Annotated in this window: 117 protein-coding genes and 2 pseudogenes (1 of these 119 only partly in view); 67 read left to right on the top strand and 52 right to left on the bottom strand. The window is 67.8% G+C overall.

The genetic code is table 11. The annotated features are described in order from the left end of the window. Positions 1-113 precede the first annotated feature (113 nt). Positions 114-527 (top strand): DoxX family protein, encoded by a 414-nt coding sequence (locus ACFQGD_RS29415; protein ID WP_345404290.1) that lies wholly within the window; start codon positions 114-116, stop codon positions 525-527. Here the strand turns inward: ACFQGD_RS29415 and ACFQGD_RS29410 are convergent. Both ACFQGD_RS29410 and ACFQGD_RS29405 read right to left on the bottom strand, forming a co-directional pair. After that, positions 524-1,915 carry a dihydrolipoyl dehydrogenase family protein gene (locus tag ACFQGD_RS29410; protein WP_345404293.1) on the bottom strand — a complete coding sequence of 464 codons (1,392 nt, stop codon included), beginning with the start codon at positions 1,913-1,915 and terminating at the stop codon, positions 524-526. The two genes, ACFQGD_RS29415 and ACFQGD_RS29410, sit on opposite strands and share 4 nt — an antisense overlap. A gap of 26 nt (positions 1,916-1,941) precedes the next feature. Beyond that, positions 1,942-2,331 (bottom strand): hypothetical protein, encoded by a 390-nt coding sequence (locus ACFQGD_RS29405; protein ID WP_345404296.1) that lies wholly within the window; start codon positions 2,329-2,331, stop codon positions 1,942-1,944. Positions 2,332-2,582: 251 nt separating this feature from the next. Between ACFQGD_RS29405 and ACFQGD_RS29400 the strand changes: the two genes are divergently transcribed. The 4 genes from ACFQGD_RS29400 (at position 2,583) to ACFQGD_RS29385 (ending at position 5,549) form a co-directional block, all read left to right on the top strand. Continuing rightward, positions 2,583-2,840 (top strand): hypothetical protein, encoded by a 258-nt coding sequence (locus ACFQGD_RS29400; protein WP_345404299.1) that lies wholly within the window; start codon positions 2,583-2,585, stop codon positions 2,838-2,840. Positions 2,841-2,937: 97 nt separating this feature from the next. Beyond that, positions 2,938-3,936, top strand: a complete 999-nt coding sequence (locus tag ACFQGD_RS29395) for a DUF3179 domain-containing protein (protein ID WP_345404302.1) — start codon at positions 2,938-2,940, stop codon at positions 3,934-3,936. Beyond that, the gene (locus ACFQGD_RS29390; RefSeq protein ID WP_345404306.1) at positions 3,933-4,610 is read left to right on the top strand and encodes a hypothetical protein; all 678 of its coding nucleotides are present in this window, start codon (positions 3,933-3,935) and stop codon (positions 4,608-4,610) included. Before ACFQGD_RS29395 ends, ACFQGD_RS29390 begins: the two co-directional genes overlap by 4 nt. 201 nt (positions 4,611-4,811) lie before the next feature. Beyond that, positions 4,812-5,549: a Crp/Fnr family transcriptional regulator gene (locus ACFQGD_RS29385; RefSeq protein ID WP_345404309.1), complete on the top strand. Its 738-nt coding sequence runs from the start codon at positions 4,812-4,814 to the stop codon at positions 5,547-5,549. Here the strand turns inward: ACFQGD_RS29385 and ACFQGD_RS29380 are convergent. The 3 genes from ACFQGD_RS29380 to ACFQGD_RS29370 all read right to left on the bottom strand — a co-directional run bounded on the left by ACFQGD_RS29380 (position 5,546) and on the right by ACFQGD_RS29370 (position 7,106). After that, positions 5,546-6,049 (bottom strand): hypothetical protein, encoded by a 504-nt coding sequence (locus ACFQGD_RS29380; RefSeq protein WP_390183591.1) that lies wholly within the window; start codon positions 6,047-6,049, stop codon positions 5,546-5,548. The two genes, ACFQGD_RS29385 and ACFQGD_RS29380, sit on opposite strands and share 4 nt — an antisense overlap. Continuing rightward, on the bottom strand, positions 6,001-6,342 hold the full coding sequence (locus tag ACFQGD_RS29375) for an alpha/beta hydrolase (protein WP_345404312.1): 342 nt from the start codon (positions 6,340-6,342) through the stop codon (positions 6,001-6,003). Before ACFQGD_RS29375 ends, ACFQGD_RS29380 begins: the two co-directional genes overlap by 49 nt. Positions 6,343-6,404: 62 nt before the next feature. Then, complete coding sequence (locus ACFQGD_RS29370) at positions 6,405-7,106, bottom strand: hypothetical protein (protein WP_345404315.1); 702 nt, start codon at positions 7,104-7,106, stop codon at positions 6,405-6,407. A 336-nt stretch (positions 7,107-7,442) separates the two neighbouring features. Here ACFQGD_RS29370 and ACFQGD_RS29365 point away from each other — a divergent pair, with 336 nt between their 5' ends. The 3 genes from ACFQGD_RS29365 to ACFQGD_RS29355 all read left to right on the top strand — a co-directional run bounded on the left by ACFQGD_RS29365 (position 7,443) and on the right by ACFQGD_RS29355 (position 11,609). Then, on the top strand, positions 7,443-7,835 hold the full coding sequence (locus tag ACFQGD_RS29365; protein ID WP_345404317.1) for a hypothetical protein: 393 nt from the start codon (positions 7,443-7,445) through the stop codon (positions 7,833-7,835). A gap of 44 nt (positions 7,836-7,879) precedes the next feature. After that, on the top strand, positions 7,880-10,432 hold the full coding sequence (locus ACFQGD_RS29360) for a bifunctional FO biosynthesis protein CofGH (protein WP_345404320.1): 2,553 nt from the start codon (positions 7,880-7,882) through the stop codon (positions 10,430-10,432). Between the two features lie 193 nt (positions 10,433-10,625). After that, positions 10,626-11,609, top strand: a complete 984-nt coding sequence (locus tag ACFQGD_RS29355; protein WP_345404418.1) for a YhjD/YihY/BrkB family envelope integrity protein — start codon at positions 10,626-10,628, stop codon at positions 11,607-11,609. A gap of 59 nt (positions 11,610-11,668) precedes the next feature. Here the strand turns inward: ACFQGD_RS29355 and ACFQGD_RS29350 are convergent, their stop codons facing one another. Then, complete coding sequence (locus ACFQGD_RS29350) at positions 11,669-12,910, bottom strand: D-alanyl-D-alanine carboxypeptidase family protein (RefSeq protein ID WP_345404323.1); 1,242 nt, start codon at positions 12,908-12,910, stop codon at positions 11,669-11,671. Positions 12,911-13,007: 97 nt separating this feature from the next. On the opposite strand from ACFQGD_RS29350, the gene ACFQGD_RS29345 reads away from it, so the two are divergent. The 4 genes from ACFQGD_RS29345 (at position 13,008) to ACFQGD_RS29330 (ending at position 17,740) form a co-directional block, all read left to right on the top strand. Then, a complete protein-coding gene (locus tag ACFQGD_RS29345; protein WP_345404326.1) occupies positions 13,008-13,250 on the top strand; it encodes an SCO4848 family membrane protein in 243 nt (80 codons plus the stop codon). A 2-nt stretch (positions 13,251-13,252) separates the two neighbouring features. Then, complete coding sequence (locus ACFQGD_RS29340) at positions 13,253-13,603, top strand: hypothetical protein (RefSeq protein ID WP_345404329.1); 351 nt, start codon at positions 13,253-13,255, stop codon at positions 13,601-13,603. Between the two features lie 307 nt (positions 13,604-13,910). Continuing rightward, positions 13,911-15,839, top strand: coding sequence for an ABC transporter ATP-binding protein (locus ACFQGD_RS29335; protein ID WP_345404332.1), 1,929 nt, complete (start codon positions 13,911-13,913; stop codon positions 15,837-15,839). Between the two features lie 26 nt (positions 15,840-15,865). Next, positions 15,866-17,740 (top strand): ABC transporter ATP-binding protein, encoded by a 1,875-nt coding sequence (locus tag ACFQGD_RS29330; protein WP_345404335.1) that lies wholly within the window; start codon positions 15,866-15,868, stop codon positions 17,738-17,740. 114 nt (positions 17,741-17,854) lie between these two features. On the opposite strand, the gene ACFQGD_RS29325 is transcribed toward ACFQGD_RS29330, so the two are convergent. The 4 genes from ACFQGD_RS29325 to sdhC all read right to left on the bottom strand — a co-directional run bounded on the left by ACFQGD_RS29325 (position 17,855) and on the right by sdhC (position 21,364). Then, entirely contained in the window at positions 17,855-18,643 is a 789-nt protein-coding gene (locus ACFQGD_RS29325) for a succinate dehydrogenase iron-sulfur subunit (RefSeq protein WP_345404338.1), read from the bottom strand. Continuing rightward, positions 18,643-20,439 (bottom strand): succinate dehydrogenase flavoprotein subunit, encoded by a 1,797-nt coding sequence (gene sdhA / locus ACFQGD_RS29320; protein ID WP_345404341.1) that lies wholly within the window; start codon positions 20,437-20,439, stop codon positions 18,643-18,645. Before sdhA ends, ACFQGD_RS29325 begins: the two co-directional genes overlap by 1 nt. 65 nt (positions 20,440-20,504) lie before the next feature. Beyond that, positions 20,505-20,921: a succinate dehydrogenase hydrophobic membrane anchor subunit gene (locus tag ACFQGD_RS29315; protein ID WP_345404421.1), complete on the bottom strand. Its 417-nt coding sequence runs from the start codon at positions 20,919-20,921 to the stop codon at positions 20,505-20,507. 14 nt (positions 20,922-20,935) lie between these two features. Further along, positions 20,936-21,364: a succinate dehydrogenase, cytochrome b556 subunit gene (sdhC, locus tag ACFQGD_RS29310; RefSeq protein WP_345404344.1), complete on the bottom strand. Its 429-nt coding sequence runs from the start codon at positions 21,362-21,364 to the stop codon at positions 20,936-20,938. Positions 21,365-21,768: 404 nt separating this feature from the next. Between sdhC and ACFQGD_RS29305 the strand changes: the two genes are divergently transcribed. The 6 genes from ACFQGD_RS29305 to ACFQGD_RS29280 all read left to right on the top strand — a co-directional run bounded on the left by ACFQGD_RS29305 (position 21,769) and on the right by ACFQGD_RS29280 (position 28,752). Continuing rightward, on the top strand, positions 21,769-22,839 hold the full coding sequence (locus tag ACFQGD_RS29305; RefSeq protein WP_345404424.1) for a BMP family lipoprotein: 1,071 nt from the start codon (positions 21,769-21,771) through the stop codon (positions 22,837-22,839). 85 nt (positions 22,840-22,924) lie between these two features. Continuing rightward, positions 22,925-24,493 carry an ABC transporter ATP-binding protein gene (locus ACFQGD_RS29300; protein WP_345404347.1) on the top strand — a complete coding sequence of 523 codons (1,569 nt, stop codon included), beginning with the start codon at positions 22,925-22,927 and terminating at the stop codon, positions 24,491-24,493. Then, entirely contained in the window at positions 24,490-25,701 is a 1,212-nt protein-coding gene (locus tag ACFQGD_RS29295; protein WP_345404350.1) for an ABC transporter permease, read from the top strand. Before ACFQGD_RS29300 ends, ACFQGD_RS29295 begins: the two co-directional genes overlap by 4 nt. Further along, positions 25,698-26,996 (top strand): ABC transporter permease, encoded by a 1,299-nt coding sequence (locus ACFQGD_RS29290; protein WP_345404353.1) that lies wholly within the window; start codon positions 25,698-25,700, stop codon positions 26,994-26,996. The genes ACFQGD_RS29295 and ACFQGD_RS29290 overlap by 4 nt, the downstream gene beginning before the upstream one ends. A 22-nt stretch (positions 26,997-27,018) precedes the next feature. Continuing rightward, on the top strand, positions 27,019-27,417 hold the full coding sequence (locus tag ACFQGD_RS29285; RefSeq protein WP_345404356.1) for a cytidine deaminase: 399 nt from the start codon (positions 27,019-27,021) through the stop codon (positions 27,415-27,417). Between the two features lie 54 nt (positions 27,418-27,471). Further along, entirely contained in the window at positions 27,472-28,752 is a 1,281-nt protein-coding gene (locus ACFQGD_RS29280; RefSeq protein ID WP_345404359.1) for a thymidine phosphorylase, read from the top strand. A gap of 192 nt (positions 28,753-28,944) precedes the next feature. On the opposite strand, the gene ACFQGD_RS29275 is transcribed toward ACFQGD_RS29280, so the two are convergent. Next, a complete protein-coding gene (locus ACFQGD_RS29275) occupies positions 28,945-29,976 on the bottom strand; it encodes a PA containing protein (protein ID WP_345404427.1) in 1,032 nt (343 codons plus the stop codon). 225 nt (positions 29,977-30,201) lie between these two features. After that, positions 30,202-31,440, bottom strand: coding sequence for a primosomal protein (locus tag ACFQGD_RS29270; RefSeq protein WP_345404362.1), 1,239 nt, complete (start codon positions 31,438-31,440; stop codon positions 30,202-30,204). A gap of 189 nt (positions 31,441-31,629) precedes the next feature. Here ACFQGD_RS29270 and ACFQGD_RS29265 point away from each other — a divergent pair, with 189 nt between their 5' ends. The 4 genes from ACFQGD_RS29265 (at position 31,630) to ACFQGD_RS29250 (ending at position 38,024) form a co-directional block, all read left to right on the top strand. Next, positions 31,630-34,164, top strand: coding sequence for a DEAD/DEAH box helicase (locus tag ACFQGD_RS29265; RefSeq protein ID WP_345404365.1), 2,535 nt, complete (start codon positions 31,630-31,632; stop codon positions 34,162-34,164). A 142-nt stretch (positions 34,165-34,306) separates the two neighbouring features. After that, entirely contained in the window at positions 34,307-35,716 is a 1,410-nt protein-coding gene (locus tag ACFQGD_RS29260) for an alanine/glycine:cation symporter family protein (protein ID WP_345404368.1), read from the top strand. Positions 35,717-35,784: 68 nt separating this feature from the next. Next, complete coding sequence (locus ACFQGD_RS29255; protein WP_345404370.1) at positions 35,785-36,480, top strand: LppX_LprAFG lipoprotein; 696 nt, start codon at positions 35,785-35,787, stop codon at positions 36,478-36,480. Beyond that, a complete protein-coding gene (locus tag ACFQGD_RS29250) occupies positions 36,477-38,024 on the top strand; it encodes an MFS transporter (protein WP_345404373.1) in 1,548 nt (515 codons plus the stop codon). Before ACFQGD_RS29255 ends, ACFQGD_RS29250 begins: the two co-directional genes overlap by 4 nt. A 16-nt stretch (positions 38,025-38,040) precedes the next feature. Here ACFQGD_RS29250 and ACFQGD_RS29245 read toward each other — a convergent pair whose 3' ends face one another. The 4 genes and pseudogenes from ACFQGD_RS29245 to upp form a co-directional block, all read right to left on the bottom strand. Beyond that, on the bottom strand, positions 38,041-38,448 hold the full coding sequence (locus ACFQGD_RS29245) for a type II toxin-antitoxin system VapC family toxin (RefSeq protein WP_345404376.1): 408 nt from the start codon (positions 38,446-38,448) through the stop codon (positions 38,041-38,043). After that, entirely contained in the window at positions 38,433-38,570 is a 138-nt protein-coding gene (locus ACFQGD_RS29240; RefSeq protein WP_345404379.1) for a hypothetical protein, read from the bottom strand. The genes ACFQGD_RS29245 and ACFQGD_RS29240 overlap by 16 nt, the downstream gene beginning before the upstream one ends. 37 nt (positions 38,571-38,607) lie before the next feature. Continuing rightward, positions 38,608-38,712: pseudogene (locus ACFQGD_RS29235) on the bottom strand (FitA-like ribbon-helix-helix domain-containing protein); the annotation flags it as partial. A gap of 40 nt (positions 38,713-38,752) precedes the next feature. After that, positions 38,753-39,376, bottom strand: a complete 624-nt coding sequence (gene upp / locus ACFQGD_RS29230; protein WP_345404382.1) for a uracil phosphoribosyltransferase — start codon at positions 39,374-39,376, stop codon at positions 38,753-38,755. 74 nt (positions 39,377-39,450) lie between these two features. Here upp and ACFQGD_RS29225 point away from each other — a divergent pair, with 74 nt between their 5' ends. The 3 genes from ACFQGD_RS29225 to ACFQGD_RS29215 are packed head-to-tail and all read left to right on the top strand — an operon-like array spanning position 39,451 to position 41,353. Further along, positions 39,451-39,792, top strand: a complete 342-nt coding sequence (locus tag ACFQGD_RS29225; protein WP_345404385.1) for a hypothetical protein — start codon at positions 39,451-39,453, stop codon at positions 39,790-39,792. Between the two features lie 12 nt (positions 39,793-39,804). Beyond that, positions 39,805-40,653 (top strand): cation:proton antiporter domain-containing protein, encoded by an 849-nt coding sequence (locus tag ACFQGD_RS29220; RefSeq protein ID WP_345404430.1) that lies wholly within the window; start codon positions 39,805-39,807, stop codon positions 40,651-40,653. Positions 40,654-40,687: 34 nt separating this feature from the next. Next, on the top strand, positions 40,688-41,353 hold the full coding sequence (locus ACFQGD_RS29215; RefSeq protein ID WP_345404388.1) for a DUF1707 SHOCT-like domain-containing protein: 666 nt from the start codon (positions 40,688-40,690) through the stop codon (positions 41,351-41,353). Positions 41,354-41,372: 19 nt separating this feature from the next. Here ACFQGD_RS29215 and ACFQGD_RS29210 read toward each other — a convergent pair whose 3' ends face one another. Beyond that, positions 41,373-42,083: a FadR/GntR family transcriptional regulator gene (locus ACFQGD_RS29210; protein ID WP_345404391.1), complete on the bottom strand. Its 711-nt coding sequence runs from the start codon at positions 42,081-42,083 to the stop codon at positions 41,373-41,375. A gap of 134 nt (positions 42,084-42,217) precedes the next feature. Between ACFQGD_RS29210 and ACFQGD_RS29205 the strand changes: the two genes are divergently transcribed. The 9 genes and pseudogenes from ACFQGD_RS29205 to ACFQGD_RS29165 all read left to right on the top strand — a co-directional run bounded on the left by ACFQGD_RS29205 (position 42,218) and on the right by ACFQGD_RS29165 (position 51,525). After that, positions 42,218-42,775 carry a gluconokinase gene (locus ACFQGD_RS29205; RefSeq protein ID WP_345404394.1) on the top strand — a complete coding sequence of 186 codons (558 nt, stop codon included), beginning with the start codon at positions 42,218-42,220 and terminating at the stop codon, positions 42,773-42,775. Positions 42,776-42,777: 2 nt separating this feature from the next. Next, positions 42,778-44,166, top strand: coding sequence for a GntP family permease (locus ACFQGD_RS29200; RefSeq protein ID WP_345404397.1), 1,389 nt, complete (start codon positions 42,778-42,780; stop codon positions 44,164-44,166). A 46-nt stretch (positions 44,167-44,212) separates the two neighbouring features. Continuing rightward, positions 44,213-45,071, top strand: a pseudogene (locus tag ACFQGD_RS29195) (IS5 family transposase). A gap of 394 nt (positions 45,072-45,465) precedes the next feature. Continuing rightward, positions 45,466-46,425: a deoxyribose-phosphate aldolase gene (gene deoC / locus ACFQGD_RS29190; RefSeq protein ID WP_345400053.1), complete on the top strand. Its 960-nt coding sequence runs from the start codon at positions 45,466-45,468 to the stop codon at positions 46,423-46,425. 43 nt (positions 46,426-46,468) lie between these two features. After that, positions 46,469-47,920: an aldehyde dehydrogenase family protein gene (locus ACFQGD_RS29185; protein ID WP_345400056.1), complete on the top strand. Its 1,452-nt coding sequence runs from the start codon at positions 46,469-46,471 to the stop codon at positions 47,918-47,920. Further along, entirely contained in the window at positions 47,907-48,779 is an 873-nt protein-coding gene (locus ACFQGD_RS29180) for an aldehyde dehydrogenase family protein (RefSeq protein WP_345400059.1), read from the top strand. The genes ACFQGD_RS29185 and ACFQGD_RS29180 overlap by 14 nt, the downstream gene beginning before the upstream one ends. 37 nt (positions 48,780-48,816) lie before the next feature. Further along, positions 48,817-50,415, top strand: a complete 1,599-nt coding sequence (locus ACFQGD_RS29175) for a LuxR C-terminal-related transcriptional regulator (protein ID WP_345400062.1) — start codon at positions 48,817-48,819, stop codon at positions 50,413-50,415. Between the two features lie 103 nt (positions 50,416-50,518). Further along, the gene (locus tag ACFQGD_RS29170) at positions 50,519-50,893 is read left to right on the top strand and encodes a cupin domain-containing protein (RefSeq protein WP_345400065.1); all 375 of its coding nucleotides are present in this window, start codon (positions 50,519-50,521) and stop codon (positions 50,891-50,893) included. Positions 50,894-50,907: 14 nt separating this feature from the next. Further along, complete coding sequence (locus ACFQGD_RS29165) at positions 50,908-51,525, top strand: class I SAM-dependent methyltransferase (protein ID WP_345400068.1); 618 nt, start codon at positions 50,908-50,910, stop codon at positions 51,523-51,525. A gap of 203 nt (positions 51,526-51,728) precedes the next feature. On the opposite strand, the gene ACFQGD_RS29160 is transcribed toward ACFQGD_RS29165, so the two are convergent. Continuing rightward, on the bottom strand, positions 51,729-52,769 hold the full coding sequence (locus ACFQGD_RS29160) for a LacI family DNA-binding transcriptional regulator (RefSeq protein ID WP_345400071.1): 1,041 nt from the start codon (positions 52,767-52,769) through the stop codon (positions 51,729-51,731). Further along, positions 52,766-53,857 (bottom strand): LacI family DNA-binding transcriptional regulator, encoded by a 1,092-nt coding sequence (locus ACFQGD_RS29155; RefSeq protein WP_345400074.1) that lies wholly within the window; start codon positions 53,855-53,857, stop codon positions 52,766-52,768. Before ACFQGD_RS29155 ends, ACFQGD_RS29160 begins: the two co-directional genes overlap by 4 nt. A 158-nt stretch (positions 53,858-54,015) precedes the next feature. Between ACFQGD_RS29155 and iolC the strand changes: the two genes are divergently transcribed. From iolC to ACFQGD_RS29100, 11 genes are all read left to right on the top strand, one after another. Beyond that, complete coding sequence (gene iolC, locus ACFQGD_RS29150; RefSeq protein WP_345400077.1) at positions 54,016-54,993, top strand: 5-dehydro-2-deoxygluconokinase; 978 nt, start codon at positions 54,016-54,018, stop codon at positions 54,991-54,993. A 7-nt stretch (positions 54,994-55,000) separates the two neighbouring features. After that, positions 55,001-55,882 carry a Cgl0159 family (beta/alpha)8-fold protein gene (locus ACFQGD_RS29145; protein ID WP_425557358.1) on the top strand — a complete coding sequence of 294 codons (882 nt, stop codon included), beginning with the start codon at positions 55,001-55,003 and terminating at the stop codon, positions 55,880-55,882. Further along, positions 55,879-56,829 carry a 5-deoxy-glucuronate isomerase gene (gene iolB, locus ACFQGD_RS29140; RefSeq protein ID WP_390221123.1) on the top strand — a complete coding sequence of 317 codons (951 nt, stop codon included), beginning with the start codon at positions 55,879-55,881 and terminating at the stop codon, positions 56,827-56,829. The genes ACFQGD_RS29145 and iolB overlap by 4 nt, the downstream gene beginning before the upstream one ends. Then, positions 56,826-58,715: a 3D-(3,5/4)-trihydroxycyclohexane-1,2-dione acylhydrolase (decyclizing) gene (gene iolD / locus ACFQGD_RS29135; protein WP_345400083.1), complete on the top strand. Its 1,890-nt coding sequence runs from the start codon at positions 56,826-56,828 to the stop codon at positions 58,713-58,715. The genes iolB and iolD overlap by 4 nt, the downstream gene beginning before the upstream one ends. Positions 58,716-58,730: 15 nt before the next feature. Beyond that, positions 58,731-60,236 (top strand): CoA-acylating methylmalonate-semialdehyde dehydrogenase, encoded by a 1,506-nt coding sequence (locus tag ACFQGD_RS29130; protein ID WP_345400086.1) that lies wholly within the window; start codon positions 58,731-58,733, stop codon positions 60,234-60,236. A 12-nt stretch (positions 60,237-60,248) separates the two neighbouring features. After that, positions 60,249-61,196, top strand: coding sequence for a sugar phosphate isomerase/epimerase family protein (locus tag ACFQGD_RS29125; protein ID WP_345400089.1), 948 nt, complete (start codon positions 60,249-60,251; stop codon positions 61,194-61,196). Between the two features lie 36 nt (positions 61,197-61,232). Then, positions 61,233-62,216, top strand: coding sequence for a sugar ABC transporter substrate-binding protein (locus ACFQGD_RS29120; protein WP_345400092.1), 984 nt, complete (start codon positions 61,233-61,235; stop codon positions 62,214-62,216). Positions 62,217-62,306: 90 nt separating this feature from the next. Further along, positions 62,307-63,308 carry an ABC transporter permease gene (locus tag ACFQGD_RS29115; RefSeq protein WP_345400095.1) on the top strand — a complete coding sequence of 334 codons (1,002 nt, stop codon included), beginning with the start codon at positions 62,307-62,309 and terminating at the stop codon, positions 63,306-63,308. 5 nt (positions 63,309-63,313) lie between these two features. Then, positions 63,314-64,159, top strand: coding sequence for an ATP-binding cassette domain-containing protein (locus ACFQGD_RS29110; RefSeq protein ID WP_345400098.1), 846 nt, complete (start codon positions 63,314-63,316; stop codon positions 64,157-64,159). Continuing rightward, positions 64,156-65,166 (top strand): Gfo/Idh/MocA family oxidoreductase, encoded by a 1,011-nt coding sequence (locus ACFQGD_RS29105; RefSeq protein WP_345400101.1) that lies wholly within the window; start codon positions 64,156-64,158, stop codon positions 65,164-65,166. The genes ACFQGD_RS29110 and ACFQGD_RS29105 overlap by 4 nt, the downstream gene beginning before the upstream one ends. A 3-nt stretch (positions 65,167-65,169) precedes the next feature. Next, a complete protein-coding gene (locus tag ACFQGD_RS29100) occupies positions 65,170-66,033 on the top strand; it encodes a sugar phosphate isomerase/epimerase family protein (protein WP_345400104.1) in 864 nt (287 codons plus the stop codon). Positions 66,034-66,067: 34 nt separating this feature from the next. On the opposite strand, the gene ACFQGD_RS29095 is transcribed toward ACFQGD_RS29100, so the two are convergent. Next, positions 66,068-67,075: a Gfo/Idh/MocA family protein gene (locus tag ACFQGD_RS29095; protein WP_345400107.1), complete on the bottom strand. Its 1,008-nt coding sequence runs from the start codon at positions 67,073-67,075 to the stop codon at positions 66,068-66,070. A 93-nt stretch (positions 67,076-67,168) separates the two neighbouring features. Between ACFQGD_RS29095 and ACFQGD_RS29090 the strand changes: the two genes are divergently transcribed. Next, positions 67,169-68,179, top strand: coding sequence for a LacI family DNA-binding transcriptional regulator (locus ACFQGD_RS29090; protein WP_345400110.1), 1,011 nt, complete (start codon positions 67,169-67,171; stop codon positions 68,177-68,179). 28 nt (positions 68,180-68,207) lie between these two features. Further along, positions 68,208-68,957, top strand: a complete 750-nt coding sequence (locus tag ACFQGD_RS29085; protein ID WP_345400182.1) for an SDR family oxidoreductase — start codon at positions 68,208-68,210, stop codon at positions 68,955-68,957. Positions 68,958-68,970: 13 nt separating this feature from the next. Here ACFQGD_RS29085 and ACFQGD_RS29080 read toward each other — a convergent pair whose 3' ends face one another. From ACFQGD_RS29080 to ACFQGD_RS29015, 14 genes are all read right to left on the bottom strand, one after another. Next, positions 68,971-69,513 carry a flavodoxin family protein gene (locus ACFQGD_RS29080; protein WP_345400113.1) on the bottom strand — a complete coding sequence of 181 codons (543 nt, stop codon included), beginning with the start codon at positions 69,511-69,513 and terminating at the stop codon, positions 68,971-68,973. 4 nt (positions 69,514-69,517) lie between these two features. After that, positions 69,518-69,652, bottom strand: a complete 135-nt coding sequence (locus tag ACFQGD_RS29075) for a hypothetical protein (protein WP_345400116.1) — start codon at positions 69,650-69,652, stop codon at positions 69,518-69,520. Positions 69,653-69,685: 33 nt separating this feature from the next. Further along, positions 69,686-71,038: a recombinase family protein gene (locus ACFQGD_RS29070; RefSeq protein WP_345400119.1), complete on the bottom strand. Its 1,353-nt coding sequence runs from the start codon at positions 71,036-71,038 to the stop codon at positions 69,686-69,688. Beyond that, positions 71,035-71,259, bottom strand: coding sequence for a hypothetical protein (locus ACFQGD_RS29065; RefSeq protein WP_345400122.1), 225 nt, complete (start codon positions 71,257-71,259; stop codon positions 71,035-71,037). Before ACFQGD_RS29065 ends, ACFQGD_RS29070 begins: the two co-directional genes overlap by 4 nt. 4 nt (positions 71,260-71,263) lie before the next feature. After that, a complete protein-coding gene (locus tag ACFQGD_RS29060) occupies positions 71,264-71,446 on the bottom strand; it encodes a hypothetical protein (RefSeq protein ID WP_345400125.1) in 183 nt (60 codons plus the stop codon). After that, positions 71,446-71,994, bottom strand: a complete 549-nt coding sequence (locus tag ACFQGD_RS29055) for a recombinase family protein (protein WP_345400128.1) — start codon at positions 71,992-71,994, stop codon at positions 71,446-71,448. The genes ACFQGD_RS29060 and ACFQGD_RS29055 overlap by 1 nt, the downstream gene beginning before the upstream one ends. Positions 71,995-72,198: 204 nt before the next feature. Further along, positions 72,199-72,960 (bottom strand): hypothetical protein, encoded by a 762-nt coding sequence (locus ACFQGD_RS29050; protein WP_345400131.1) that lies wholly within the window; start codon positions 72,958-72,960, stop codon positions 72,199-72,201. 345 nt (positions 72,961-73,305) lie between these two features. Further along, entirely contained in the window at positions 73,306-74,034 is a 729-nt protein-coding gene (locus tag ACFQGD_RS29045) for an AAA family ATPase (RefSeq protein WP_390221122.1), read from the bottom strand. Beyond that, on the bottom strand, positions 74,031-74,555 hold the full coding sequence (locus ACFQGD_RS29040) for an AAA family ATPase (protein WP_390221121.1): 525 nt from the start codon (positions 74,553-74,555) through the stop codon (positions 74,031-74,033). Before ACFQGD_RS29040 ends, ACFQGD_RS29045 begins: the two co-directional genes overlap by 4 nt. Next, entirely contained in the window at positions 74,552-75,493 is a 942-nt protein-coding gene (locus tag ACFQGD_RS29035; protein ID WP_345400134.1) for a bifunctional DNA primase/polymerase, read from the bottom strand. The genes ACFQGD_RS29040 and ACFQGD_RS29035 overlap by 4 nt, the downstream gene beginning before the upstream one ends. Before the next feature lie 76 nt (positions 75,494-75,569). Beyond that, positions 75,570-75,704, bottom strand: a complete 135-nt coding sequence (locus tag ACFQGD_RS29030; RefSeq protein WP_345400137.1) for a hypothetical protein — start codon at positions 75,702-75,704, stop codon at positions 75,570-75,572. Further along, positions 75,701-75,889, bottom strand: a complete 189-nt coding sequence (locus ACFQGD_RS29025; protein WP_345400140.1) for a hypothetical protein — start codon at positions 75,887-75,889, stop codon at positions 75,701-75,703. The genes ACFQGD_RS29030 and ACFQGD_RS29025 overlap by 4 nt, the downstream gene beginning before the upstream one ends. Before the next feature lie 130 nt (positions 75,890-76,019). Next, on the bottom strand, positions 76,020-76,427 hold the full coding sequence (locus ACFQGD_RS29020) for a hypothetical protein (protein ID WP_345400143.1): 408 nt from the start codon (positions 76,425-76,427) through the stop codon (positions 76,020-76,022). Further along, the gene (locus ACFQGD_RS29015; protein WP_345400146.1) at positions 76,427-76,690 is read right to left on the bottom strand and encodes a hypothetical protein; all 264 of its coding nucleotides are present in this window, start codon (positions 76,688-76,690) and stop codon (positions 76,427-76,429) included. Before ACFQGD_RS29015 ends, ACFQGD_RS29020 begins: the two co-directional genes overlap by 1 nt. Before the next feature lie 353 nt (positions 76,691-77,043). Here ACFQGD_RS29015 and ACFQGD_RS29010 point away from each other — a divergent pair, with 353 nt between their 5' ends. The 7 genes from ACFQGD_RS29010 to ACFQGD_RS28980 all read left to right on the top strand — a co-directional run bounded on the left by ACFQGD_RS29010 (position 77,044) and on the right by ACFQGD_RS28980 (position 81,077). Further along, entirely contained in the window at positions 77,044-77,250 is a 207-nt protein-coding gene (locus tag ACFQGD_RS29010) for a hypothetical protein (protein WP_345400149.1), read from the top strand. Further along, a complete protein-coding gene (locus ACFQGD_RS29005; protein WP_345400152.1) occupies positions 77,247-77,552 on the top strand; it encodes a hypothetical protein in 306 nt (101 codons plus the stop codon). Before ACFQGD_RS29010 ends, ACFQGD_RS29005 begins: the two co-directional genes overlap by 4 nt. Next, positions 77,542-78,144, top strand: a complete 603-nt coding sequence (locus tag ACFQGD_RS29000) for a hypothetical protein (protein ID WP_345400155.1) — start codon at positions 77,542-77,544, stop codon at positions 78,142-78,144. The genes ACFQGD_RS29005 and ACFQGD_RS29000 overlap by 11 nt, the downstream gene beginning before the upstream one ends. Beyond that, on the top strand, positions 78,141-78,536 hold the full coding sequence (locus ACFQGD_RS28995) for a hypothetical protein (protein ID WP_345400158.1): 396 nt from the start codon (positions 78,141-78,143) through the stop codon (positions 78,534-78,536). The genes ACFQGD_RS29000 and ACFQGD_RS28995 overlap by 4 nt, the downstream gene beginning before the upstream one ends. A 254-nt stretch (positions 78,537-78,790) precedes the next feature. Next, on the top strand, positions 78,791-79,450 hold the full coding sequence (locus ACFQGD_RS28990; protein WP_345400161.1) for a hypothetical protein: 660 nt from the start codon (positions 78,791-78,793) through the stop codon (positions 79,448-79,450). 69 nt (positions 79,451-79,519) lie between these two features. Next, complete coding sequence (locus tag ACFQGD_RS28985) at positions 79,520-80,515, top strand: XRE family transcriptional regulator (protein ID WP_345400185.1); 996 nt, start codon at positions 79,520-79,522, stop codon at positions 80,513-80,515. A gap of 91 nt (positions 80,516-80,606) precedes the next feature. Further along, positions 80,607-81,077: a hypothetical protein gene (locus tag ACFQGD_RS28980; protein ID WP_345400164.1), complete on the top strand. Its 471-nt coding sequence runs from the start codon at positions 80,607-80,609 to the stop codon at positions 81,075-81,077. Positions 81,078-81,168: 91 nt separating this feature from the next. On the opposite strand, the gene ACFQGD_RS28975 is transcribed toward ACFQGD_RS28980, so the two are convergent. From ACFQGD_RS28975 to ACFQGD_RS28965, 3 genes are all read right to left on the bottom strand, one after another. Next, on the bottom strand, positions 81,169-81,393 hold the full coding sequence (locus ACFQGD_RS28975; RefSeq protein WP_345400167.1) for a hypothetical protein: 225 nt from the start codon (positions 81,391-81,393) through the stop codon (positions 81,169-81,171). Beyond that, positions 81,390-81,602: a hypothetical protein gene (locus ACFQGD_RS28970; protein WP_345400170.1), complete on the bottom strand. Its 213-nt coding sequence runs from the start codon at positions 81,600-81,602 to the stop codon at positions 81,390-81,392. Before ACFQGD_RS28970 ends, ACFQGD_RS28975 begins: the two co-directional genes overlap by 4 nt. Positions 81,603-81,674: 72 nt before the next feature. Continuing rightward, complete coding sequence (locus tag ACFQGD_RS28965; RefSeq protein WP_345400173.1) at positions 81,675-82,274, bottom strand: helix-turn-helix domain-containing protein; 600 nt, start codon at positions 82,272-82,274, stop codon at positions 81,675-81,677. A gap of 366 nt (positions 82,275-82,640) precedes the next feature. Here ACFQGD_RS28965 and ACFQGD_RS28960 point away from each other — a divergent pair, with 366 nt between their 5' ends. Continuing rightward, positions 82,641-83,513: an alpha/beta fold hydrolase gene (locus tag ACFQGD_RS28960; protein WP_345400176.1), complete on the top strand. Its 873-nt coding sequence runs from the start codon at positions 82,641-82,643 to the stop codon at positions 83,511-83,513. Here the strand turns inward: ACFQGD_RS28960 and ACFQGD_RS28955 are convergent, their stop codons facing one another. Then, on the bottom strand, positions 83,514-84,269 hold the full coding sequence (locus ACFQGD_RS28955) for a transposase family protein (protein ID WP_345398857.1): 756 nt from the start codon (positions 84,267-84,269) through the stop codon (positions 83,514-83,516). A gap of 281 nt (positions 84,270-84,550) precedes the next feature. On the opposite strand from ACFQGD_RS28955, the gene vapB reads away from it, so the two are divergent. Together vapB and ACFQGD_RS28945 are read left to right on the top strand one after the other, a co-directional pair. Further along, entirely contained in the window at positions 84,551-84,772 is a 222-nt protein-coding gene (gene vapB, locus ACFQGD_RS28950) for a type II toxin-antitoxin system VapB family antitoxin (protein ID WP_345406130.1), read from the top strand. 3 nt (positions 84,773-84,775) lie between these two features. Next, positions 84,776-85,186, top strand: a complete 411-nt coding sequence (locus ACFQGD_RS28945) for a PIN domain nuclease (RefSeq protein WP_345406133.1) — start codon at positions 84,776-84,778, stop codon at positions 85,184-85,186. Between the two features lie 6 nt (positions 85,187-85,192). Here ACFQGD_RS28945 and ACFQGD_RS28940 read toward each other — a convergent pair whose 3' ends face one another. From ACFQGD_RS28940 to ACFQGD_RS28925, 4 genes are all read right to left on the bottom strand, one after another. Beyond that, a complete protein-coding gene (locus ACFQGD_RS28940; RefSeq protein ID WP_345406136.1) occupies positions 85,193-86,878 on the bottom strand; it encodes a phospho-sugar mutase in 1,686 nt (561 codons plus the stop codon). Continuing rightward, the gene (locus tag ACFQGD_RS28935) at positions 86,875-87,663 is read right to left on the bottom strand and encodes a purine-nucleoside phosphorylase (protein WP_345406139.1); all 789 of its coding nucleotides are present in this window, start codon (positions 87,661-87,663) and stop codon (positions 86,875-86,877) included. Before ACFQGD_RS28935 ends, ACFQGD_RS28940 begins: the two co-directional genes overlap by 4 nt. Positions 87,664-87,706: 43 nt before the next feature. Next, positions 87,707-89,371, bottom strand: coding sequence for a substrate-binding and VWA domain-containing protein (locus tag ACFQGD_RS28930; protein ID WP_345406142.1), 1,665 nt, complete (start codon positions 89,369-89,371; stop codon positions 87,707-87,709). A 361-nt stretch (positions 89,372-89,732) separates the two neighbouring features. After that, the gene (locus ACFQGD_RS28925) at positions 89,733-91,502 is read right to left on the bottom strand and encodes a serine/threonine-protein kinase (protein WP_345406145.1); all 1,770 of its coding nucleotides are present in this window, start codon (positions 91,500-91,502) and stop codon (positions 89,733-89,735) included. 128 nt (positions 91,503-91,630) lie between these two features. Between ACFQGD_RS28925 and ACFQGD_RS28920 the strand changes: the two genes are divergently transcribed. From ACFQGD_RS28920 to ACFQGD_RS28900, 5 genes are all read left to right on the top strand, one after another. Beyond that, positions 91,631-93,523, top strand: a complete 1,893-nt coding sequence (locus ACFQGD_RS28920) for a methylmalonyl-CoA mutase family protein (protein WP_345406148.1) — start codon at positions 91,631-91,633, stop codon at positions 93,521-93,523. After that, positions 93,520-95,736, top strand: a complete 2,217-nt coding sequence (gene scpA / locus ACFQGD_RS28915) for a methylmalonyl-CoA mutase (protein WP_345406151.1) — start codon at positions 93,520-93,522, stop codon at positions 95,734-95,736. The genes ACFQGD_RS28920 and scpA overlap by 4 nt, the downstream gene beginning before the upstream one ends. Next, a complete protein-coding gene (gene meaB / locus ACFQGD_RS28910) occupies positions 95,736-96,722 on the top strand; it encodes a methylmalonyl Co-A mutase-associated GTPase MeaB (RefSeq protein WP_345406154.1) in 987 nt (328 codons plus the stop codon). The genes scpA and meaB overlap by 1 nt, the downstream gene beginning before the upstream one ends. Positions 96,723-96,761: 39 nt before the next feature. Then, positions 96,762-97,157, top strand: a complete 396-nt coding sequence (locus tag ACFQGD_RS28905) for a hypothetical protein (protein WP_345406157.1) — start codon at positions 96,762-96,764, stop codon at positions 97,155-97,157. Between the two features lie 210 nt (positions 97,158-97,367). Continuing rightward, a complete protein-coding gene (locus ACFQGD_RS28900) occupies positions 97,368-98,747 on the top strand; it encodes an amidohydrolase (protein ID WP_345406159.1) in 1,380 nt (459 codons plus the stop codon). 99 nt (positions 98,748-98,846) lie between these two features. Here ACFQGD_RS28900 and ACFQGD_RS28895 read toward each other — a convergent pair whose 3' ends face one another. Then, positions 98,847-99,755 (bottom strand): endonuclease domain-containing protein, encoded by a 909-nt coding sequence (locus ACFQGD_RS28895; RefSeq protein ID WP_345406162.1) that lies wholly within the window; start codon positions 99,753-99,755, stop codon positions 98,847-98,849. Between the two features lie 241 nt (positions 99,756-99,996). Then, the gene (locus ACFQGD_RS28890) at positions 99,997-100,449 is read right to left on the bottom strand and encodes a gamma-glutamylcyclotransferase family protein (protein ID WP_345406165.1); all 453 of its coding nucleotides are present in this window, start codon (positions 100,447-100,449) and stop codon (positions 99,997-99,999) included. A gap of 50 nt (positions 100,450-100,499) precedes the next feature. On the opposite strand from ACFQGD_RS28890, the gene ACFQGD_RS28885 reads away from it, so the two are divergent. Both ACFQGD_RS28885 and ACFQGD_RS28880 read left to right on the top strand, forming a co-directional pair. Then, positions 100,500-101,903, top strand: coding sequence for an NAD(P)H-quinone dehydrogenase (locus ACFQGD_RS28885; RefSeq protein WP_345406168.1), 1,404 nt, complete (start codon positions 100,500-100,502; stop codon positions 101,901-101,903). A 227-nt stretch (positions 101,904-102,130) separates the two neighbouring features. Further along, positions 102,131-103,858 carry a glycerol-3-phosphate dehydrogenase/oxidase gene (locus tag ACFQGD_RS28880; protein ID WP_345406171.1) on the top strand — a complete coding sequence of 576 codons (1,728 nt, stop codon included), beginning with the start codon at positions 102,131-102,133 and terminating at the stop codon, positions 103,856-103,858. Positions 103,859-103,914: 56 nt separating this feature from the next. Here ACFQGD_RS28880 and ACFQGD_RS28875 read toward each other — a convergent pair whose 3' ends face one another. From ACFQGD_RS28875 to ACFQGD_RS28865, 3 genes are read right to left on the bottom strand one after another with little or no spacing between them, the layout of a single operon-like run. Continuing rightward, complete coding sequence (locus ACFQGD_RS28875; RefSeq protein ID WP_345406174.1) at positions 103,915-104,490, bottom strand: GNAT family N-acetyltransferase; 576 nt, start codon at positions 104,488-104,490, stop codon at positions 103,915-103,917. Continuing rightward, on the bottom strand, positions 104,491-104,940 hold the full coding sequence (locus ACFQGD_RS28870; protein WP_345406177.1) for a DUF1707 SHOCT-like domain-containing protein: 450 nt from the start codon (positions 104,938-104,940) through the stop codon (positions 104,491-104,493). A 40-nt stretch (positions 104,941-104,980) separates the two neighbouring features. Beyond that, complete coding sequence (locus ACFQGD_RS28865; RefSeq protein WP_345406180.1) at positions 104,981-106,774, bottom strand: acetyl/propionyl/methylcrotonyl-CoA carboxylase subunit alpha; 1,794 nt, start codon at positions 106,772-106,774, stop codon at positions 104,981-104,983. Between the two features lie 216 nt (positions 106,775-106,990). Between ACFQGD_RS28865 and ACFQGD_RS28860 the strand changes: the two genes are divergently transcribed. Next, positions 106,991-107,698: a hypothetical protein gene (locus ACFQGD_RS28860; protein WP_345406183.1), complete on the top strand. Its 708-nt coding sequence runs from the start codon at positions 106,991-106,993 to the stop codon at positions 107,696-107,698. 36 nt (positions 107,699-107,734) lie between these two features. Here the strand turns inward: ACFQGD_RS28860 and ACFQGD_RS28855 are convergent, their stop codons facing one another. Beyond that, a complete protein-coding gene (locus ACFQGD_RS28855) occupies positions 107,735-108,613 on the bottom strand; it encodes a lytic transglycosylase domain-containing protein (protein WP_345406186.1) in 879 nt (292 codons plus the stop codon). A gap of 365 nt (positions 108,614-108,978) precedes the next feature. On the opposite strand from ACFQGD_RS28855, the gene ACFQGD_RS28850 reads away from it, so the two are divergent. Further along, the gene (locus ACFQGD_RS28850) at positions 108,979-109,347 is read left to right on the top strand and encodes a hypothetical protein (protein ID WP_345406188.1); all 369 of its coding nucleotides are present in this window, start codon (positions 108,979-108,981) and stop codon (positions 109,345-109,347) included. A 117-nt stretch (positions 109,348-109,464) separates the two neighbouring features. After that, complete coding sequence (locus ACFQGD_RS28845) at positions 109,465-109,788, top strand: SCO4225 family membrane protein (RefSeq protein ID WP_390221120.1); 324 nt, start codon at positions 109,465-109,467, stop codon at positions 109,786-109,788. A 22-nt stretch (positions 109,789-109,810) separates the two neighbouring features. Here ACFQGD_RS28845 and ACFQGD_RS28840 read toward each other — a convergent pair whose 3' ends face one another. The 4 genes in view from ACFQGD_RS28840 to ACFQGD_RS28825 are tightly spaced (at most 25 nt apart) and all read right to left on the bottom strand, a layout consistent with a single transcriptional unit that may run on beyond the window. After that, complete coding sequence (locus ACFQGD_RS28840; RefSeq protein WP_345406194.1) at positions 109,811-110,431, bottom strand: Maf family protein; 621 nt, start codon at positions 110,429-110,431, stop codon at positions 109,811-109,813. Positions 110,432-110,456: 25 nt separating this feature from the next. After that, on the bottom strand, positions 110,457-110,969 hold the full coding sequence (locus ACFQGD_RS28835) for a DinB family protein (RefSeq protein WP_345406197.1): 513 nt from the start codon (positions 110,967-110,969) through the stop codon (positions 110,457-110,459). After that, a complete protein-coding gene (locus ACFQGD_RS28830) occupies positions 110,966-111,196 on the bottom strand; it encodes an acyl-CoA carboxylase subunit epsilon (protein ID WP_345406200.1) in 231 nt (76 codons plus the stop codon). Before ACFQGD_RS28830 ends, ACFQGD_RS28835 begins: the two co-directional genes overlap by 4 nt. An 18-nt stretch (positions 111,197-111,214) precedes the next feature. Further along, a protein-coding gene (locus ACFQGD_RS28825) for an acyl-CoA carboxylase subunit beta (protein WP_345406203.1) crosses the window boundary here: on the bottom strand, positions 111,215-111,297 show its 3' portion. It continues 1,567 nt past the right edge of the window; 83 of the gene's 1,650 nt are visible here — the last part of the coding sequence; the start codon falls outside the window, past its right edge; the stop codon is at positions 111,215-111,217.

Below are 111,297 nucleotides of genomic sequence, written 5' to 3'. Positions count from 1 at the left end.
CAGCGGAGCACCGGCGCACCGTTTGGGTCCATCAAGTTGCGTTTGTCCAGGTCTCGGCCACCATGGAAGCAGCGATCTCCGTCGCTACGAACCTTCCTGATCGGAGGTAAACGATGGATGTGGTCATCCTTATCGGACGGATACTCTTCTCGGCGCTATTCCTCGGCTCGGCTGTGGGACATCTGACGCAGACGGCGGGCATGGCCGAGTACGCCAAGTCACGCGGAGTCCCCGCCGCGTCCGCCGCGGTCATCGGCAGCGGCATCCTGATGATCCTCGGCGGTCTGAGCGTGCTGCTCGGTGTATGGGCCGACCTCGGCGCCCTGCTCCTCGTGGTGTTCCTCGTGCCGACGGCGGTGTTGATGCACGCCTTCTGGAGCGAGACCGATGCCCAGTCGAAACAGATGGAGCAGATTCAGTTCATGAAGGACATGGCGCTCGCGGGCGCCGCTCTGATGGTGTTCGCGTTCGTCGCGGGCACCGAGGATCTGGGTCTGATGATCACGGATCCGCTGTTCTCGTTCTAGTGCTGCCCGCCCGCCTCGGGCATCCGCGCGGGGCGGGCGGTACGGCCACCGAACTCGCCGAAGAACTGTGCCGCCGCCTGTTGAACCGCGATCGACCATGTGGGGTAGGCGTGCACGGCTTGGGCGAGCCGCCCAGTGAACATCCCGCTGGTCATGGCGAGCGTTGGCTCGGCGATCAGCTCACCGGCGCGCTCACCGACGACGGTCGCACCAAGCAATCTGCCGCCTCCCGTGTTGCCAAGGAGGCGTCGTGGGCCCGCGATGAGCTTGACGAACCCGGACGTCGCGTTCGCTGTGACGGCCCGGTCCACCTCGCTCATCGGAAGATATGCCACTCGCACCCGCGCGGCGGTGACCTCGTGCTCGGCGATGCCGACGGTGGCGATCTCCGGGTCGGTGAACACCACGCTGGGGATCGGCGCGTCCCACGATGGACGTCGCCAGCGTCGCACCGCTGCTCCCGCCGCGATCCGGCCCATGGCGTAGGCGGCGTGCGTCAACTCCGCCCGTCCGGTGACGTCACCTGCCGCGAACACCCCGGGAGCCGTCGTCGCCATGTGATCGTCGGTGCGGATCTCACCGCGTTCGCCGGTCGCGATGCCCGCCGCGGCGAGGTCGAGCCCTGCCGTCGCCGGCTGGCGGCCCGCGGCGACGAGCAGCCGTTGTGCCGTGACGGTGCGCTCGCCCGCCCGCAGTGCGACGCCTGAGTCATCGCCGCGAACCGATTCGACGGTCGCGCCAGTGGTCACGTCGATGCCTTCGGCGCGGAAGACGTCGGTGAGCAGCGCGGATGCCTCCCGGTCGATACCAGGTAGCAGCCGATCGGCTGCTTCTATCAGCGTGACCCGGACACCGAGCCGTGCGAACGCTTGCGCCAACTCGGAACCGACCGCGCCGCCGCCGAGCACCGCGAGTGAGTCCAGCGGCTCCGTCAGATCGAAGACGGTGTCCGTTGTCAGCGTGGGGACGTCCGTTAGCCCGGGGATCGGCGGGAGCAGCGGGGTGGCGCCGGTGGCGACGATGACTCTCGGCGCGCTGAGCCGTTGGCCATCGGCGCCTTCGGCGGTATCCACGTCGAGCGTTGTGCGTCCGATGAAGCGCGCTCTGCCTCGGAGGATGTCGATGCCCTCTGAGCGCAGGACGTTCTCGTCCTCGGTGGCCGCGATGGCCGCGACGGCCTCGCGTACTCGCGCCATCGCCTTGTCGAACGGCAGGCCGTCAGCGGCGGCTTCGATTAGCGTTTTCGAGGGCACGCAGCCGGTGAATGTGCAGTCCCCGCCTGGCGGCCCGTCGGTGACCAGCAGCGTCCGCATACCGGCCGCCGTCGCACCACGAGCGGCGGCGAGTCCCGCCGCGCCGCCACCGAGCACGATCGCGTCGTAGTCCATGGAGTGTGCGTCCGTATTGTCGCCGGTTATGCGAAGGTCCCCAGCCATGTTGTGACGCCATAAAGCAGCGCGTATGTCGCCACGGCGATGACGAGCACGCCGACGAGCCGGACGCGCCATCGCTTCACGCCCGCGATGCTGCACTGGTCGCGTCTGCGGAGGTTCCACCACACCAGGAGCACCAGCACCGCGAGCCCGGCGAGCCGGAACCACCAGGCGTAGTCGTCGTAGAGGGTTGTCGCCCACGCGAACGCCGTGCCAGCGCTAACGACGCCGAGCAGGGCCAACGCCGTCGGGCCAACGCAGCAGAGAATGCCGACGAGCCCGCCGGTGATGCCCATACGCCACATCGGCAGCCGGTCGCGCACGCGTTGCCGTCCGGTCGTGTCGTTCGTTCGATCGCTCGCTGTCGTCACAGTGTCGTCCTGTTCATTGTGCGGACCCGCGGTGGACCGCGCCACGCACGTCCCGCCGTACACGGTGTCATCACAGCACCACTGCCGCGGTCGCGCTCATTGATTGTCAGCGGACTGACAAGACGACTCTGCGACCGCCTTGCCGCTGGGTTCATTAGACAAACTTAATGAACTGTTGTTTGAACTTGTGGAGCCTGGATGGTCGAATGAGTCCCTACTCGTCGGTACCGACGTCGTGGAGGGAGCGCGCGATGCGATTGACGGTAGCGATCACCCTGGTGATCGTGGCGATGCTGGTCGGCAATGCCCTGTTCCTCGTGGCCGCGGTTATCGGTGCGGCCGCGCTCGTGGTTGCTGGCCCCGCGCAGTGGGCGCGCTTTCGTGCGGCGCTGCATGCCCCCGGTGCGGGACAATCCCCCACGGGCGCGCTGCCGCCCGATGATGACCCGGACTTCCTGCGCTGGCTCACTGAGCGGAATCAGCGACAGCGTGGAGACGACGTCACCTGAGGAGTGTCAGCAGCGCGACAATCCCACCGCATCGCGGCACGCACCGGAGTTGGCTTGACGGCGACGGGTTCTCGTCGTGCGGTGGGAGATGGTCGCGATGGTCGATCAAACGCCTCATCCGAGTCGCAGGCAGGTACTGAAGGGTCTCGGCGTGATCGGTGGTGTCGCCGCGGCAGGCGGGCTCGGGGCATGGGCGGCGTTCTCCGACGGTGACAGCCCCGCGGCATCGGGCGCGGCACGCGACACCGATCTGGACTCACTCGCCGACGCGATCGTGCCCGGCGGGCCAGGCAAGGACGGCATCCCGCCGATCGATGAGCCGAAGTTCCTGCCAGCGGGCAAGGTGGACTTCCTTCACGATGACGAACCGGTCTTCGGGCTGGTGCGCGACGGCGACGTGCGCGCGTACCCACAACAGGTGCTCGTGTGGCACGAGATCGTCAACGACGTCGTCGCTGATGAGCCGCTCTCGGTGACGTACTGCCCGCTGACCGGCACCGTCGTCGGCTTCCCCGGCCTGCCGGGACGGCCGGGTGCGACGTTCGGAACCAGCGGCAAGCTCGTCAACTCCAACCTGCTGATGTACGACCGGCCGACCGACTCGCAGTGGCCGCAGGTGCCCGGCATCGCGATCACCGGCGAACTCTACGGGCAGCGACTGGAGACCGTGCCGCTGGTGTGGACGTCGTGGCGAGCCTGGCGGACGGCACACCCTGACACGCGGGTCCTGTCCCGTGACACCGGGGCGTTGCGCGACTACGGCGCCGATCCGTACGGCTCCTACCTCGGCGAAAGCGGCTACTACGCCTCTGGCGACCCGATCTTCGGGGTGCAGCACACCAGCGACCGCTTCCCGCCCAAGCACGTCGTGATCGGGGTGCGTTCCGGTGGCGAACGGCTCGCCATCGACAAGGACCTCGTCCGTGATGAACGTGTCGTCGAGATCGACGTCGCCGACACGACGGTGCGCGCGGAGTGGGACGACGCGCTCGCCACCGCACGTGTACTGCGCGCGGACGGCAAGGAGGCCGACTTCATGGACGCCATGTGGTTCTGCTGGTACGCCTACTACCCGGATACGGTGGTGCGCGCGTGACGGCACTCGGCGCGCTGGGGCGGGCGACGGCCAAGGTCGGCGACGGCGTCGACCACGCGGCTGGCGCGATCCGCGACACGCCTGCCACGCTGCGGGCCGCGCTGTCGCACCGCCGCGGGCGGAGGGTGTTCGGCGTGGCGGGCGCCGTGATCCTGTTGCTGTACCTGCTGGCCATTGGTGATATCGCGCTCTCGGCGTCCGGCCGGTGGGCGGCGGAGCCGTTGGCGCGAGTCGCCCCGGACGCGCTGTTCCGGTCGCGGGCGCCGTGGCTGTATGAGCCCGTCATCGAGCTGCATCCTGGGGCGCACGTCGCGGTGTTCGCCAGTCCGGTGAACCTGCTGTTGGCCGGAATCGTCGCTAGCCTTGCTGGGCTGAATCTCGCGTTGGCCGCCCACGCCGCCAAGCAGGCCGTCGCGTGCCGTAGACCGGGATACTCGCGCTCGCTCGCCGTGCTGCCCGCGTTCCTGCTCGGCATCGCCTGCTGCGCCCCGACGTTCGTGCTGGCCCTCGGCGCCGGTACGGCGGCGGCGATCGTGCCGGTGTTGCTGCCGTTGCGGCCGTGGTTCTACCCGCTCACCCTGGTGTTGTTGCTGACGGCGCTGGTGTGGGGTGTGCATCGGGTACGAGCGCTCGGTCGGGCCGACCAATCTGGCGATGCGGCGACTCCGAACTGAGTGTGCCTGGTGACCTACGCCAGGTGGGCCACTTTTCCTGTACCAAACGCCGTATCTGATGCCACGCTAGAACCGCGGCCGCGAATCCCGCACCGTCCTGGCTGCGGGAAGGGATCGTGTCAGTTCGCTGGCACGGCGGCGCACGATGGAACCCACAAGGTTCCCGCGTCCCGGTCCTTCTCGACGAGTCAGGAAGCGTACATGGAACTGTCCAAGCAACCGGCCGAGACTCTGCAGCGTTCGATCTCCCTGCTTGGCGGCGGTGGGCCCGCCGAGTTGGCGATCCGGCAAGCGGCGTGGGTCGCGCGGTGCGTCGGACACGGCGACGCGGCCCCGTTCACCCCGGACGACCTGTCCGCGCTTGCCGCGAGCTTGCGCACGACGACGTTCGAGCGTGGCTCGGTAGTGTTCCGCGCTGGTGATGAGGCGGACGGTGTGTGGATCGTGCGTAGCGGCAGGTTGGAGCTGTCCGTCGGGGCCGGTAGTAAGCGAGCGGTCGTGCACGTCATCGGTCCTGGCGCGGTTGACGGCGACATTCAGTACCTGCTCGGCATGCCGCTGCCATATACCGCGCACGCGCTCGCCGACACGACCGTGCTCTTCCTGGACGGCGAGTCGTTCGAGGGGCTGCTCGGTAACCGGCTCGCGATCGCGCGCAGGTGGCTGACGAGCGTCGCGATGCGGCTCGCGGAGAGCCAGGAGCGCATCATCGGGATGCTCGGCAGGTCGTTGACCGAACAGATCGCGCGGATCCTGCTTGAGGAGGCCGTCGACGGCGCGGTGCCGCTGCCGCAGCGCACCCTCGCCGCGATGCTTGGCGTACAGCGGCCGTCGCTGAACAAGACGCTCAAGGAGTTCGAGCGCAACGGCTTGATCAAGGTGCGCTACGGCGCCATCGACCTGCTCGACGTCGACCGGCTCACCGAGATGTCGGGTTAGTCCCTGTCAGCGAGGTACGGGTCCACCCATGCGGTGATCAGCTGCGCCACCCGCTCCGCGTGTCTGGGATGGGTGAGCAGGTGATCGGCGCCGTCCAAGGAGATGAACGACTTGGGGTGCCTCGCCGCGGTGTAGATGTCGGCCGCGTTGTCGATGCCGACGATCGCGTCCTGTGGGGAGTGCAGCAGCAACAACGGCAGTCCTAGCTGAGCGATCCGGTCCCGTTGCTCCTGCTCGCGGAGGTCGTCCAGGAACTCCTTGCCGATGATGAACGGCCTGCCGCCGACGTTCACCTCCGCCTGGCCATGCGCCTCGATCTCGGCCATGGACTCGGCGAACAAGTGCGTCACATGCGCCGGATCGCTCGGCGCGGCGATGCTGACGACCGCGCACGCCTCCCGGATCTCACTCGCCGTCGCGAGCACGGCCGCGCCGCCGAGCGAGTGGCCGATCAGCAACGACGGCGCGCGGTACCGCTCGCGGAGGTGGTCCGCCGCCAGCCGGATATCGGTGACACGAGTGAGAACGTCGTGTCTGCGAAGTCGCCCTCGGAGTCACCGAGACCGGTGAAGTCGAACCGCAGCACGGCAAGCCCGCGTGCCGTGAGCGCACGGGACACCCTGCGGGTCGCCTGGTAGTCCTTGCCGCCGGTGAAGCAGTGCGCGAGCAGCGCGTACGCCGCTGGCTCGCGGTCCGGTAGGTCAGGTAGGTCAGGTAGATCGACGACGCCAGCGAGCGCGTCTCCGCTCGATCCGGTGAACGTGACGCGCTCGCTGTGTCCTCGCTGTGCCATGGCGGCGACCCTATCCGGCACCGGTTGGCCGCCGTGCGAGTCGTGTACGTCGCCGTGCGGGGTCAGGCGGCTGAGGCGCCCGCGACCAGGTGCCGGAACCCGGCGAGGCGCGGCGTGACGGTGTACTCGCCCTCCGGCAGCAGCTGCGGGTGGCCGTCCAACGTCGCCCGAGCCGGCTCGTCCAGCGTGATGGCGAGTTCGCCATCGGTGACATGCGTCTGGTCGTTGTCGACCGTCACCAGCGCACCGGACTCGCACGGCTCGACGGCCAGCGCGGTCGCCGCGCGTTCATCGTCCTCGCCAGCGCGGTAGCGCACCGGACCGGTGATGTGCAGGTTCGATGCCACGCTGTCCGATCCGGCGTCGCTCGACAACGTGAGGCTCGCGGCTGGCCGTGCCCGCCAGTCGGCGCCGTCGTGCGCGGTCTCCGGGCAGATGACGTGCGCGCCCCAGTGAGCGGCGCAGCGCTCGGCGACCGCTCGTAGTGAGGCGCGGGCCGCGACGACCAGTTGGACGTCGGTGTGCTCCGGGATGCTGCCGAAGGTTGGCGCGGCAGGTACGTCGGTCACCGACCAGCCGTGCGCCGCCGCAGCACGCAGGACCGTGCGGTGGAAGCTTCTGCTGTCCTTGTCGAACCCGCGCACGACGGCGATGGTGCCCCGCCCCTGCCACAGGTCATGGTTCGCGGCGGGATCGAGCAGTTGCTCGACGGTCGCGCTGAGCTGCTGGCCGGATGCCGTTGGGGTGCGCACGGGTGCCGTCACAGGACCTCCACTGGTCAGACGTAGGGGTTCGCGCGGGATGCGCGGGAAGAACGGGGCGCACGATTGCGCGCTGTCGACCGTAGTAGTACCCGCCCGTCCCCGTGTAGGTGAGAACGATCACCGTTTCCCCCGATCGGGTATCGATATGTCGACACGCCGACGGCCTCGGTGTGCTGACGGTCACCCCGGTGCAGGGTGCATGAGGACGTTCGATAGCCTCTGCCGCCAAGTCAGCCAAATGGCTGCGACCTTGACACGCTCGGTAGTTCTCGAATGTCGAATCCGGCGATTTCGGTCACACGATCAGGGATCGCCGAAACGTTGGAGGTGCGCAACGTGCGGGACCTGATCACCACCGTGGTGGCCCGCGTCGCGACGACGGCGCTCGCGGTCGCGGCGGGTCTGGTCTCGATGAGCGGTGCCGCCCTCGCCGGTACCGGTCAGGTGATCGCCGCGCCGAGCGCCACGTCGTTCGGCCTGCTGGGACCGGTCGGCGTCGTCGCGGTGGGCGTCGGAGTGGTTGGCATGATCGCCGGTGTCGCGCGCCGCCGCAGACAGGCGCTTGCCCACTCGGTCGCCGCGCGGAGGGACGTCGCGGAGCGCACCACGGCCGCTCGCGCCGAGCGTGTCGCCGACTCCCGTGGCTCGGCATCCGTTCCCGCTCCGTCCCGTGCGCCGTCCGCCGAGCGCACCGGGCAGTCGGCCGTGGAGAGTTCCCGCGCGGCCTGATTCGTCCTAGCGAGTGGTCGGCGTCCGGCCGTAGGCTCGCGATCATGAGTAAGAGCTTGCAGCTCACACCGTCCGAACCCACGCCGTCCAGCTCCGCGATCAGCAGGGCGCTGCGCAGGGCGGAAGACGGCGTCACCCTCGACGTCACCGAGGCAGCGACGTTGCTGCACGCGCGCGGTGAGCAGTTCGAGCGGCTGCTCGCCGCCGCCGCGCGGGTGCGAGACGCGCACCTCGCCGACCAGGGCCGCGCTGGGATCATCACGTACAGCAGCAGCGTTTTCATCCCGCTCACCCGGTTGTGTCGTGACCGGTGTCACTACTGCACGTTCGCGACCGTGCCAGGCAAGCTCGACTCGCTCTTCCTCGAGCGCGACGAGGTGATCCACATCGCGCGCGCCGGGGCCGAGGCGGGGTGCAAGGAAGCGCTGTTCACGCTGGGCGACCGGCCGGAGGAGCGCTGGCCGCAGGCGAAGGAGTGGCTGGAAGCGCGTGGGTATTCGTCCACGTTGGACTACGTGCGGGCCTGTGCCATCGCTGTGCTGGAAGAGACCGGGTTGCTGCCGCATCTCAATCCCGGCGTGTTGAGCTGGGAGGAGCTGCAACGGCTCAAGCCGGTGGCGGCGAGCATGGGCATGATGCTGGAGACCACGGCGGAGCGATTGTGGTCCGAGCCAGGCGGCCCGCACTACGGTAGTCCGGACAAGGAGCCCGCCGTGCGGTTGCGGGTGCTCGACGACGCCGGGCGCGTGGGTGTGCCGTTCACCACCGGCATCCTTGTCGGCATCGGCGAGACCCTGACGGAACGGGCGGAGTCGCTGCACGCCATCCGGCAACGCGCGCGGCAGTACCGCAACGTGCAGGAGATTATCGTCCAGAACTTCCGGGCCAAACCGGACACCGCGATGCGCTCCGCCCCTGACGCAGACCTCACCGATCTCGCGGCGACCGTAGCCGTTGGTCGGCTGCTGATGCCACCGGGGGTGAGCGTGCAGGCGCCGCCGAACCTGCTCGGCGACGAGCACGAGCTGCTGCTGCGCGCCGGGGTGGACGACTGGGGCGGTGTGTCCCCTGTGACGCGGGATCACGTAAACCCGGAACGGCCGTGGCCCGCGATCGACGCGCTGCGGGAGTGGACGTCGAATGCTGGATACGAGCTGTCCGAACGGCTCGCGGTGTATCCGAAGTACGTCCGCGATGCCGAGCGCTGGATCGACATTCGGTTGCACGAGCACGTCCGCGCGCTGGCGACATCGGACGGTCTCGCGGATGACGATGCTCCGGTGGTAGGCCGCACATGGCAGGAGCCGGACGGCGGTTTCGACACCACCGGCCGCGCCGACCTGCACACCGCCATCGACGTCGACGGCCGCACGGCGGACCGGCGCGGCGACTTCGACTCGGTCTACGGTGACTGGGACGCATTGAAAGACGCTTTGCCTGTATCAGCCGCACCGGGCACCGCATCCGTCCCGGAACGCCTCGACGCCGACGCCCGCGCTGGCCTCGCGCTCGCGGCGGACGACCCCGCGGCGCTGCTGGACGAGGCCAATACAGACGCCGCCATGGCGTTGCTGACCTCAGACGGCGCCACGCTGGACACCCTCGCGACGCTGGCCGACGAACTGCGCGCGGACGTCGTCGGGAAGGACATCACCTACGTCGTCAACCGCAACATCAACTTCTCCAACGTCTGCTACGTCGGCTGCCGGTTCTGCGCGTTCGCGCAGCGGGAGCGAGACGCCGACGCCTACCGGCTCTCCGCGGACGATGTCGCGGAGCGGGCGGCGGAAGCGGCCGCGGCGGGCGCGACCGAGGTGTGCATGCAGGGCGGCATCGACCCGAAGCTACCGGTCACGTACTACGCCGACATAGTGCGCGCGATCAAGGCGCGCGTGCCGGAGATGCATGTCCACGCGTTCTCGCCGATGGAGATCGTGTCCGCCGCGTCGAAGGCGAACATCAGCGTCGCTGAGTGGCTGACCGAGCTGCGAGATGCCGGGCTCGACACCATCCCCGGCACCGCCGCCGAGATTCTGGACGACGATGTCCGGTGGGTACTCACCAAGGGCAAGCTGCCCGCACAGACGTGGGTCGACGTCGTGTCCACGGCGCACCGGCTCGGCATCCCGTCGAGCAGCACGATGATGTACGGCCACGTCGACAACCCGAGGCACTGGCTCGGTCACTTGCGCGTGCTCGCGGGCATCGCGGACGAGACCGGTGGGTTCACCGAGTTCGTGGGGCTGCCGTTCGTGCACCACAACGCGCCGATCTATCTCGCCGGTGTCGCGCGGCCCGGCCCGACGATGCGCGACAACCGCGCGGTGCACGCGTTCGCGCGGCTCGCGCTGCACGGTCGCATCGACAACATCCAATGCTCGTGGGTCAAGCTTGGTGACACCGGCACCGCGCAGGTGCTGTGCGGTGGAGCCAACGACATCGGCGGCACACTGATGGAGGAGACCATCTCGAGAATGGCTGGCTCGGAACACGGATCGTCGCGCAGCGTCGCGGAGCTGGAGCAGCTGGCTACGCTGGCGGGACGTCCGGCGCGCCAGCGCACTACCACGTACGGCCAGATCGGCGCGCCGACCTGACTATCCCCCGTTCGTGTGCGCATCGACGGTGGCGCGGTCCCGCGGGCGCGTCACCGCCGACATCGGTCGGTGGAACCGGTAGTGAACCGTTACCGTAGCGCTCGTGGCGACAAAGGAAGCTGCGCGAGCCAAGAACGCGACCGGGGAGCCTGGCAAGGGCGGCAAGGGTGAGAAGTCCGAGAAGGACAAACCGCTGACCAGGTTACGGCGGAAGTACCCCGCGCTCGATCACGTCGTTCGCGCGAATGACAGGTTCAACGAGCGATACGGCAACCACTACGCGGCCGCGATCACCTACTTCAGCGTGCTGTCGGTGATCCCCATCCTGATGGTGGCGTTCGCGATCGTCGGTGTCGTGCTGCGTGGCAACCAGGTGGTCATCAACCAGATCACCCGGGGCATCGACCGCTCGGTGCCGCCCGGCTTGAACGACATCGTCAACGACATCGTCGAGACCGCGACCACGTCGGCGGGCGGCCTCGGGATCATCGGTCTCGCGATCGCGCTGTACGCCGGTATCGGCTGGATGAGTAACCTGCGCGACGCGCTCACCGCGCAGTGGGGCCAGGACAAGAAGCAGATCCCGATCGTCAAGAAGACGCTCAACGACTTGGCCGCGCTGCTCGGCCTCGGCCTCGCACTGCTGGTGTCGTTCACGCTGGCCGCGGCGGGCAGCGGCCTTGGTGAGAGACTGCTGGAACTGGCTGGTCTGGAAGGACAGCCCTGGACAGCGTTGCTGCGGGCGACGTCGATCCTGCTGTCGCTGGCGGCCAACATGCTGGTGTTCCTCTGGGTGATCGCGCGCCTGCCACGGGAAAAGGCCACGCTACGCAGCGCGGTTAAGGGCGCGGCGATCGCCTCGGTCGGGTTCGTACTGCTGCAGCAGTTGGCGACGTTCTACCTCGGCGGAGTGTCTGAGAAACCGTCGTTCGCGGTGTTCGGCCCGGTGCTCGGTTTGCTGGTGTTCGCCAACCTCGTGTCGCGATTCCTGTTGTTCGTCACTGCCTGGACGGCGACCGCGAAGGAGAACCAGTCCGGTGTCATCGCGCCGCCGGCTCCAGTGACGATCCGGCCGCAGGTGCACGTCCGGCGCGGACCGAGCGCGGCGAGCACGGCCGGGCTGCTTGGCATTGGCGGATTAATTGGTGCGGGGTTGGCCTGGCTGCGGCGGCGCTGACCTTGCCGTGCGGGCGTCGCCCGGCCGCGTGCACTGGCACCTGGCCGCGCGAATGCTGATCAGCGCCGCCTTCTGCGGTGCAGCACGATCACCGTGATCAGTGCGGCCGCGATGAGGACAAGCACGACGATCTCCCGCGTTACGCCCCCTGGACCTTCCGTCGCGGCCTCCTGGGTCACGGCCGCGGTGGTGTCGGTGGTCGGTTCGCTGTCGGGGATGGCATCCAGTTCGGCTTGCTCGGTAGGTGGCAGGTCGACGTCCTGCTCCGCTTCGGGCTCCACCAGTGTGCCGACCGGTTCGAAGTCCTGCCTGGACAGTCGGAAGCCATAATTCAGCAGCCGCTTCGCCTGGTCGGTCACCCGCATGGGGCGCTGCTCCGCCCGCAGCATGACGACGGCGATCCGCCTGCCGCCGCGTTCGGCCGCCCCGACGTAAGTGTGCCGCGCGTCGTTGGTGTAACCGGTCTTGCCGCCGAGGAAACCGGGATACTCCCGCAGCAGGTCATTATCGTTGTAGATGGTGATGGGGCGCTTGTGTTCGCGTCGCTTGAACTTCATCTCGTACGTCGCGACGGCGTCGGCGAAGCGTGGTTCCGCCATCGCGGCGCGGAAGATCAGCGCGAGGTCGTAGGCCGACGTCGTCATGCCGGGGCCGTCCAAACCGGACGTCGTCGCGGCGCGGGTGTCCACCGCGCCGAGATCGGCTGCCAGCTCGTTCATCGTGGCCAGTGCCTCGTCGTTGCCGCCGAGCGCGGAGCCGAGCGCGTGCGCGGCGTCGTTGCCCGAGCGCAGCAACATGCTCGTGAACAGCTTGTCCACTGTGTAGTCCTGGCCCTTGACGACGCCGACGCAGCTGCACTCCTGGGCCATGTCGGCGTCCGACGCGGTGATGACGTCGTCTGGATCGAGTTCCTTGACCACGGCCAGCGCGAGCAGCACCTTGATCAACGATGCGGGCCGGTACCTGCCATGCGGGTTCTTCGCGGCGATCACCGTGCCGTTGTCGAGGTCCGCCAACAGCCACGCCTTCGCCGTGATCTTGCCCTTGGGGCGCTTGGCGTCGTCAGGAAGGACATGGCCGCACTCGGCCATCCGCTCACCACCGGGCGGGGTCTCCGGCACGGGCAGTGGGCTGGGCGACGGCTCGCCGGGTTTCGGGACCTCTGACGAGTCGACCGGCGGAGGCGGCAGCGGACGGTAGGAGCACTGGTCTGATTTGGCGGTCGCGGCGGGGGTGAGCAGCAGAGCACTCAAGAGGGTGACGACGACGGCGGACAGCAGGCGGGTAGACCAGCTCGACACCGGATTGATCGTACGGGACTCACGCCGTCGCTGGCTTCCCTTGAGCCAGCCTCGTAGCCGATCGGTCATCGAATCGCGATGCGGTTACGCTCGGCGCATGCGCATGTCGAAGCCGGTGTCGCTGTTCCTGCTCGCGTTCGGCGTATGGTCCTGGATCATTTGGGTGACGTTCGCGCGCAATCTGTGGCAGAGCGACAACGCCCGTGACACGACCGGGACGCTGACGTCATTTTTCTGGGTGCATGCCGCGCTGACCGTCGTCTCGATCATTCTGGGTACGATCATCGGTGCGATCGGCTGGCGCGGTTTGCGCGCCCTTACCCGGCGAACTGAGGACTGACGATGGAGTTTCTGCGACTGGTTCTGGTCTTCCTGCACCTGCTCGGCATGGCGATGCTGGTTGGCACGTTCATGCTGCAGCTGCACGCCGGACGGGACGCGGCGCTGAACAAGGGCTGGCTCCACGGCGGTGGCCTGCAGCTCATCACCGGCCTCGCGTTGATGGGCGTCGAGCCCGCGCTGGACGACGTCGACTACAACCACATGAAGCTGGGCATCAAGATCCTTGTCCTGCTGGTCATTCTCGGCCTGGCTGGCGCCTTCCTCCGTAAGCCCGCCGCGCCGAAGTGGTTGCCCTTCACCCTGGGAGGGCTGGTCGTGCTGAACGTCGGCCTCGCCGTCTTCTGGTCGTAGACCGCCGCGAGTTCCCAGTCGCGGGCCGCGAGGCCCGACTTCCGGAGTGGCGAGTTCTCACTTCGGGGTCGCGCCTCTGCTGAACCCGGCGTCATCAATGGTGAGTACGCAGGTGTGCGCACCAGTATGACACTGAGTGTCAACATGGCACTATTGCCGACATGTCATCTAATGACGTAAACTGACTTCGCTGGGGGTTCCGCGCGAGGCCCAGGTAGGGCCAGTCGCGACGTCGTTCTAGGGAACGGCCGTCTTCTACGCGATGGGACCGATCATGATGGGCGCCAGAACTGTTGGTGGAGCCAGCGTGCGCGCGGGCCAAGCGGAGCCGGGGCCACTGGCTACGACAAACCCCGACGAACGCCGAAGACCCCCGCCGCGGGCGCCCGGTATCGACCCCGATCAGAGCAAGGGCTGGATCAAGCGGGCGTTTCCGCTGCTCAAGGCGCATCGCGGCGTGTTCATGGCGGCGTTCGCCGCGTCGTTGGTGACCGTCGTGGCGATGGTGTTGTTCCCGTTGTGGCTGGGCACCGCGATAGATGAGGCGCTGGCCGCACCGAGCGGGCAGCGGGACTCGCTCGCCCGGTTCGTGTGGATCCTGGTAGCCATCACCGTCGTGGGTGTCGTTGCCGCCTACTTCTCTCGCTACCTCACCTTGCGCATGGCGTACTCGCTGGAGTTCGACCTCCGCACGCTGCTGTACCGCCACCTGTCGACGCTGTCGGCGTCATTCTTCGACCGAGTTCGCACCGGCGAGCTGGTCTCTCGCGCGAATTCCGACGTCCGCGCGGTGCAAATGCTGCTGGCGTTCGGGCCGATGCTGATCGTCCAGTTCGGGATGTTCTTCCTCGCGCTGTACTTCATGCTCACCATCGACGTCGGCCTGACGTTGGTGGCGCTCCTTTCGCTACCCGCGGTGTTCGTCATCGGTCTGACAATGCGCAAGCACATGTTCCCGGTGTCGTGGCTGGTGCAGTCGCGGCTGGCGGAGATCGCGACGATCGTCGACGAGAACGTCAGCGGCGCGCAGGTCGTCCGGGTCTTTGGGGCCGAGCGTCGGCAGATCGGTGTCCTTGCCAGGGCGGCGCAGCGGCTGCGGTGGGCCTCGATGCGCCTGGTGCGCATCCGTGCCACGTTCGGCCCGCTGATGCAAAACGTCGTCCGGGTGGGTGAGGCGGCCGTCCTGCTTTACGGCGGCTTCCGCGTGCTGGATGGGGCGATCGGCCCCGGCGACATCATCGTGTTCCTGACGTACCTGGTGATGCTGCAGGCGCCGTTCGCCATGCTGGGGCTGCTCATGATGCTGGCGCAGCGAGCGGCCGCCTCCGCCCACCGGATCTACGAGGTCCTCGACGAGCGGCCCGAGATCGCCGACCGGCCCGGCGCGTTCGACCTGCCCGTCTGCCGGGGTGAGGTCGAACTGCGGGACGTCCGCTTCTCCTTCGGTAGCGACCAGCGCGTGCTCGACGGCGTCACCCTGCGGGTTCCCGCTGGGCACACCGTCGCTTTCGTGGGCGCGACGGGTTCGGGCAAGACGACGATCGCGCAGCTGATCCCTCGCTTTTATGACGTGGATCGAGGTGCGGTGCTCCTCGATGGCCACGACGTCAGGGACCTCACCCTACGGAGCCTCCGGCAGCACGTCGGCGTCTGCTTCGAGGAACCCTTCCTCTTCTCGGCGTCGATCCGCGACAACATCGCCTACGGCACGCCCGGCGCGTCCGATGACGACGTCGTGGCGGCGGCGAAGGTCGCGGGCGCTCACGAGTTCATCACTCAGTTGGCGTTCGGCTACACCACCGTCGTAGGTGAACGTGGTTACACGCTGTCGGGTGGACAGCGGCAGCGTATCGCGATCGCGCGGACGGTCCTGGTCAATCCGCCAATCCTGATCCTGGACGACGCCACCAGCGCCATCGACGTCCAGACCGAGCAGCGCATCCATGACGGCTTGCGGCAGCTGATGCACGGTCGTACCACGCTGATCGTGGCGCATCGGCTCTCCACGCTCAGCCTCGCGGACCGGGTCGTGTTGCTGGAAGGCGGGCGCATCGCCGCGACAGGTACGCACCAAGAGTTGCTTACGACCGAACCACGTTACGCGGCGGCGCTGGCGCACGTAACCGACGAAGAGCGGATCAGGGCCGCGCAGCTGGAGCGCGAGCGAACCGTCACGCCGGACGTCGAGTGGCGGCCCATCGATCCCGATCACCTCGACGAGGAGGAGATGCTCTGATGCTTCCTGGTGGAGGTGGGGGCACCATGAGGCGCCCTTCCGGTTCGATGTCCGGCGACGTGCCTCCTGAGTTGCGCGACCAGCTGGACGGCTTGTTGGCAGACGAGCCGGAGCACCCCGAACCGGACGTCGTGTTCAGCCGGAGCGACTACGACCGCCGTCCGCTGACGCTGCGGCGCTTCCTCGCCCCGTTCAAGTGGGCTTTGGTCGGTTGCGTGGGGCTGGTGATCGTCGAGACGATCGCCATGCGCATCGGCCCGCTGCTCACCCAGCTCGCGATCGACCACGGCATGGGACTCAAGGACCTCGGCGGCGGTGAGGTCACCGGCTCGCGCGGTGTGCTGGTCGCGATCTGCCTTACCTACCTCGGTTTCGTCGTCGTGGCGATCCTGGTGAGCCGCTGGCGCACGCTGTGGACCGGCATCGTGGGTGAACGGCTGTTGTACGCGCTGCGGGTTCGGGTGTTCTCCCACCTGCAACGGCTGTCGCAGGACTTCTTCTCCCGACAGAAGAAGGGCACGCTGATCAGCCGGATGACCAACGACATCGAGCACCTACAGGGCCTGTTGCACGACGGTCTCGCCCAGTTACTCGTGCAGGCGCTGACACTCGTGGTGCTTGGTGCGCAGTTGTTCTGGTTCAGCGCGGAACTCGCGCTGATCAGCTTCCTGGTGGTCATCCCGGTGATGGTGGCGCTGACCTGGTGGTTTCGCGGGGTCTCGCAACGCGGCTATCTCGTCGTGCGTGACCGCATGGCCGAGGTGCTCACCCATCTGTCCGAGAGCCTGTCCGGCGCACGGGTGGTAGCCGCTCACAACCGGCAACAGCGCAACGTGGCCGATCACGTCGATGTCACCCGTCGTTACCGGCACGCGAACTACTACACGGCACGGATCGCCGCGATCTACGGGCCGGGTAGCGAGGCCGTCGGCAGGCTGACCGTCGTCGTGGTGCTGCTCCTCGGCGGCTGGATGGTTCTGCGCGGTGACATGCGAGTGGGTGAGCTGGCCGGATTCCTGCTGGCCATCACGACGTTCTTCGCGCCGATGCAGCAGATGGCGCAGCTCTACAACGCATACCAGCAGGGGCAGGCGGGCATCACCAAGCTGCGCCAGTTGCTGATGACCGAGGTCACGGTGATGGAGGACCCCCACGCGTACCCGCTGCCGGACATCGACGGCCGCGTGACGCTGGATCGGGTGAGTTTCGGCTACGACGTCGATAACCCTGTGCTCCGGAACGTCTCGCTGGAGATCCCGCCGGGGGAGACGCTCGCCTTGGTTGGGCCGACAGGCGCGGGCAAGTCGACCATCGCCAAGCTAGTGACGCGCGCCTACGACCCGACGTCGGGCAGGGTGCTGCTTGACGGCCACGACCTGCGCGACGTGCGGTTGGACTCGCTGCATCAACGGATGGCGGTCGTGCCGCAGGAGCCGTTCCTGTTCAGCATGAGCCTCCGCGACAATATCGCGTTCGCCCGTCCGGATGCTGCTGACGTCGAGGTGGAGCGAACCGCCCGTGCGGTCGGGCTCGGCGATTTTCTCGATCGCTCCGCTGCCGGGATTCACGCCGTCGTGCACGAGCGTGGGGCGTCGCTGTCGGCGGGGGAACGGCAACTCGTCGCACTGGCCCGGGCACTACTCGCCGCGCCGAGGGTGCTGGTGCTCGACGAGGCGACGTCCAGTCTCGACCTGCGGACCGAACGGCAGGTGGAACGCGCGCTTGACGTCGTGCTCACTGATCGGACGGCGATCATCATCGCGCACCGGCTGTCCACGGCGATGCGCGCGGACCGCGTCGCGGTGGTCGACGATGGACGGATCCTCGAGATCGGGACCCACGACGAACTGGCCGCCAAGGGCGGCCGTTACGCCGAGATGTACGCGACGTGGGACAGCTGAGTGGGCAACACGGTGTCCGGAACGGGGGACACGCGGTCGAGAACAGGGGACACGGCGTCGAGAGCGGGGGACACGGCGCTCACCGGGGCGCGCGCCGTGTCCCCCAGCCCGACGTTAGACGCGCTTGAAGAGCAGCGCGCGCTTGACTTCCTGGATCGCCTTGGTCACTTGGATGCCGCGTGGGCAGGCGTCGGTGCAGTTGAAGGTGGTGCGGCAGCGCCACACGCCCTCGGCGTCGTTGAGGATGTCCAGCCGCTCCTCGGCGCCCTCGTCACGGGAGTCGAAGATGAACCGGTGCGCGTTGACGATCGCGGCTGGTCCGAAGTAGGAGCCGTCCGACCAGAACACCGGGCACGACGTCGTGCAGCAGGCGCACAGGATGCACTTGGTGGTGTCGTCGAAGCGCTCCCGGTCGGCGGGCGACTGGATGCGCTCGTTGGTTGGCTCGTTGCCATAGGTGATCAGGAACGGCTTGACGGCACGGAACGCCTCGAAGAACGGCTCCATGTCGACGTAGAGGTCCTTCATCACCGGCAGGCCCTTGATCGGGGCGACCGTGATGGTGGTCGGCTTGCCCTTCTTCGCGAGCAGGTCCTTGACAAGCACCTTGCACGCCAGCCGGTTGATGCCGTTGATCTGCATCGCGTCGGAGCCGCAGATGCCGTGCGCACACGACCGGCGGAAGGACAGCGTGCCGTCGACGTAGCCCTTGATGTTGATCAGCAGGTTCAGCACCCGGTCGGTGGGCAGCGCTGGGACGTCGTAGGACTCCCAGTGCGGCTCCGAGTCGACCTCGGGGTTGAACCGCTGGATCTTCACCGTGACGGTCACCGAGCCGTCCGGAGCCGGGATCTCGGACGTGGGGTTTGCGGTGTTGTCCAAAACAGCTGCGGTGCTTGTCATCAGTACTTCCGCTCCATCGGCTCGTACCGGGTGAACACAACGGGCTTGTAATCCAGCCGGATGTCGGAAAGGAAACCAGTGAGGCCGAGCGGCGCGTCGGGGTCGGGACCGGTGTTGCCGTCCGGCAGCACCTTGTACGACATCGAGTGCCGCATGAAGTTGGTGTCGTCGCGGTCCGGGTAGTCCTCGCGGGCGTGCCCGCCACGGGACTCCTTGCGCGCGAGTGCCGCGTTGACAAGGCACTCCGCGAGGTCGAGCAGGAAGCCCAGCTCCACGGCTTCGAGCAGGTCAGTGTTGTAGCGCTTGCCCTTGTCCTGGACGCCGACCCTGCCGTAGCGCTCCTTCAGCGCCTGAACGTCGTGCAGTGCCCGCTTGAGGGTGTCCTCGGTGCGGTACACGGCGGCGTTGGCGTCCATCGTCCGCTGCAGCTCGGTGCGGATCTCGACCACCCGCTCGCTGCCTTCCGCCGAGCGGAGGGTGTCGACCATGCCCTGCACCATCGCCGCTGGCTCGTCCGGCAGGTCGACGTGGTCGACAGTGCTGGCGTACTCGGCGGCGGCGATACCGGCGCGCTTGCCAAAGACGTTGATGTCAAGCAACGAGTTGGTACCGAGCCGGTTGGAGCCGTGCACCGACACGCACGCGACCTCACCGGCCGCGTACAGGCCGGGGATCACGTTCTCGTTGTCGCGCAGCGCCTCGCCGCGGACCGTGGTCGGGATGCCGCCCATGGCGTAGTGCGCCGTTGGATACACCGGCACCGGCTCGGTGACGGGGTCGATGCCAAGGTACGTGCGTGCGAACTCGGTGATGTCCGGCAGCTTTGACTCGAGCACCTCGGCGCCCAGGTGGGTGCAGTCCAGGTAGACGTAGTCGGCGTCCGGGCCAGCGCCGCGGCCCTCCAGCACCTCGAGCACCATCGACCGGGCGACGATGTCGCGCGGCGCGAGGTCCTTGATGGTGGGGGCGTAGCGCTCCATGAACCGCTCGCCGTCCTTGTTCCGCAGGATCGCGCCCTCACCGCGAGCGCCCTCGGTAAGCAGGATGCCCAGCCCAGCGAGGCCGGTCGGGTGGAACTGGTAGAACTCCATGTCCTCCAGCGGCAGGCCCTTGCGGTAGTAGATGCCCATGCCATCGCCGGTGAGCGTGTGGGCGTTCGACGTCGTCTTGAACACCTTGCCGAAGCCGCCGGTGGCGAACACGATCGACTTCGCCTGGAACACGTGAATCTCGCCGGTCGCAAGTTCGTAGGCGATCGCGCCGGTGGCGACCTGGCCGTTCTCGGTGTCGCTGAGGACGACGTCGAGGACGTAGAACTCGTTGTAGAACTCGATGCCGTGCTTGACGCAGTTCTGGTACAGCGTCTGCAGGATCATGTGGCCAGTGCGGTCGGCCGCGTAGCAGGAGCGGCGGACGGCGGCCTTGCCGTGGTCGCGGGTGTGTCCGCCGAACCGGCGCTGGTCGATCTTGCCTTCCTGCGTCCGGTTGAACGGCAGGCCCATCTTCTCCAGGTCGAGCACCGCGTCGATGGCCTCCTTGGCCATGATCTCGGCGGCGTCCTGGTCGGTGAGGTAGTCACCGCCCTTGACGGTGTCGAAGGTGTGCCACTCCCAGTTGTCTTCTTCGACGTTCGCCAGTGCGGCACACATGCCGCCCTGTGCGGCGCCGGTGTGGGAGCGGGTCGGGTAGAGCTTGGTGAGCACCGCGGTGCGTGCGCGCTGCCCCGCCTCGATCGCGGCGCGCATGCCTGCGCCGCCCGCCCCGACGATCAGCACGTCGTATTTGTGGAACTGCATGAAAACTCCGAATCAGGCGCTGTGGTCGGGCTTAGTGTCTGATGGTTCGCACCTGCGAGCAGTGCTCACGTGACGGGGATGTTCGGGTCAAAGGTGAAGATCACCATGGTGCCGAGCACGAGGATGAGCGCCATGGACACGTACAGCAGGATCTTCAGCCAGAACCGCGTGGTGTCCTTACGGGCGTAGTCGTCGATGATCGTGCGGAGCCCGTTGCCGCCGTGCAGCTGCGCGAGCCACAGCATCGACAGGTCCCAGAACTGCCAGAACGGCGATGCCCAGCGGCCCGCGACGAACGCGAAGTCGATGCGGTGCACGCCTTCGTCGACGATGTTCATGATGAACAGGTGGCCGAGCACGAGGACGACGAGCGCGAGGCCGGACAGCCGCATGAACAGCCAGCTGTAGAGCTCGAAGTTGCTGCGCCGGGCCGCGGGCCTGCGCGGGGAGCGCGGCTTGTCGAGGGTGAGTGTCTCCGACATGGAAGCAGTCATGATCAGTTACCCCCGAACAGGTCAGTCACGGTGCGTTGCAGCATGATGAACGCGCCGGGCACCATCACGAGCACCCACACGCCGATAAGGCTCCACAGCATCGGACGCTGGTATTTCGGGCCCTTGGACCAGAAGTCGACGAGCATCACCCTGATGCCGTTGAGGGCGTGGTAGAGCACCGCGCCGACGAGGCCGACCTCGAGCAGCGCCACAAGCGGGGTCTTGTAGGTCTCGATGACCGCGTTGTAGGCGCTGGGCGACACCCGGACGAGCGCGGTGTCGAGCACATGCACGAACAGGAAGAAGAACGTGAGCACGCCGGTGATGCGGTGGGCTACCCAGGACCACATACCGGGGTCGCCGATGTAGAGCGTCCCGCTCCTGCGTGACGTGCCCGCCATCGCTGTCGGTGGGCTAGCCGTGGTGGGCATCGTGAACGGCCTCCATCGTCGCTTTCTTTCGGCGCGGACCTGCCGAGCGGCCCTTACCGGAACTGTCGTCGTGGCCTGCGCTGACCGGCCACGACCCTTCATCAGCAGGACTCTAAACCCGACCTTCGCCTTCGGCTGAACGTCGGGTTCCCAGGTGTGATCGACGAGACAGCCGGACGGAAAGGGGCCAGTCGGCGCAACGTCGTCAACGATTCGATTACGCGGGCGGGTTTCGTCTTTGGTTGTCGTGCCATGGCTCACCCGCGAGCGGTAGCCTTCCTCGCCATCGAACCCGGCGGTACAGCCGGAAGTTGCCAGAGACCGTCACCGGATCGGGGCGGGGAGGGAGTGACACTGTGCGTCAGACACGGCGTCCAACACGGAGAATTCAGCGCGTGCGCGCGATGGCCGCCATCGGTGCCATCGCGGTAGCCGTCACGGCGTGCGGCGAGCCGCCACCGGCGAACGAGCCGGGTGCCGAGCAGTCGGAGAGCGACTTTCTGGCCTGCATGGTCACCGACGAGGGTGGTGTCGACGACAAGTCGTTCAACGAGACGTCGTGGAACGGCCTTCTCAACGCGTACGAGGCGGGTGTCATCGCCGAGCCGAAGTACGTCGAGCCGAAGTCGGCGAGCGACTACGAGCCCAACCTGAAGAACATGGTCAGGGATGACTGTGGGCTGATCGTCACGGTTGGCTTCAATCTGGCGGACGCGACCAAGGCCTCCGCCGAGGCCAACCCCGACCAGAAGTACGCGATCGTCGACTTCCTCTACACCGACCCGGACACGTTCGAGCCGATCTCCATCGACAACGTCAAGTCCCTTGTCTTCAACACCCACGAGGCCGCCTTCCTCGCGGGCTACCTTGCCGCGGGGCAGTCGGAGACAGGCAAGGTCGCGACCTGGGGTGGCATGAAGATCCCGACGGTGACGATCTTCATGGACGGCTTCTACGACGGCGTGCAGCACTACAACGAGGTCAAGGGCGCCGACGTCGCGGTGCTTGGCTGGGACAAGAAGTCGCAGGACGGCCAGTTCGTTGGTGACTTCAGCAACTCGACGGTGGCCAAGCAGCTCTCCGAGAACCTGATCTCGCGCGGCGCCGACGTGATCATGCCGGTCGCCGGTCCGATCGGCGAGTCCGCCGCGGTCGCGGCCAAGGACGCTGGCGACGTCTCGCTCGTCTGGGTCGACACCGACGGCTACAAGACGCTGACGGAGTACCGCGACTTGCTGCTGACCAGCGTGGTCAAGGGCATGGACGTCGCGGTGGAGGAGACGGTGACCGCGACCGCCGAGGGCAACTTCAGTAACGAACCGTTCGTCGGCACGCTGGAGAACGAGGGCGTCTCGATCGCGCCGTACCACGCGTTGGAGGACAAGATCGATGAGGAGCTCAAGAAGGAAGTAGATGAGCTGCGGCAGCAGATCATCTCTGGTGAGCTGAAGGTCACGTCCGACGCCGCCTTCTAGATCAGGCGCACCCCACTGAGCCGAGATGGGCGCAGGCTGTACCCAGCCGGCGCCCATCTCGGCGGCATCATGAAAGCGTGAGACTGTGAAGCTGCAACTGAGGGGGATCACCAAGCGGTTCGGCTCGCTCGTCGCCAACGACCGCATCGACCTGACCGTCGAGCAGGGTGAGATCCACTGCCTGCTCGGCGAGAACGGCGCTGGCAAGAGCACGTTGATGAACGTGATCTATGGCCTACTCCAGCCGGACGAGGGCGAGATCCTCGTCGACGGCGAGCCGGTGACCTGCAATAACCCCGCCGACGCGATGGCGGCTGGTATCGGCATGGTGCACCAGCACTTCATGCTCGTGCCGGTGTTCACCGTCGCGGAGAACGTGATGCTCGGCGCGGAACAGACGTACGGGCCGGGCTTCCTCGACATCGACGCCGCGCGCGAGCAGGTGCGCGAGATCTCCGAGCGCTACGGCTTCCACGTGGACCCGGACGCGGTGGTGGAAAACCTGCCGGTTGGCGTGCAGCAGCGGGTGGAGATCATCAAGGCGCTGGTCCGGGATGCGCGCGTGCTGATCCTCGACGAGCCCACCGCCGTGCTGACGCCGCAGGAGACCGACGAGCTGATCGAGATCATGCGCCAGCTCAAAGCCAACGGCACCTCGATCGTGTTCATCACTCACAAGCTGCGCGAGGTCCGTGCGATCGCCGACCGGATCACGGTGATCCGGCTCGGCAAAGTCGTCGGTGAAGCGGACGTCTCGGCCAGCGAGAGCGAGCTAGCCTCGATGATGGTTGGCCGCGCGGTCACCCTCGCCGTCGACAAGGAACCGCCAGACGTCGGGGACGTCGTCGTTGACGTCCGTGGCCTGACGGTGGTGGACGAGCGCGACTACGTCGTCGTGAACGATGTCTCGTTCGACGTCAGGGCTGGCGAGATCCTGGCTGTCGCCGGGGTGCAAGGCAACGGGCAAACCGAGCTGACCGAGGCCATCATGGGGCTACAACAGCGGGCGACCGGCTCCGTGCGGCTTGGCGACGTCGAGCTGCTCGGCAAGTCCGTGCGGTCGGTGCTGCGCGCCGGGGTCGGATTCGTGCCGGAGGACCGCAGGGCGGACGGCCTCGTCGGTGACTTCACGGTCGCGGAGAACCTGATCCTAGACCGGCACGACGAGCCGCCGTTCGCGTCCGGCCCGATGCTCAAGCCCGCCGTCGTCCGGCGCAGCGCCGAGGAGCGCATCGCGGAGTTCGATATCAGGGCGGGCAGCGGCGCCACGCTCGCCAAGACGTTGTCTGGCGGCAACCAGCAGAAAGTCGTCATCGCGCGGGAGCTGTCCCGGCCGTTGCGGGTGCTGATCGCCGCGCAGCCGACCCGAGGCCTCGACGTCGGGTCGATCGAGTTCGTGCATCGACGTCTGGTCGCCGAGCGCGACAAGGGGACGGCCGTGCTGATCGTGTCGACCGAGCTGGACGAGGTCAGCGCGCTCGCCGACCGGGTGCTGGTGATGTATCGCGGCACCGTCGTCGGCATCGTGCCAGGCGACACCGACCGCGACACCCTCGGCCTGATGATGGCCGGGGTTTCCGCGGACGATGCCGCCGAACGGGCGCGACGGCACCACACGCTGGTCGAGAGCGTGGCCGAGGACGGTGAGGAATGAGCGAGAACTCAAGTAACGAACTGACCGTCGGCCAGCGGTTCTTCCGGGAGCTGACCACCGGCGGTACGGCGTTGACATTGCTGTCGATTCTGCTGGCCATGCTGATCGGCGCGGTGCTCATCGTGGTCTCCGATCCCGACGTGCAGGCGACGGCGGCGTACTTCTTTTCCCGGCCGACCGACACGCTGCTCGCCATCTGGGAATCCGCGAGTAGCGCCTACGCCGCGATGTTCGCCGGCGCCGTCGTCGACTTCGATGCCGCCTCGGTTGGTGACGCACTGATTCCGCTGGCGGACACGCTGACGTATGCGACGCCGCTGATCGCCGCCGGTCTCGCCGTGGCGCTGGCGTTCCGTGCCGGACTGCTGAACATCGGCGCGCAGGGCCAGATCATCATCGGCGCGACGCTGGCGGGATTCGTCGGCTTCGGGATGGACCTGCCTCCCGTCATCCACCTCGGATTCGCGGTGCTCGCGGGATTCCTCGGCGGGGCGATCTGGGGCGGCATCGCCGGTTTCATCAAGGCGAAGACCGGCGCGCATGAGGTGATCGTCACGATCATGCTCAACCACATCGCGGCGTTGCTGCTGGCGTACCTGCTTACGACGCAGCTGTTCCGCCGCGAGGGCCAGGCGGCACCGATCAGCCCGTTCGTCGCGGATTCGGCCGCGCTGCCGAGCTTTTTCGAGGGCTCCCGGCTGCACCTCGGGTTGTTCGTGGCGCTGCTCGCCGCCGGGTACAGCTGGTGGCTGCTGTCGCGTAGCACCATGGGATTCCGGTTCAAGGCGGTCGGCCACAACCCACACGCCGCGACGACCGCGGGCATCTCGGTGGCGCGGTCGTACACGGCCGTGATGTTCATCGGCGGTGGCCTCGCCGGGATCGCTGGCGCGTCGCAGGTGCTCGGCACCGAGAGCTACCTGTCCACCAGCATCGCCGGCGAGCTGGGCTTCGACGCGATCACCGTCGCGTTGCTCGGGCGGTCGAGTCCGATCGGCACGGTCGCGGCGAGCCTGCTGTTCGGCGCGTTGCGTGCCGGTGCGGTGACGATGCAGGCGCAGACCGGCACCCCGATCGACATCGTGCTGGTGGTGCAGTCGTTGATCGTGCTGTTCATCGCCGCGCCACCGCTGGTGCGGGCGGTGTTCCGCCTCAAGGTGCGGGCAGCGTCGCCGATGGCGCCCGAGGTTGGGGGGAAGACGGCATGAGGACTGCGGCTGCTGTTACCACCCGCCCGGAGGAGAGTACCGACGCCCAGCCCGCCGTCGCGCTCACGCGGCACTGGCGCACTCCGATCATGTTCGGCGTCTTTGGACTGCTCGCCTTCGTCGTCTTCGGTCTCCTGCCGGACGGCGGGCGGGAGAGCACGTTCGGCCTCTCGCTGCGCGACGACGTCATCCAGCTCGCGCCGATCTCGGTGCCGTCGAAGCTGGCCGCGGTCCTGCTCGCTCTCGTGTGCCTCGGCATCGCGGCGTACGCGGCGTGGCAGACGTATCTGAGCCGCACGGTGCCGCTGTGGCTGTCGATCACCTTCGGTGTCGCGTTCGTGCTGGCGTTTTTGACCTGGGCCGTCGCCGGATCGGAGATCTCACTGACCTCGGCGTTGCAGGGCACGCTCGCGTTGTCCGTGCCGCTGATCTTCGGTGCGTTGTGCGGGATGATGGGTGAACGCACCGGGGTCATCAACATCGCCATCGAGGGACAGCTTCTCTTTGGCGCGTTCCTGTCCGGTGTCGCCGCGTCGCTGGTCGGGAACCTGTGGGTGGGGCTGATCGCCGCACCGATCGCCGGGCTCGCGGTGGCGTGGGTGCTCGCGGTCTTCACGGTGCGCTATTTCGTCAACCAGATCATCGTCGGCGTCGTGCTGAACGTGCTGGTGATCGGCGTGACGAACTTCCTCCACAGCAGACTGCTCAGCCCGATGAAGGACACCTGGAACTCGCCGGGCCGGTTCCCTCGGTTGGAGATCCCGCTGCTGAGTGAGATTCCGGTGATCGGGCCGGTGCTGTTCCACCAGACCGTCATCGTCTACATCATGTACGTCGTGGTGGTGCTGGCTCATATCGCACTGTTCCGCACGCGGTGGGGGCTGCGGGTGCGGGCCGTCGGCGAACACCCGGAAGCGGCCGACACGGCAGGCATTCAGGTGAACTCGGTGCGGTTCCGCAACGTGTTGCTCGGTGGCGCGTTGGCGGGGCTCGGCGGATCGTATTTCACGCTGGGTGCGGTGGGCCTGTTCAGTCAGGAGATGACGGCAGGTGCGGGGTTCATCGCGCTCGCCGCGATGATCATGGGCCGTTGGACACCGATCGGCGCGGTCTTCGCCGCGCTGCTGTTCGGCTTCGCCAACAACCTGCAGAGCGTGCTCGGCATCATCGGCTCGCCGATTCCGAGCGAGTTCATGCTGATGGCGCCGTACCTGCTGACGATCTTCGCGGTGGCCGGTCTCGTCGGGCGGATCCGGCCGCCAGCGTTCAACGGCCAGCCCTACATCAAGTCTTGAGCGCGCTGGAGGTGGGCGCAGGATGACCGCGCCGGACACTGTGGATTGGCCCGCGCTGCGGGAGGCGGCTGTGACGGCGGCGGCGAGCGCGTACTGCCCGTACTCCGGGCTGCGGGTTGGCGCTGCGGCGCTGGTTGACGACGGCAGGGTCGTCACCGGATGCAACGTCGAGAACGCGTCGTATGGCGTCGGGCTGTGCGCCGAGTGCACGATGGCCGGGCAGCTCCGGTTGACCGGCGGCGGACGTCTCGTCGCGGTGGCGTGCCGCGCCGGCGATGGCGAGCTGCTGATGCCGTGTGGCCGGTGCCGCCAGATCCTGTACGAACTGGGCGGCTCGGCGTGCCTTGTAGACACCCCGCGCGGCGTGTTGCCGATGTCCGACGTCCTGCCGGACGCCTTCGGCCCGGAGGACTTGCCATGACCGCACTGAAAGACGCTTTCGCCGCGGGGGCCGCTGCGCTGGCTGGGGGTGGGCATGGCTGAGCCGTTCGCCGCCGTCGACGTCATCCGCACCAAGCGGGACGGCGGGCGGCTGACCGACGCGCAGATCGACTGGGTCGTGGACGCCTACACGCGCGGAGTCGTCGCCGAGGAACAGATGGCCGCGCTGGCGATGGCGATCTTGCTGCGCGACATGGACGGCGACGAGATCGCCCGCTGGACCGCCGCGATGATCAACTCGGGGGAGACGCTGCACCTCGACGTCGAAAGGCCCACGGTGGACAAGCACTCCACCGGCGGCGTCGGCGACAAGATAACGCTGGTGTTGGCGCCGCTAGTCGCCGCGTGCGGGGCGGCTGTGCCGCAACTGTCCGGGCGCGGGCTCGGGCACACCGGCGGCACACTCGACAAACTGGAGGCCATCCCCGGTTGGCGCGCGGACCTCACGACGGCGGAGATGTGTGAGCAACTGACCGATGTCGGAGCAGTGGTCGCGGCTGCGAGCACTGCTCTGGCTCCGGCCGATCGGAAGCTCTACGCCCTCCGCGATGTCACCGGAACGGTGGAATCCATCCCGCTGATCGCCAGCTCCATCATGAGCAAAAAGATCGCCGCGGGACCGCGGTCGCTGGTGCTCGACGTCAAGGTCGGGTCCGGCGCGTTCATGAAGACGCGGGAGAACGCCGTCGAGCTGGCCCGCACCATGATCGGCATCGGGAACTCGCACGGCGTCGCGACGTCGGCGGTGCTGACCGACATGTCCCGACCGCTCGGGTTGACGGCGGGCAATGCCGTCGAGGTCGCCGAGGCGGTCGACGTCCTGCGCGGCGGCGGGCCACCCGACGTCGTCGAGCTGACGCTGGTGTTGGCGCGGGAGATGCTGGCGCTGGCAGGCATCAGCGACGTCGATCCCGCCAAGGTACTGGCGTCAGGGAAGGCGTACGAGTCGTGGTGCGCCATGATCCGCGCGCAGGGCGGCGACCCGGACGCGCGGCTGCCGGAGCCCACGCACCGGCACGTGGTCGAGGCTGAGCGCGACGGCGTGCTGGCGGAGCTGGACGCGCTCGCCGTCGGCATGGCCGCTTGGCGGCTCGGTGCCGGTCGCTCCGCGCCGGGGGAGCCAGTGCAGTACGCGGCGGGTGTGCGGCTGCTCGCCCGCCTTGGTGAGCGGGTCGCGGCCGGTCAGCCGCTCGCGGAGCTGCACACCGACACGCCGGACGCCGTCCCCGCCGCCGTCGCGGCGCTGTCCGGCGGCGTCCGCATCGCGGACACGGCGCCGGAGCCGGGACCGCTGGTCCTCGACGTCCTGCGGTGAGTGGTGGCTCGCCCGAGCGGCATGCCACGTTGATCTGAAGACGGTTGCGTCGTCATAGCAACCACAATGTCTTCAGATCATCGCCGACCGGATGCCGAGAGCCGGAAGCCGGGCAGGGGTGGACGCCGCCGTCACCATAAATGAAACACCCCGCCGCGACGAGCGCAGCGGGGCGTTTCCGGCCGGACGTCGTCAGTCGCCTGAGACGTCTGCGGTGTCTTCCTTTTTGGTGCCGTTGCGGGCCCGGTTGTTGCTGCGGGTGCGACGCGGCTGGCGCGGTGGCGGCGTTGGCTGCGTCACCTGCTGCGGACCACCACCGAGCATCAGCTCGGCGAACGTCGCCATCGCCTCATCGAGCTGACCGCCGATGCGGCGCTCGGACTCCTCGTTGCTCTTGCGCACGATCGAGTTAACCGCGTCGGAGTCCGGCCGGTCGCCGAGGATGCCCTCGACACCGGCGATGCGGGCCTTGACGACGCCGTCGAGGTCGCCGAAGCGCGTCGACATGCCTTCCTCGACCTTGTTGATGCGCGACTCCAGCTCTTCAAGGCTGACGCCGAGCATCTCGACCTTATCGGTGATCGAGCTGAGCGTCTCGGACGCGTCGAGCTTCGTCGTGGCATCGCGGAGCTGCTCGCGCAGCGTTTCTTGCGCCGAGGCGAGCTGGTCGCGGTAGGCGGCCTCGGACTCGGTCGCCCGCTGCTTGGCGTCGGCCTCGAGTGCGTCGATGCGCTCGCGCAGCGCGGCTTCGGCGGTGTCGACGCGCTCCCGGACGGGGCCGTGCACCGCGCTTGGGACGCTTTCCAGTCTGCTGTCCTGCTTGTCGAGGTGCATCTCGAGCTCGTCGAGCCTGCGGTGGATGTTCTGCAGCTTGTCCTCGAGGCCGTCCATGCGGCCCGCGACGCCTTCGAACTTGCCAGCGACGCCGTCGAGTCGTCCGCCGAGCTCGGCGAACGGCTTGGCGAGCTTGTCGACGATGCCGTCGACGGCCCGCGCGATCGCCGCCATCGCCTTGTCCTGGGCTTCCAGGCGGGACATGGTTTCGTCGATGCGCTCGGCGAGCACGCCGACCTCGGTGCGGTCTGGCAGCTCGGAGAGGCGCTTGCGCACGGCGCCGAGCGACTCGACGGGCGACAACCTCGCGTAGATGTCATCGAGGGCGTCGAAGACCTGCTGCTGTTCGCTCTCCCGGACTTCGGCCGCACGCACGAGCATGTTCCGCATGCGGTCGAAAGACGGGGCAATGGAGTTTTCAGTCACGGCATTGACCTTCGTCGGCACGGTTTGGGGTGAGGAGTGTGTGAGAGCTTAGCCATAGTCTAGTGGCGGCCTGTGGCACCCCCAGGTGTGTCGCGCATCCCCAGGTCAGCCGTTCGGCCCAATGACGAGGGGTGGCGAAGCTGAACCTGCACCTGAGGGTGAGGTCGGTATGGGCCGAAGCCGTGAAGATCAGTGGACCCGGAACCGGTCTTCCAAGTCGTTGACCAGCTTCTGCCACGCCGCGACCTCTTCGTCGAACGGCGGGCTGGGCTCAAGGCGGTTCAGGTCCGGCTTGAGCACGAACGACGCCAACCAGCCAAGCCGCTCCGACTCGGCGAGCGCCTCGGCGACACTGTCGTCGCCCGCCCAGTCGGCCGCGTCGGTCAGCAACTCGACGGCGAGGTCGAGTTGGTTCGGGTCGATGGCCTCTGGTCCGTCCGCGATGTCGTCGTCCAGCCCGGCGAGCACGTAGGTGTTGACGTCGGTGACCTCGATGTCCAGGTCGGCGGTGGTCGCATGCGTGACGACGTCCTGCCAGGTTGGCATCTCGGCGAGGTCGTTGTCGCCGAGCTCACCGGGGTCGGCGAGCTGGCGCGCCAACGCGCGAGCCGAGGTGAAGACGTCGATCCTGCCGTTCGAGCCAAGGAAGTACGGATCGTCGTCCAGGTAGCAGCGCAGGGTGAAGTACTCGTCGTTGGTGGTGATGATCTTGATGGGGTCGATGCCTACCTCACCCCAGAAGCCGGCGGGCTCCTCGTCCTCGATGTCGTCGCCGCCAGCGCGGGTGCCTTCCTTGTCGACCCCCGCCTCGGACTCGGCCGACTCCTCGTGGAACGCGGCCAGCTCCTCGGCGGTCTCGTCGAGGGTGGCCTTGTCGATCTCGGGCACGGTGATCAAGTCGTCGATGGCGTCCAGCACGGTGTCCCACTTGTCAGAGACCGCCGCCGTCAGGTCGTCCCACAGCTTGGCGCCCTCGCGGCCGGTGAACGGCAGCCTGCCCTGGTGCAGCAGCGAGAAGCCTTCGTGCGCGTCGAGGACCTCGTGCACCTCGTCCAGCTCGCAGACGTCGGCCAACGAGCGCACGATGCCGATGATCTCGGCGAGCTCGCCGATGGTCCAGGAGTCCGGCTCTTCCGCGACCAGCTCCGGGACGCCAACCAGGTCGTAGGAGTGGTCGTCGTCCGGGATCAGCTCGGGTACGTTGAGCGCGGGCACGATGTTCCACGACGGGTGGTCGATGAGGTCGTGCTGGTCCGCCGTACGGACGTAGGCCGCGAGGTGCGCCGCGTCGGGGAACGCGAACAGGTCCTCCTCGTCGCCGAGAAAGGCCTCCCACTCCTCGCCGTCCTCTCGCCACCGGGGTGCCCACAGGGTGACGAGATCGCCTTGGGGCAGCCCGAGTTCGATCGGGATGATGTCGGTTGCCACTGCATCCTCCGCTGAACAGCCATACGACCTGTACACGTATTGGGTTAACGCGCACGCGCAGCCTACGGGTTTCCCGGTCGGAGGGCGATGCCGGTGTCGGCAAAACGTGAGCGTCTGGTCCGCGATAGGCACCGATCGTGGTAGGAGTGCCGCTCGAATGGCCCTACCCGAATGGCACCCTTAGTGCTGATGACTGCTTCCCGAACCTCCGCCGCGGCCACGTTGCGTGATGCCTTGCCGGGCGAGAACGACCCCGATGCCCTGTTCGAAGCCTTCTCGACCTGGGCCACCGACCGGGGGTTCGACCTGTACCCCGCGCAGGAGGAAGCGCTCATCGAGATCGTCTCCGGCGCGAACGTTATTTTGTCGACGCCGACTGGCTCCGGCAAGAGCCTTGTCGCGATGGGGGCGCATTTCGCCGCGCTGGCGGACGGTAGGCGCTCGTACTACACCGCGCCGATCAAGGCGCTGGTGTCAGAGAAGTTCTTTTCGCTGATCGAGGTGTTCGGCACCGAGTCGGTTGGCATGATGACCGGCGACTCCGCCGTCAACCCTGACGCGCCTATCATCTGCTGCACGGCGGAGATCCTGGCCAACATCGCGCTGCGGCAGGGCAGGGAAGCGGACGTCGGCCAGGTCGTCATGGACGAGTTCCACTTCTACGCCGAGCCGGATCGTGGCTGGGCGTGGCAGGTGCCGCTGCTTGAGCTGCCGGACGCGCAGTTCGTGCTGATGTCGGCGACGCTGGGCGACGTCTCCTTCTTCGAGAAGGACCTCACCCGGCGCACCGGCAGGTCGACGGCGGTGGTGACGTCGGCGGAGCGCCCGGTACCGCTGACGTATCGATACGCCATGACGCCGCTGCACGAAACCATCGAGGAACTACTGCACGGCGGTCAGGCCCCGATCTACGTCGTGCACTTCGCGCAGGCCGCCGCCGTCGAGCGAGCGCAGTCGATGACGAGCATCAACGTCTGCAGCAAGGCGGAGAAGGCCGCGATCGCGGAGGCGATCGGTGACTTCCGGTTCACCAAGGGCTTCGGCAAGACGTTGTCGCGGTTGGTGCGTCATGGCATCGGCGTCCATCACGCCGGGATGTTGCCGAAGTATCGACGTCTTGTGGAGCAGCTGGCGCAGGCTGGGCTGCTCAAGGTGATCTGTGGGACGGACACCCTCGGTGTTGGCATCAACGTGCCGATCCGCACCGTGGTGCTGACCGCGCTGACGAAGTTTGACGGCACCCGGCAGCGGCACCTCAAGGCGCGCGAGTTTCACCAGATCGCGGGACGTGCGGGCCGCGCCGGCTATGACACCGACGGCTACGTCGTCGTGCAGGCCCCTGAGCACGTCGTGGAGAACGCGAAGGCGCTGGCCAAGGCGGGCGACGATCCGAAGAAGAAGCGCAAGATCGTGCGCAAGAAGGCCCCGGAGGGCTTCGTCAACTGGACAGAGTCGACGTACGAGCGGCTCATCGAGTCGCCGCCGGAGCCGCTGGTGTCCAGCTTCGCGGTCAGTCACTCGATGTTGCTCAACGTCATCGGCCGCCCCGGTAACGCGTATGACGCCATGCGCAGGCTGCTTGAGGACAACCACGAGCCTCGCGACCGGCAGCGCAAGCACATCCTGCGCGCCATCGCGATCTACCGGGCGCTGCGCACCGCGGGCGTGGTGGAGGAGCTGTCCGAGCCGGACGAGTTCGGCAGGACGGTGCGGCTGACCGTCGACCTGCAGTTCGACTTCGCTCTGAACCAGCCGCTCTCACCGTTCGCGCTGGCCGCTATCGAGCTGCTCGACCCCGAGTCGCCGTCGTATGCGCTCGACGTCGTCTCGATCATCGAGTCCACCGTGGACGATCCGCGCCCCGTGCTGTCGCAGCAGCAGTTCCTCGCGCGCGGCGAGGCGGTCTCGGCGATGAAAGCCGAGGGCATGGAATACGAGGAACGGATGGAGGCGCTTGAGGACGTCACCTATCCGAAGCCGCTCGAAGAGATGATCGAAGCGGCGTTCGAGACGTACCGGCAAGGGCACCCATGGGTGGTCGACACCTGGCCGTCTCCGAAGTCCGTCGTGCGCGACATGTACGAGCGCGCGATGAACTTCGTCGAGTACATCGGCTACTACCGCATCGCTCGGTCGGAGGGTCTGGTGCTGCGATACCTGACTGACGTCTACGACTCGCTGCGACACACCGTTCCCGACGAGGCCAAGACCGAACCGCTGCTTGACCTGATCGAGTGGCTAGGCGAACTGGTGCGGCAGGTGGACTCCAGCCTGCTCGACGAATGGGAGGCGCTGCGGCACCCCGACGAAGAAGAGGTGCCGACGTCCCGGCCCGAACTGCACGCGCCGCGTCCGGTCACCGGCAACGAGCGGGCATTCCGCGTGCTGGTGCGCAACGAGCTGTTCCGCCGCGTCGAGCTGGCCGCGCGGGAGGACTACGAGACGTTGGGCGAGCTGGACGGCGATAACGGCTGGGACGCCGATGCCTGGGCGGACGCGCTGGACGACTACTTCGCCGAGTACGACGAGATCGGCACCGGCCAGGACGCACGCGGCCCCGCGCTGTTCCGCATCGAGGCCGACACCGACGTCTGGCGGGTGCGCCAGGTGCTCAGCGACCCGGAGGGTAACCACGATTGGGCGATCTCGGCGGAGGTGGACCTGGCGGCGTCCGATGAGGCAGGCAGTGCCGTCGTCCGCGTTCTCCACGTCGGTGAACTCTGACCGAGCGGGTCGTACCAGCCGTCGGCACCCTCGAATGTGGACATTCGGTCACACTTCGTCAGTAGCCCTGTCGCCAGCGGTAGGAAAGGTCTAATGTGCTGGTCGATTGTCACCCTCCGACGACACGGGGAGGAGCTCGGCGATGGAGTGGCTCGACACCGCACTTGGGGAGATATCGAGTTTCATCTGGGGTCCGTGGCTACTGATCCCGCTGCTGTTGCTTACCGGCCTGTATCTGACGATCGTGCTGCGGGGACTGCAGTTCCGCAGGTTCGGGCACGCCTTCTGGCTGGCGCTGATCAAGCGCAAGGAAGTGGATGCGGAAGGCGACATCAGCCACTACCAGGCGCTCACCGTCGCGCTGGCGGCGACCATCGGTGTCGGCAACATCGCCGGTGTGGGAACCGCTATCGCGCTTGGTGGACCGGGTGCGCTGTTCTGGATGTGGATTACCGGCCTCGTCGGCATGGCCACCAAGTACTCCGAGGCCTTCCTGGGAGTGAAGTTCCGCCGGGTTGACGCCAAAGGCGAACAGAGCGGCGGCCCGATGTTCTACCTCAGCGAGGGAATCAGGAACAACTTCGGCAAAGTTCTCGGGATCTCGTTCGCCGTCTTCGGCGCCGTCGCGGCGTTCGGCATCGGCAACATGGTGCAGGCCAACAGCGTCGCGGACGCCGTCAATACCGAGTGGGGGATCCCGTTCTGGTTAAGCGGGCTGATCCTTATGTTCGCCGCGGCGGCGGTCATCCTGGGCGGTATCAAGAGCATTGGGCGGTTCACCGCCGCGTTCGTTCCGTTCATGGCGATCATTTACGTGCTCGGCGCGACGGTTGTGCTGCTGCTCAACATCACTGAGCTCCCCTCCGCGCTGGCCACCGTCTTCAGCGACGCGTTCACCGGTACGGCGGCGACTGGTGGCTTCGTCGGTGTCGGCTTCCTTGCCGCGCTGCGCTGGGGTGTGGCACGGGGGATCTTCTCCAACGAGTCGGGTCTCGGCACCGGCGGCATCGCGGCAGCCGCGGCTCAGACCACTCACCCGGTCCGGCAGGCACTGGTGTCGATGACGCAGACATTCCTCGACACCCTTGTCGTTGTCAGTTTCACCGGCCTGACGATCGTGGTTACGGGCGCATGGACGCAGCTCGACACCGCTGGTGAGGCGCTGACCGGCGCACCGCTGACCCAGGCGGCGTTCGACTCGGGCCTGCCAGGTGAGTGGGGCGGGCTGATCGTCTCGATCGGCGTCGTGTTCTTCGCGTTCTCCACCCTGCTCGGCTGGGCCTACTACGGGGAACGGTGTATGGACCGGCTCTTCGGACGGGGCCTGGTGACGCCCTACCGGGTCGTCTTCGTCGTCGTCATCTTCATCGGGGCCGTCACGGAACTGAAAACGGTCTGGACCATCGCGGACATTCTCAACGGGCTCATGGCGCTGCCCAACCTCGTGGGACTGATCGTGCTCTCCGGCCTGATCGTGCGCGAGACCCGCGAGTTCTTCCGGCGCCCTGATTGGAAGGTCGCTGATGACTTCCTCCGCCCACGACGATCCTGATGTGATGAAGTCCTGGGTGCCGCGCGGCTGCGACGCCGCGCGGCACCGAAGACCCGTACGATGCGGACATGCTTCGATTCGTGACCGCCATGTTGGCGGCTGTCCTGGTCACGGCGGGTTGTACGTCCGATGAGTCCGGGCAGTCAGCGGACCTGCCCGCCGCGGCAGGCCTGCTCGACGCGGCCGCGCGATCGGCCGCGGAGATCACCAGCACCCACTTCGTCGTCGACATCAGTGGTGAGGTGCCCGGTATGGCCGTTGAGAGCATCGACGGTGACCTGACCACAGAAGGCAACGGCGTCGCCGCTAAGGGAATCGCGGTGATCACCGCGTTCGGGTCGGCCGCTGAGGCGAACTTCGTGCTCGTCGACGACGTCCTCTACCTCGACACCGGGGGCGGCACCTACCGCGAGATTCCAGCGGCGCAGGCGTCGCTGGTCTACGACTTCTCCGCCGTGCTCGATCCCGAGCGGGGCGTCGCCAAGCTGATCCGCAACCTCGCCGACCCCACGACCGTCGCCGAGGAAGACGTCAACGGCACCGCCACCTACAAGATCACCGGTACCGCCACCAAGGACGACATCGCGGGTCTCGTGCCTGGCGCGTCGAGCGACGTCGACGTCACCCTGTGGGTCAGCAAGGATGACGGCAATCAGCCGGTGAAAGCCGAGGCTGCCTTCCCAGGTGGCGGCGGTGAGGGCGGCACGGTGACCGTCACGCTGTCCCAGGTCAACGAGTCGGTCACGGTCGAACCGCCGCGGTGACATCTGACGCGACGCTGTCCCGAGGCGCGCGGCTCAGCGCGATCGGGGCTGGTGGGCTCGCCGTTCTGCTTGGGGCGCTCGACACCTACGTCGTGATCGCGCTGTTCCGGCAGATCATCGACGACTTGAGCATCCCGATCAACCGGTTGGAACGGCTCACGCCGATCGTCACCGGCTATCTGCTCGGCTACGTCGCCGCGATGCCGCTGCTCGGGCAGGCGTCCGACCGGTTCGGGCGCAAGCTGCTGTTGCAGACCTGCTTGTTCGGCTTCGCGGCTGGCTCCGCCGTCACCGCGCTGGCCAGCGACGTCGACGTGCTGGTCGCGGGCAGGGTGGTGCAGGGAGTCGCCAGCGGTGCGTTGTTGCCGGTGACGATGGCGCTGGCCGCCGACCTGTTCGCGCAGCGCCGCAGGGCCAGCGTGCTCGGCGGGGTTGGTGCGGCGCAGGAACTCGGCAGCGTGATCGGCCCGCTGTACGGTGTGCTGATCGCCGCCATCGCCGGGTGGCGCGGCGTGTTCTGGGTGAACGTGCCGCTCGCGGTGGCTGCCATGATCGCGGTGCACTTCGCGCTGCCGAGCAAGGGTGCGCATGGGCGTGGTCGCGTTGACGTCGTTGGCGGGCTGCTGCTCGCGGTGGCGCTCGGACTGGTCGTGATCGGCCTCTACAACCCGGAGCCGGGCAAGCAGGTGTTGCCGGAGAGCGGGCCGTGGTTGCTCGCCGGCGCGGCGGTCGCACTGGTGGCGTTCGTGGTGTGGGAGAAGCGCGCTCACACCACGCTGATCGACACCACTGGGGTGTGGCTGCGGCCGTTCTTCGCCGCGCTAGGTGTGAGCGCCACGGCGGGTGCCGGGCTGATGGTGACGCTGGTCGACGTCGATCTCTTCGCGCAGTCGCTGCTGGGTCGGGACGACGCGGGCGCGATCGAGCTGTTGTTGCGGTTTCTGATCGCGTTGCCGATCGGGGCGGTGCTCGGCGGGGGGTTGGCTGGGCGATTCGGGGAACGCTGGGTCGCCGTCGGCGGGATGTTGCTCGCGGCGGTCGGGTTCTGGCTGCTCTCGGCATGGCCAGCCGATCCGCTCGCCGCGCGGCACGACCTCGGCGTCGTCTCGCTGCCGGTGCTCGACACGGACCTGGCGATCGTCGGGCTCGGCCTTGGGCTCGTCATCGCGCCGATCTCGTCGGCGGTGTTGCGGGTGGTGCCAGCCGCACAGCACGGCATCGCGTCGGCGACCGTCGTCGTGGCGCGGATGACGGGGATGCTGGTCGGCGTCGCGGCGCTGTCGGCGTGGGGCCTGCACCGGTTCAACACGCTGATGGCCGAGGTGCCGCTGCCGATCACGTTCGGCATGTCAAAACGGGAAGCCGCGCGGGCCGAGGCGGAGTTCCGCCGTCAGGTCAACGAGGCGCTGCTGGTCCAGTACACCGAGATCTTCTTGATCACGGCGTTCGTTTGCCTCGCCGGTGCGGCGTTGGCGGTGCTCATCGGCGCGCGGACGGGGTCGCGCCTCACCGGCGAGGGCGCCGTGACGCGCGTGCGGCGGTGACGCTAACGAAACCCGCTCAGGCCACCAGCTCGACGCGGCAGTGTGCCGTCGCGGCACGGGCGAGTCGGGCATTGGACGTCGCCAGCGTGAGTCCGCGTTGCTCAGCCAGTGCGACGTAGGCCGCGTCGTAGCCGGAAATGCTCTCGCGCAGCCGCCACATTCGCGGCAGTAGATCATCAAGCGAGACGTGGTCCATGCCCAACCGGGGTAGCCGATCGAGCGCCCACGTTGCGCGCTCGGTGGTGATCTTGCCGCCGAGTGCGAGGCCGCGAATCGCGGAGAAGACCTCCGCCTTCCAGTGTTCAGGCGCCGCCCAACGGGTGTCCCTGCTCAGGACCGCTCGGGCCTTGCGACCGCGCTGATCGGTGTACGTCAGCATGTTCGTCAGCACCGAGGCGTCGACGACGATCACATCTCGTCGCAATCGTCGCTGCTCAGCATGGACGTCCGCCGCTCGCGTGCCTCGGCGATCAGGTCAGCCGCGTCGGGCGCGTCCTCGTCGGCACCGCCGTCGTCGGCTAACTCGCGGTCGATTTCGGCCAGCAACTCCCGGTTTGCGGCCGAACGACGCCTCCCGCTTCAGCACGTTTAGCAAGAACGCCTGCAGCGATTGCCCGCGTTCCCGCGCGTCCCGGGCCAGCGAGTCCTTGACGTCGTCTGGCACATCTCGAACCGTCAACACAGCCATGCATTTAATTGCAGTCACGGTGCAGTCAAAGTCAAGCGTGCTACCGAGCCCCGTACTGCCGATCCCCCGCGTCGCCCAGGCCTGGCAGGATGAACCCCACGTCGTTGAGGTTGTCGTCCACGGCGGCGGTCACCACACGCACCGGCAGCCCGGACTCTCGCAACCGGTCAAGGCCCTCCGGCGCGGCGAGCGCACACACGGCGGTGACGTCGGTGGCGCCGCGTTCGGCCAGCAGCCGGATCGTGTACTCCATCGATCCCCCAGTGGCCAGCATCGGGTCGAGGACGAATACCGGACGTCCGGTCAGGTCGGGCGGCAGCGACTGCATGTACGGCGTCGGCTGCAACGTCTCCTCGTCGCGGGCCAGCCCGACGAACCCCATCAACGCCTCCGGCACCAGCCGGTGCGCCTGGTCGGCCATGCCGAGCCCCGCGCGCAGCACCGGCACCAGCAGCGGCGGGTCCGCGAGCCGGTACGCCTCGGTGTCGGCCACCGGCGTGCTGATCGGTTCGGTGCGCAGGGGTGCCTCCCGCATCGCCTCGTACACCAGCATCGTCGTCAGCTCGTGCAGCGCATGCCGGAAGCTCGCGTTGTCCGTGCGGCTGTCGCGCATGATCGACAGCCGGGCCTTCGTGAGTGGGTGGTCGACGAGCAGGACGTCCATGGGGCTGACAGTATCGCGCAGGACACCGAAGTGGGGCCGTACCCTGACGGCCGGACAACACGGGGGAGTCGCGCATGGAACTGGTCTTCGTCTTCGGTCTGCTGCTGTTGCTGAGCGTGTCACTGTCCGGGCTCGCCGCGCGCACCGTGCTATCGACGTCGCTGCTGTTCTTGCTCGGCGGCGCGCTCCTCGGCAACGGCGGTTTCGGCGTCGTCGACATCGAGGCGCAGGACCCGGTCGTCGCGATCCTCGCCGACATCGCGCTGTTCACCGTGCTGATCACCGACGGCCAGCGCGCCAGCCTGCCCGCGCTCAAAGAAGGCTGGCGGCTGTCCGGACGCGCGCTCGGCCTCGCGATGCCGTTGACGATGCTGCTGATCACGCTCCCAGCGCACTTCCTCCTCGGCCTGGACTAGACGACGTCGTTCCTGGTCGGCGCGATCTTGGCGCCAACCGATCCGGTGTTCGCGGCCGCCATCGTCGGCAGGAAGGACGTCCCGCTGCGGGTGCGGCGCCTGCTCAACGTCGAGTCGGGGCTCAACGACGGTCTCGCGCTGCCGTTCGTGCTGATTTTCATCGCCATCGCGGAGCACACCGACGCGCACTGGACGCACATCGGCCTTGAGCTGGTCGGCGGGCTCGCGATCGGCATCGCGGTGCCCGCGCTGGTGGCGCTCGCGTGGCGGCTGAAGCTGCTCACGCTTGAGCCGAGGCTGCAACCGCTCGGCGGGTTCGCCATCGCGGTCGCCGTCTTCGGTCTGTGTCATCTCACCGAGTCGAACCAGTACCTCGCCGCGTTCGCCGCTGGGGCGACGCTTGCCACGCTGGACCGCCTCGCGGCGGAACGCTTCGAGCCGTTCGGCGAGCTGCTGTCCGAGGTGACGAAGTTCGGCGCGCTGCTACTGTTCGGCGCATTGATCACGCCGAACCTGCTGTCGCATCTGTCCGCGATGGAGTGGGTGCTCGCCGTGGTGATCATCGTCGTGGTGCGGCCGCTCGCGATGTGGCTGTCGCTGCTGCGCACCCAGCTTCCTGGAGCCGAGAAGTTTGTCGCGGCGTGGTTCGGGCCGAAGGGCTTCGCGTCGGTCGTGTACGGACTGCTGGTGCTGCAAGCCGACATCCCCAACGGTCAGCTCGTGTTCGAGCTGGTCGCGATCACCATCGCGCTGTCGATCGTGCTGCACTCGTCCACCGACGTCCCGATCGCGAAGCGGCTGCGGTTCGAGCCGCCGGACAACCTGCCGCGCGGCGGGCCGGAGCGTTCGGAGCAAACGTAGGCCCGTCGCCGGATTACCGCCCTGCGTGTCCGGTATGCGCGCTACGCTCAGGGCCGTGAGTCAGGACCAGCCAGACGAGGCGCGCCCGCCCGCGCTGCGCGCGTCGGACGCAGACAGGGAACGGGTCGCTGGCGTGCTGCACCGCGCGCTCAGCGAGGGCAGGATCACCATGACCGAGCTGGAGGAACGGCTCGGCGCGGTCTACGCGGCCAAGACGCACGCCGACCTCGTGCCGCTCACGTCCGACTTGCCGGAGTCGACCGGGGCGGCACCGGTGCCAGCGGCGCAGTCCGCTGTTGGGCATCCGCTTATCGGCGGCACGCCCGGTTCGACGTCGTCGATCGCTGTGATGTCAGGCGCGGCCCGCAGGGGCAACTGGTGCGTGCCCGCGCAGCACAACAGCTTCGCGTTCTGGGGCGGCGTCGACATCGACCTGCGGCAGGCGACGTTCGCCGAGCAGCACGTCACCATCACGGCGGTCGCGATAATGGGTGGCATCGACATCGTCGTGCCGGACGACATCCGAGTCGAGGTGACCGGTGTCGGCTTCATGGGCGGTTTCGACAGCACGGGCGACGCGCAGCCGAACCCTGACCCGAACGGGCCGGTCGTGACGGTCAACGGTCTCGCGTTCTGGGGCGGTGTCTCGGTCAAGCGCAAGCCCCGCACGCCGCCGCCGGACAAGCACCGCATGATCTGAGCGTGGCGGAAGGACGCGCCTACCGCGTCATGGCGTCGCGGACCTCCGCCAGCAGCTCCCGCATCGCGTCCTCGGCGTCCTCACGACGTCCATCGGCCACCGCCGCCGCGACGGCTTCGTGCAGGTCGAGCGCCTTGGCGACCGGCTTGTGCGGCATCAGCCCCAACGTCGTCCGCCCGCGCAGCACCACCGCCACGACCTCCGTCAACGCGGCGAACATCTCGTTGCCACCCGCCCGAAGCAGCAGCGCGTGGAACTCGATGTCCAGGTCGAGGAACTCTCTCAGCTCACCGGCTTCGCCGCGCTCGCGCATCGCGGCGGCCAGTGCCACGGCGCGTTCCCGCTCGGCGGCGGACGCCCCGCGCGCGGCAGCGGCGGCGGCCAGCGGCTCGACGGCGATCCGCAGCTCGGTGAGCGACCGCAACTGCGCGTCGCGGTCCGGGCCGGATAGCCGCCACCAGATCACCTTCGGGTCGTACACCTGCCAGGACGTCATCGGCCGCACCGTGATGCCGACCCGCCGCTTCGACGTCACCAGTCCGCGTGACTCAAGCAGCCGCATCGTCTCGCGCGCGACGGTGCGGGACACACCGTAGTGCTCCTGGATCGCCTCCAGCGTCAGCACGTCACCCGCGGCTAGCTCTCCGCTGGTGATGCGGATGCCGATCGCGTCGAGTACGGAGTCGTGAAGCGCGCCCTGGCCTGCGATGCGTTCTGCTCGGGGGGTCACGTCCGCAGCGTATCCCGAGTCGCGGGCCTTCCCCCGTCACACATTAGGTGATACCTTTCACGCTCAAAGGTAGTATCACTGGACGGCAGCGGGCAGTGTTTGGCTCGGATCGCCGGGATGCGGGAAGGGTGTGGATGTCCGATCACTCACGGGCGACCTGCGTGGTCGTGATGGGGGTCTCCGGCGTCGGTAAGAGCACGACGGCCCAGCTCATCGCGGACGAGCTGGGTTGGCCGCTCGCCGAGGCGGACGACTTTCATCCCCCCGCCAACATCGACAAGATGTCGGCGGGGCTGCCGCTGACCGACGCCGACCGCGCGCCATGGCTGCGCGCGATTCGGGACTGGATCAGCGAACGCAGCGCGGCGGGGGTGAGCGTGGTCGTGACGTGCTCCGCGCTGAAGCGGTCCTACCGTGACGTGCTGCGGGAAGCGGACGCGCGAGTGCGATTCGTCTTTCTGCGCACGACCGAACACGTGGTCCGGGACCGGCTGAGCAAACGATCCGGTCACTTCATGCCGACCACCCTGCTCAGCTCCCAGTTCGCAGACCTGCAACCGCTCGCGCCCGATGAGGACGGTGTCGCGATCGATCCGGCGGATTCGCCGCGGTCGGTCGCGGCGACCGCGCTCGACCGGCTAGGCCTGTCCGCGTCGTCCGGCCCGCGTCAGGCAACAAGCAACGGAGCTTAACCATGGAGACTACGGACGACTGGGTACAGACACTCGGTGCGGGGCCGCTGCTCGGCATCGCGGCGGGCGCGATCGCGCTGCTGCTGGTGCTGATCATCGGCCTGCGGGTGCACGCGTTCCTCGCGCTGGTCACGGTCAGCCTGCTCACCGCGTTCGCCGCGGGCATTCCGCCCGCCGACATCATCGACACCCTCAACGAGGGCTTCGGCTCAACGCTGGGCAGTGTGGCGCTGCTGGTCGGCCTCGGGGTGATGCTCGGCAGGCTGGTCGAGGTCAGCGGTGGTGCGCAGGCGCTCACGGACGCGCTCGTCGGCAAGTTCGGTGAGGAACGCGCGCCGCTCGCGCTCGGCGTCGCCTCGCTGATCTTCGGCTTCCCGATCTTCTTCGACGCGGGTCTCGTCGTAATGCTGCCGATCCTGTTCACCGTCGCCCGCCGTGTCGGCGGCGGTGTGCTGCGATACGGCCTCCCGGTCGCCGGTGCGTTCTCGGTGATGCACATCTTCGTGCCGCCGCACCCCGGCCCGGTCGCCGCTGGTGAGCTCCTCGGCGCCGATATCGGTCTGGTGCTGCTGCTCGGTTTGATCGTCGCGATCCCGACCTGGTACGTCACCAGCTACCTGTTCGGTCTCTGGGCTGGCAAGCGCTGGGTGCTTCCGGTGCACGACATCCTCGCCGGCGGCCAGCAGGCCGAGCACGACGAACACCCACCGCGGGCGGCCACCGTCGTCTGGCTGCTGCTGCTCCCGCTGGTGCTGATCTTCCTCAACACCGGCCTCGACGCGCTGCGTGCCGCTGGCGTGGTTGACGGCGACGCCACTTGGTACAACGTGGCGCGCACCATCGGCTCGACTCCGATCGCGCTGTTGATCACCGTCTTCGTCGCGATCTACGTACTCGGCAAGCGGCGCGGCAGGGGCAGCGCCGTCATCGAGAAGCTGCTCGACTCCGCACTCGGGCCGGTCTGCGCGATCATCCTCGTCACCGGCGCCGGTGGCATGTTCGGTGGCGTGCTCCAGGCCAGCGGCATTGGGGACGCGCTCGCCGACAGTCTTGAGGGCATCGGCCTGCCGGTGGTCGTCGCCGGGTTCGTCATCGCCACCGCGCTGCGGATCGCGCAGGGGTCCGCGACCGTCGCGCTGATCACCTCGGCCGGGCTGGTGCAGCCGGTCGTCGCGAGCGGTGACTACAACGCGGTGCAGCTCGCCGCGATCGTGCTCGCGCTCTCGGCAGGCTCGGTGATGGCCAGCCACGTCAATGACTCCGGCTTCTGGCTGGTCGGCCGCTTCTTCGGCATGGATGTCAAGACGACGCTGAAGACGTGGACCGTGCTGGAGACCCTGATTGGTCTGATGGGCTTCGGCATCGCCGCTCTCGTCTACGCCATCGCCTAGGGCGTGTCTCCCGAATATCGGCCGGTGGTTCGCTGATGATCGGTGAATGATCAGAACTGGTGTGATCACGGACGAGTTGTGGGAGTCGATCGAGCCGGTGTTGCCGTCTGATGTTGGGCGGCGTGGTGCGCGCTGGCGTGATCACCGTCAGGTGCTGGAAGCGATCGCGTGGCGCTTTCGCACCGGATCGCCGTGGCGTGATGTGCCCGCTGAGTTCGGCCCCTGGCAGACCTTGTGGAAGCGGCATCGCCGCTGGTCAAGCGACGGCACGTACGAGCGGATCTTCGAGCATGTGCTGTCCGACCACGCCGATACGGGCAAGCTGGACTGGTTGCTGTCGGTGGACTCCACCGTCGTGCGGGCGCACCAGCATGCCGCCGGCGCGCCCTCCGCGGACCACACAGGGGGCCAGGTCGAATGACAAGATTTCCGAGCCGGACGACCACGCGATCGGTCGTTCGCGCGGCGGATTGACCACCAAGGTCCACGCCCTGGTCACCTCCGGTGTCCGCCCGGTGGCCATGCTGCTGTCCGCCGGGCAAGCCGGGGACAATCCGCGCCTGGCGCCGTTGCTCGAGGCCCTGGCCGCGACCGGGCACCGGCCGGATCGCCTGCTGGCGGACAAGGCCTACTCACACCCGTCGACTCGCCGCGAACTGCGGCGGCGACGCCTCCGGCACACCATCCCCGAGCGCTCCGACCAGGCCAAACGCCGTAAGGACAAGGGGTCCGCCGGTGGTCGGCCACCGGGTTTCGACCCCGAGCTCTACAAGCAGCGCAACACCGTCGAGCGCGGTTTCGGCCGGTTCAAGCAGTGGCGCGGAATCGCGACCCGCTACGACAAGTACGCGCGGACCTACTTCGGCGGCGTACTCCTCGCCGCCACCGTCATGCTCGCCCGATGAATCGGGAGACACGCTCTAGGTCCGGGGCCGTGCGTCGGCTCCGGCTCGGCGCTAGCGGCGCGCCGCGAGTCTCACCTTACGGGCCGCGAGTCGCACCTTACGGCGAAGTCGATCAGCTTGCCCTGGGCTAGCACCACCAGAAGCGGTCAAAACGGGCGCGCGATGGTCATGGCCCAGGGCAAGCTGATCAACTTCGCAAGGCGCTGTCGCGGGTCGCACCGAGACGCCGCGAGGTGCACCCGGTGTTGGTCGCGTTTGCGAGCCCACGGTGGCCTTGGGTACTCAGGCGGTGCCCAAGGCCACCTTCGGCCCCAACCCCAGCATCAGATCCGGCGCCGTGAACTCCGGGGGTGAACCAGCCCGCCGCACGGGATCAACCGCCTAGACTGCCCTTATGTCCGTAGCGCTAGCCGAGCGGCTCGACGACGCCACCCGCGACGCATCGAGCCTGCGACGGTTCCTTGACGGCCTACCCGGCGTCGACCAGGTGGGCCTGGAACAACGGGCGGCGACCCTCGCCACCCGCAGCATCAAACAGGACGCCAAACGCTGGGCGATCGACACCGCCATCAGCATGGTCGACCTGACCACTCTCGAAGGTGCCGACACCAGGGGTGCGGTGCGATCGCTGTGTGCCAAGGCCGTACGGCCGGACCCGCAGCGCCCCGACACGCCGAGTGTCGCCGCCGTCTGTGTCTATCCCGACCTCGCCGCCACCGCGGTCGATGCGTTGGCAGGCACGGGCGTCGCGGTCGCCAGTGTGGCCACCGCGTTCCCGTCCGGGCGCTCCAACCGCGAGGTCAAGCTCGCCGACACCGCGCTCGCCGTCGACTCCGGCGCGACCGAAGTCGACATGGTGATCGACCGGGGCGCGTTCCTCGAAGGCCGCTACGGTGACGTCTTCGACGAGATCGTCGCGGTCAAAGCAGCATGTGCGGCAGCACAAGGCACTGTGCATCTCAAGGTCATCCTGGAGACCGGCGAGCTCGCGACGTACGACAACGTGCGCAAGGCGTCCTGGCTCGCGCTGCTCGCGGGTGGCGACGTCATCAAGACGTCGACCGGCAAGGTCTCACCCGCCGCGACGCTGCCGGTCGCGCACGTCATGCTGCAAGCCGTGCGGGACTTCCACGAGGCGACTGGCGATGTGCGCGGTGTCAAGGTGGCGGGCGGCATCCGCACCACGAAGGACGCGATCCGCTACCTGGTCGCGGTGAACGAGGTCGCGGGGGAGCGATGGCTGACGCCAGCGCTGTTCCGATTTGGAGCTTCCAGTTTGCTCAACGACCTACTGCTACAACGACGGGCCAAACAGGACGGCCACTACAGTGGCGCGAACTACCTGCCCGAGTAAGGGGACGACATGATCCGACCACAGTGGACATCGAGGCGCTGACATGCCCGTGTTCGACTACGCGCCCGCGCCGGAAAACCGTGACATCGCGCGGGTAAAGCAGTACTACCAGCCGTTCATCGGCGGCGGTTTCGTCGACGGCGGTGGCGAGCCACTCAAGACGCTCAACCCGGCCACCGGTGAAGTTCTCGCCGAAGTGTCCACAGTGTCGTCGCCCGATGTCGATAGCGCGGTGGGCGCCGCGCGGAAGGCGTTCGAGCGGGTCTGGTCGCCGATGTCCGGGTCGGAACGCGCGAAGTACATCTTCCGCATCGCGCGGCTGATCCAGGAGCGCGCCCGTGAGCTCGCCGTGCTGGAAAGCCTGGACAACGGCAAGCCGATCAGGGAATCCCGCGACGCCGACATCCCAACGGCGGCGGCGCACTTCTTCTATCACGCGGGGTGGGCGGACAAGCTCGACTACGCGGGGCTCGGGCCAAATCCGCGACCCCTCGGCGTCGCGGGGCAGGTCATTCCGTGGAACTTCCCGCTGCTGATGCTGGCGTGGAAGATCGCGCCCGCGCTGGCAACCGGCAACACCGTCGTGCTGAAACCGGCGGAGACGACGCCGCTGACCGCGCTGGTATTCGCCGAGATCTGCCAGCAGGCGGAGCTGCCGCCCGGAGTTGTCAACATCGTGCCCGGCGCGGGTGACGTCGGCGAGATGCTGGTGACGCACCCCGGCATCGACAAGGTCGCGTTCACCGGATCGACCGAGGTCGGCAAGCTGATCCAGCGCCAGCTCGCAGGCACGCGCACCCGGCTCACGCTGGAGCTGGGCGGCAAGGCGGCGAACATCGTGTTCGACGACGCGCCGATCGACCAGGCGATCGAGGGCATCGTCAATGGCATCTTCTTTAACCAGGGCCACGTCTGCTGTGCGGGTTCGCGGCTGCTGGTGCAGGAGTCGGTGGCGGACGAGGTCGTGGCGAAACTGCGCGCGCGAGTGGAGACACTGCGGCTCGGTGACCCGCTGGACAAGAACACCGACATCGGCGCGATCAACTCGGCCGAGCAGCTGGCCAAGATCCGCGAACTGGTCGCGTCCGGCGAGGATGAGGGCGCGCAGCGCTGGACCAGCCCGTGCCCGGTGCCCGAGAAGGGCTTCTTCTTCGCGCCGACGGTGTTCTCCGGCGTCGAGTCGTCCATGCGGATCGCGCGGGAGGAGATCTTCGGCCCGGTGCTCTCGGTACAGACGTTCCGCACGCCCGACGAAGCCGTGACCAAGGCGAACACCACGCCGTATGGGCTGTCGGCCGGAGTGTGGACGGAGAAGGGCTCCCGCATCCTGTGGCTGACCAGCAAACTCCGCGCCGGGGTGGTGTGGGCGAACACGTTCAACCGGTTCGACCCATCCGCTCCGTTTGGTGGGTACAAGGAGTCCGGCTTCGGCCGCGAGGGTGGCCGGTCCGGTCTGGCGGCGTACCTGAAGGGGGACGACGATGGCGAGGTCTGAGCGAATCGGCGTGGCCAAGACGTACAAGCTCTACATCGGCGGGCGGTTCCCGCGCTCGGAGTCGGGGCGCTCGTATCCGGTGACGTCGGAAGGCGGCGCGTTTCTGGCCAACGCGTCCCAAGCGTCCCGCAAGGACCTGCGTGACGCGGTGGTCGCCGCGCGGTCGGCGTTCGGCGGTTGGTCGGGCGCGACCGCGTACAACCGGGGCCAGGTGCTGTACCGGGTCGCCGAGGTCATGGAGGGCAGGCGGGAGCAGTTCATCGCCGAGGTGCGTGACGCCGAGGGCGTGAAACCCCGCACCGCCGAGTCCCTTGTGGACACCGCGATCGACAGGTGGGTGTGGTACGCGGGCTGGACGGACAAGCTCGCCGCCGTGCTCGGCGGGACGAACCCGGTGGCGGGGCCGTACTTCTCGTTCACCGTGCCGGAGCCGACCGGCGTCGTCGGAGTGCTCGCGCCACAGCGGTCGTCGTTGCTCGGGCTGGTCAGCGTGCTCGCCCCGGTGTTGGCGACCGGCTGCACCGCCGTCGTCGTCAGCAGCGACGCCCGGCCGTTGCCCGCGATCACGCTCGCGGAGGTGCTGGCGACGTCGGACGTCCCTGGTGGCGTGGTGAACCTGCTGACCGGGCAGGCGGTGGAGCTGGGGCCGTGGCTGGCCTCGCACGCCGACGTCAACGCGCTGGACCTCACCGGCGCCGACCCTGAGCACCGCACGGAGCTGGCGCGATCCGCCGCCGACACGGTCAAGCGCGTGCTGCGGGTGCCGGAGGACGAGCCGGACTGGACGTCGTCCCCCACCATCGGTCGGATGCGCGCATATCTGGAGGACAAGACGGTCTGGCATCCGATGGGCGTCTGACCTGGCCGGAGCCGCCGCCAGCGGCAACACTGGTGCTGTGTTCAGTGAGCTTTCGCGCGGCAGGGAGGCCTTCGACCGGGGCGAGTGGTCGGATGCCTACGCCTTGCTGAGCGCCGCCGAACCGCTGGCCACACCGGACGTGGAACGCCTCGCGCAGGCCGCCGTCCTCGTCGGCAGGGACCGCGAGAGCACGGATCTGTGGACGCGGGCGTACCGGGAGTGGGTGGCGCGGGGCGATATCGCACGCGCCGTCCGCGCTGTCTTCTGGCTGACGTTCGGGCTGCTGAACCGAGGCGAGCAGGTACTGGCGGGTGGGTGGATCGACACCGCGCGACGTCTTCTCGCCGACGTCGACCCGGAGCAGGTCGAACACGGTTTGATGAGCTACCTGAACGGACTGCGCCACACGTTCTCGGGCGATGCGGCAGCCGGTGCCGCGGCGTTCGCGACGGCCTCAGACATCGGCGAGAAGGCGGGCGACGTTGAACTGACGACGTTGGCGCGGATCGGTCTCGGCCGGTGCCGGATCTACCAGTCGCAGATCGCGGGCGGACTGGCGCTGCTCGATGAGGCGATGGTCGCGGTGACCGCCGGTGGGCTGTCCCCCGTGCTGGTCGGCGACGCGTACTGCACCGTGATCGAGGGCTGCTGGGAGGTCTTCGAGCTGCGCCGTTCCCAGACGTGGACCGAAGCGCTCAGCCGATGGTGTGACAGTCAGCCGACGATGGTGCCGTATCGCGGCCAGTGCCAGGTACATCGCGCCGAGATCCTGCGCTTGCGCGGTCAGTGGGACGAAGCCATGGCCGAGGCCGAGCGGGCCTGCGCGTGGCTCACCGAGCGACGCGGCGAACCAGCTGCGGGAGCGGCTTTCTACGAGAAGGCGGAGCTACATCGCCTGCGCGGCGAGGTCAGCGAGGCGGAGTCGGCGTACCGCGAGGCGAGCCGGTGGGGGAGCGAACCGCAGCCTGGCCTGGCGCGACTTCGGCTTACCCAGGGACGTCTCGACGTCGCGGTCGCAGCCATCCGTCGGGCGCTGGCCGAGACGGATGAGCCGGTATCCCGGTCCAGATTGTTGCCCGCCTGCGTGGACATCATGCTCGCGGCGGACGATGTCGCGGTCGCGCGGGAGGCATGCGAGGAGTTGGCAGACATCGCGGGGACGTTCCGTAGCGACATGCTGACCGCCGTCACCGCATCGGCGGAAGGCGCCGTCACCTTGGCGGATGGGGATGCCCAGGCGGCGTTGGGGCCGTTGCGGCGGGCGGCGCAACTCTGGCAGGACCTCGACGTCCCGTACGAGCGCGCCAGGGTGCGCGTGCTGCTCGGGCGCGCGTGCGGCGCGTTGGGCGACAGCGATGCGGCGGAGTTCGAGCGCACCGCCGCACAAGACGTCTTCACCCGGCTCGGTGCGACATCGGACCTGGCGCCGCTTGGAGACGCCCGCGGTCTGACGCCGCGTGAACGCGAGGTGCTGCGGCTGCTCTCGACCGGCGAGACCAACAAGGCCATCGCAGCCAAGCTCGTGCTGAGTGAACGAACGATCGACCGGCACGTCAGCAACATCCTTGCCAAACTTGGCGTGCAGAGCCGCGCGGCGGCGACGGCGTACGCCTACGAGCACGGACTCGTTGGGTAGAACCACCCAGTTCACCGGCAAACGAAGTTGGGTGGTTGGACCGAAGACTTGGCCGTCGTCCACGTCTAGCGTCCTTGACATCACCTGGACGAAGGAGGACGCCATGCCACACGTGTCGCGTTCCACCGCAGCGGAGTCCGTATCGCTCGACGGTCTCGACGTGAAGTACGAAGCCCTCGACGGCGGGTACACGGTCTGCTTCGAGTCACACTCCGCCGACGCCGACCTCGCGGAAGTGTTCCGCGGCCTGCCCGACGATCGGTGCCACTTCCCGCGTTGGGGTTACGTCGTCAGCGGCAAGGTCGGTTTCCGGTTCCCCGACCGCGAAGAGACGTATACGGCGGGCGACGCCTACTACGTGCCACCGGGCCACACCCCGGTGCACTACGCGGGAGCGGAGATCGTGGAGTTCAGCCCGACCGACCTGCTCGGCGAGGCCATGGGTGTCGTCATGCGCAACGTCGGCGTCGACGCGTAAGGGAGGCGGACGTCGTGAGCGTGTTCTATCAACTCGCGTACCGGATAGGTTTCCATCCGTGGGAAGACCTCGCCGAGCACCCGCCGTTCGCCACGAAGCTCGCTGAGCTGCTGGATCGCGAGGAAAGCGGGCATGAACCGCCCTACGGGAAGGCCCTCGACGTCGGCACCGGCAGTGGCGTGTGGGGCGCGTGGCTGGCGCGGCGCGGCTGGGACGTCACCGCCATCGACGTCGTCGAGCCCGCGTTGCGCCGCGCCCGTGAGCGGGTTGAGCAGACGGGGGTCGCCATGCGCATCATGAAGGCCGACGTCACGGCGCTGAGCGAGCGCGAAGTCGGTGACGGCTTCCGGCTGATCCTCGACACCGGAACGTTCCACGGGCTCGACCGCGTCGAGCGCGCCGCGATGGGCCGGGCGGTAAGCGCCGTGGCCAGCCCCGATGCGACCGTGCTGCTGGACGTCTTCGCGCCTGGCCGTCGCGGTCCGCTGCCGAGGGGCGCCACCCGCGCGGAGGTCGAGGCCGCGTTCCCCGGGTGGAAGGTGACGGACGTCGAAGTCGCGGACACCGAGCCAGACGCCCTCGCGCGGAAGCTTAGGTTCGACGAGCACTGGTACCGCCTGCGCCGCGAGTGACAGCCAGACGCCGCGGCGGGCGGATCACCGGGCCGTCCGAGAAGTTGATCGCACCTACTCGCGTTGTGGTGCGAATATGTCTAGTTGGCTCGGTTTCGCGCACCACAACGCGAGTAGATGTGATCAACGCTGGGGACGGTACGCAGGAGGTGGGAACGGGGAGCGGACGGCGGGGCAGCGGTGGGCAGGTAATCACCCCGCCCTCACCGTGGCGGGCCGGTGGTGTCTCGCACCCGAAGTTCCGGGTCGAGGACGAGCTCCCGCGCCGGGGCGTTCGGCGACTCGATGCGCTCCACCGCGGTGCGCACGGCGAGTCGTCCCAGCTCATCGGCGTTCTGGTGCACCGTGGTCAGGCCGATGTGCGACAGCATCGCGACGCGGCTGTCGTCGTAGCCCACCACCGATACCTCCTGCGGCACTTTGACGCCCGCCTTGTGCAGCGCGCCGAGCAGCCCCAACGCGCACCGGTCGTTGGCGGCGAGCACCGCCGTCGGCAGCGAGTCCTCGCCGAGCAGCACCTCGGCCGCGCGCATCCCGGAGTCCTCGGTGTGGTTCCCCGGAATCACCCGGACCCACTCGGCCAAGCCGTGCTTGCGCATCGCGGCCCGGTACGCCTTGCGCCGTTCCGCCGCGCCGGGACCGGTGCCGCCGTCGATGTGGATGATGTCGCGGTGCCCCTCCTTGACCAGGTAGTCCACCGCCTGCCGAACGCCTTTCGCTTCGGCCGTGTGCACCGAGTCGAGCGTCGCGTCCGGCACTCGCCTGCTGACAGCGACAACTGGATGTTCCCTGCTCAATTGGGTCAGGTACGCGGCGGACGTCTTAGGCCCAAACAGAATCAGCGCCTCGCAGCGGTGTCCGACAAGCGCGTCGACCGCCCGCTCCTCGTCGCGGGTGGGCACGGTCGTCGATAGCACGATGTCGTAGCCAACCCGGTCCGCCTCGGCGTAGCAGGCCTCCACCAGATCGGCGTGGAACGGGTTGCGGATCGTCAGCATCACGCCGAGCGTTTTCGTGCGGCTGCTCGCGAGCGTGCGCGCGGCGGTGTCCGGGCGGTAGCCGATCTCCTTGGCGACTTGGAAGACCCGTTCGCGCGTACTATCACTGGCACCAGGAGCGTTGCGGAAGATCAGCGACACCAGCGCCCGCGACACGCCCGCCTTCTCCGCGACGTCGGACATCGTCGGCCGTCTACCCGGACGCGCTCCCGTGGAGCCGTCGCCGGTCGCCTGCTGCTCAGTCATGTTTCGACTCCGTCGCCGCCAGATGCGAACCGCATTATGCCGGACCGACCGGGTGGGCCGGTCGTGCCGCGCGTGACCAGCTTGGGTTCCAGCACGAACTCCGCCGCCTGGTCGCGGGTTCCGTCCAGCCGGTCGACGACGCACCGCACCGCGAGTTCCGCGTGTCGATCGGGGTCCTGCCGCACGGTGGACAGGTCGATGTGCGACAGGTGCGCGAGGTGGCTGTCGTCGTAGCCGACCACGGACAAATCGCCCGGCACCGACAGCCCCGCGCGCCACACGACGTCGAGGAATCCCAGCGCACAACGGTCGTTGCCCGCGAGCACCGCAGTTGGCATGGCTGAACGCTCGGCGAGTAGCACGTTCGCCATCGCTGAGCCGGACTCCTCGGTCTGGTCGCCGGGCAGCACGCGGATGTAGTCGTCGAGGCCGTGTTTGCGCATCGCCGCCCGATACGCCTTGCGCCGCTCGGCCGAGCCAGGCCCGCGTCCGCCGTCGATGTGCGCGATCGAGCGGTGTCCCAGCTCCACGAGGTGCGCGATCGCCTGCCGCACGCCCTTCGCCTCCGCCGTGTGCACCGAATCGACGTCGATGCCGCGAAAATGCCTGCCAAGCGACACCACCGGGAGCTTCCTGCCCAGCTCGGCGATGTAACTCGTCGGCAACGTCGGCCCGAGCAGCAGGAGCCCTTCACAGCGATGGCCGAGCAGTGCGTCGACGGCTTTGCGTTCGTCGCGGGTCGGCGACGCGGCCGAAAGCAGGATCTCGTAGCCGCGTTCCTCCGCGACGGGGTAGATGCTTTCCACCATGTCCGCGTGGAACGGGTTGCGCACGGTCAGCAGCACCCCGAGCACCTTGCTGCGGCTGCTCGCCAGCATCCGCGCCGCGCTGTCCGGCCGGTAGCCGATCTCCTCCGCGACCCGGAACACCCGTTCGCGTGTCGCCGTGCTCGCGCCGGGCGCGTCGCGGAACACCAGCGACACCAACGCTCGTGACACGCCCGCTCGCTGCGCGACGTCGGTCATGGTGGGGCGTCGGTCGCCCCGACGCGGTGGTCCCCCCGGCGTGTCCCCCTGTGGTTCCGGCATCCGCACTCCGATCCTTCGCCGCGGTCACGACGTTCGAATTTCTGTCGGTCAGGTCTTGACACGACCGTGTGAGGCCCATCATAGTTCTCATCACTAGAGCGCGCTAGTAGAGCGCACTAGTCAACGTGGAGATCATCGCCACAGTGCGAGGAGGAGTAGTGCCAGTGCAGACCGAAAGCGGCCCACCGGCCGCCGGGGTCGAGGTCCTGACGATGGGCCGGGTCGGCGTCGACGTCTATCCGGACCAGGTCGGGGTGAGCCTCGCGGACGTCACGTCGTTCGGGAAGTACCTGGGCGGCAGCCCGACGAACGTCGCGGTGGCCGCGGCCCGGTACGGCAGGCGTGCGGCGGTGATCACCCGTACGGGGGAGGACCCGTTCGGGCGGTACGTGCACCGGGCGCTGCGCGGCTTCGGGGTGGATGACCGGTTCGTCACCTCGGTGCCTGGCGCGCCGACGCCGGTGACGTTCTGCGAGATCTTCCCGCCGGACGACTTTCCGCTGTACTTCTACCGCGAGAACGCCCCCGACCTGCAGATTCACGCCGAGGAACTGGACCTCGACGCGATTCGGTCGGCGGACGTCTTCTGGGCGACGGTCACCGGGCTGTCGGTGGAGCCGTCCCGCTCGGCCACCCTCGCGGCGTTGGAAGCGCGAGGCCGCAACGGGATTACCGTGCTTGACCTGGACTACCGGCCGATGTTTTGGGAGTCCCGCGAGCAGGCCCGCGCCGTGGTGGCCGAGGCGTTGCGGCACGTGACGGTCGCGGTCGGCAACCTCGATGAGTGCCTGACCGCGGTGGGCGCCGCCGAGCCGCACGAGGCGGCGAAGGTGCTGCACGAGGCCGGGGTGTCGCTGGCCGTGGTCAAGCAGGGCCCGAAGGGTGTGCTGGCCGACGACGGCGGCGGTCCCGTCGAGGTCCCACCGATGCCGGTGGACGTTGTCAACGGCCTCGGCGCGGGCGACGCGTTCGGCGGCGCGCTGTGCCACGGGCTGTTGTCCGGGTGGGACACCGAGCGAACGATCTCGTTCGCGAACGCCGCTGGTGCGCTGGTGGCCGGTGAGCTGTCCTGTTCGGACGCCATGCCGACCACCGAGCAGGTGGAGGCCAAGTTGCGGGAGGTCGCGAGTGTCTGAGAGCAGTCTGACCCCCGACCAGATCCGCGAGCTGGTCACCACCCGGGTGCGCAACCCCGAGGCCATCACCGAAGCCGCCGCGGCCCGCACCAAAGCGAAGTCCGTGCTGGGCGACACCGGCCGCGCCATGATCATCGCCGCCGACCACCCCGCGCGGGGCGCGAACAAGGTCGGCTCCGACCCGAGCGCCATGGCCGACCGCGCCGAACTGCTCGGCCGCATGCGGGCCGCTCTGGCACGTCCTGGCGTCACCGGCGTGCTGGCGACCGCCGACATCCTGGAAGACCTCCTGCTGCTGGGTGCGTTGGAGGGCAAGTCGGTGTTCGGGTCGATGAACCGTGCCGGGCTGGCCGGGTCGTCGTTCGAGATCGACGACCGCTTCACCGGCTACGACGCCGAGAGCATCGACCGGTTCGGTTTCGACGGCGGCAAGATGTTGACCCGCATCGCCCTGGACGATCCCGCGACACCGTCGATCCTGGAGAACACCGCGCACGCGGTGGACGCGCTCGCTGACCGTGGTCGGATCGCGATGGTGGAACCGTTCATCTCGCGCTGGAGCGACGGAAAGGTCCAGAACGACCTCTCCCCCGAGGCGATCACGACGTCGATCACGATCGCGTCCGGGCTGGGGCGTTCCAGTGCCTACACGTGGCTGAAGTTGCCCGTGGCCGACGACGTCACCGCGATGGCTCGGGTGCTGGCGTCGTCGACCCTGCCGGTGCTGCTGCTGGGCGGCGAAGTCTCCGACGCCGACCAGGCGTTCGCCGCCTGGCAGCACACCCTCGCCCTGCCGACCGTGCAGGGCCTCGTGATCGGACGTTCCCTTCTCTACCCGGCCGACGGCGACGTCGCCGGAGCGGTCGACAGGGCGGTGAGCCTGCTGTGAACACCACCGAGAAACTGCATCTGCCCGCCGGGTCGACCGGCCAGGGCGTCTACGACACCGTGGTCACGCCGGAGTCCGCTGGCTGGGGCTTCTCCGGGCTGCGCGTTCTGCGGCTCGCGCCGGGTGGCTCGCACGTCGTGGCGACCGGCGAGGACGAGATGCTGGTGCTGCCGCTGTCGGGCGGCTGCACCGTGGAGACTCGCGAGACCTGCTCGCCGGGTCGAGCCGACAAGCGCGGCGAGACCTTCCGGCTGACCGGCCGGGATGGCGTCTTCACCCGCGTCACCGACTTCGCGTACCTGCCCCGCGATGCCCGCGCCGTCATCACCAGTGCGCACGGCGGCCGTTTTGCCCTCCCTTCCGCGCGGTGTGAGCGGCGACTGACGGCGCGGTATCAACCAGCTGCGGCGACCCCCGCCGAGCTGCGGGGTGCGGGGGTGTGCTCCCGGCAGGTCAACAACTACTGCCTGCCTCACACCTTCGAGGCGGACCAACTGCTGGTGTGTGAGGTGCTGACCCCGGCTGGCAACTGGTCGTCGTACCCGCCACACAAGCACGACGAGCCGGGTCCGAACGAGAGCGAGCTCGAGGAGATCTACTACTTCGAGGTCGCGCCGTCCGATTCGGCGCTTGTCGGGGGGTACGCGGGGGGCGGAACCCCCCGCGGGATGGGGTACCAGCGGGTGTACGGCCGTCCCGAGCGGCCGATCGACGTCCTCGCCGAGGTCCGTTCCGGTGACGTCGTGCTGATCCCGCACGGCTGGCACGGGCCGTCGATGGCGGTGCCCGGCTACGACCTCTACTACCTCAACGTCATGGCGGGCCCCGGCCAGGACCGTGCCTGGCTCATCTGCGACGACCCCGCGCACGCCTGGATTCGCCAGACCTGGCAGTCGCAGGACGTCGACCCGCGCCTGCCGCTGACGAGCGTGGAGGAGAGGTCATGACTGCGACGATCCGGCTCACCACCTCCCAGGCGTTGGTGCGGTTCCTCGCCGCGCAGTACTCCGAGCGGGACGGCGTCGAGCAGCGGCTGATCCCCGGCGTGTGGGGCATCTTCGGGCACGGCAACGTCGCCGGGTTCGGGCAGGCGCTGCTCCAGGCCGCCCACACCGGCGACGAGCACAGCGGCGACCTTCCCTATTACTTAGCGCGCAACGAACAGGCGATGGTGCACGCCTCGGCGGCGTTCGCGAAGATGCGCAACCGGCTTCAGGCGTTCGCCTGCACGGCGTCCACCGGCCCGGGTTCGACGAACATGGTCACCGGCGCGGCACTGGCGACGACGAACCGGCTGCCCGTGCTGTTGCTGCCCAGCGACATGTTCGCCACCCGTTACCCGGACCCGGTGTTGCAGCAACTGGAGGACACCCGCGCTGGGGACGTCACCGTGAACGACGCTTTCCGTCCGGTGTCGAAGTACTTCGACCGCGTCATCCGCCCCGAGCAGCTCATGCCCGCCGCGCTCGCGGCGATGCGGGTGCTGACCGACCCGGTCGAGACCGGCGCGGTGACCCTGTGCCTGCCCCAAGACGTCCAAGCCGAGGCATTCGACTGGCCGATCGACTTCTTCCGGCGCCGGGTGTGGCGCGTCGGCCGCCCGGTGCCGGAAGCCTCAGCGGTCCAGCGGGTCGCCGAGCTGCTGCGGTCAGCAGAGAAGCCGCTGGTCGTGGCCGGTGGTGGCGTCGTCTACAGCGAGGCCGACGCCGAGCTGCGGGCGTTCGCCGACGCCACCGGCATCCCGGTCGCCGACACCCACGCCGGCAAGGGCGCCATCCCGTGGGACCACCCGGCAGCCGTGGGCGGCATCGGCTCCACCGGCACCGCCGCCGCGAACGCCCTCGCCGCCGAAGCCGACGTGGTGCTCGGCATCGGCACCCGCTACAGCGACTTCACCACGGCGAGCCACACCGTGTTCGCCAACCCGGACGTCACCTTCGCGAACCTGAACGTGGCGCGGTTGGACGCGGCGAAGCACTCCGCCGAGATGCTGCTCGCCGACGCCAAGCTCGGCCTCGCCGCGTTGACCGACGCCCTCGACGGCTGGCGCGTCACCGGCGCATACCAGGCGGGCGTCAGGGAGCTGGCCGACGACTGGCGGGCCAAGACGGACGCCTGCTACACGGTCGGGCACACGCCCGTGCCCGCGCAGACCGAGGTCCTTGGCGCGCTCAACGACGTCCTGGAGGACCGCGACGTCGTCATCAACGCAGCCGGGTCCATGCCGGGTGACCTGCAGATGCTGTGGCGCGCCCGCGATCCGAAGGCCTACAACGTCGAGTACGCCTACTCCTGCATGGGCTACGAGATCGCCGCCGGGGTGGGCACCAAGATGGCCGCGCCGGACCGCGAGGTCGTGGTGCTCGTCGGCGACGGCTCCTACCTCATGCTCTGCAGCGAGATCGTCACGATGGTCTCCGAGGCCCTGAAGGTGATCATCGTCGTGGTGCAGAATCACGGCTTCGCCTCCATCGGCTCGCTGTCCGAGGAACTGGGCTCGCAACGCTTCGGCACCCGCTACCGCTACCGCGACAGCGACACCGGCCTGCTCGACGGCGACGTCCTTCCGGTGGACCTCGCGGCGAACGCGGCCAGCCTCGGCGCCGACGTCCTGCGCGCCAACGGCATCAGCGAGTTCCGCGACGCGCTCGCCAAGGCCAAAGCCAGCACCCGCACGACGGTGGTGCACGTCGACGTCGACCTGTACGGCCCCAACCCACCCGGCTCTGGCTGGTGGGACGTGCCCGTGTCCGAGGTGTCGGAGCTGGACTCCACCCGCAAGGCCTACGACACCTACGCCGCCCACAAGCAACAGCAGCGGCACTACCTCTGAATTGGAGCAATTGACGTGAGCACCATCGAGCATTGGATCAACGGCACCGCCACCAGCGCGGGCTCGACTCGCACCGGGCCGGTGTTCAATCCGGCCACTGGCGCGCAGCAGTCTGAGGTGCTTCTGGCCGACGCCGCTGACGTGGACACCGCCGTCAGCGCGGCGTCGAAGGCGTTCGAGACCTGGGCGGACTCCTCGCTGACGCAGCGGCAGCGGATCATGTTCCGGTTCCGCGAGCTGCTCGTGCAGCACGAGGACGAACTCGCCAAGCTCATCTCGTCCGAGCACGGCAAGGTCGTCGAGGACGCGCGCGGCGAGATCGTGCGAGGCCGCGAGGTCGTGGAGTACGCCTGCGGCATCGCCGACGCCCTCAAGGGCTCGTTCAGTGACCAGGTGTCGAGCGGAATCGACGTGCACAACTTCCGCCAGCCGCTCGGCGTCTGCGCGGGGATCACGCCGTTCAACTTCCCGATCATGGTGCCGTGCTGGATGCACCCGATCGCGATCGCGACCGGCAACACGTTCGTGCTCAAACCGTCCGAACGCGACCCGTCAGCGTCGAACTTCGTCGCGAAACTGTACGCCGAGGCAGGGCTACCGGACGGCGTGTTCAACGTCGTCCACGGCGACAAGACCGCCGTCGATACCCTGCTCGACCACCCGGACATCGCGGCCGTGTCCTTTGTGGGCTCGACGCCGATCGCCCGCTATGTGCACGAGAAGGCCACCGCCAGCGGCAAGCGCGTCCAAGCCCTCGGTGGCGCGAAGAACCACGCCGTCGTCCTCCCGGACGCGGATCTGGAGTTCGCCGCGAACCACCTCACCGCCGCCGCGTTCGGCTCGGCGGGGCAGCGCTGCATGGCCGTCTCTGTCGGCGTCGCCGTGGGCGAGGCCGGGGACGCGCTGGTCGACGTCCTCAAAGACAAAGCCAACGACATCACGGTCGGCCCAGGTGACGACCCCGCGAGCGAGATGGGACCGCTGGTCACCCGCGACGCGCGGCAGCGGGTCATCGACGCCGTCGCCACCGGCCAAACCCAGGGCGCGGACGTCGTCGTGGACGGCAGGGACCTGACCGTCAACGGCTACGAGGACGGCTTCTGGGTCGGACCCAGCCTGCTGGACCGGGTCACCCCCGACATGGCCGCCTACCAGGACGAGATCTTCGGGCCCGTCCTCGCCGTCGCGCGGGTCGAGACCGTGGACGAGGCCATCGCGCTCATCAACAACAACCCCTACGGCAACGGCACCGCCCTGTTCACGTCCAGCGGCGCGGCAGCGCGCAAGTTCCAACGCGAGGTCCACGTCGGGATGATCGGCATCAACGTCCCGATCCCGGTGCCGATGTCGTACTACTCCTTCGGCGGCTGGAAGGACTCGCTCATCGGCGACAGCCCCATCCACGGCCCCGACGGCGTCCGCTTCTACACCCGCACCAAGACCGTCACCACCCGCTGGCCAGACGTCCAACGCAGCGCCAAAGACGCGGCCACCGCACTGCACTTCCCCACGACCTCCTGATTGGAGCCGACCATGACCGCAACCAAGACCGTCGTCGGCAACCTCTGCCTCGGTTCCGCCCCCGACTCCTGGGGCGTCTGGTTTCCCGAGGACGAGCACCAGGTCCACTACACCCAGTTCCTCGACGAGCTGGCGAAGGCTGGCTACACCTGGCTGGAGATCGGCCCGTACGGCTACCTGCCCACCGACCCGAAGGTGCTCGCGGAAGAGGTCGCCAAGCGGGGGCTGAAGGTGTCCGGCGGCACGACGTTCGGCGCGCTGCACCGGCCAGAGCTGTGGGACGAGATGCTCGCGCAGACGCGCAAGGTCGCCGAGCTGACCGCCGCCGTCGGTGCGCACCACCTGGTGTTCATCCCGCCGATGTATCGGGACGAAAAGACCGGTGAGTACACCGAGTCGCCCGAGCTGACCGCCGAGCAGTGGGCAGGGTTCGGCAAGGCCGCCGACGAGTTGGGCAAGATACTGCTCAACGAGTACGACGTCCGGCTGTGCCTACACCCGCACGCGGACAGCCACATCCAGACCCAGCCGGAGATCGAGCGCTACCTCAACGAGAGCGACTCCCGCTACGCCAACCTGTGCCTCGACACCGGACACGTCGCCTACGGCGGCGGGGACAACATCGACCTGATCCGCCGCTACGCGGAGCGGGTCGAGTACGTCCACATCAAACAGATGGACGGCGACGTCCTCGACCAGGTCGCCGAGGAAGGTCTCTCCTTCGGCGAGGCGGTCAAGCGCGGTGTCTGTGTCGAACCGCCAGCTGGGGTGCCCAACCCCGCCGGCATCATCGACGAGCTGTCCACTTTGGAGCACGACAGATTCGTCATCGTGGAGCAGGACCTTTATCCCTGCGCCGCGGATGTGCCGTTCCCCATCGCGGTCCGCACCCGCGAGTACCTCAACGGTGTCGGCCTCGCCGGCACCTCCCGGCCTCGGTCGCGTATCACCGCCGAGTAATCCCCTCCCTATCGAAGAAATCACGAGGTGTTCTCAATGAAGAGACTGTTCACCCGACCCTCCGCCGTCATAGCCGGTCTCGCCGCGGCCGCCCTGGTGCTCGCTGGCTGCAGCAGCCAGGGCGGCAAGCAGGAAGAGACAGCGGCGCTGGACACCCCGACATACAAGATCGCGATGATCACGCACGGGGTGCCTGGCGACACGTTCTTCGACATCGTCCGCGCTGGCGCCGAGGACGCGGCGACCAAGAGCAATATCGAGATCCAGTACGCCGCCGACCCCGACTCCGCGAAGCAGTCAACGCTGGTGGACAACGCCATCGACCAGGGGGTCGACGGTATCGCATTGACGCTGGCCAAGCCGGACGCGCTCAAGGGCGTCGTCAAGCGCGCCAACGAGGCAGGCATTCCCGTCGTCGCGTTCAACTCCGGTATCGAGGAATGGCAGGACGTCGGTGCGATGTCCTACTACGGCACCGACGAGCACCTGGCGGGCACCGCGTTCGGCAAGCGGCTCAACGAGGAAGGCGCCAAGCACGCCCTCTGCGTGATCCAGGAACAGGGCCACGTCGCGCTCGAGACGCGCTGCCAGTCGTTGAAGGATGCCTTCGATGGTGAGACGACCAAGGTCTACGTCAACGGCGCCGACATGACCTCGGTCCAGTCCACACTGCAGGCGAAGCTGCAGGCCGACTCCAGCATCGACTACGTCGTCACGCTCGGTGCGCCGTTCGCGCTGACCGCGCTCGACTCGGTGGACAGCGCTGGCAGCGACGCAACGGTCGCCACCTTCGACACCAACAAGGACCTGGTCAGCAAGATCGAGGACGGCTCTGTGGAGTTCGCGGTCGACCAGCAGCCGTACCTACAGGGCTACCTCACCATCGACGCCTTCTGGCTGTACCTGACCAACGGCAACGTCGCTGGCGGCGGCAAGGAGCCGGTGCTGACCGGGCCGGCGTTCATCGACAAGACCAACATCGACAGCGTCGCCGAGTTCGCGGCGAAGGGGACCCGGTGATCATTCATGGCCACCACCGAAAGCCCCCCTCGTAAACCCGCTAGTAGCCCCCCGCCGTCCGAGACGGCGGCGGGGGGCGCCCACGCCCGCGTGAGTAAGCGCTCCCTCGGCCGCCGGTTCGTGACGCGCCCCGAGGTCGGGTCGCTGGTCGGCGCGGTCGCGGTGTTCGCGCTGTTTTTCACCGTCGCGACGCCGTTCCGTGAGCTCGCGTCGCTGTCCACCGTGCTCTACGCCAGCTCGACCATCGGCATCATGGCGGTAGCCGTGTCGCTGCTGATGATCGGTGGCGAGTTCGACCTCTCGGCCGGTGTCGGGGTCATCACCTCAGCGCTCGCGGGCGGCATGTTCGCGTATCAGCTGTCGCTGAACGTGTGGGTCGCCGCCCTCATGGCGCTGGGTGTCTCGCTTGGCATCGGGTTCGTCAACGGCTATCTGGTTGTTCGCACCAAACTGCCGAGCTTCCTCATCACGCTGTCGATGTTTCTGATGTTGCAGGGGCTGAACCTCGCGGTGACCCGTGCGGTGACCGGGAGTGTCGCCAGCCCGTCGATATCCAACATGGACGGCTTTTCGTCCGCGCAGGCGGTGTTCGCGTCGACGTTCACCATCGGCGGCATCAACGTCCGTATCACCGTGCTGTGGTGGCTGCTGTTCGTCGCGCTGGCCACCTGGGTCCTGCTGCGCACCAAGGTCGGCAACTGGATCTACGCCGCGGGCGGCAACGCCGACTCCGCTCGCGCGGTGGGCGTTCCCGTGAAAGCCACCAAGATCGGGTTGTTCATGACGGTTGGGTTCATGGCCTGGTTCGTCGGCATGCACAACCTGTTCCGGTTCAACACCGTGCAGTCCGGCGAGGGTGTCGGTCAGGAGCTGATCTACATCGCCGCCGCCGTCATCGGTGGCTGCGCCCTGATGGGTGGCTGGGGAACCGCCATCGGTGCCGCGATCGGCGCGCTGATCCTCGGTATGGCCGAGCAGGGTGTCGTGTACGCGGGCTGGAACCCCGATCTGTTCATGTTCTTCATCGGCGCCACGCTGCTCGTCGCCGTGGTGCTCAACCTGTGGGTGCGCATGCGCGCCCAGCGGAGGTGACCGCCATGACCACCGCGACCACGAAACCAGCTCCGATTCTCGAACTGACCGACGTCGGCAAGAGCTTCGGCAACATCCACGCCTTGCGCGGCGTGAGCCTGTCGGTGCGCGCCGGGGAGGTCACCTGCATCCTCGGCGACAACGGGGCGGGCAAGTCCGCACTCATCAAGATCATCTCGGGGCTGTACCAGCACGACACCGGCTCATACCAGGTCTGCGGCAAGCCGATGAAGTGCTCGTCGCCGAGGGACGCGCTCGACTGCGGCATCGCCACGGTCTATCAGGACCTCGCGCTGGTGCCGCTGCTGCCGGTGTGGCGCAACTTCTTCCTCGGGTCCGAGCTGACCATCGGGCCATGGCCGTTCCGGCGGCTCGACGTCGCCGCGATGCGCCGCATCGCCGACGAGGAGCTGCAGAAGATGGGCATCAAGGTGCCCGACATCGACCAGCCGGTCGGCACGCTGTCCGGTGGGCAGCGGCAGGTCGTCGCGATCGCTCGGGCGATCCACTTCGGTGCGAAGGTGCTGATCCTCGACGAGCCGACCGCCGCGCTCGGCGTGAAGCAGTCCGGGGTGGTGCTGAAGTACATCTCCGCGGCTCGCGAGGCCGGGCTCGGGGTCATCTTCATCACCCACAACCCGCACCACGCGTACCTGGTCGGGGACCACTTCGTGATCCTGCGCCAGGGCACCCTCGACCTGTCGTCGCCGCGTGCGGAGCTGACGCTGGACGACCTCACGCACCACATGGCGGGCGGGGCGGAACTCGACGCGCTCAAGCATGAGCTGCGGCGAATCGACGTCCCGGACGTCGGCGCGGTGCACGATGCGCAGGAAAAGGAGAAGGCATGAGGAGTGTCAGCGTCGGCGTCATCGGCACCGGCTGGATCGGCCAGGACCACATCCGCCGGATCACCGAGCGGGTGGTTGGTGCGCGAGTGGTGGCTGTTGCCGACATCGACCCTGAACGCGCCAAGCAGGTCGCGTCCGATGTGGAGGCTCGGGCGCTGCCGACCGGGCAGGACGTGATCGACGCTCCTGAGGTGGACGCCGTCGTCGTCACCTCGTGGGGGCCGACGCATGCCGAGTACGTGCTCGCGGCGATCGCGGCGGGCAAGCACGTGTTTTGCGAGAAGCCACTCGCCACGACGGCGGAGGATTGCCTGCGCATCGTCGAGGCAGAGCAGGTGCACGGGCGTAGGCTGGTGCAGGTCGGGTTCATGCGCCGCTACGACGCGGGCTACCGGCAGCTGAAGCAGGTCATCGACGCCGGGGACATCGGCACGCCGCTGATGATGCACTGTGCCCACCGCAACCCAACGGTGCCGGAGGGCTATCACTCGGCGATGGCGGCGCAGGACACCGCGATCCACGAGATCGACACTGTCCGGTGGCTGCTGGATGACGAGATCGTCAGCGCGCAGGTGCTGACGCCGCGTTCGACGTCGAACAAGTTCGAGCACCTGACCGATCCGCAGTTCATGCTGTTCGAGATGGCCGGTGGTGCGCGGATCGACCTCGAGGTGTTCGTGAACTGCCAGTACGGCTACGACATCCGGTGCGAGACGGTCGGCGAGACCGGTGCCGTCAGCCTGCCCGACCCGGCGCAGGTGTGGCTGCGCGATGCGGGCCAGGTGCGCACCGGCGTCTACCAGGACTGGAAGGACCGCTTCGCCGAGGCATTCGACGTCGAGCTGGCCGAGTGGGTGCGGGCGGTGCGCGACGACGCGCTGACCGGCCCGAGCGCGTGGGACGGCTACGCCGCGTCGGTGATCAGCGACGCGACGGTCGAGTCGCTGCGCACCGGGGGCGTGGTTAACACCCAGCTCAAGGACCGGCCGGAGTTTTACGGAGGCTAGCGCATGGTCAAGATCGCACTCGATCCCGCGATGTATCACGCGGACCTGTCGGTGGCCGACGAGGTCCGCAAGGCGGCCGAGCTGGGGTACGAGTACCTGGAGCTGTCGCCGCGCGCGGACTTCTTCAGCTGGCACCAGCACCCGAAGGCGGACGACGCCGCGATCGCCGAGGTCAAGCAGGCGATGCGGGAGACAGGTGTCCAGATCCTGTCGCTGGTGCCGGTGTTCAACTGGGCATCGCCCGATGAGCAGGAACGCCAAGCGCAGGTGCGCAACTGGCGGCGGCTGTTGGAGATCGCCGCCGAGCTGGAGTGTCCGATCGTGAACTCGGAGCTGTCCGGCGACCCCAACGACCCGGTGCGCTCCGAGCACGCGTTCTATCGGTCGATGGCGGAGCTGGTTCCGGTCTTCGAGTCGTATGGGATCGGGCTCAACCTTGAGGCGCACCCGTACGACTTCGCCGAGCTCAACGACGACGCGGTGCGGATCGTGCGCGGCATCAACAAGTCGTGGGTGAACTACCTGTACTGCGGTCCGCACACGTTCCACCTCTCGGACGGGGCGGGCGACGTGCGCCGGATGATGTCGTACGCGGGGGACCGGCTGGCCCACGTGCACATCGCGGACTGCTTCAACCACCGTGCCAATGTCGGCAACCGCTACATCGTCAACCCGCCCGGCGCGGACGTGCGTATCCACCAGCACAACGAGATCGGCAACGGCGAGGTGGCGTGGGACGAGTTCTTCGCGACCCTGCGGGAGACGTCGTTCGACGGCGTGGCCACGGTGTGCGTCTTCGGCTGGGAGGAAGACGCCGACGACATCCACCGTCGCATGCTGGAGCGCGTTCGTAAGGAGCTGTGCTGACGGGCGCTGGGTGCCGGTGGCGCGCCCCCGACGCTCACACCGCAACCGGCGCGCCGACACGCACCGGCAGTCCACTTCGGACGGACTGCTCGCACGCTTCTGCGAGCTCAAGGCTGAGCAGGCTGTCGCGCGCGGGGGAGGGGTTGGCCACCTCGCCCACCGCGATGGCGGCGAACGTCAGCAGCTCGTGGATGTACGCGGGCCGGTAGCGCTCCTGGAAGCCGCGGTAGGCGTTCGCCCGGACACGGGGTCCGCCCGGCTCGAGCGAGGTCAGCGGCGTGCGGGCGTCGAGACCGACGGCGAGCGTGTCCTTGCTGCCGTACAGCTCCATCCGGCAGTCGTACCCGGCGGGGTCGTGCCGGGACGCCGACAGCAACGCCTGCGCGCCGCTGGCGAATCGCAGCGTGGCGACGACGTTGTCCCAGTCGCCGACCTCGGCGAACGCCTCGTCCACCAGCACCGACCCGGACGCGTAGACCTCGGTCACCGGTTCGTCCAGCAGCCACGGGATGACATCGAGGTCGTGGATCAGGCAGTCGCGGAACAGCCCGCCTGAGCTGGCGATGAACTCCCGCGCGGGCGGCTCGGCGTCGTTGCAGACCGCGCGCACGTGGTAGACCGTGCCGACCTCGCCCGCGCGCAGCCTGCGGTACAGCTCGACGGTCGCGGGGTCGAACCGGCGGTGGAAGCCGACGACGACCGGCACGCCGGACGCCTCGATCTCCGGGACAAGCGAGCGCATCTCGACGAGGCTCGGCGCGAGCGGCTTCTCGCACAGCACCGGAGTGTCTGCCGCGATCGCCCTGCGAACCAGGTCAGGGTGGGTGTCGGTCGGGGTGGCGACGATCAGGCCGTGTGCCGTGTCGAGCAGCGCGTCGAGATCGTCCGTCGCGGTGACCTTGTGGCCGATGGTGTCGGCGACGTCGCGCGCCCGGCGCGCCGCCGGGTCGTAGAGCACGATCTCATCGAACTCCTCCAGCCCGGCGAGGTTGGTGGCGTGCATCGTGCCGATACGGCCCGCTCCCGCGACTGCGATCCGCATGGTCGCCCCTTCCGTGTTAGAGCGCTCCAATTTGGAGCGCTCTAATCGTGTAGCGTGGGCCACGGCGGTGTCAATACGACAACGGAGGTAGTGGTGGCTCGGCCGACGATGGAGGACGTCGCCGCTCGCGCCGGGGTCTCCCGCGCGCTGGTCTCGCTGGTCATGCGCGGGTCGGCCAAGGTGAGCGAGCGCCGCAGGCAGGCGGTGCTGGACGCCGCCGCCGAGCTGGGGTACGCGCCGCACGCCATGGCGCGCTCGCTGGCGAGTCGGACGTCGACGTTGCTTGGCGTGCTGGTCTCTGACCTCCACAATCCGTTCTTCGCCGAAATCGTCGACGGCATCGATGAGGTCGCGCGGGCGGAGGGGTTCGAGTTGATCCTCAATACCGGCGGGCTGGACGTCGAGCGTGAACGGGACGCCGTGACGCGGCTGCTGTCGTTCCGGCCCGCGGGCCTCGCGCTGCTTGGCGCGGCCGTGCCCGCCGAGGTGATCGCGGACGCGGCCGGGCAGTCGTCCGTTGTCGTGGTCGCGCGCCCGGCGCGCATCGCGGGGGTCGACTCGGTCAATGACGATGGTGGCCTCGGCGCGCGACTCGCCGTGGACCACCTGGTAGAGCTGGGACACACGCGGATCACGCACTTCGACGGCGGCAGGACGTCGGAGGCGCGCATCCGCCGGGAGGGTTACGCCGCCGCGATGCGGGCGCACGGTCTGCGGCCCGACGTCGTCCGCAGTGAGTACACGGATGCCGGGGGCGAGAAGGCGGCGACCCTACTGCTCGAACGCGGCGGGATGCTGCCTACCGCCGTCGTCGCGGCCAACGACGTCAACGCCGTGGGGGCGCTGTCGGTGTTCTCCGACGCCGGGCTCGCGGTGCCGAGCGACATCTCCGTCGTCGGCTACGACAACACCGCGCTGAGCGGGCTCAGACACATCGGGCTGACCACTGTGGACCAGCCGCGCGCGGAGATGGGACGTCTTGCCGCGCGGGCACTGGTTGAGCGCGCCCGAGGTGAGCGGGGGGCGGCGCGGCGTCGGCTGGTCACGCCGTCGCTCGTCGTGCGGTCGACGACGGCCCCGCCGCGAGCGCCTGGCCGGACCTGAGCCATCGCGGCGGTACGGTAAGGGCATGATGGACACCCATCCCGTCGCCGTGGTCACCGGCGCCGGATCAGGACTCGGCCGCCACATCACCCGCGCGCTGGCGGGCGAGGGCTACCGCGTTGTTCTGATCGGACGTCGTGCCGATGCGCTGCGGGAGACAGCGGCGGACATCCCGACAGAGCGTGCGCTCGTGCTGCCCACCGACGTTACCGACGCCGCCGCGGTGGCCGCGACGTTCGACGCGGTGGTTGACACGTGGGGCAGGGTCGACGTCCTGGTCAACAACGCGGGAATGTTCGGGCCCGCCGGTACGGTGGATGAGCTGACACCGGAGCAGTGGCAGCAGGCGGTCGACGTCAACCTGACCGGCGCGTTCCTCTGTGCGCACCACGCGGTGCGGGTGATGAAGACGCAGGACCCGCAGGGCGGGCGGATTATCAACAACGGGTCGATCTCCGCGCACAGCCCCCGGCCCGGCAGCGTCGCGTACACGGCGACCAAGCACGCCATCACGGGGCTGACGAAGTCGATCTCGCTCGACGGTCGCGCGTACGGGATCGCGTGTGGACAGATCGACATCGGCAACGCCGCCACCGAGATGACCAGCGGTATCGCTACGGGCGCTCGGCAGGCCGACGGGAGTGTGAAGCCGGAGCCGACGTTCGACGCCGAGCACGCAGCCCGCGCCGTGGTCTACATGGCAAATCTGCCGCCGGAGGCGAACGTCCAGTTTCTGACACTCACGGCGACGACCATGCCGTACATCGGCAGAGGGTAGCTACGGAAGCCCGTCATTCCATCAAGCTCGCCGCCAGCGTCGCGCCCAGCTCCCAGCACGCCTCCAGGTCCTCCTTCGACGGCTCGCCTGTCACCGTCACCGGAGCCGCCGACGTCTCCCACCCCAGGCCGGTCACGATGCGCTCGATTCCGCGCGTGGTGCCGGCGACGTCGCTGCCGCCGTGCACGTAGTAGCTGTATGGCCTGCCCTTCGTGGCGTCCAGGCATGGGTAATAGACCTGGTCGAAGAAGTGCTTCAGCGCGCCGGACATGTAGCCCAGGTTGGCCGTAGTCCCGAGCAGGTAGCCGTCCGCGGCGAGCACATCGGACGGCGTCGCCGCCAGCGCTGGTTTGCGGACGACGTCGACACCCTCGATCTCGTCCGTGGTCGCGCCGTCGACGACGGCCTCGAACATCGCCTGCACGTTGGTAGATGCGCGCGAGTTGGGATCGACGGCCTCGGGCGCGTTGCGGCCGTTGGCGCCGTCCACGACGCGCTCAAACATCGCGTGGGTGTTCGGGCTGGGCGTGTGATGGACGATGAGCAACGTAGGCATGGGGCTAGGATGCCTCACGCCTTACGAAGCGGCCGTTCCGGCGCGGCTGGTTGCGCGCGTGGGTGGACGGCTCGCGCGGGTACGTCGCGGGATCGCCGCGCCAGGGCACGACGACGACGGCGTCCGGGTGGACCTCCACGCGCCGGATCACCTTCCGAAGCAGTGTGTGCCACTAGTCCACCGAGACGTCGGCCGTCGCGGACTCGAACCGGTCCAGGACGTCGCGGTCGGGGTCGAGCGCGTCCAGCTCCGCACGGAGGCGCGACACCTCGTCGGCCAGCTCGCCCAGCCGTGCCTCGGCGTCGCGCTTGGCGGCGCGGTAGTCGTCGTCCGGCATGTCTCCCTCGACTACCAGCCGTGCGGCGGTGGCGAGGCCGCGTCGCACCTTGTCTTCCTCGCCGTAGGTGCGCGTGAGTTCGGCCTGGAGCCGCGCACGCTCGCGGTCGTCGTCGGCGGGGCTGGCCGCGCGGTCCGCCAGGTCCTGGAGGTGACCGACCAGCCACAGCGAGACGAAGGCTTCCAGCTTGTGACGCGCGATCGACACGCCCTTGCACTCGCGCGTCGAGTTGTGGCGCGTGCACAGGGCGCGCGGGTACTTGCGCCGCGCGGGGTCCGGCTCCGCGTACGACGACAGCACGAGGTTGGCGTCGCACAGCGCGCAGGTGGACAGGCCGCCACCCAGCGGCCACTTAGGCTGCCGGGCGCGCGGCTGCGTCGGGTGACGCAGCGTGCGCGCCTCGCGTTCACGAAGGTAGTCGCGCCAGGTCGCCTCGGAGAGGATCGGCTCGTGCGCCCCGCGCTTCCAGTCGCCCGCGCCGTCGCGGACGTATCCCGCGTAGTAGGCGTTCGCCAGCAGTCGTGTCACGGTCGACTGCCCGAAGGGCCTGCCGCGCGGCGTTCGGTGGCCACGCTCGTTCAGCCACTCCGCGAGGGACTGAGGACCGCGTCCGGCGATGTACCGGCGATACAGCCCGTCGACGACGGGCGCGGTGATCGGGTCCGGCTCGTGCGGCTGATCGCGCGCGGCGGCGCGCCGGTAGCCGAACGGCACAGGTCCGCCGTGCGTGAGGCCCAGCTCGCGGCGTCGCGCCTGCACGGACTTCCAGGTGCGGGACTTCTCGCGTGAGAACTCGGCGTCGATCACCTGGTGGATGTCGCGGGCGAACGGATCGTCGCCCTGAGTAACGGACTCCAGCGCGCCACCCGCACGCTCGATGCGTCGGTTGATCACCGCCTGGTCGAACCGTTCGCGGCTGATGCGCGAGTACAGGTAGACGACGATCACGTCGGCGTCCCCGCGTTCCACGGCCTCGATGGCCTCCACGACGCCGGGTCGCTGCGTGTACTCCACGCGGGACGCGGAGAGGCCGGAGTCCGGCTCCGCGACCTTCACGACGGTGTAGCCCTTGCGGGCGCAGTGGTCGCGCCCCGCCTTCTCTTGCAGCTCCAGGCTGATCTTTTCCTCGCCAGCGACGGATTCCCGGACGTAGATGACGGCACGTGGTCCACTCTCGACGGCTGTCACGGTGCACCGTCCTCGATCAGCGTTCGGCCCTCGACGCACTTGCCAAGTCGCTTGGAGTACTCGTCGGCGTACACGTACTTCGTGTCGTGGTCGATCCACTCGGTTCGCTCGGTCGCGAACACCTCGCAGAGCGGTGTGGAGGTGAACAGGTAGAGGCCAATCATGATCGTCAGTGCGATCACGCATACGACCACCACGGTCCGTACGGTGTCGCTGCTCATCGTGTCACCTCCTCTTACTCTTACGTGGCGGATAAACGCGGCAAACGGCGCCGGGTTTGCCGGGGCAGTAGGGGCGGCCGTAGTCCGGGCTGCACGACCAGTCGCCGTACATCAGCATGAGGATCAACATGCCAGCGGCGATAACGACCCAGCCCTTCGGCCCGATCGGATCAAGGTCGTCGCTCATCAGGCATCCTCCCGTCCCGCTCGCTGGCGCTCCCAGCGTGCCATGTAGCCGCTCCGTTTACGAGGTTTGCGATCTTTCGCGCCAGGCTGACGCCCTACGGGCAAGCCTTGCGCCTTGCGCTTGGCGAGACCGGCCTTGATGTTCTCGCTCTTACGCTTGGAGGACTGCTGCGCCATCCAACCGGCGAACGCCAGCAGGACGTCCTGAATCTCGGGACTTGCGGTCAGCCAGGGTTCCTCGTGACTGATGATCGCCACGCCGCGTTCGCGGAACTGGCGAACCACGCGCAACGTCGCCTCGGCGCCCTCGCGGGACAGCCGGTCCAGCGCGAAGACGATCAGCACCTTGAAGCGGCCTCGGTGCGCGTCGTCGAGGGCCTGCTTGAGGACGTCGTGGTGGTGGCCCTTCCACGCACTGGCGTGCAGCTCGTAGGTCGTTACGACGTCGTATTCGCGGTGGGCCGCGAGGGCCAGCAGTTGATTCGTCGGGTCCTGACCTTCGGTCGACACACGTGCCCATACGGCCGCCGGTGTAGTACCGTTTGCCATGTCGCACTTTCCTTTCAGCGGTGGGTGCGATTCCTGCGGCGTTCGAGCGACGGCTCGGACGCCGCATTTTCTTTATGTGATTAAACGCGATCGATATTAACACAAAATAGCTTTAGTCAATTCACGTCGATCGAACGTGTGCACGACGACGGGAAACGCGGGTCGAATCGTGCCGATTCGCGTTCCGAGTTTGTTTACTCACGATCAGTAGACCCGCCGGGACATCGGGTTAAGTGTGGGTCGCGTCCTGGTCCGGGCCGGTGCGGCGGGTTCGTCGTCGACCAGCTCCGCGTCCACCACGTCGTTGGCCTCGTTGGGTCCTGAGTCGTCCCGAGACGTGTCGTCGTCCGGCGTGCCCGTCGTCGTACCGGACTCGATCGCGAGGCGCGGAACGGGAGGATCTGGGATGACGTCGGCCGATCCGTCGGGACCGGCGGCAAGACGGGCGGACGCCGCCTCAAGTGCCCATTCCATGACCTGCGTGCGCTGGACCGGATGGAAGCCCAGGCCGTCGACCAGCGCGGTCACGACGTCGCGCACGACGGCGGAGATGATCTCGCCCTCAAGCTGCACGTTGCGCTGGTAGTGCTCGGCGATGTGCTCGTGCGCCCTGGTGTCGATCGCGGTCTTGGCCAGGTGATGCGCCACCTTGGCCGTCTCCACGATGCGGTCCAGCTGCTCGGGCGTGATCTCCTCACCCTCCGTGAGACCCAGGCGTGCCTCACGCGCGATCACGTCGATGGTGTGCGTGTGGTCAAGCACGACCTCCCACGGGTGGCGTCGGTCGCCCTGCATAAGCTCGGCCAGGGTGAGGCGTTCGTTTGCCTTTCGGACGGTGCCCGGTGCCTTGCTTCCGTGGTTGGGACACACCGTGGTTCCGGGTGTCGCCCAGCGCCGACACTGCTTGCCGCTACGTCGGGACGTCGCGGTGCACTTCATGGCTGGAATTCCCTGCTGTCTTGCCATGGGTTCCTTCCAAGGGGTGAAAGTGGAAAGCGTGCTTGTGGGCGGCACTTCGCGTTGTCCCGATCGGCACCGCCCGCTTTCGTGTCGACGCTTGGTCGCGCACGACAACGGTTCATTCCATCGTTCCATTCCAAGGAAGTGGAACGATGGAATGAATTCCGTTCCAAGCTTCTGGAATGGAGTGGAATGAATGGAATGAAGACTAATGTCAAGTGCGCTGTCGTCGAGGAACTCACAAAATCTTCATTCCGCAGCACTGGAATGAAGACTAATTGGACTTCGTTCCAAACGATCTTTGCAACGGTGCCCGCGTAGCAGCGGCCGGAACGAATGGAACTAAGTCCCCTACGCCGCATCGCCGCCATCCTCTCCGGTCGGCTCGGGCCCTACACCGAAACGCTTCGACGTACCGACCTTCCGGCTGTGGACCAAGTCTCGTTCGACGGCCGCATTGACGATGCTTACCAGCGTCTCGTTGCGGCTGACGCCGATCTGTTGCCCGAGCCGATCCTTAAGCGTGGTCATGTTGATCGTGTAGGCGCCTTCGGACTCGGTGGACTTCCGTACGACGTCCGCTACCGTCTCAACGTGCTGCTCGATCCCGTACTGGCGTCGCGTGCCTCCCAAGAAGGTGAGCCGCCGCGTCGCCGCGTCGTACGCCAGGGCGGACTCACCGGCGTCCACGTCCCGGCCGTATGCGGACAGGAAGCGCGCGCCGGACTCGACCTCCGACTCATCGTCGGCGCGCTCGCGGACGTACTTCCAGTTCACCTCCGGCCAACCCTGCAACTTAGATGCGCCGCGGGCACGCTCGGCTGAGTGGCCCATGTGATGCACGATCAAGGCGTCGTCGATTCCGGCCTCCACGAGAAGCTCGTCGAACGCGGCGAGGAACTTCCCGGTGTCGTCGTTGCTGGACTCGCTCAGGCCGAGCGCCACCAGCGCCGGATTGAGGCAGTCCAAGATCAAGACGGACGTCTCTGCCTCGCCAAGCCGTTCGGCCAGTTCCGCGCGGACGGCGTCATCGAGCAGGTCGAAGGCGCGGCCGTAGCCGCGTAGGTTCCACAGCATCACGCGGTCGGTGTTTCGATGCCGATGTCCCGATACCACCGACGCAGCATGGTCGGCGACATCTCGTTGTCGATCACCGCGACGTTGCCGGTTAGTGGTTCAACCTCGAAGTACCCCAAGAACGGAACGCCATCCGCGAGCGACCGAGTGAGGTTGCCGGTCAGCGTCGTCTTACCGGTCTTCTGTGCGGCGGACAGCATTACGCGACTCTTGATCGGCCACCACCCTTGTATGCGGTAGCGCTGTTCCTCGTCGGGTTCTTCGAGGATCTCCTTGAGGCTGGTCAACGTCGGGATGGTGACCCGGCCGCGTCTATTGGCTCGATACAGTTCCTGCGCTCGATCACGCGCGATCAGATCGCGCAACCTCCGTGCGGTAAGTCGCTCGACTTCCTCATCTTCGAAGGAGTCGTCCTCAACGTCGAGAGCTTTCTTATCCGTCACCGCAGGTGACACGTGGACGATCATCGCCGTGTCGTACATTTCCTCGGGGGTGAGGATCCACACCGGTCGTTCTTCGCTCATCCGCGCCACCTCGCCAGGAACGCTCGGGCCGAAGCCAGCTCTTCGTTGCGCGCATCCCGCTGGCGCCCTTGAGCGCTTTGCGCGGTTCGCCATGCCTCGGACCACGTAAAGGGATGCGGCTGCTGGGATGTCGCATTCCAGCACCGACGCAAGATCGTCTTGACCTCGGACTCAACGCGATCTTCCGACCACAGCCGGAACGCCAGTCGGTAGGCGTCCTTGTTTCGCGATCCCGTGAACCAGCCCAGCCCGTGCGCCTCGAAGTCGTCGGTCGGAGGCAGCGGACCACCGCCGCCCGCCGCGCTACCGGCCGTTCCCGTCCCCGAGCGCACGCGAGCGCGCCTCGGGCCGGTCAGCAGGCGTATCAACCCGTCCGGCATGGTCGCCACCGCTACGGAGGTGTCGAGCCACTTGCGCCGACCGTCGCCGCTGGGCACGCCGACGTAGTGGCCGTCCGACGCGACGTCGATCAGTCCGGGCTCCAGCTCGCCGGACGACACCGCCGCGTTGGCCGGGTACCTGAACCACAGGTGCAGTCCGCCCGAAACCGACCGCGCCGTAAGGGTCCGTGGCAGCGACCAGCCGTTGAGCTGCTCCCACTGGTCGAGCAGGTCCAGGCCCTCGTGCTCGACGTCCAGGACGACCACGCCGGATGCCCGTCCCGTGCGCACCGACAGCCCGGTCGTCGGCGGTACCTGAAGCATTAGGTCCACGCGCCCCACGTCGTCGGTCGCGGCGTAGAACCCGTGGCACAGCAGGCACCGGCACGTTTCGGCGTCGTGCGGCTCGTAGCTCGACGACCCTGGCGCGCAGCGGTCGCAGTTCTTGTGTGGCTTTTTGCCACCTGGGTCGTCGCGCGCCAGCTTGAAGACCTTCCAACCGAGCGCGACGTACCACTCGGCCCACGGCCGTCGTGGGTCTACGTTGTACGATGTCAATGAAACCTCCACTATCGTCTAGGTTTCTCCGGCATAACTGTGATCAGCCCCGGCGTGCCCTTCCGCCGGGGTTTGATCACTTCTCGACTTCTTCGGGCCTCGCCCGCTCGCGAACCTGCGCGACGACACGCGCGAGGTACGCCGCAAGCTCTGCGCTGATCTCAGGGGCCGGAATCGGCGACGTCCGCGTGCTTGTCTGCGACCTGCTCACCGTCCGGCCTCCTCGCGCGCGTACTCCGCCTCGATTTCTTCGAGTGCGGCCAGAATCGCGTTTCCCGTGCGGATCATCTTTTCCGCCTCACGCCGCGCACGGTCGCGCTTGTTTTCCTCGGGGTACTTATTCGCCATTCCGATCGTGCCGCTTCGGCGTCGACCGGGAACGTTGTTCGCACTCACGAATATCTCCTATGTCCGATGTGGACGATATTGCGGTCGATAATAATTGCCGATCCGGTTCGGAATGATGCGGTGATGAGGTGAGCGCCGGGCCGTCCACGGTGAATGAACGGCCCGGCGCATTCCCGCTTTACAGCGAACGCTCGAACAGCGAAGTGACGCTCCGCTTCTGGCTGAGCAGGACCTCGCGGATCTGACCGATCAGGTCGTGAGGTGTCCACTCCATGTCATCGATAAGGGCATACACGGTGAGGATTACCCGGGGCCCGTCCGGACGATCCCGGTTGTGCTCCACGTGAACGCCCGTGAGACCAACGATTCCTTCGGAGTCGCCGAGCTGGTCCTCCAGCTTTCGCAGGCCCTGCACGACTTCGTACACGTAATCGAATGTGTGCCCGTAGCCCCAGGCCAGCTCGCCCATCCAGTTCACGTCGAGTTCGAGATCGAACTCGTACCGGATCTCCCACATCTTCTTCCCGTTTCGAGTGAGATGCCGGTGCTCGTGGGGACTGACGATGACCTCACTTGCCCCGGCCATCAGGATTCCATCCACTTGTCGAAGTACTTGCTGACGGCCTTCTGGATCTTTTCCTTCAGGTACTCGTTGAAGTCGTCGCGGTGATCACTGGGCAGACGACGAAGAGGAATGCTGTTGATCCACGTTCCCGCGTCGTCGATGACCAGCACCTGGACGTGTTCGTGGTTACTACTCCACCGATGGGAAAGGTGCGACATGTCGATGGAACGCGGCGCGGTGACCAGGCCGTTGGGCGGAACGGGGGCGTTGTCCATATCGGACATAAGGAATTCTCCTTGCGTGACCGGAGCGCAAGAGAAGCCCGTAGGCTCAACTGCACTCACTTGAGTACTTTGTTGCGCGGTCCGTGTGGCCGCGCCGGTGCCAAAGTGCCGGATCGCCTATGCGGGACGACGACGTGAACCACGCAAATGGGACAAATCACCGGCTGCGTTGGCCTATTGCGCCTTCGTGTTTCAAGGTCGAGCGTGCGGCTGACCTGCGGCTATGGATCAGATGACACGAGGCACCGCTCGGAGATGCGCCAGTTGGGGTAGGTCTCTTCACCCGTCCACAGTGGACAGAGTCTCGGCGTAGCGTTGTCGTATACAACGACAACACCTGCGGAGATGTGCGAATGGCGAAGAACGGAAGCGACACCGTGCCGGTTCAGACCCGCGTGACGCCCGAGCTGGCCGCCAGGCTTGACGAGATCGCCGGGGAACTGCACCTCACACGCGGTCACGTCGCGACGCTCATTCTCGCCGCCGGGGTCCAGCGCGAGCGCGACCTACTGAAGACGTTCCGCGCGCTCATTGCGCAGCAGACGGGAGGTCAGCCGTGAGTGACCGCTACATTCACCTACCGCCGGAGCAGCCGCCGGACCACGCGCCGGGTTGGGTCGAGCGCGTCTGTTCGCGCTGCGGCGACGTCGCGCTGACGTGGCGCGGGAACTGCGTTCTCGGTTGCTGCGGCTGCGACACGTCGCGCGTGGCGCTGCTGCCCGTGGACCTCGCCGCCGATCTTCACCTGAGCGCCCGCGACCGCGCGCGGCTGGAGTTCATCCTCCGGCACCTGGATCACGAGGCATCCGTGTTCACCTCCGCCGCTCATCACCTGAAGGAGCTGATGCCCGATGCGGCCTAAGACCGACGTCGAACTTGCGCGGGGCCTGCTCGCTTCGCTCCGGCCGGACAGCATCGGCGACGGGTGGAACCATCCGGGAACGACCGTGGCCGCTCGCGTCGACTTCGCGCGCAGGTTCCACGCCTGCTCGTGGGGACGGTTCGGGGAGGACGTGATCACCGCCGCCGCGAAGAACGTCACCGGCTGTCGGTGGTGCGTCGCACAGGCCAGCGCCAAGGCGTACGGCCGTGAACGGCCGCGCTACTCGAAGGCAACCGCCCTGCTGCTCGGCGAACCGTGCCGCAAGTGCGTCAACGCCTGGCGTGAGCGCGTCGCCGCGTTCGCCGCACGGGTCGAGGCGCGTCGGAAGATCGAGCGCCAGCGACACGCGCTGGTGTCCGCGATGAAGGCCCAACGACGGGCTCAAAGCACAACGACGCACGCGACGACGCCGACCCGACGTCGTTCGACGGCCGCGACGCGATCGGCCACGACGCAGGCTTTCAGCATCCGTGGCCAGCACGGGAACCGCTGCGCGTGCGACCGCTGCGTGGCGGAGCACTACGACGCCCACCAATGGCGTCGGCTCGTCCAGGAACGGAGGCAGCGATGAGCGACGACGCGACCGACGTGCGTACCGAGGTGGTGCAGCGCCTCGTTGCCTGCCGCGACGCGGACGACCTGAACGACGTGATGGCGACGTACGACCCCACGGCCGCCGAGAGGCGGGTCGCGATGCAGTTCCACTACGACGCCGCGATCGCGGACCTACGCGCGGCCGGTGCCGTTCGTGAGAACAGCCGCACGATCATGGACATCACCCAGCGCCAGCTCATCGCGCTGCGGCACGTTCACGAGGTGACGCAACGCTGGTGCCAGCCGCACCGCCTGGACCGGACGCTCGGAAGCCTCATGAAGGTGATGCCCACCGACGAGGCCGAGACGATCGAGGGCGCGCTGCGCTGGGGTGGTCTGCTACCGCCCAAGGAGGACGTCGGCGACTGATGACCCAGGAGCTTCCCACAGCAGTTGGGAGGAGGGGCGTTCGCACTCACCCTTTCGGTGCACGCTCCGGCCGAGGTGGCGCCGTCTAGTCTCAAACTCAGGTCGCGGCCCAACTTGGCCTATGAGGACGGGGTCGTCCTCCACTTCTCGGTATGCGGCCCCGTCCTCGCTTGATCCCGCTAACACGTTCACATACGAGATGCCCGACTGTAGGGTGGCGCAAACTGGATAATCACCCCGAAGAGGTACCCAGCGTGACAGAGCAACCCCCCGAATCCCCGACGGATTCTCAAGCCCAGCACGAACAAGATTCGTCATCGTCGTTGAAGAAGCGCAAGATTCCTACCTGGGTATGGGCGGTTGCGGGGGTTATCGGACTTTTCGCTGTGATATTCGGAGGCGGTGACGAGGAAACCGCGCCCGTCGCCAGCGATGGCGACGACCAGAACACCACCACAACTACGCCCTCGACTCCGGCCAAGAAGTTATCCACAAAGGAGCAGATCACGCGCCTCGTGTCGGAATCGGTCGACGAAGAAAACAACCGTGGTCAGACCACCATCCGTGAGGTTGATGTCGTCAAGCAGGCCAACGGCGGGTGGGGAGTGTTTACCGAGTTCAACGCGAGCGAGAACCTGACGAATAACCTCACTAAGAGTGGCATCGAGAAGACCACATCCGAGATCTACATCGCGCTCTACACCAGCAAGTACGACGTCCGCTCCGCCTCGGTCGCCGCCTACTTCCCGCTTGTGGATAAGTACGGCAACGAGAAGGACGGCGTTGTCTACAAGTCGATCTTGGATCAGTCGGAAGCTAAGAAGGTCAACTTTGCCGCTGACGAGTCGTACCTGAAGCTCGACATCCTGCCCAGAGTCTGGACGACGACGTTGGTGCATCCAGACTTCCGTTAGGCGTACGACCGCCGCGATTCCTTACCTCTGATTCAGTTGAATCTTCCTTGTACCATCGTCTGAGTGGTAATGATCACCGACTGGACGGGACGTGAGGCTGCGGCGCTGCGTGCCGCGCTGCGTATGAGCGTGCGGGAGTTCGCCGCGCACCTTGACGTCAGCGCCCGCATCGTCTGCCGATGGGAGGCCGAGCGCGAATGCATCACGCCGCGCCCGCTGAGCCAACAGCTACTTGACGCCGCGCTGAGGTTGGCCGACGACGAAACGCGCCAGCGGTTCGACGCGCTTCTGAGTCCTCCCGTTGCGACCGGCGAGGACGCCGAGCGTGTCGTCGCCGCGCTGGACGGTTGCCACACGGACGCGGGCGCGCTGGACGCAGTAGCGGAGGTGCTGGCCGGGTTGCGCAAGCTGGAGGACGCGACCAGCGCCGCCGACGTCCTTCCCTCGGTTCACCAGCACACCGCGTTGGCGTCGCGACTGGCCGACAACGCCCGCGGCGACGTTCGCCCGCAGGCGGTCGGCCTGCTGTCCGAGCTGGAGCAGTACGAAGGCTGGTTGGCGATCCCGACGCAACGGTGGGACGACGCGCGCCACCACCTGGACCGGGCGGCGACGCTGGCCCTCGAAGCCGACGACCCACAACGGCTCGCGACGGCGCTGAGCTTCCAGGCGTACCGACACATTTTGACCGGCCAGCTCCGGCAGGCCGAGGCGCTGAACCGCGCCGCCGCACGTGACACGCGCGTCGATCCCGGTCTACGCGCCTACATGATCTTTCAGCGCGCGGAGGTGCTGGCCCACGACGGCGACCGCACCGCCGCCTTGGACGCGCTCAACGAGGCCGAGGCCAGCCTGGATCGCATCGACGTTGACGAGCTGCCCGCGTCGTCGTACTGGTACACACCGGCCGTCCTGCTGGGTCACAAGGGGTTCGTACTGGCCGCGCTGGGCGACGTTACGGCCGCACGTCGCGCCGCCGCCGAGTCGCTGGAGGCCATGCCGCCGGAGTGGGCGGCGTCCGAATGGGCCGAACAGCACCGGCAGCTCGCCGAGTTGGATCACTGAGTCACCTCTTGAAGTCGCCGTTTCAGGCTGGCAGATAGCATACGCCGCGTAACGGACAACCTTCGTAAGTTAAGGCTGTGGTTTGGTGCGTATGAGGCTTAGCAGCATCGTCGTAGGTGTAGCGGTCGCTGGCGCCGTCGCTTCGTGTACGAACGTTTCCGATCCGACTGAAGATGCGACAGAAGCATCCCCGGCGCAGGAACAACAGAAGAATGAGGAAAGATCGCAGGACTGCATGGAGGTCTCTTCGGCAATGCTCAAGTGGATAGCCGGGGGAGTTGAAGATGACGTTTCCGGGGATCTCAAGATCACGAAAGGTGCTGCCGTTCGTTCACCCAACCACGAGAAGGTCTTTCTTATCGCCGGGGAAATGAAGGCACCCGGTGTCGACGGCGAGATCGGGGTGTGGGCCTCGAACTCACTTGAACGCGGCGGCGGGATCATCATGGCAGTAGACAACATCGCCCAGGCTTTCACCGTGTATCCCGACGCTGACAAGACGGACGCTCAGATTTCACCCGCCGCCGCTGGTGTTCAAGAGGCGAGAGACTGTCTTGACTAGCAGTACCAGCGCAAACTGACAGCGATCGCGTTCAGCAGGGTCAGTGCGGCGACGATCATCGAGAAGACGACCAGCCGTCGCGCGTCGCGGGTCACTCGGGCACCTCCCCGAGCGCGTCGCGGATCGCGACCAGCAAGCGCACGGCTAGCGATTGTGCCTGCGCGACGGTGAACGTGTGGGTGGTGTTCGCGTCGCCCAGGACGACGATTCCGGGCGTACATGGGTCATCCGGCGTGTGCGTTCCGGCGACCTCGACGCGCTGTCCGTCGATGTCGCGGACTCCGTAGACGGTGCGGCCGGTCACGGCTGAGGTCATCGCGAATCACCCCGCACGATCGAACTCATGTTGTGTACGAGGTCATCGAGTTCGTCGCCGCCGATGGCGCGTCCCTCTGACACGAACTGCGCGAGGCAGCCGACGTGCTCGGCGAGCTTGATGAGGCGGGTGTACAGCTCGCGTTCTCGCGCTTCGGCCCGTTCGATGGCGTCGCGGCAGAATGAATGAGCTTCGGTAGATTCATGCATGGGTCCACTCCCATTCAGTGGATCAAGGCCCCCGGATCGGTGTGCCAGCACCACCGGGGGCCGCCTACGGGTTTACTTGTTGAGCGCCTTCACCAGCTCGGTGAGGGCGTCGACCTTGCTTTCCAGCTCAGTGATCTTGGCCAAAAGATCGGCGTTCGACGGCCCAGCCGGACGACCGCCTGTCTTACGCTCGGGCTTGGTCACCTCTCCCTTCTCGATCTTGTCCAGGCCGGTCTGCACGACGTCGACCTCGTCGGTGCGCGTGCGGCCGTTCTCGACGCGCCACAACGCGGACTGCGTCATCTGGAACACCTCGGCGAGGTTGGGACGACTCCAGCCCTCGCCGCGCAATGCGGCGATCGCCGCGCCGAGCCGCTGGGTCACGTCCTCCGGCGCGTAGCGCGGCGTGGACGCCGACTCGACGGTCTGCCCCTCGGCCTGCGCCTGCGCCTCGGGCTGCGCCTTGGCCTGGTCCTTCGTGTCCCGCTTCGCGTGGGCCTGAGTCTTCCTTGCGGCCGACTTCTTGGCGGTCGCGGCGTTCGACGCGCCGGTGGTCCGGCGCGTGCCTGCGCGTGACTTGGAGGCGGACTGCTTGCCGGACGCCCGCTTGATCGCCTCGGTGGCCTCGTCGGTCTGGTCGGTGAGCTTCTTGGTCGCCGTTGCGGTTGCCATGATCGTTCCTTTCGTCGTTCCTGCCGATCGACAACGAATTAATCACACAGTGTCACCAATGTCGATACGGAGCGTGACGAATTGTGACCGCAGTGGGTGACCCAACGCCGAGCGACGTCGGGAAACGTGAGAATGTTTCGGTTCGGTAACCGTGAGGGAGTTAGCCGCGCCGGATCGCGCTACGTAGGCCGTCGTCGCAGGTCGGCCCGTGTTCCAACCCGCGCGCATCGCCGTTCGGCGACGGCGTGTGGTGCACGATCAACAACGTCGGCATGGTCACCAGGGTGCCTGATACCGCCAGACAAGCCACAAGCAGCGCCTGGGGTGACCGGTTGGCGCCGCATCGCGACGTCGATACCGTGAGGCATGCCGCAGCCGCGAGAGATCACCGTAGACCTGCCCGCGTTGACCGTCGCCGCACTGGAGTGGGGGCCGGACGACGGTCCGCTGGCACTGTGCCTGCACGGCTTCCCGGACACCGCCTGGACCTGGCGTCACCTCGGCCCGGTGCTCGCCGAACGCGGCTGGCGGGTCGTCGCGCCGTTCACCCGAGGTTACGCACCGACCGGACCGGCACCGGACGGCGACTACCGCGTGGGCGCGCTCATTACCGACGCGCTCGACCTGGGGCGCGCCCTCGGCGTGGACGATCGCGCGGTGCTCGTCGGCCACGACTGGGGTGCGCTGACCAGCTACGGAGCGACGGCCCACGAACCACGCATGTTCCGCAGGAACGTCGCCATGGCCGTGCCGCCAATCACCGCGATCTCCGAGACCGCCCGCGCGAACTGGCGTATCTCGGGCTCGCAGGTACTGCGCAGCTGGTACACACTGTTCAACCAGCTACCCGCCGTGCCGGAACGCGTTTTCGACCCGCTGGTGCGGCTGCTGTGGCGGCGCTGGTCACCCGGCTACGACGCCACCGACGACCTCGCGCTGCTCGCCAAGGCGCTGCCGGATCGCGCGCACCGCACGGCGGCGCTGACCTACTACCGGCACACGCTGCTGCCGCGCGGGACGTCGCGCCGTTACGACGCCGCTCACCGGGACTGGCAGCGCCCACCCCAAGTGCCGACGCTCTACCTGCACGGAGCGGACGACGGCTGCATGAGCCCCGGCTTCGCGGAACACGCTCAGCGCCACCTGCCGGCCGGCAGCGAGGTCGACGTCGTCGCGAACGCGGGGCACTTCTTCCACCTCGAAAAGCCCAACGACGTCAATGAGCCTTTTTCATCTTGATCATGTGGGTGTGTGGTGGAGGGTGAGGATTGCGGCGAGTAGGCGGCTGATGCGGTGGGGGCTGCAGCGGACCTTGGCCAGCACGCGCCAGGCTTTGAGCGTGGCGACCGCGCGTTCGCCGACACCACGGATCCTGGCGTGGTGATGGTTGAACCTCCTGCGGTAGCCGACAAGGCCACGACCCCGGTACGGCGTACCCACAGCTCCGCCGGCGCCGAGATATCCCTTGTCGGCGAAGGTCGCGATCGCCGCACTGGTCAACGCGGTGATGAGACTGTGACGGCGGGCGGCGGTCAGATCATGCGTCGAGCCGGGCAGCGCGGGTGAGGCCCAGATCAGACGCCCGGCCGGGTCGGCCAGCAACTGCACGTTGACGCCATGGCGCTTGTGCTTGCCGGAATAGTACGGCCGCTGATGATGCACCCGGTCGATCGCGATCAGCGTGCCATCGAGAATCACGAACGCCTTGCGCTTGGCTGTGCGGACGGCATCGCTCAACTCTGGGCCGATCGCGGCGAGCACCTCCACCGCCTCGGTGACATAGCGATACACCGTGGCCACGCCGACACCGAATCCGGCGGCCAGACTCGCGTAGGTGTCACCGTTGCGCAGGTGCGCCAGCACCAGCAGCGCTTGCCGCTGGGGCGGCAGCTTGCGCCATCGCGATCCGATCACGACGCGATGCCGACGCAGCCGAGTCGCCAAGAACCGAAGTGTCGAGCTGGACAGATCGATCGCGGACGGGTAGGACAGCACAGTGAAGCTCCTGGTCCTGGTGCAGGTGATCTTGGTCGACACCGCTCCTACCAGGAGCTTCACCCTTTGTTGATCACCGACACACCCGAGCCAACCACCCGCCAACCACCGTCCACTCAGGTTGAAAAAGGCTCAATGCCAGGATCGCGGAATTCCTCGGGCGCGTCGGTGGGACGTCGGCAGCGAACTGACGACGTCCCAAGAAGTCGTTGCCTTCCGGCGACAGGTACGCCCGGTCTGTCGGCGCGCGGATGATATCATCTGATATCGAGGTGGTTGCTATGTCGGATTTCTTGGTTCGCGATGTTCCTGACGACGTGCTCGCTGCCATTGATGAGCATGCCGCGCGGCTCGGGCTGTCGCGGAACGAGTACGTGCGCCGGGAGTTGAGCCATGTCGCGCAACGCTCCGCTTCTCCGGTGACAACAGACGATCTGCGACAGTTCGCCGATGCGTTCAGCGGTCTTGCCGACGCAGACCTCATGGAGCGTGCGTGGGAGTAAGACGTGACGACCAACTGGCTGATCGACAAGTCCGCTCTGGCGCGTATCGGCGCTAGTCCCGAGGCGGAAGTGTGGGCGAACCGTATCGAACGCGGACTCGTGCGCATTGCCACCGTGACGCGTCTTGAGGTCGGTTATTCGGCGCGGTCGGCGGGTGACCTGCGTTCCGGCCTGCGTAATCCGCCGCTGTCTCGGATACCGGTCGAGTATGCGACACCGGTCGTCGAAGACCGCGCCGTCGAAGTCCTCACTTTGCTTGCCGAACGAGGACACCACAGAGGCCCTTCGATCCCGGACCTGCTGATCGCCGCAACCGCCGAGCTGGCGCGCCTCACCGTTCTGCACTTCGACAAGGACTTCGAGCTTATCGCCGAGATCACCGGCCAGCCGACCGAACGCCTCGCGATGGCTTGAACCCGACTACGGCATCCCATTCGCGAGCAGTTCCCTGACGTCGCCGCGCAGGCGGTCGAGGACGTCGTTCGCGTCGTCGGCGTCCGCGGGGCGGACCACCTGGAGATACGTCTTCAGCTTCGGTTCGGTGCCGGACGGCCGCACCACCACCCGCACGCCGTCCCCGACGAGGCGGAGGACGTCGGCGTCCGGTAGCAGATCCTCCGTCGTCACCGGCATCCCGGCCAGCTCGGCTGGCGGGTCGGCGCGCAGGCACGCCATGATCGCGTCGATAACGTCGAGGTCGGTCACTCGGATCGATACCTGGTCGGTCAGATGCACGCCGTGGGCACGGTCCAGTTCGGACAGCGCATCGGCGAGCGACGATCCGGCCGTTCGCCGCGTTGCGGCCAGGTCGGCGGCGAGCACGGCGGCCGAGATACCGTCCTTGTCGCGCACAGCTTCAGGATCGACGCACAACCCGAGCGCTTCCTCGTAGGCGAACACCAGCCGCGCGTGAGCGGCGTCGTCGGAACGCGCGCCTCCAGTCGCACCGGCGCCACCGTCGGCACGCGCGAGCCACTTGAATCCCGTCAGCGTCACCGCGCAATCCGCGTCGTGCGCCGCCGCGATCGACGCCAGTATGGACGACGACACGATCGTCGTCGCCACCAACGGGTTCTGGCATGCCGTGCGGTCCAGCGTCGCCAGGACGTACTCGCCAAGCAGCGCACCGGTTTCATCACCGCGCAGCATCCTGAACCGCTCGCCGTCGCGGATGCCGATGGCGCACCGGTCGGCGTCAGGGTCGAGCGCGATCGCGAGGTCGGCGCCGGCGTCCTCAGCCAGTGTGAGCAACGGATCGCACGCCCCCGGCTCCTCCGGGTTCGGGAACGCCATGCCACCGAAGTTCGGATCCGGCGCGAACTGCCCCTCAACCACGACGACGTCGGTGAATCCCGCACGATGCAGGGCGTCCACGGCGACCTGTCCGCCGACCCCGTACAGCGGAGTCAGCGCGATCCGCAGGTCGCGCGCGGTGCCGCGCGGCAACGACGCCATCCGGTCCAGGTACGCCCGCAGCACGTCGGGTGACGGCTCCCGCCAGGTGTCCTCGCGGGGCACGGCCAGCGCGGCGGGAGCATCGGCGATAGCTGCCTCGATCTCGGCGTCGGCGGGCGGCACGATCTGCGCGCCGCTGCCGTCGTAGAGCTTGTACCCGTTGTCCGGCGCGGGATTGTGGGATGCCGTGAGCTGGATACCCGCGACCGCGCCCAGCTCCCGTACCGCGAATGCCGACACGGGCGTCGGCAGCGCCTCGGTGAACATTCTGACGTCGAACCCTGCCGCCGCCAGCACCCGTGCGGCGTCCACCGCGAAGACGTCGGAGCCATGCCGTGCGTCGCGGCCGATCACCACGGTCCCACCGGCACAGCCGGAATCCCGCAGCCACCGCGCGACCCCGTACGTCGTCCGCACGACGACCGCGCGGTTCATCCCGTTCGGGCCAGCGCGCACCGGCCCACGTAGCCCCGCTGTGCCGAACCGCGGTTGACCGGCCATCCGGTCCACCAGGTCGTTCGCCGCATGCGCGTCGCCGTCGAGCGCGGCGGCGAGTACCGCCTGGAGTTCGTCGCGATCCGACTCGTCGACGTCGTCCGCGATCCACCGCAGCGCGGCATCCCGCACGTCCGGTGGCACCGCACTGCTCATGCCCGCGCCATCACATCACGCAGCAGCGCACCCATGCGCGTCGCCGCTGCCTGACCGGCTTCGAGGACCTCCTCGTGGTTGAGCGGCTGCCCGGACAGCCCCGCCGCCAGGTTGGTGACAAGCGACAGCCCGAACACCTCGACACCGAGCGCGCGAGCCTGGATCGCTTCGAGCACGGTCGACATGCCGACAAGGTCCGCGCCGAGCGTGCGCAGCATCCTGATCTCGGCGGGCGTCTCGAAGTGCGGCCCGTACAGTCCCGCGTAGACCCCCTCGTCGAGCGACGAGTCGATCTCCCGCGCGATCTGGCGCAGTCGGGGCGAGTACAGGTCGGTCAGGTCCACGAACGTCGCGCCGACAAGGGGCGAGCGCGCCGTCAGGTTCAGGTGGTCGCTGATCAAGACCGGCTGCCCCACCTGCAAGCCCTCGCGCAGCCCGCCGGCGGCGTTGGTCAGTAGGACCGCCTTCGCGCCAGACGCCGCCGCCGTGCGCACTCCGTGCACCACGGCGTCGACGCCGAGCCCCTCGTAAATGTGGCTGCGACCGAGCAGGATCAAGGCGCGCTTGTCGCCAACGGCCACTGAACGAGCCGTGCCGCCGTGCCCCTCAGCGGCTGGCTTCGCGAAGCCGGGTAACGTGCCGAGGTCGATTTCCGCGTCGGGCTGGCCGATGACGTCCGCCGCGCCGCGCCATCCGGAGCCGAGCACGAGTGCGATGTCGTGGCCTTCGAAGCCGGTGCGGTCGGCGATCGCGTCGGCGGCCTTCGCAGCAAGATCCGCAGTCACGTCACGAAGCCTATGCGGTCGGTGGCGGTCATGACGATCACGGTCAGCCCCCGCTCATGTTCTTCAGCACGGTGTAGAACAGCTCCCGCGCCTGCTTGATGTCCTCGCTGACGTGCACCTGTCCGCCGGTGGCGTCCGCGATGTCCTGCAGCTCACTGCCATCGATCTCGGTACCGAGCCCAACGAAGATCACCGGCGTCGGCTTGTTCCTGTCGACGACCTTGCCCAGCTTTGCGAGCAGCTTCTCCCTGGTGAGACCGTTCTCGTAGTAGTTAGCGCCGTCGGTGACGACGAGCACCAGGTTCAGCATCGCCGGGTCCCAGCCGCGCCGGGCCTCCTTCACCGCGGCGAGCGTGGTGTCGTAAAGCCCGGTGTTGCCCTCCGGTCCCGACGTGAGGTCGTCGACCTTGTCCGGTAGGCCATCGGCGATGTGCTGCGATGCCGGTTTCCACGGCGCCACCTCGCGGTACGGCAGCTCGCCGTCGCGCTCGGTCGAGAACTCCCACAACGTCAGCTCGGTGTTCGGCCGCAGCAGCCGCATCGCTTCGGACAACACGTTCTCCGCCACCTGCATCCGTGTCAGCGGCGTGCCAGGCACCATCTTCTCCATCGAGCCGGAGACGTCGAGCGCCACGAGCAGCCGCGCCGCCGACGAGAGCGTCGCCCACTTCTGCAGGACCTTCGTGGCTGCCTTGGCGCCGGGGGCGTCCATCGGTGAACCCGCGTCGGCGCTGATCCGCTTGTCCGCGGCACCCGGTCCGGTCAGCCTGTGGTCGCTGCCGCGGAACCCGTGCTCTGCCAGCACCGTGCGTGCCGCCTTCTTGTTCAGCGCTCGCTGAAACGCGAGCGCGGCCTCGCGCTGCTTCGCGCCGGTGCCTTCCAGTACGACGAGCGGGTAGTCCAGCCATGCCGTCGGCACCTCGGGGTAGGCGGCGACGACCGAGCCCGTCGTGCCTGACCCGGCCTCAGTGCTCTCGTTGTGATGGAACACCGCCTGCTCGGACGAAGGGAACGACGCCACGATCGGGTCGGCGCCGCCGTCCGGCAGGTGGTCGTACGGTTCGTCCTTCGCGGCGAAGGTGTTCTTCGTCAGCAGCTGCATCGCCTTGGTGCGCTCGGTCTCGTTCCAGGCGAGCTTCTCGATACCCATGAGCGCGAGCACGGCAGTGGTGTCTTGCGACGGCTCTGCCGTCCCCGCGATGCCGGTGCCACTGAGCAATTCTGACCAGGTCGGGTTGCGTTCCGGCCAGCCTGCCTCGCTCGCCGCGTTCTCGGTCGAGGCGAGCACGATCGGGCTACTCGCGATGGAGGTGCCATCGCTCGGCACGGCGGCGGTCTTGGCGTTGGCACGCCGCAGCCACAGTGTCGAATCGGGAATCCAGACGTCGGGACGTTCCGCCTTGTCACGTACCTTGCCAGCGACCTTGTGCGATTCGACCGCTCTGATCGTCGGCCGGACGCAACGGGCGGGTCCCTGCAGTTTCGGTAGCTCCTCCGCGGCGAACTCGGTCAGCGCGGGCGCGATGCTGGGGTCGGCGTCGACGGTGAACGCGGTCTCCTCCCCGCAGGACTCCGCTGCCTGGGTGATCCAGCGCACCGCGAGCACCGCCACCAGCGTGGTCACGACGAACGCGCCCGCGAATGTGAACAGCCCCTTGCGCTTGGGTGCGCGTGCGTCTGCCGCCGCCTTGCTGTGTCGTCCTGCCACTGACGTGATCCCTCGCCTGTTGTGCTGCTTCGCCCGTGATCCCGTCCGGACCTCTCGGCCCGTAGTCGCCGTCGCGACGTTGCGACGTCGGGGTGACGGCACCAACCGACCGACTCCGGTCCTGGGGCAGGTTACGCGGAGAATGACGTGATGTGGATCACTAGGCGTCCGTGTGGGTGGCCGCGATCGGCTGGTCGCGCGAGCCTCGATTACGCTGAGTGCCTTACATGGCTTCGCGAACTTCGCGGACTTGCACCCTATTTGCCGTAGTCGTCAGCCTTATCGCGCTTGAGGTAACGTTCCGATAACGACTTGAAGCTCGTTCGCTTTCTACGTCGCTCGGCGGTGAGCGCTAGACCGTTCAGCCGATGTCGAACGTGGGCACGATCCGGTCGAACAGCTCCGTCCTGCCTCGCGACTCCTGCTCGGTCGGCACCGTCACCCGCACCACCCACAGGCTTGAGTCAGCCCGGCTCAGTCGGGCGTACGTCGTGCGCCCGATGACCTTCGTCGTCGGCTCGCCGGTTGGGTTCGTCGTCGTCGGCTGCTCCGGCGAGGTCCGCGTCTCGATCGTGCGGTAGGCGACGTCAACGGGCCCATCGAGCGTGGTGCCCTCGTCGCGGCCGACGAGCACGAAACCGTCCGCTGGCCAGAATGACCGCAGCCCGTTGAGGTAGTCGTCTACGTCGTTGCCAGGGAAGAAGTCGGGGAAGCGCTCCACCCCGACCATCAGATGCCCGTTCGCGGAGACGAACTGCACCAACGTGCTAGCGGGCAGCGTCCCAGCCGGTTGTTGCGTGACGAACTTGGTCCAGCCAGCGGGGACATCGATCTGGAACCGGCCAGAGGCATCGCCGTTGAGGATCGTGGCGTCGCCGCGCTGCGTGACCAACGGTCCGATCGTGCTCGGCCCGCCGTCGATGTCCTGTTGACTTGCCGCTGGCAGCACGCTGACCCCGGCGAGCGTGCGGGTCAGCGCGAACCCGCCCGCACCCGCGATGAGGAACGCGACCACGGTGAGCGCGACGAACAGCGCCAGCCGCACCGGCTGTCGTTCGGCGCGCGTCCCTGATGACGCGAACGGAAGCGGGCCCGGGTCGGAGGCCAGCGGCGCGGTGCCGCCCGTCGACGTCGAGTCTCGCGTGGCCCCGTCATCGGTGTCGGTCGCCGCAGACGTCTCGGCGGCCGCACGCGCGCGATCGGCCGCCGCCTCGCCGTCGCTGTCGAACAGCGCCGGGTCGAAGAGTGGCCTACCCGGCTGCGGACGCAGCTCGAACAGGGTGTCGCGCACCGTGGCCAGGTCTGGCCGCCGGTCTGGGTCCTTGGACATGAGGCCGCTGATCAATGTCGCGAGGGGGCCGTGCGGCGGTCGAGGCACCTCACTGTGCACGACGGCGGTCGCCGTGGCGAGCGGATCACCGTCGGCGTCGTACGGCGGTTCGCCCGCGAGCGCGGTGAACAGCGTCGCCCCCAGCCCCCACAGATCGGCGGCGGGACTGACCTGCTTGCCCGAGGCGAGCTCCGGCGCCATATACGCGGGCGAGCCGAGCATCAGCCCGGACTTCGTCAGTGTCATGTCCGAGACGTTGCGGGCGATACCGAAGTCGGTGAGCTTGATCCGGCCGTCCCGCGACACCAGCACGTTGCCTGGCTTGACGTCCCGGTGCGTGATGCCAGCGGCGTGCGCGGCCTCGAGGGCCGCGGCCACCGCGTCGCCCACCTCGGCCGCTTGCGCCAGCGTGAGTGGACCGCCCTCGGCGATCAACCCCGCGAGGCTGCGCGCGGTGAGCAGTTCCATCACCACGAACGGCTCGCCGTCCTCGCGGACGACGTCGTACAGTGTGATCACGTTCGGGTGAGACAACGACGCGATCGCGCGTGCTTCCCGCAGGGCGCGTTCCCGCTGCTCCTCGGCTTGCGCCGCGGGAAAGCCAGGCGGCAGCTTGATGCCCTTCACCGCGACAGGGCGGTGCAGGAACTCGTCGTAGCCCGCCCACACGGTGCCCATGGAACCGGCGCCAAGCTCGGCGCGAAGCCGGTACCTGCCAGCGACAAGGCGGCCCTGCTCATTGGGCTGATCGCTGGCTGTGTTCCCGGCTTCGTCTCCTGGTTGGCTTCCTCCGGCTGCCACGGAGTCATTCTCACCGACGACGTGCCGCGAGGCATTCCGGCATAGCGGACCACCGGGGTCACCACACACGAACGGCGGCGACCAACTTCACATGATCGGTCTCGCTCGACCCCTTAGCATGGCTAGGTATGACAGAGCTGTCCCAGCCAGAGCGGCTCACGCTCGCCGCGGACTTCGACGACGCGTCCCTGAGCCAGTGGCGGGATCGCGTCGCGGGCGTCCTCCGCAAGACCGGCGTGCTCGGAGCCGACGACGATGTGCCAGCGCCCGAACGTCTGCTCGCGAGCACCACCTACGACGGGATCGAACTCCGGCCGCTCTACACCGCTGACGACGTCGCCGAGCTGCCGTCGGCGGGGTATCCCGGCCTCGCGCCGTTCGTGCGCGGTAACCGGCCGGAGGGGGCGGTCGCCACCGGCTGGGACACCAGGGTGCGCCACGCCGGTCCCGATGTCGCCGCCACCGCCGACGCCGTCGTCACTGACCTGGAGAACGGCGCGAACTCCGTCTGGCTGCGCCTCGGCGGGAACGCGCTGCCGGTGGACGCGCTGCCCGACGTCCTCGGCGGGGTGTACGCCGACCTCGCACCGGTCGTGCTGGACGCCGGCGCGGAGTACGCGGCGGCCACCGACGCCCTGCTCGACGTCTTCGCCGCCAAGTCCATCGCGCCGAGCGAAGCCATCGGCACCCTCGGCGCGGACCCCATCGGCCTGCACGCGCAGACCGGTCAGCGCCACGACATCGACGCCGCTGCCGCGTTGGCATCGCGGATCAACGGCAGCCACCCGAACCTCCGCACGATGGTCGTCGACGCGTTGCCATACCACGACGCTGGCGGCTCCGATGCGCAAGAACTCGCCGCCTCCATCGCGACGGGCGTCGCCTACCTGCGAGCGCTGACAGCGCGAGGCCTGAGCGTCGCCGACGCCGCCGCGCAGATTGAGTTCCGCTACGCCGCCACCGCCGAGCAGTTCCTGACCATCGCGAAGCTGCGCGCCGCGCGTCGGCTGTGGGCCAGGGTGTGCGAGGCGTCCGGGGTCGCCGACGCCGACGCGGCCCGGGCGGCGCAGCGTCAGCACGTCGTGACGTCCTCGGCGATGCTGAGCACCCGCGACCCGTGGGTGAACATGCTGCGCGGCACCCTCGCCTGCTTCGGCGCGGCGGCCGGTGGCGCGGACGCGATCACCGTGCGGCCGTTCGACGCCGCGATCGGGCAGTCCGACGCCTTCGCCCGCCGTATCGCCCGCAACACCAGCTCCATCCTGGCGTCGGAGTCCAAGGTCGCGGGTGTGATCGATCCGTCAGGCGGCTCCTGGTACGTCGAGACGCTCACCGACGAGCTGGCCCGCACCGCGTGGCGCGAGTTCCAGGCGATCGAAGCGGCGGGCGGCATCGACGCCGAGCTGGCCGCTGGCGGCATCGCGGACCGGCTCGAAGCGACGTGGCACGCCCGCGAGGCCCGGTTGGCCACGCGCAAGGACCCGCTCACCGGTGTCAGCGAGTTCCCACAGCTCGACGAGGAACCGATCGAGCGCGCGCCGTTGCCGCCGGAGGACCGCACCGGTGGGTTGCCGCGCGTGCGCTACCCGCAGGCGTACGAGCGGCTGCGGGACCGTGCCGACGCCCACGTCGCCGAAACCGGAAAGCGCCCCAAGGTCTTCCTCGCGACGCTCGGGCCGATCGCCGCGCACACCGCGCGGGCGACCTTCGCGGCGAACTTGTTCGCGGCCGGTGGCATCGAGCCGGTCAACCCCGGCGCCACCGACACCGTCGCCGACGTGCTGGCCGCGTTCGTCGGCAGCCACACCACCGTCGCCTGCCTCTGCGGCACCGACATGGCCTACGCCGAACAAGCCGATGAGGTCGCCGCCGCGCTGCGCAAGGCTGGCGCGAAGGCCGTGCTGCTAGCAGGCAAGCCGACCGACGCATACGAGGGCGTCACCGGGTTCGTCCACAAGGGCTGCGACGTGCTCGACGTACTGGCAACGACGCTGGACACGCTGGGAGTGAAAGACTCATGAGCATCCCCGACTTCACCGGTGTCGACCTCGGCACGCCGCGCGCAGCCGATAAGACAGAGTGGGTCGCCGCCCTGCAGGCCAGCACGGGCAAGGGCACCGACGCGCTGGAGTGGGAGACGCCCGAGGGTATCGGCATCAAGCCGCTCTACGACGCCGAGGATTTGTCCGAACTGGACTTCCTGAACACCTACCCGGGCATCGCGCCGTTCCTGCGCGGGCCGTACCCGACGATGTACGTCAACCAGCCGTGGACCATCCGGCAATACGCGGGCTTCTCCACGGCGGCGGCGTCGAACGCCTTCTACCGGCGCAACCTCGCGGCGGGGCAGAAGGGGCTGTCGGTCGCGTTCGACCTCGCCACCCACCGGGGTTACGACTCCGATCACCCGCGCGTGTCCGGCGATGTCGGCATGGCGGGCGTGGCGATCGACTCCATCTACGACATGCGGCAGCTGTTCGACGGCATCCCGCTCGACAAGATGTCCGTCTCGATGACGATGAACGGCGCGGTGCTGCCGGTGATGGCGCTCTACGTCGTCGCCGCCGAGGAGCAGGGCGTCAAGCCGGAGCAGCTCGCCGGGACCATTCAGAACGACATCCTCAAGGAGTTCATGGTCCGCAACACCTACATCTACCCGCCGCAACCGTCGATGCGGATCATCTCGGACATCTTCGCGTACACCTCGCGGCGGATGCCGAAGTTCAACTCGATCTCGATCTCCGGCTACCACATGCAGGAGGCCGGAGCGACCGCCGACCTCGAGCTGGCCTACACGCTCGCGGACGGCGTCGAATACATCCGTGCCGGGCTGGACGCCGGGCTGGAGATCGACGCCTTCGCGCCGAGGTTGTCGTTCTTCTGGGCGATCGGGATGAACTTCTTCACCGAGGTCGCCAAGATGCGCGCCGCCCGGCTGCTGTGGGCGAAGCTGGTCAAGCAGTTCGAGCCGCGTAACGAGAAGTCGTTGTCGCTGCGTACCCACTGCCAGACGTCCGGGTGGTCACTGACCGCTCAGGACGTCTACAACAACGTGGTGCGCACCTGCGTCGAGGCGATGGCCGCCACCCAGGGGCACACGCAGTCGCTGCACACCAACGCGCTGGACGAGGCATTGGCGCTGCCGACCGACTTCTCCGCCCGCATCGCCCGCAACACGCAGCTGCTGTTGCAGCAGGAGTCCGGCACGACGAACGTGATCGACCCGTGGGGCGGCTCGGCGTTCGTGGAGAAGCTGACCTACGACCTGGCGCGCAAGGCGTGGGCGCACATCAGCGAGGTCGAGTCGGCGGGCGGCATGGCCCGCGCGATCGACGCCGGTATCCCGAAGCTGCGCATCGAGGAAGCCGCAGCGCGCACGCAGGCGCGGATCGACTCCGGGCGGCAGCCGGTCGTCGGTGTCAACACCTACCGTGTCGAACAGGAGGAACAGATCGACGTCCTCCAGGTGGACAACGCCGAGGTGCGCGCCGAGCAGCTGGACAAGCTGGCGCGGTTGCGCGAGGAACGAGACCAGGGCGCGGTGGACTCCGCGTTGCGGGCGCTCACCGCTGGCGCTGAGGGCGATGGCAACCTGCTTGAGCTGGCGATCGACGCCGCCCGCGCGAAGGCGACCGTCGGGGAGATCTCCGACGCGCTGGAGAAGGTGTGGGGCCGCCACGCGGGCCAGATTCGTACCATCTCTGGTGTGTACCGCCATGAGGTCGGCCAGTCGCCCGCCGTGGAGACCGCACGCGAGAAGGTCGACGCCTTCGCCGAGGAGGAGGGGCGTCGCCCGCGCATCCTGGTCGCCAAGATGGGCCAGGACGGGCACGACCGCGGCCAGAAGGTGATCGCGACGGCGTTCGCCGACATCGGCTTCGACGTCGACGTCGGTCCGCTGTTCTCCACCCCCGCCGAGGTCGCGCGACAGGCCGTCGAGGCGGACGTGCACGTCATCGGCGTGTCGTCGCTCGCGGCGGGTCACCTGACGCTGGTGCCCGCGCTGCGAGCCGAGCTGGCGGAGTTGGACCGCTCCGACATCATGGTGGTCGTCGGCGGGGTCATCCCACCGCAAGACTTCGACGCGCTCCGCGAGGCCGGTGCGGCGGCGATCTTCCCGCCGGGCACCGTCATCGCCGAGGCCGCGATCGGCCTGCTCGACCAGCTCAACGCCGTGCACGGTGTTTCCGGCACGCCTGGTGCCTCTCCCACCCACCACCCCCACGGCTCCTGATGGCGCCACGCACCATCGACGTCGCCGCCTACGCAAAAGGGGTGCTCGCCGGTGACAGGGGAGCGCTGTCGCGGGCGATCACCCTCGTCGAGTCGGCACGTGCGGACCATCGGGAGCAGGCACAGCGGCTGCTGGTGGAGCTGCTGCCGCAGTCCGGTGGCGCGGCTCGGGTGGGCATCACCGGCGTGCCTGGTGTCGGTAAGTCGACGTTCATCGAGTCGCTGGGCACCACGCTGACCTCGCAGGGACATCGCGTGGCGGTGCTCGCGGTCGACCCGTCGTCCACCCGGTCGGGCGGGAGCATCCTGGGCGACAAGACGCGGATGGCGAAGCTGGCGACCGACCCGAACGCGTTCATCCGGCCGTCTCCCACATCGGGCACGCTGGGCGGCGTCGCGCGGGCAACCCGGGAGACCATCGTGCTGATGGAGGCCGCTGGCTACGACGTCGTGCTTGTGGAGACGGTCGGCGTCGGGCAGTCCGAGGTGACCGTGGCCAACATGGTCGACTGCTTCCTGTTCCTGACGCTCGCTCGGACCGGTGACCAGCTCCAGGGCATCAAGAAGGGCGTGCTTGAGCTGGCCGACGTCATCGCCGTGAACAAGGCGGACGGCGAGCACGAGCGGGAGGCCCGCAAGGCCGCCCGGGAGCTGTCCGGCGCGCTGCGCCTGCTCTACGGGCCGGACGCGAGCTGGACTCCACCCGTGCTGACCTGTAGTGGGATCACCGGTGCCGGACTCGACACGGTATGGCGGCAGATCGGCGAGCACCGCGACGCCATGGTGGCTTCCGGCGAGCTGGCCGCCAAACGCAGCAGACAGCAGGTCGACTGGATGTGGGCGATGGTGCGGGAGCAGCTGCTGTATCGGCTGGAACAGCATGCCGGTGTACGCGGCGTAGTGGGCGAGGTCGAGGGGTTGGTGCGCGAGGGTGAGATCACCCCGACACTCGCGGCGCAGCGCATACTGGACGCCTTCGGCGAGTAGCCTGGTCACCTTACGTGCTGGGATGGGGTGAGTGAGGCGATGACGAAGTTGCGTGGTGTCGCCCTGACGCTGGTGTTCGGCGGCATCGCCGCCGCGCTGGTGCCCGCGTTCGGGCTCGCGGGCGCGCCCGAGGTGCCAGTCGTCGGTGAGCCCGTCGCCGCCGTCGCGACGACGACGGACACCAAGGCCTCGGCGGACAAGCCGAAGCAGGCCGACAACGCGAACCAGGCCGCTCAGCGGCGGAAGCAGCCCACCGCGTCGCCGTCGCCCGCCGCGCAGGGCGAGCAGGAGCCGAACATCAACGAGCGCAAGAAGCAGGCCGACGACGAGCGGCGGAAGAACAAGCTGGTCGTCGGTGGGGTCGCCGTCGTGCTGCTGCTGATCGTGGTGTGGGGTCGCAAGGTGCGCTCGAAACGGCGGAACGCGGGTTCATAACACCCCGTCGGGGGACCCGGTTTGTCGCACGATGAGTTCAGCCAAACCGAACTGTGGGTAACCGCTTGTCGACGGAAGTCGACCGGCCGTCTCTTGACGACCTACTCCGCTACTCTGAATGGGGAGTGGAGTGCAAGAATGATCACAAATGGCTATGAGTTCTTTCCCTCTCGCGATACTGGCTGTCGCTGACCAAGCAGGGGGTGGCGCATGACGACCTCCCCGCATACACGCCCTGGCGCGGAAGCGCGCGCGGTTCCGAACGGCGTCACGGGCAGCATCGCCGACAGCCGTCCACTGCGCGCGGTCACTTCCCCGGTGACGGGGGACGGCGCCGCGCTGCGTACGATCTCGGACGCCGAGCTCGACGGGCTGATTACCCCGGATGGCGTCACTATGTCGTCCGTGGCTGACATCGGCGCGGGGCGTGGGCCGGAGTGGCTTGACCAATGGCTCGCGGCGAACTCCGCCGACGTGGTTGCCTGGCGCAGGCACATCCACGCCAACCCCGAACTGGCCCGGCGCGAGTACGGCACCACCGAGCTAGTGGTGCGGGTGCTGCGCTCGATCGGGCTCAAGCCGTGGGTGCTGCCGCACGGCACCGGCGTCGTCTGTGACATCGGCGAAGGCGAGCGGTGCGTGGCGCTGCGTGCCGACATGGACGCGCTGCCGATCACCGAGGCCAGCGGACTGCCGTTCGCCTCGGCGGTCGACGGCGTGGCCCATGCCTGCGGCCACGACGCACACACCGCGATCCTGCTCGCCACGGCGTCCGCGCTGGTCGCGGCGCCCTCGCTGCCGGGAAAGGTGCGGCTGCTGTTCCAGCCGGCCGAGGAGGTCATGCCCGGCGGCGCGCTCGACTCCATCGCGGCGGACGCGCTCGACGGCGTCGACCGGATTTTCGGCCTGCACTGCGATCCCCGGCTGCCCGTCGGCAAGATCGGCACGCGGGTCGGGGCGATCACGTCGGCCGCCGATCTGGTTGAACTGCGGTTGACATCGCCAGGCGGGCACACCTCGCGTCCGCACCTGACCGCGGATCTGGTGCATGCGCTCGGCAGCGTGATCACTGGGCTGCCTTCGCTCATTTCGCGACGGGTCGACCCCCGCTCCGGCACGGTGCTGGTGTGGGGTGCGGTGCACGCGGGTGAGGCGGCGAACGCGGTGCCGGAGGACGGCACCCTCCTCGGCACGCTCCGCACGGCGGACATCAACGTCTGGCGCGAACTGGAACCGCTGGTCGGGGCGTCGATCGAGTCGCTGCTCGCACCCACCGGCGTCGGGTTCTCGCTGAACTACCGGCGCGGTGTGCCGCCCGTCGTCTGCGACGCGGAGAGCACCGGCTTCCTGCGTGAAGCGGCCGCTGCCGCGCTGGGGCAGGACGCCAACACCAGCACAGAGCAGTCCTCGGGCGGAGAGGATTTCGGCTGGTACCTGGAGCACGTCGACGGTGCGTTCGCCCGACTCGGCGTGTGGCCCGGCGAGGGACCGCAGCGGGACCTGCACCAAGGCACGTTCGAGCTGGATGAACGCGCCCTCCCGGTCGGCATCCGGTTGATGGTTCACACCGCCCTGACCGCCCTCCGCTAACGTCGTGTCCGACACTCGTGCACTTGTGTCCGACCTTCCGGACGCTGTGTCCTGCACTCTCGACGCTGTATTAGGCACTCTCGACGCCGTGTTCGACAGTTAGGTTACGTCGACGATGTAGCCGCGCGAGCGCATCGCTTCAACAACGGTGGTAACCAACCGGGACGGGTCGCGTAGGTCATCAGCGGTGGCGTGTATGACAATCCATCCCCGGCGCCGGAGATCCGCGTCGCGTACGGCATCGCGCTCGGCGCGTTGGACGTGCGCCGCGTAGCCGTCGTACTCGACCGCGACGCGGAACTCTGGCCAAGCGAAGTCGAGCCGATACATCTCGCTGCCGTCGATGTCTGTGACGCTGACCTGCTGTTCGGGTATCGGCAGACCGCCGTCGACGAGGTTAAGCAACGTCCAGCTTTCGGCGGGCGACTCCGAGTCGCCGCGCGCTAGGTCGAGCAACGTGGCTGCTCGCACCGTGCCCCTGCGGTCCCGGCGCGACCGGATCCGCTCATCGATCGTCGTTCGGAGCGCGTCGCGTCTACCTGGAGAAACACTCGCCAACGCTTGGTCCGCACAAGCGATCGCTGTACGCCGCGACCCGCGGCACAGGACTTCGGCGAGCGCGTGCGGCATCGTCACCGTGCGCAGCCGATCGACGAGCTCGGTCTCGTAGTCGACCAGGTGGCTGTAATGCACAGCGACATCCTTGCGTCGCCGCAGCGTGCGGGGATATGGCAGCAGCACGTGAATGGGGGCAAGGTCCGCAGCGCTGATTCCCCGGATGACCAACGCACTGTGGCTGTTCAGTGTGGCGTTTGGTCCAGCGCACAACATCGCCGCGGCAGCACGGCATCGGAACTCGGTCGCTTGTCGCGGATCGACAAGCACATCCCGGGAGTACACCTTCAACCGTCCTGCGCGGACGGCCGTCCGCATGGCTTTCGGTCCGATCTCTTGGGCGAGTCCGACGCGCGTGTAGGCGCCATGCAGGCCCTCGGGTAAGACGTCCATTCCTCAAACTGTGGCCGCACGAGGCGGCCGGTGGAACCACGTCAGCACAGCTGTGGACAACCCACAGCTGTGGATAACTCAGCGCGAACGCGAGTGCCGAATACGGCGTCGAGAACGACTAACACGACGTCACGAATGCTTAATACAGCGTCCAGACCGTCGGACACAACGTCGAGAGTGCAGGACACAACGTCCGGAGCGCAGGACACAAACCTATGCCGGTGGTGCCGTTGGTGGGTCGTCAGGGACCGATGCCGATGCAGGGACGGGTGCGAAGGTCGTTGACGTAGTCGGCGGGCGCACCGGCGGCCTCGGCGGCATCCGCCAGCACACCGAGATACCGCGCCGAGGGCAACCCGCCCTCATAGGCGTCGAGCACGTACAGCCACGCCAGGACGGGACCCTCCAGCGTCTGCACTCGCAGTCTGATCTTGTTGTGCAGGAACAGCTCGTCGCCTTCCCACCGGTCGAGACCCTTCTCATCAGCGGCGTTGACGTCGTAGAGCACGACGAACACCCGAGAGTCGGGGTCCTCGACGATGGTGGCCAGCGCGCCTTCCCAGCCGATGTCTTCCCCGCCGAAGGTCAGTCGCCAGCCTTCGAGCCAGCCGGTCCCCGCCATCGGCGAGTGCGGTGCGCGCTCGGCCATCTGATCAGGGTCCATGTTGGAGCCGTAGGCAGCATAGATGGGCACGTCCGAGATAGTAACGTTGTCCGCGCGGTAATACAGTGAGGAGGCGACGGGTGACGAGGATCGTGATCTTGGGTGGTGGCCCAGCCGGCTACGAGGCGGCGTTGGTCGCGGCTCAGCACGGAGCTGATGTCACCGTCGTCGAACGGGACGGTCTCGGCGGGGCCTGCGTACTCTACGACTGCGTGCCCTCGAAGACATTCATCGCGTCCTCCGGAGCGCGGGCGAGCTTGCACGGCATGGCCGAGCTAGGCATCGCCATCGACGACGACAAGGTGCGGGTCGAGAATCGCACCGTACACGGCAGGGTGAAGGGTCTCGCGCTCGCCCAGTCGGCCGACATCCGCGCGCGAGTGCAGCGCGAGGGCGTCCGGGTGCTCCCTGGCGTCGCGCGTTTCTGTGACCCCGAGCCCGGTCTCGCGGTGCACCAGGTCGCCGTCACCAAGGAGGACGGCGGCGAGGAGGTGCTGATCGCGGACGTCGCCCTCATCGCGACCGGCGGGACGCCGAGGGTGCTGCCCGGCGCGGTGCCTGACGGCGAGCGCATCCTCGATTGGCGTCAGCTCTACGACCTCCCTGAGCTGCCGGAACACCTCGTCGTCATCGGTTCGGGCGTCACCGGCGCCGAGTTCGCCTCCGCCTACACCGAACTCGGCGTGAAGGTCACCGTCGTCTCCAGCCGCGACCGGATCCTGCCGCACGAGGACGCCGACGCCGCCGCCGTGCTGGAGGAGGTTTTCAGCCACCACGGCGCGACCCTCGCGAAACACGCCCGCGCGGACCGCGTCGACCGCACCGACGATGGTGTCCTTGTTCACCTGACCGATGGGCGCATGATCGAGGCGAGCCACGCGCTGATGACCGTCGGATCGGTGCCGAACACGCAGGACATCGGGCTCGACACGGTGGGCGTGGAGACCACGGAGGCGGGCCACATTCCGGTTGACCGGGTGTCTCGCACCAAGGTGTCCGGCATCTACGCGGCGGGCGACTGCACCGGTGTGCTGCCGCTGGCGTCGGTGGCGAGCATGCAGGGCCGCATCGCGATGTGGCACGCGCTCGGCGAGGGCGTCAGCCCGATCAAGCTCAAGACCGTCGCCGCGAATGTGTTCACCCATCCGGAGATCGCCACGGTCGGCATCAACCAATCCGCGATCGATGCCGGGGAGGTACCCGCGCGGACCATCATGCTGCCGCTGTCGACCAACGCCAGGGCGAAGATGGAGGGCGTCCGGCACGGTTTCGTGAAGCTGTTCTGCCGCCCTGCCACTGGCGTGGTCATCGGCGGTGTCGTCGTGGCGCCGACGGCGAGCGAGCTGATCCTCCCGATCGCGCTCGCGGTGCAGCACCAGCTCACCGTGGACCACCTGGCGCTGACGTTCTCGGTGTACCCGTCGCTGTCCGGCTCGATCACCGAGGCCGGGCGCCAGTTGATGCGCCACGACGACCTGGACTAGCGCCACGGTTCCACCGGTGGGCGCCCATGGCTACGCACGGGGTGTGGTGCTTCTCTCACGCGATCCGATACAGCTGTATTGGATTCTGCGCGAGACACTCACCGAGCTAGCGCCGGCCGGGGGACGAGCCTAGCGCAGCCACGCCGCACGACAGGCTGGTGATCAGCGGCCGCACGGCCGGGTAGCCGATACCGTGGCACCATCAACCGCGGCGAGAGGAGGGCGTGGTGCCCGGTGATGGCCGGACGGTCGGCCGACTTGGGGTGGCCGAGCGTGAGCAGGCGTGGCAGCGGCTCGGCGGAGGCGACTTCGATCTCATCGTGATCGGTGGCGGCGTCGTCGGCGCGGGGACCGCCCTCGACGCGGCGACGCGCGGGCTGCGTGTGGCGCTCGTGGAGGCGCGCGATCTCGCGGCGGGGACGTCGAGCCGCTCGAGCAAGCTCTTCCACGGCGGGTTGCGCTACCTGGAGCAGCTGGAGTTCTCCCTGGTGCGGGAGGCGTTAGCGGAGCGCGAGCTGATGCTAACGCGACTCGCCCCGCACCTGGTCAAGCCGGTCAGCTTCCTCTATCCGCTGAGCCACCGGATCTGGGAGCGGCCGTACACGGCGGCCGGGCTGTTCCTCTATGACAGCATGGGCGGCGCGCGGTCGGTGCCTGGTCAGAAGCACCTCACCAAGGCGGGTGCGCTGCGCATGGTGCCAGCGCTCAAACGGGACGCGCTGATCGGCGGTATCCGCTATTACGACGCGCAGACCGACGACGCCAGACACACCATGATGCTCGCTCGCACCGCGGCGCATTACGGCGCGGTGGTGCGCACGTCGACGCAGGTCGTGGACTTCCTGCACGAGGCGGATCGGGTGTCTGGTGTGCGGGTACGCGACGTTGAGGACGGACGCGAGGTCGACGTCTCTGCCGGGGCGGTTATCAACTGCACCGGGGTGTGGACGGACGAGCTGCAGGGACTGTCCGGCAGCCGGGGCCGGTTCCGGGTTCGGGCCAGCAAGGGCGTGCACGTGGTCGTCCCGCGCGATCGGATCGTGTCGGACTCTGGGCTGGTCCTGCGCACGGCGACTTCGGTGCTGTTCGTGATCCCGTGGCGGGCGCACTGGATCATCGGCACGACCGACACCGACTGGAACCTCGATCTCGCGCATCCCGCCGCCACCAAGGCCGACATCGACTACCTGCTCGACCAGATCAACTCGGTGCTGGTCACGCCATTGACCCCGGACGACATCGAAGGCGTCTACGCGGGGCTGCGTCCGCTGCTCGCGGGGGAGAGCGAGGAGACGTCGAAGCTGTCGCGGGAGCATGCCGTCGCGCGGCCCGCGCCGGGATTGATCGCGATCGCGGGCGGGAAGTACACCACGTACCGGGTAATGGCCGCTGACGCCGTCGACGCCGCGGCGCACGACCTGCCTGGCAGGCCGCAGCCGTCGATCACGGACAAGGTGCCTCTGCTTGGTGCGGACGGCTATCACGCGTTGGTGAACCAAGTCGACCACCTCGCGGCAAGGCACGGGCTGCACCCGTACCGGGTACGGCACCTGCTCGACCGGTACGGCTCGCTGGTGCACGAGGTGCTCGCGCTGGCCGACGATCGGCCCGACCTATTGCGTCCAATCACCGGCGCGCCGGACTACCTGCGTGTCGAGGCGGTGTACGCGGCCAGCCACGAAGGCGCGCTGCATCTGGACGACGTCTTGGCGCGGCGGATGCGAGTGTCGATCGAATACCCGCACCGGGGCGTCGACTGCGCTCAGGAGGCCGCGGAACTTGTCGGCGGGGTGCTCGGCTGGTCGGCGGAGACGATCATGCGCGAGGTGGACGTCTACACCGCGCGAGTCGCCGCCGAACGCGAGGCACAGCAGCAGCCTGACGACGAGTCCGCCGACAAGCGCCGCCGCGCCGCGCCGGATGCCAGGTCGGGCATCGTCTCGTCAGCGGAGTAAGCGGATTCTCCCTTGGAGGCCGTCCGGACGGCGTCGCCAGCCTTCGGCAAGGCGTCTTAGCCGTTCGTCGTCCAGTGCAGCGTTGCGGGAGTGCCGTCGCCGGAGTCGCAGGAGTCGTCTCGGCGGAAACCGCATCGGTGCGCGAGCGCGACGGCGGCAGCGTTGTCTTTGGCGCAGATGGCTTCTACACGTTCGAGGTCCAGCGCACCGAAGCCGAAGCGGAGCACGGTGCTTACCGCGGTGGCGGCGACCCCTTGACGACGCGTGTCGGCATGCGTCCACACCGTGAGGCGCGCGGTGACCGGCTCGCTTTCGGTGTCTGGTGACGCGCCATCGCTGCCGGCGCCGGTGGTTGATCGGTCGCCGAGCTCCAATCGGACTTCACCGATTAGCCTGCCCGTCGTCAGCTCCGCGATGGCCCAGGTGTAGTGGCTGTCGTCGCGCCAGCCGGCAGCGCGGGCGTGAATGTAGGCGGTGGCGGTCTCGATCGTGTCGACACCGTAGTCGGGTGACGCGCCTCGCACCGCGGGATCGCTGAACGCGCTCAGCAGCGCGGGCCGGTCGTCGAGACGGTCGTCAGCACGGAACTGCCGCAGGTAGTAGGTGCCCGCGTTGATCTCGATTGGTTCCACTCAATCCCTGCCTGGCCAGCACCGCGCGCCGAACGCTCCCAGGACCACCACGACGATCGGAATCAGCAGCATAGGCATTGGAATGCGCAATAGCAGTACCAGCCCGATGGCAGCCGCGATCGCGATCGGCACGGCGCCTCCAGGTAGCCCGGTCCGACGACGCCGCGGCTCGTAAGACCGTCCCTCGCGAGGTCGCCTCCGGTCCCGCTCTCGGTTCCCCTGCTCCGGCGGGGCCGGCAGTTGCTCCCGCAGCATCGCGGGACGTGGTTCCGGCAAGTCGCTGAACAGCGTGACCAGTTCGCCGCGAGTCTTCGCCGCGGTGACGCGAGCGGTGCGGTCGCCGTACTCGTCGATGTCCAGCCTGCCGTCCCGCATGTGCTGGCCGAGCGCGTCCATCGCTTCCTCGCGCTCGGCGTCGCTGATCCGGAACTCGGGACGATCTACCGTCACACCTCGATGGTACGGCCTTGTGCGCCGCGCGCGGCCTCCGTCAGTCCTTGATTTCGAACAGCACCGCACCCTGGCTGACGGACGAGCCGATCTCGCAGGACAGGCCGGTGATGGTGCCGGACTTGTGCGCGTTGACGGGATTCTCCATCTTCATCGCCTCGAGGACGACGACCAGCTCGCCCTCCTCGACCTGCTGACCGTCCTCGATCGGCAGCTTCACGATGGTGCCCTGCATCGGCGCGGTCACCGCGTCCCCGGATACGGCGGCTTTCTTACCGCCAGCGCGCTTGCGCGGCTTGGCCTTCGCGGCGCCGGGGTTGCCGTTGCCACCGCCGATCGCGAAATCACCGGGCAGCGACACCTCGAGTCGCCTCCCGCCGACCTCGACGACGACGGTCTGGCGCTCAGCCTGCTCCTCGTCGGCGGGCTCGCCGCCGACGAACGGCTCGATGGTGTTCTCCCACTCGGTCTCGATCCAGCGGGTGTGCACGGTGAAGCCGTCTTCAGCGGTGAACGCCGGGTCGCGCACGATCACGCGGTGGAACGGCAGCACTGTCGCCAGGCCATCGGCGACCATCTCGTCCAGCGCACGGCGACTGCGCTCCAGCGCGTTCTGCCGGTCGGAGCCGGTGACGATCAGCTTCGCCAGCATCGAGTCGAACTGCCCGTCGATCACGGAGCCGTCCTCGACACCGGCGTCGACGCGTACGCCGGGTCCGCTCGGCGCGACGAACCGTGTCACGGTGCCGGGGGCTGGCAGGAAGTTGCGGCCAGCGTCCTCGCCGTTGATGCGGAACTCGATCGAGTGGCCACGCGGCTCGGGGTCCTCGGTGAACCGCAGCTTCTCACCGGCCGCGATGCGGAACTGCTCGCGGACGAGGTCGATGCCGGTGGTCTCTTCGGACACCGGGTGCTCCACCTGGAGCCGGGTGTTGACTTCGAGGAACGAAATCGTGCCGTCCTGGCCGACGAGGTACTCGACGGTGCCGGCACCGGAGTAGCCAGCCGCCCTGCAAATGGCCTTGGCTGACTCGTGGATGCGGTTGCGCTGGTCGTCGGTGAGGAACGGCGCGGGCGCCTCCTCGACCAGCTTCTGGTGCCTGCGCTGCAGCGAGCAGTCGCGGGTGCCGACGACGATGACGTTGCCGTGCTTGTCGGCGAGTACCTGTGCCTCGACGTGACGCGGCCGGTCGAGGTAGCGCTCGACGAAGCACTCGCCGCGTCCGAACGCCGCGACCGCTTCGCGGGTCGCCGACTCGAACAACTCGGGGATCTCCTCGATGGTGCGAGCGACCTTCATCCCTCGTCCGCCACCACCGAACGCCGCCTTGATCGCGACCGGGACACCGTGCTGCTTGGCGAACTCGACGATCTCGTCGGCGTTCTTGGCCGGGTCCTTGGTGCCGGGTACCAACGGCGCCTCGGCGCGCTCGGCGATGTGGCGAGCGGTGACCTTGTCGCCGAGGTCGCGAATGGCCTGTGGCGACGGCCCGATCCAGTTCAGCCCGGCGTCGATGACAGCCTGGGCGAAATCGGAGTTCTCCGAGAGGAAGCCGTAGCCGGGGTGCACCGCGTCGGCGCCGGAGCGCTTGGCGACGTCGAGCAGCTTGTCGAAGACAAGGTACGACTCGGCGGCGGTCTCCCCGCCAAGTGCGAACGCTTCGTCGGCGAGCCGGACGAACGGTGCGTCCCGGTCAGGGTCGGCGTAAACCGCGACAGTGCTGATTCCGGCATCCTTGGCCGCGCGAATCACGCGCACCGCGATCTCGCCGCGGTTGGCGATCAGGATCTTGGACAGGGACTCGGAACCGGTCGCCGATGCTGTCTCGGGCACACCTACCTCCTTCTCGACAGGCCGCCACGGCCTACCGGCGTCGTTGCGGGTAAACAAGGCCTTGGGGCAGTTTACGGATTCCACGCTGCTATGTGAGGGAGAGCCGTCTCACGTTTGGTGGGCCTTATCGCCATTCGGTGCCGTGTCTCCAGCGTATTCGAGGCGGGGAGACTACAGTCTGTGGTCGATCGATACCGCGAGCACAGGAGGGCAGTCGTGGCCGTGGGGGCATCGCGACCGGCCGTCGTCACGGCCGTCGTCGCGCTTGTCGTTACCGTGCTCGTGCTCGCGTCGGCGGTGCTGTTGCGGCTCCAGCGAGATCCTATGAACGCAGCCGGGCAGCTCGGTCCTCCTGCCGCCGCAGCCGGCTCTGCCGACCTGACCTGCGGCGAGTCGCCATGTGGTGTGCTGACTAGTCTGCCGGTCGGCGAGGTGACCGTTGAGCTGCTCGCCGGTGACGGCGGTGAACACGGCATCGTGCGCGTGCTGGCGCCTGGATCGGACATCGTGCTCGAAACCGCGCTCGCTGACCTTGGAGCAGAACTGACGCAACGCTCGCTAGTGTGCACGGAAGGTGACACCACGGCGTGCTTGGTACGCGGCGCCCGGGACGATGCGGTGGTGGGGGAGGTCTTCGTCGCGCGCGATGACAAATGGGAAGCCGTGGAACGGCCCTACGTGTCTAATGCGGGATATCTGGACCTGGTCCCCACTACCGGGCATGATTCGCCGGGAATCGTGTTGGCGACCTACCCGAACTGCACGGGCAGTGCCGATGACTGCGACGGTGCCGCCGTCGCGCTGCGGATATTCGCGCTCGACGGCACCTCGCGCGGTTGCACTAAGGGCTATCCCACGCTGTCCGATCTGCCCGACTGGCCGGATATCAACGTGAACGGCGGAGAATTGCGTTCCTGTGGGTAATATGTCGGATCTGCGCGCGCCATGGATCGAGGTTTCTTAGGAGCCGTAGCCCTCCCGGAGCAGGACGTCGCCTTTCGGCGTGCTGAAGTAGACCTGCCACCGGTGGTAGACGTCGAGGTAGTGCGGGTAACGTCGCATCGCGTTGGCGTAGGCGAGGATGGCCTCGACGTAGTGCTCGCTGTGGTTATAGGCGTAGAGCGCGCCGCGCATGTCGTCCGGCGCACCGCTCGCGGTGAGGTACCGCGCCGCCGCCAAGATCGCGTCGCGTGGGTTGTTGACGTCGCCCTTCCCGTAGACGTCCCACGTCGAGGGCATGAACTGCATCGGGCCCTGCGCGCCCGCGTGGCTGTCGCCGTGGATACGGCCGAATCGGGTCTCGACGAAGTTGATCGCCGCCAGAATCTGCCACGGCACGCCGAACTGCTTCTGCGCCGCGTGATAGTGGCCGCGCAGTTTGGCGACCGGGAGCGGACGTCGGATGCGCCAGTCGTCCGGCGGTCCAGCGCGTGGCGAGTTGAGTTGACTGAGTGAGGTGGCGGCGCGCAACGTTAGGTCGTACGCGGCGTGGAACCGGCCGGGGACATGGTCGCGGGCGGTGGCACGCCAGCGGGGGCGGTCGGCGAGTTCGCGGTACACCTGCTGCTGAATACGCGCCCATCCAGTGCGGTGTTTATCCGGCGTCGTCTCGTCCGCGAGAGCGCGTTCGGCACGGGCGAGGAGCATGGCCAGCGCGCGAGGTGTGGCGGCTTCCGGGAACGCTGTGGGTGGCGGTTTCACGGCGCTCGACGTCTTCTCGGCGGAGCTGGGTGCTGGCGACGTCGCGGATGGCCTTGGTGCATGGGTGCCCGCCTCGCACCCTGTGAGTGCGAGGCAGGCGAGCAGGGCGGTGCTCACTGCCGTGGTCGGGATGCCCACTCTTTCTTAGCGTAGGTGCGTGACCGCGTCAGATACAGCAGTTGGAGGTGGCCAGCTTCACAAAAAAGCTTGACTTGAACTGTCCGGCCTCCTTATGGTACGCGCCATATTTATCATTCTAAACCGATTCTGGGGGTTGATTACTTTATGTCATATTCTTGTGATGTTCGATTGAAAGTTTCATGAGAAACCGCACAGGAATTTTGCTAGCTCTTGCCTATACTGCTTTAGGTGTGACGCTTTGCCTACTTCTTGAGGGGCCAACTCAGACCGATGTTAGGTATCTGGGAGCACCTGCGGGAGTCGTGATAGCTGTTCTGTTACTAGGTCACCTAAGTGCGATTCGGAAGTTCCGAATGAAAAGGATGTACCGTGACCTGAAAGATCATCATTCGGTTGTGTACGGGTGTGGACTGCATGCGAGTCTGCGAACGCGCTGCGTCACATCGGACCGCGATGAAATAATCATTTGGAACTATGACAAAAAAGGTGAATATGCGGTCGAACTTCGTCTGGAACGTGCCGCGACTATTTTGCGCCGCGAGTTGGTTCAGGCGGCTCAATCGAGGAAGTATGAAGCCTTGGTTATAGAGAACGGTCGGCCAGCGGTCCCCGACTACATGCTCATATATCGGGGCCACTCAGGGTCAGCTTTGTTTCCGTTAAAAGGCGAGGTGCTTGAAAGGGCGAGAATGCAGTTGTTGAAAGGGGTCGCAGATGCAAGTTGGTTCTGAATCCGTGCATACCTTGGCCAATAGCGCATCGGGGTACGGAGATTTCGCTCCACGAAGACTATTACTAGCAATTGTGTCGACTCTGAGGGTTGCGATTCGTATTAGAAAGGCTGAAGCATGCGATTATGGTCGATATGGCTACTGCGCGACGCTGTCGCGGAATATAGCCGCGGAAACCGGGCGCTATCGATCTCTGTCGGTTACGCGGTGATCGTGATCGGCGCTGCCGTCTTCGTTACGGTCGACACCGCTCTGAAGCCGGGAAGTCTCGCCGGAATGTGGCTGTTTCTGGCCACCTTGCCCAGCTCGCTGCTTCTCCAGTTCCTTCCGGCGGAGGGGGCCGCGTATATGCTGTTCCTCACGCTCGGTGGACTCGTTCAGGCGTGGCTGCTGTGGGTGATCGTGCGTGGCAAGCGGATTTCCAGCCCGGCTGGTTCGTGATCGTCGGGTTGGCGTCCGTGTCTCACCGCCGCCAGAGGTCGACCACGCTGACGTCGATGTCGGTGAGCAGTGTTCGGGTCAGCGGCAGGCTGATGCCGATGACGCTGGACGGGTCCCCGTCGATGCCGTCGACGAACCAGCCGCCGATGCCGTCGAGGGTGAACCCACCCGCGACGTGCAGCGGCTCGCCGGTGGCGAGGTAGGCGTCGATCTCGTGCTCGCTGGGTGAGGCGAACCGCACCACCGTCGTTTCCGTCGCCCCGGCGTCCTTGGTGCGCGCACCACCGTCGAGCCGGACGACGACGTGCCCGGTCAGCAGCTCGCCGGTGCCGCCACTCATCCGCAGCCAGCGTTCGCGGGCGGTCTCTGATGTGCCTGGTTTGCCGACGACCTCGCCGTCGAACGACAGCATCGAGTCGCAGCCAACGACCACGGCGTCCGGGTGTGACTCCGCGACGGCCTCGGCGACCGCGTCGGCCTTGGCTCGAGCCAGCGCGAGCACGAGTTGTTCCGGAGTGGGGTTGGTCAGCGTCGCGGCGACGGCGTCCTCATCGACGCCGGATACGTGCACGACGGGGTCGACCCCAGCGGCGCGCAGGACAGCCAGCCGGGCAGGGGACGCCGAAGCCAGTACGAAATCCACGGCCGTGAGTGTATGAGGTGGCCTGTTAGTCCCCCGTGGCGCCGTCGAGCTGTTCCCGCAGAATGTCGGCGTGGCCCGCATGACGAGCCGTCTCCTCGATCATGTGCAGGTAGATCCAGCGCAGCGTCATGTCCGTGCCGAACCGGTGCCCCCGGTCATCCAGCTGGTACCGGGCAGCCACCTCACGCGACCGCGCGCACTGCTCCTCGTACGCCTCGATCAGCTCGTCGACCGTCTCGTCCTCGGTCATGCCGAACTCGGCGAGACGCTCCTCCTCGCTCTTCGGCTCGAACGGCACGCGCGGAAGCGCGTACTCGAACCAGCGTTGCTCGGCGCACGCCACGTGCTTGAGCAGACCGCCAAGCGTGGTCGCTGATGGCACCAGCCGCCGTCGGGCATCAGCATCGGACACCCCGCGCACCTTATTCACCAGGACCGCGCGGTAGTGGTCGAGGAAGCCTTCCAGCGACGCCCGCTCGTCGCTGAGCATCACGCCCGCACCGGGCAGTGCGCTGGACGAGGTTGCCGGATTCGTCATCGCGGCAAGCTTGACGCGCGCCACGCGCCCGGACCTGGCTGGATCGGCGTCCGCAACCGCGCGGCGGGGTCACCCCACAGCGAGCGGCGCTTCGACGTGCCATTCGCATCGCCGCCACCGCGAGACGCCGCGGCGGCGATCACGCTGGTCAACGCCGCCAGCTCGACGTCGTCCGGCGCGCCACGCACGACCCGCAGCAACGGACGTGGTGTGTCCTCTTCGCTCATCGCGACCTCCTGCACCCGTTATAGCGGTATGTTGCCGTGCTTCTTGGGTGGTTGGTTTTCGCGTTTGTCGCCGAGGATGCGCAGGGAGCGGGCGACGTAGC

It is taken from the genome of Haloechinothrix salitolerans (genome assembly GCF_042662605.1).
GTDB classification, from domain to species: Bacteria; Actinomycetota; Actinomycetes; order Mycobacteriales; family Pseudonocardiaceae; genus Haloechinothrix_A; species Haloechinothrix_A salitolerans.
This window is presented reverse-complemented; position numbering and strand designations above follow the sequence as displayed.

Excerpts from the sequence above, each read along its gene's own strand:
- ACFQGD_RS29280 (WP_345404359.1), top strand. The coding sequence starts at position 27,472 with ATGGCTGAGCCGTTCGCCGCCGTCGACGTCATCCGCACCAAGCGGGAC.
- ACFQGD_RS29285 (WP_345404356.1), top strand. The coding sequence starts at position 27,019 with ATGACCGCGCCGGACACTGTGGATTGGCCCGCGCTGCGGGAGGCGGCT.
- ACFQGD_RS29185 (WP_345400056.1), top strand. The coding sequence starts at position 46,469 with ATGCCCGTGTTCGACTACGCGCCCGCGCCGGAAAACCGTGACATCGCG.
- ACFQGD_RS29015 (WP_345400146.1), bottom strand. The coding sequence starts at position 76,690 with ATGTCCGATATGGACAACGCCCCCGTTCCGCCCAACGGCCTGGTCACC.
- ACFQGD_RS29010 (WP_345400149.1), top strand. The coding sequence starts at position 77,044 with ATGGCGAAGAACGGAAGCGACACCGTGCCGGTTCAGACCCGCGTGACG.
- ACFQGD_RS28995 (WP_345400158.1), top strand. The coding sequence starts at position 78,141 with ATGAGCGACGACGCGACCGACGTGCGTACCGAGGTGGTGCAGCGCCTC.
- ACFQGD_RS29055 (WP_345400128.1), bottom strand. The coding sequence starts at position 71,994 with ATGGCAAACGGTACTACACCGGCGGCCGTATGGGCACGTGTGTCGACC.
- ACFQGD_RS29205 (WP_345404394.1), top strand. The coding sequence starts at position 42,218 with ATGTCCGATCACTCACGGGCGACCTGCGTGGTCGTGATGGGGGTCTCC.
- ACFQGD_RS28850 (WP_345406188.1), top strand. The coding sequence starts at position 108,979 with ATGTACCGTGACCTGAAAGATCATCATTCGGTTGTGTACGGGTGTGGA.
- upp (WP_345404382.1), bottom strand. The coding sequence starts at position 39,376 with ATGGACGTCCTGCTCGTCGACCACCCACTCACGAAGGCCCGGCTGTCG.
- ACFQGD_RS29080 (WP_345400113.1), bottom strand. The coding sequence starts at position 69,513 with ATGCCTACGTTGCTCATCGTCCATCACACGCCCAGCCCGAACACCCAC.
- ACFQGD_RS29265 (WP_345404365.1), top strand. The coding sequence starts at position 31,630 with ATGACTGCTTCCCGAACCTCCGCCGCGGCCACGTTGCGTGATGCCTTG.
- ACFQGD_RS29155 (WP_345400074.1), bottom strand. The coding sequence starts at position 53,857 with ATGCCGGAACCACAGGGGGACACGCCGGGGGGACCACCGCGTCGGGGC.
- ACFQGD_RS29110 (WP_345400098.1), top strand. The coding sequence starts at position 63,314 with ATGACCACCGCGACCACGAAACCAGCTCCGATTCTCGAACTGACCGAC.
- ACFQGD_RS29060 (WP_345400125.1), bottom strand. The coding sequence starts at position 71,446 with ATGAGCGACGACCTTGATCCGATCGGGCCGAAGGGCTGGGTCGTTATC.
- ACFQGD_RS29000 (WP_345400155.1), top strand. The coding sequence starts at position 77,542 with ATGCGGCCTAAGACCGACGTCGAACTTGCGCGGGGCCTGCTCGCTTCG.
- ACFQGD_RS29415 (WP_345404290.1), top strand. The coding sequence starts at position 114 with ATGGATGTGGTCATCCTTATCGGACGGATACTCTTCTCGGCGCTATTC.
- ACFQGD_RS29100 (WP_345400104.1), top strand. The coding sequence starts at position 65,170 with ATGGTCAAGATCGCACTCGATCCCGCGATGTATCACGCGGACCTGTCG.
- ACFQGD_RS29160 (WP_345400071.1), bottom strand. The coding sequence starts at position 52,769 with ATGACTGAGCAGCAGGCGACCGGCGACGGCTCCACGGGAGCGCGTCCG.
- ACFQGD_RS29325 (WP_345404338.1), bottom strand. The coding sequence starts at position 18,643 with ATGACAAGCACCGCAGCTGTTTTGGACAACACCGCAAACCCCACGTCC.
- ACFQGD_RS28970 (WP_345400170.1), bottom strand. The coding sequence starts at position 81,602 with ATGCATGAATCTACCGAAGCTCATTCATTCTGCCGCGACGCCATCGAA.
- ACFQGD_RS29125 (WP_345400089.1), top strand. The coding sequence starts at position 60,249 with ATGACCGCAACCAAGACCGTCGTCGGCAACCTCTGCCTCGGTTCCGCC.
- ACFQGD_RS29255 (WP_345404370.1), top strand. The coding sequence starts at position 35,785 with ATGCTTCGATTCGTGACCGCCATGTTGGCGGCTGTCCTGGTCACGGCG.
- vapB (WP_345406130.1), top strand. The coding sequence starts at position 84,551 with ATGTCGGATTTCTTGGTTCGCGATGTTCCTGACGACGTGCTCGCTGCC.
- ACFQGD_RS29225 (WP_345404385.1), top strand. The coding sequence starts at position 39,451 with ATGGAACTGGTCTTCGTCTTCGGTCTGCTGCTGTTGCTGAGCGTGTCA.
- ACFQGD_RS29360 (WP_345404320.1), top strand. The coding sequence starts at position 7,880 with ATGAGTAAGAGCTTGCAGCTCACACCGTCCGAACCCACGCCGTCCAGC.
- ACFQGD_RS29295 (WP_345404350.1), top strand. The coding sequence starts at position 24,490 with ATGAGCGAGAACTCAAGTAACGAACTGACCGTCGGCCAGCGGTTCTTC.
- ACFQGD_RS28835 (WP_345406197.1), bottom strand. The coding sequence starts at position 110,969 with ATGACGAATCCGGCAACCTCGTCCAGCGCACTGCCCGGTGCGGGCGTG.
- ACFQGD_RS28895 (WP_345406162.1), bottom strand. The coding sequence starts at position 99,755 with ATGGACGTCTTACCCGAGGGCCTGCATGGCGCCTACACGCGCGTCGGA.
- ACFQGD_RS29065 (WP_345400122.1), bottom strand. The coding sequence starts at position 71,259 with ATGAGCAGCGACACCGTACGGACCGTGGTGGTCGTATGCGTGATCGCA.
- ACFQGD_RS28980 (WP_345400164.1), top strand. The coding sequence starts at position 80,607 with ATGAGGCTTAGCAGCATCGTCGTAGGTGTAGCGGTCGCTGGCGCCGTC.
- scpA (WP_345406151.1), top strand. The coding sequence starts at position 93,520 with ATGAGCATCCCCGACTTCACCGGTGTCGACCTCGGCACGCCGCGCGCA.
- ACFQGD_RS28845 (WP_390221120.1), top strand. The coding sequence starts at position 109,465 with ATGCGATTATGGTCGATATGGCTACTGCGCGACGCTGTCGCGGAATAT.
- ACFQGD_RS29340 (WP_345404329.1), top strand. The coding sequence starts at position 13,253 with ATGGAGTTTCTGCGACTGGTTCTGGTCTTCCTGCACCTGCTCGGCATG.
- ACFQGD_RS29290 (WP_345404353.1), top strand. The coding sequence starts at position 25,698 with ATGAGGACTGCGGCTGCTGTTACCACCCGCCCGGAGGAGAGTACCGAC.
- ACFQGD_RS28830 (WP_345406200.1), bottom strand. The coding sequence starts at position 111,196 with ATGAGCGAAGAGGACACACCACGTCCGTTGCTGCGGGTCGTGCGTGGC.
- ACFQGD_RS28975 (WP_345400167.1), bottom strand. The coding sequence starts at position 81,393 with ATGACCTCAGCCGTGACCGGCCGCACCGTCTACGGAGTCCGCGACATC.
- ACFQGD_RS29215 (WP_345404388.1), top strand. The coding sequence starts at position 40,688 with ATGCGCGCTACGCTCAGGGCCGTGAGTCAGGACCAGCCAGACGAGGCG.
- iolD (WP_345400083.1), top strand. The coding sequence starts at position 56,826 with ATGACTGCGACGATCCGGCTCACCACCTCCCAGGCGTTGGTGCGGTTC.
- sdhC (WP_345404344.1), bottom strand. The coding sequence starts at position 21,364 with ATGCCCACCACGGCTAGCCCACCGACAGCGATGGCGGGCACGTCACGC.
- ACFQGD_RS28960 (WP_345400176.1), top strand. The coding sequence starts at position 82,641 with ATGCCGCAGCCGCGAGAGATCACCGTAGACCTGCCCGCGTTGACCGTC.
- ACFQGD_RS29085 (WP_345400182.1), top strand. The coding sequence starts at position 68,208 with ATGGACACCCATCCCGTCGCCGTGGTCACCGGCGCCGGATCAGGACTC.
- ACFQGD_RS28905 (WP_345406157.1), top strand. The coding sequence starts at position 96,762 with ATGACGAAGTTGCGTGGTGTCGCCCTGACGCTGGTGTTCGGCGGCATC.
- meaB (WP_345406154.1), top strand. The coding sequence starts at position 95,736 with ATGGCGCCACGCACCATCGACGTCGCCGCCTACGCAAAAGGGGTGCTC.
- ACFQGD_RS29305 (WP_345404424.1), top strand. The coding sequence starts at position 21,769 with ATGGCCGCCATCGGTGCCATCGCGGTAGCCGTCACGGCGTGCGGCGAG.
- ACFQGD_RS29170 (WP_345400065.1), top strand. The coding sequence starts at position 50,519 with ATGCCACACGTGTCGCGTTCCACCGCAGCGGAGTCCGTATCGCTCGAC.
- ACFQGD_RS28900 (WP_345406159.1), top strand. The coding sequence starts at position 97,368 with ATGACGACCTCCCCGCATACACGCCCTGGCGCGGAAGCGCGCGCGGTT.
- ACFQGD_RS29050 (WP_345400131.1), bottom strand. The coding sequence starts at position 72,960 with ATGGCAAGACAGCAGGGAATTCCAGCCATGAAGTGCACCGCGACGTCC.
- deoC (WP_345400053.1), top strand. The coding sequence starts at position 45,466 with ATGTCCGTAGCGCTAGCCGAGCGGCTCGACGACGCCACCCGCGACGCA.
- ACFQGD_RS29330 (WP_345404335.1), top strand. The coding sequence starts at position 15,866 with ATGAGGCGCCCTTCCGGTTCGATGTCCGGCGACGTGCCTCCTGAGTTG.
- ACFQGD_RS29275 (WP_345404427.1), bottom strand. The coding sequence starts at position 29,976 with ATGCGGAACATGCTCGTGCGTGCGGCCGAAGTCCGGGAGAGCGAACAG.
- ACFQGD_RS29260 (WP_345404368.1), top strand. The coding sequence starts at position 34,307 with ATGGAGTGGCTCGACACCGCACTTGGGGAGATATCGAGTTTCATCTGG.
- ACFQGD_RS29345 (WP_345404326.1), top strand. The coding sequence starts at position 13,008 with ATGCGCATGTCGAAGCCGGTGTCGCTGTTCCTGCTCGCGTTCGGCGTA.
- ACFQGD_RS29375 (WP_345404312.1), bottom strand. The coding sequence starts at position 6,342 with ATGGCACAGCGAGGACACAGCGAGCGCGTCACGTTCACCGGATCGAGC.
- ACFQGD_RS29120 (WP_345400092.1), top strand. The coding sequence starts at position 61,233 with ATGAAGAGACTGTTCACCCGACCCTCCGCCGTCATAGCCGGTCTCGCC.
- ACFQGD_RS29385 (WP_345404309.1), top strand. The coding sequence starts at position 4,812 with ATGGAACTGTCCAAGCAACCGGCCGAGACTCTGCAGCGTTCGATCTCC.
- ACFQGD_RS29315 (WP_345404421.1), bottom strand. The coding sequence starts at position 20,921 with ATGTCGGAGACACTCACCCTCGACAAGCCGCGCTCCCCGCGCAGGCCC.
- ACFQGD_RS29400 (WP_345404299.1), top strand. The coding sequence starts at position 2,583 with ATGCGATTGACGGTAGCGATCACCCTGGTGATCGTGGCGATGCTGGTC.
- ACFQGD_RS29105 (WP_345400101.1), top strand. The coding sequence starts at position 64,156 with ATGAGGAGTGTCAGCGTCGGCGTCATCGGCACCGGCTGGATCGGCCAG.
- ACFQGD_RS29020 (WP_345400143.1), bottom strand. The coding sequence starts at position 76,427 with ATGGCCGGGGCAAGTGAGGTCATCGTCAGTCCCCACGAGCACCGGCAT.
- ACFQGD_RS28965 (WP_345400173.1), bottom strand. The coding sequence starts at position 82,274 with ATGGCAACCGCAACGGCGACCAAGAAGCTCACCGACCAGACCGACGAG.
- ACFQGD_RS28985 (WP_345400185.1), top strand. The coding sequence starts at position 79,520 with ATGATCACCGACTGGACGGGACGTGAGGCTGCGGCGCTGCGTGCCGCG.
- sdhA (WP_345404341.1), bottom strand. The coding sequence starts at position 20,439 with ATGCAGTTCCACAAATACGACGTGCTGATCGTCGGGGCGGGCGGCGCA.
- ACFQGD_RS29395 (WP_345404302.1), top strand. The coding sequence starts at position 2,938 with ATGGTCGATCAAACGCCTCATCCGAGTCGCAGGCAGGTACTGAAGGGT.
- ACFQGD_RS28920 (WP_345406148.1), top strand. The coding sequence starts at position 91,631 with ATGACAGAGCTGTCCCAGCCAGAGCGGCTCACGCTCGCCGCGGACTTC.
- ACFQGD_RS28940 (WP_345406136.1), bottom strand. The coding sequence starts at position 86,878 with ATGAGCAGTGCGGTGCCACCGGACGTGCGGGATGCCGCGCTGCGGTGG.
- ACFQGD_RS29040 (WP_390221121.1), bottom strand. The coding sequence starts at position 74,555 with ATGAGCGAAGAACGACCGGTGTGGATCCTCACCCCCGAGGAAATGTAC.
- ACFQGD_RS29095 (WP_345400107.1), bottom strand. The coding sequence starts at position 67,075 with ATGCGGATCGCAGTCGCGGGAGCGGGCCGTATCGGCACGATGCACGCC.
- ACFQGD_RS29410 (WP_345404293.1), bottom strand. The coding sequence starts at position 1,915 with ATGGACTACGACGCGATCGTGCTCGGTGGCGGCGCGGCGGGACTCGCC.
- ACFQGD_RS29180 (WP_345400059.1), top strand. The coding sequence starts at position 47,907 with ATGGCGAGGTCTGAGCGAATCGGCGTGGCCAAGACGTACAAGCTCTAC.
- ACFQGD_RS29200 (WP_345404397.1), top strand. The coding sequence starts at position 42,778 with ATGGAGACTACGGACGACTGGGTACAGACACTCGGTGCGGGGCCGCTG.